This window comes from Acinetobacter courvalinii (genome assembly GCF_014635545.1).
Classification (GTDB): Bacteria; Pseudomonadota; Gammaproteobacteria; order Pseudomonadales; family Moraxellaceae; genus Acinetobacter; species Acinetobacter courvalinii.
Genome location: NZ_BMDA01000006.1, coordinates 57,672 through 161,628, shown reverse-complemented (window position 1 = coordinate 161,628; position 103,957 = coordinate 57,672). Strand labels below are relative to the sequence as shown.

Sequence of the window (103,957 nt, the reverse complement as noted above, 5' to 3'; positions counted from 1 at the left end):
GTCAACAGGTAATTTAGATATTTAGCAAACTTATCAACCAATCCAAGAATCTAACCATTTTAGCCAAATCCTTGTTTATCAACAAGTTTTTATCTGCATCACCGCCGATGGATGTGCATTCTACAGTATTTCAGACCAGACGCAAGCACTTTTAAAAATTAAATTATTCGGTTGTTTTATTTTTAAACTTTAACTTATCTAATTTACTGATTTATATAATTTAAAATTTATTCATTATCTTAAAAATTAATTTAGCCAACATTTAAATCACCCAAATCACTGTTATCTATAATTTTTTACCTACATTTGTTTTAATTATCAGCGAAAATCTTTTTGATTTTGATCATTTCTTTCTCACAGGCTCACTTTTTTTATCAATAAACCGGGTTCCAACTAAAAATTTTATTGAAAAAAATATCTCCAAAAAGCAAAACACCGGTTCTGAGGTGCTCAAAACCGGTGTTTTTATTGTTTTCAGTCGACATCCCCTGTTAAGACGATGTGCCTCTTACAATATTCAAGAAGTAAAGATGACGTTCATATTGATCAATAATGTCCTGAATCAGGTCTTCCTGAGTCCAGTCCATAACATCATAGTTTTGTCCGCCTTCTCTCAAGAATACTTCAGCCTGGAAATATTGCGCTTCATCAGCATCGCCCTGCCCCAGCATAAAACTTGGCGGTACGGTTTCATGTGCATAGACCGTATAGATGAAGTTAATCTCATGATGATGATCGACGCGCAGTTGCAAGCCTTGTTCAGTATTTTGAATGTTCACTTCCAGATGACGGCGTTTAAACTCTTTCTGAATACTTTCAAACGCTTTTCTGACCTGTGTCTCTATATATTCCCTGACCTCAGCTTCAGTATGTGGGTAATGCATGATTAGCCCCAAACGTTGCTGCCAGCTACGTGGATTATGAATTGCTCGCGGTGTAATACGCGCTTCCTGAATCGCCTGCATTTTCGTCACATCGATCTTTAAGGCTTTTAACAGCCCCCAACTCATCAGTAACATGACGAATGTAAATGGCAAGGCGCTCATAATGATTGAGGCCTGCAAAGCAGCCAGACCACCCACCAAGAGTAGAATAATCGCCAAAACAGCCATCAATACGGTCCAGAACAGTCTTTGCCATGTCGGTGAGTTTTCTGTTTTAGCCGTCAGGTAGTCTGTCACCAAGGCGCCGGAATCAGCTGAAGTCACAAAGAATAGCATCACCAGTACGGTTGCCAATAAACTCATCACGCCAGCCAAAGGCAAGTGATTCAGAAATTCAAACAACGCTACGGATGAATCATTTTGTACAGCTTGCAGCAAGGTCACATTGTGTTCTTGCATAATACTGAATAAGGCAGCATTGCCTAAGAAACCCATCCAGATAATGGTAAAACCGGTTGGGATCAGTAATACACCGACGATAAACTCACGAATGGTCCGGCCACGTGACACACGTGCAATAAACATCCCGACAAATGGCGACCATGAAATCCACCATGCCCAATACATGATGGTCCAACCACCAATCCAGCCATTCGGTTGGTAGGCATATAAGTTGAAGGTCATACTGAATAGGTTGGAGAAATAAGAACCCGCATTTTGAATAGTGGTCTGTAGCAAATAGATACTTGGCCCAGCAATAAAGACAAAGGCCAACAACACCAGTGCCAAGATCAGGTTCAGCTCGGAAAGACGTTTCACGCCTTTGTCCAACCCCAAAAAGACAGACATTGATGCCAAGATACTGACAAAGATAATCAGACCAACCTGAATATAGCTACTTTGTTCAACACCAAATAAATAATGGAGACCTGAGTTAATCTGGGTCACCCCAAAGCCTAAAGAGGTAGCAACACCGAAAACCGTACCAATGGTGGCAAAGGTATCAATACCATCACCTATAGGACCGTAAATTTTCTTACCAATAATCGGATAAAGTGCGGAACGGGTTTTTAGGGGGAGATTATGACGATAGGCAAAGTAGGCCAGTGCCAAACCAACAACGGCATAAATCGCCCAGGCATGTAATCCCCAATGGAAGAAGGTGATGCGTAAGGCTTGTTGAGCCGACTCTACACTTTCAGGGTTACCACTGGGTGGGCTGACATAATGCATCACTGGCTCTGCCACACCAAAGAACATCAACCCAATCCCCATCCCGGCCGTAAACAGCATGGCAAACCATGAACCATTACTGTATTCAGGCTGACTATGATCAGGCCCTAGCTTGATTTTTCCGCTGGCGGAACAGGCAATATAAATCAGTAAAATCAAAAAGACGGCGACGGATAAAACATAAAACCAGCTAAATGAATCAGTGATCCATTGTTTAAGCTGTTGAGTCAAAAGTTCAAAGGAACTGGGTGCGACAATGACGATTGCGAGAAAAATCGCAATAATAATGACCGTGCTTAAAAACACGTTTGGATTCACATTCGCAAACTGCGAAGATGGCTTGGAAGGCATAATTCCCTCACGTTATTTTAATGATAGTGGATAGACCGCAAGGGTCAAATAAGACATTCACAGCGTGAATAAAAGCGAGCTCATGCAATGTAAAACTCGAGCTCTAGTATAAAAAATATCAACAATAACGCAGTTGTAATGCTGTAACAGGATATGAAACAAATTATAAATATTTGATTTAATGAAAATAAAGTTTAAATTCTTGGTCATCGAAATCACTTTGGGCATTGTTGATCAATGCCCAATCACACCTTGCTCGGCTAACTCCGCCAAGTGCTCTGTGGAACAGTATTGTGCTAAGACCTGTTGGGTATGTTCTCCCAAACGGGGTGGAGCAAGACGGTATTCCACAGGTGTGGCAGACAACTTTAATGGCGAGGCAATCATTTTAAAGTGACGGTATTGTGGATGTGGAATCGACACCACCATTTCTCTTGCTTGTACCTGCGGTTCTTGTAATGCTTCCTCCACATTATTGATCATGCCGACCGGCACTTTGACCGCATGAATCCGCTCTACCCAGTATTGTGCAGATTGCGTGAGAAAATGCTGATCCATTAACGTGGTCAATTCACCCCGATGCGCAATCCGGTCCTGATTCAATCTAAACTTGGGATGCGCTGCCCATTCCGCTTGACCGATGGCCTGACACAAGGCTTTAAACTGGGCATCATTGCCACAGGCAATAATAAAGTCCTTATCTTTTGCCCTAAAGGTTTGATAAGGCACAATATTGGCATGCGCATTGCCCCAGCGTTGCGGTGCCTGACCGGTAATCAGATAGTTCATGCCATGGTTGGCTAAACCCGCAACCTGTACATCCAGTAAGGACAGATCAATATGTTGTCCTTTGCCTGTAGTTTGACGCGACCAGAGCGCTGCCTGAATCGCAATGGTGGCATATAATCCGGTTTGTAAATCCGTGACTGCAACCCCCACCTTTTGTGGGCCGCCACCCGGCAAATCATCCTTTTCACCGGTAATACTCATCAATCCGGCCATGCCCTGAATGACAAAATCATAACCCGGCTCAGACGCACGAGGTCCGGTTTGCCCAAATCCGGTAATCGAGCAATAGACCAGCCCCGGATTGATCTCACGCAGGCTGGCATAGTCCAGACCATATTTATGCAGTGAACCGACTTTATAATTTTCAATCAGCACATCACTGTCCTTGACCATTTCCCGTAACAAGGCCTGCCCCTGTTTTGAGGCAAGATCAATGCCAACCGAGTATTTATTCCGGTTGGCAGACTGATAATAGCCCGCCTCGCGCGTGGGCTGCCCTACATCATCCTTCATCCACGGCGGCCCCCACATCCGGGTATCATCCCCGGTTTGAGGCCGTTCAATCTTGATCACTTCAGCCCCCAGATCCGCCAGAATCTGGCTACACCACGGTCCTGCCAGCACCCGACTCAGATCCAGTACACGTAAGCCTGTTAATGCACCCATGTTCCATCCTCCTTGCTTATGATTGTTGTGGATCGTATTGGCGATCCCGTATAAATAGTCCCGGTAACACACCCGCAATAAAATAAGCGGCACCCATGACAATAAAGGCCATGGCGAATGTTCCGCCAGAGGCTAAAAAACCGATGGTGGCCGGTGCAATCGCCGCCCCAACCCGACCAATGTTATAGGCACCGCCAATGGCAGTACCACGGACATCCGTTGAAAAAGATTCCGCCATATAGGTGGCATTGACCCCATATGGAATCCCATAAAGGAATCCAAAGGTAATAAGTAAATACAGAATATTGTCAGGGGTATTAAAGAAGATAATGATCGGCAGGAAGATTGCGCTGGCCAGCGTTCCAAACACGAAAATGGCACGGCGGTTAAATTTATCTGCCAGATAACCCGCCAGAATCTTGCCTAAAATCATTGCCGTATACGAACCCACCATATAACTGGTCAGCGACTTGAAGTTCATATTCACTTCAGTTTCTAGATAACTCGGCATCCAGTTGTTAATGCCGTAATAACCGAACTGTAAAAAGAAAGCTGTCATCATCCAGAGCAGGAACATTTTGCGATGTTTGAAATTGGCAAAAATCTGTTGATAAATACTTTGGCTTTTCGGTTGTGGTTGCGTCGTAATAACTTGCTGCGTTTGCGGAGTCAAACTCTTCATTTTCGTCAGCTGCCAGGATTTAGGCTCAGGCACAAAGCGCTGTAAGATGATATTGATCGCTGCTGGAATTACGGTAATAAAGAATAAAATACGCCAGCCATGTTCCGGAATGATGGCACCAGCAAGTAAGGTTGCCACGATATAGCCAACCGTTTGTCCGGTTTGCAAGGTGCCCAGTACTGTGGTGCGATAGGAGGTCGGAACATACTCCGCCATTAAGGTATTGCAGGCCATATAAAGGGCGCCAATCCCTAAAGCCCCAATAAAACGTAACGACATAAACTGTTCAAAGCTTTGGGTAAAACCCAATAGACAGGTGGCAATTGAAAAGAAAGTCACAGAATGGGCAATGGTTCTGACCCGTCCATATTTATCACAGGCCCAGCCACCCAGAATACCGCCAATTCCCATCCCGGCGAGAGAGGCACTCCCCAGCGCACCCGCCTGAAAGGTCGATAATCCAAATTCTGCCTTTAAACTGGTGAGACTGTATGACAGCAGCATGATATCTATACCATCTACCACCATGGCGAAGTAGGCAAACAGCAAGGCAAATTTCCATGTGTGCGGCGTAATCCGCGCATAGGTTCCCAGATTAGAAGGCCATTTGCTCATCGCTGAGCTTGCTACCGTTTGAACATCATTGTTCATTTGACACCTCATTTTCTCAAATGGGTCTGGTCTTTCATCAACCATTCAAGTGATGAATCCTTTGCGACAGTGCTATTTATTGTTTTGGCAAAGTGTCATTTTCTACCGGAAATGTGCTTGATGAATCCTTGACGATTTTAATTGCTATAAGTCAATTTTTTAGGCATGAATTTGCCCGAAGATACGCCCGCAAGCGTATCTTTGCGTTTAAACAATGCAGAAGTTTTAGTTAGAAAATGCAGCGATACCGGTTTGTGCACGCCCAAGAATCAGGGCGTGTACATCATGGGTGCCTTCATAGGTATTCACCACTTCCAGATTGACCAGATGACGGGCTACGCCAAACTCATCACTGATGCCATTGCCGCCCATCATGTCACGCGCCAGCCGGGCAATTTCCAAGGCCTTACCACAGTTATTACGTTTGATCAGGGATGTTCCTTCCACTGAAGCAATGCCTGCATCTTTCATTTGCCCAAAACGCAAAGCCGCTTGCAGGCCCAGCGCAATTTCGGTCTGCATATCCGCCAGTTTCTTCTGAATCAGCTGATTGGCTGCCAGTGGTCGACCGAACTGTTTGCGGTCCATGGTGTATTGATGTGCGGTATGCCAACAAAATTCAGCGGCCCCCATTGCACCCCAGGCTATGCCATAACGGGCACTGTTCAGGCAGGTAAATGGTCCTTTTAGGCCGCGCACTTCAGGGAAAGCATTCTCTTTCGGCACAAAGACCTGATCCATCACGATTTCACCGGTAATCGATGCTCGCAGCCCGACCTTGCCATGAATGGCAGGCGCAGACAGCCCTTCCCAACCTTTTTCCAGAATAAAACCACGAATCTCCCCGACATTGCCAGTTTCCGAGACTTCTTTGGCCCACACCACAAACACATCTGCAATCGGGCTGTTGGTAATCCACATTTTGCTCCCACTGAGGCGATAACCACCTGCAACCTTTTTGGCACGACACAGCATACTGCCCGGATCAGAGCCATGATCCGGCTCGGTCAATCCGAAACAGCCAATGTATTCACCTGTCGCCAGTTTAGGCAGATATTTCTGTTTTTGTGCTTCGGTACCAAATTCGGCAATCGGCACCATCACCAGTGAACTTTGCACACTGGCCATCGAACGATAGCCCGAATCTACCCGTTCAATCTCGCGTGCAATCAAACCATAACTGACATAGTTTAGCCCCGCACCACCATACTGCTCCGAGATGGTTGGGCCTAATAGACCTAGCTCACCCATTTCCCGAAAAATACTTGGATCGGTTTTTTCATGACGGAATTGTTCCAGTACCCGTGGCATGAGTTTGTCTTGACAATAGGCCTGAGCGCTATCCCGAATCATGCGTTCTTCCGAGCTGAGTTGCTGTTCGAGTAAAAAGGGATCTTGCCAGTTAAAAGAGACACGCTTTCCTTGATTTGCCATGACTTGTGATCTTCCTGTTGATTAATTTTGATATACGTTCTGCTCTTGATGCTAGGCCAGATTGTGCCCTCAGGCAAACGATGTTTTTTCATACAGCTATGCGTTTTATGCATAGCTCAATTGCAATCAGTGGCATGCTTCTGTTAAAAATAAAGCAGAGAATAATTTATAAGACATGAATTATCCGAACCTCATTGCTGATTTTCGCACGCAACACAAGGACGCTGTTATGCGACGTATGATTCCTTCACTGCAATCATTGATCTGTTTTGAAGCCGCTGCCAAACATAAAACCTACACCCATGCGGCGCAGGAACTGAGCATGACCCAAAGTGCCGTTTCCCGACAGATTCAGCAACTGGAAGAGTTTCTGAATCTGCCGCTGTTTCATCGGGTACGACATGGCGTCGAACTGACCGTTGCGGGTGAACAATATCTGAAAAATATCAAGACGCATTTGCTCGGGCTGGAACACAGCACACTCGACCTGATGTCGCATCAAGGTTTAGGCGGCACGCTCAAACTGGGCGTGGTACCCACCTTTGCGACACGCTGGCTACTGCCACGCCTGCATCGTTTTAATGAAAAATATCCAGAAATTACCATCCATCTGGAAACCAGCACCAAACCTTTTCTGTTCAGTGAGCAGATTTTCGATGCTGCCATCTATGCAGGTACACCCGCTCAGGTAGAAAACTGGCCTGGCACGACTGCACATTTTTTGATGCAGGAAGACGTGGTTGCCGTTTGCTCGCCCACACTGATTAGAAAGTTCTTCCCTGATTTGATTCAAAATCAATCGCCCTCGACACTGGATTTGTCTCCGGAACAGCTTTCTCAACTGCCCTTATTACAACAGACCACTCGTCCTGCAATCTGGAAGGAATGGTTCGACAGTCTGGCCTATAACGCGCCTTATGCGATGGAAGGTCAACGCCATGAACTGTTTTCCATGCTGGCCGTGGCGGCAACCCACCATCTTGGTGTGGCCCTGATTCCACAAATGCTGATCGAGAAAGAACTGAGTCGAGGAGAATTGATGATCGTGTCATCACATAAACTCAGTGGTTCACGTTGCTACTATTTTGTTTATGCCGAACAGCCGCATAATCCGATTATGCTGAAATTTATCGAATGGCTGGAACAGGAAACCATAACCCGTTCCAATGCTACAACGAATTACTGATTTTTGGGTAAATGCGCAATATATTGCAGTGCAATCAGACGCGAGACCACCACGGCCAGATACATTACCCCGCCAAACATTTGCAGCATGGCAAGCACTCTGGCGGCTGGGCTCATCGGCATCAAGTCCGATAAACCGGTTGCCGATTGCAAACTAAAACTCAGGAACAGCAAATCCAGCCAGCTTTGCAGCGCTTGGGGCTGATTGGGATTCAGGAAACTGTTTGGCAAAAGTAGCTGACAAATACTATATAAAAAGGCAAAAGCCCAGGCGATCAGGGTAAATACTGCACCTGCAGCAAACAATTCGTCTTTGGTGAGATAGCGATCGGCAAACATATAACGAAGCAAGCCATAAGCTGCATAGAAATAAGCCATCGCTTCAAAACTGTAGGCCATGATCTGGATGGTCGGTGTGCTATAGCCATTAAACAGCATAATCGAAAAGACAAAGGCACCACTGACAAAGATGAGCCCCCAAAAGGTAAATACCGGGGTTTGCCGGATCACCTTGGCAATAATTAACAGCGCCAAAACGCCCAGTGACCAAGTCAAGGCACGATATTCGCTATCACCATAGGTCAGCATATACAGAATTAATAAGGCCAGTTGAACCAGCAACAACCATGCGGATGGCAGCAAACGAAAGGCACGCCAGAATTGTTTTAAGCTTTGCATGTACTTTTCCTGAATCTTGTTATGCTTTTCATTTTTGTTGAATGCATCATACTGCATCTAAAAAAGAAACAATCATTTTAGACAGTTCTTGTTGCAAGCGTTGTTCTTCGATCAGAAAAGTATTTTTACTGGCATAACGCATCATGGTAAATAAGGTACTGTTAATAATCACAAAAGACTTATGTTTTAAAGTTTCAAAATCCCAGTGCGGATAATAACGCCCGAATAAATACATGCCGACTTCTAAAAAGTGCTGCTCTAACACCTGTGCCGCTTCCGAATCACTATAGGCATGCCAGTTTTTTAAAATTTCGATAAAAAAACCCTGATCAGATTTTAACGACTCAAAGCCAAAGGCTATACTTAATGTGATGATGTCCTGAATAGTAGTTTGCTGTTGTAGCATCACCAGTTGCTTTACCGCCTGTCCCAAGTTTTCGCTTTTACGTAGCAATAATTCCGCAATGATTTGCTCTTTATTTTCAAAATACTGATAAATCGATCCGACACTCACGCCTGATTTTTCAGCGATTTTAGGTGTAGTCACCTGCAAAACCCCATGTTCAGAAATACATTGCTGTGCCCCTTCCAGAATACTTTCAACGATCATTTTGGCGCGTTGCTGCTGTGGTCGTTTTCTCATGCTCAGCCTCAATTGAAATGCGAATTGAATGCGAATAATTATTCATATTAAGCTTTGATTAAATAACAATCAGGGACTTTATGCAATGCACGGCATCGTTAAACCTAAACGCTTAGCGGCATTTGAAGATATGAGTCAATCCAATCTCAAAACCAAGATTCTGAGTTATATGACCCATCAGCAGGTTCAGCCCAGTTATCAAGAATATCAGGCACTGAATACCGCTCTGCAAAGTGGTGATGAACCCATGGATCAACTGCTGCTTTGGGTGCTCCAGAATCCAAAACAACACCGTAAATATTTTGAAACGGCGCTGTATCAAGGATTAGACAAATTACCGCATGAGATTCCTGAACTTACGATTTTCTTCCAACGAGTAGAGCAGAAACCGGTCTGGTATGAGCAAGCTAAAATCGATGAGGCGCTTAAATTTACCTATCGTCTCGGCATCAATAATGGCCTGATCCTGCGGGATTTATCCTTAATGACCGGCTACCTGTATCCGGGTTTCAACCAGCCTTTGATCCTGACTGGCGCATTAAAAAAACAGGCAGGCACACGGCTGGCAGAAACCACCAAATGGTGGGTCGATATTACTGAACCAGATGGTTTTTCCCGTTTTAGCAAAGGCTTTACCTCTACCATTTTTGTGCGTTTTATCCATGCCTTGGTTCGTCACCAATTGCAAAAATCCGAGAAATGGGATGCCGAAACTTGGGGAATCCCGATTAACCAATATGATCAGGCCATGACCAATATTGCCTTTAGTGGTGTAGTGCTGATCGGCATTCGCGCTTTGGGAATTTTTCCAAGCAAGCAAGAAGTCGACAGCTTTTTACATTTCTGGAAATATGCGGGCTGGTTAATGGGCGTTGAAGAGAAATGGCTGGTTGATCAGGAGGCAGAAGGCTGGAAACTGATGTACTGGATGCAATTTGCTCATCCACAGTCCGATGCCAGCAGCATTTCACTTGGTTCCAGTCTTTCTAAAGAACCCTTTGAACGCAAATACCGTTATCTACGCACTTTTCAGCAGAAACTAGCCTATAAGCAACACTTAGAAATTACCCAGTTCTTTATTGGCCGTAAGAACATGCAAAAGCTTGGTTTAACGCCACAATCGGCTTCCTGGTTTGCCTACTATCTGATTGGTCGAAATTTAGCGTTGTATAGCAGTGCCCGATATATTCCAAAATTGAATTGTTTTCTTGAACAAAATGGACGTCATTTGCAACGTATTGGCTTGTCACTATATCGCAATCAGTCGCAGCAGCTGGCCAGCATGCATCAATAAGCCAAAAGAAAGCCCTCAATCAATGAGGGCTTTCTTTTGGCTCAAGCGAATTAGTGATCTGACGCGCCAGACGCACCGATCCCGGTCATTGAGCGAACAAACTGAGCATCAAAAGCTTTACGTTCTTTCTCAGCACGTGCTGACTTGTCCGTTACAGAGAAGAACCAGCAGCAGAAGAATGACAGTGGCATTGCAAATAATGCTGGGCCATTGAATGGGTTTGGCGCCGTTTCAGAAATCGCCAAGGTATCTACCCAAACCGCTTTCGACAGAATGATCAGGCTGACTGCACCGACCAGACCTACGACACCACCAATCACGGCACCACGTGTGGTTAAACCTTTCCAGAACATGGATAACACCAACACCGGGAAGTTTGCACAACAGGCTACCGAGAATGCCAAGCCAACCATGAAGGCAACGTTTTGTTTCTCGAACAAGATACCCAAGATCATGGCAAAGATCGCTAAACCTAAAGTTGCGATTTTTGACATTCTTAACTCAGACGCAGGTGTGGTCTGGCCTTTCTTGAATACGTTGGCATAAAGGTCATGTGAAATTGCAGAGGCACCTGACAGTGTTAAACCTGCCACTACCGCAAGGATTGTTGCGAATGCTACTGCCGAGATAAAGCCCATGAACAAGTCACCGCCCACCGCATCACTCAGGTGAACCGCGGCCATGTTGTTACCGCCTACCAACTCTAATTTGCCTGTTACCGCTGCTTTAGCAAGGTCAAGGAATTGCGGGTTGTTGGCAACAAACAAGATCGCACCAAAACCAATGATGAAAGTTAACAGATAGAAGTAACCAATAAAGCCTGTTGCCACCACAACTGATTTACGTGCTTCTTTGGCATCTTTCACCGTAAAGAAACGCATCAGGATATGCGGTAAACCTGCGGTACCAAACATCAAGGCAAGACCGAGTGAAAGCGCATCAATCGGATTGGCGGCAAGTTTACCTGGCCCCATGATCTTAGCAGCCTCATCCCAGCTCATGCTATGCGCCTGGCTATACACTCCAATCGCCTGGTTAAACATATTGGTGAAGCTAAAGCCAACCGCTTTCATCACCATAAAGGCCATGAAGGTCGCACCGCTGAGTAGCATCACCGCTTTAATGATTTGTACCCAAGTGGTTGCCAACATGCCGCCAAAGATCACATACGCCATCATCAACAGGCCCACGATCACCACCGCAATGTTGTAGTTCAAACCAAATAACAATTTGATCAACTGACCTGCACCGACCATCTGTGCAATCAGGTAGAACGCCACCACAACCAGTGAACTGAAAGCCGCCAAGGTACGGACAGGTTTTTCTTCCAGACGGAACGACACCACATCGGACAGGTTATATTTGCCCAGGTTACGTAAACGCTCTGCGACAAGGAACAGAACAATCGGCCAACCGACCATAAAACCCAGTGAATAGAGCAAGCCGTCAAAGCCCGAACTGAACACCAGTGCAGAAATACCCAGGAACGATGCGGCAGACATATAGTCACCGGCAATCGCCAAACCGTTTTGGAAACCGCTAATCCCGCCACCAGCGGTATAGAAATCTTGTGCAGACTGGGTTTGCTTGGCTGCCCATTTGGTAATGAACAGGGTAAAACCGACAAAGATCGTAAACATAATGATCGCGTGCCAGTTGGTCGCCTGCTGTTCAGCGGTACCTAGATCCGGACTGGCGAATGCAATACTTGTGCAGCAAAAGCTCAACAGTGTGAACAGTACCGCTTTGAATGAGGTCCCTTTCATCTCAGTGCATTCCTTTTTCACGTGCAATGGCCTCAACTTCCTTGAGGGCTGCTTCATTCAACTGGTCAAGCTTGTTATTGGCAATGTAGGAATACACACCACATAACACAAATGACAACACAATAATGCCTAAACCCAGGGGAATACCCCAAGTGGTCACACCACCGCTAAATGAACTTGCTAAAAATTCTTTGTTATAGCCAACCAAAAGCATAAATCCAACGTAGATAAACAGCATGATTGCTGTTAATGTCCAACTTAATGTACGCTTTTTGCTGACCATTTCCTGAAACTTTGGATTATGTAGAATTCGATCTACCTGAGAATCATCCATAATCAACTCCTTATTTTTGTGTCCAACCATGGACCCCTTTTTACGTGGGATTTTTCATTATCCAACTTAACAAGATTATGCTTGACTCGTAACTTAGACTTTGGTCTCTAAATGCAATTCTCTACTCCTTGCTGTACCTGTGCTTCGGGTATGATTAAAAATGGAAGTTGATCACGTGAGCAATATGAACAGTTGGCTTATTCTCGGGGTATTGGCCCTGTACATCGTGCTGCTATTTGGCTGTGCCTTTTTTGGTGAAAAGCATGCCAGCCGTTTAAGTATGCGTGGTCGGATGCTGCTGTTCAGCTTAACCCTGGGCGTATATTGCTCCTCCTGGACCTTTTATGGCGCCACCGGTGCCGCGGTTCGCCAAGGCGTGATTTTCCTGCCGATTTATCTGGGACCATTGCTGTTTATCTGGTTTGGTTATGACATCTGGAAACGATTGGGTCGTATCCGCCAGCATCATGCCATTTCATCAATTGCCGATTTCGTGGCTGCCCGCTATGGTAAAAGCGGAAGTCTGGCCGCCTTGGTGACCATTCTCGCCGTGATTGCGATTGTGCCCTATCTGGCGTTGCAACTACGCGCCATTGCACTGAGTGCCTCGGTGATTCTGGAGCAAAACGCGCATATCCATACCACCACCAATAGTGTTCTGGTACTGACTGCGGTACTGGCGATTTTGGCGATGATTTTTGGGACCCGGCATATTGCCCATACCGAACAACACGGCGGGTTAATGTTAGCCGTGGCCTTTGAGTCCTTTGTGAAACTGTTTGCCCTGCTCTGTGTGGCAGCCTTCTTCTTATTACAGTCACCCGACAATATTAAACAGGTCAGTACCGATGTACATCAGCATTTTCATGACCTGCAACAACTGGGTGTGCCTGAAACTTTCTGGGTGCAAACTTTACTGGCAGGTCTCGCCATGATCTGCCTGCCACGCCAGTTCCATGTGGCAGTGGTGGAATTACGCGATGAAAAACATATCCGTGGCGCACGGCGCTGGTTTGCGGCCTATCTGATCCTGACCGTCATGGCAATTATCCCGATTGCCAGCTGGGCGCTGCATTCTCTACCCGAATCGCTGGGCACACCAGACATTGCCGTACTGGCCTTACCGATGAGCTATCAGCAGGATTGGTTAGCGCTGTTGGCCTTTCTCGGAGGCTTTTCCGCATCAACAGGCATGCTGTTAGTGGCCTCAGTGGCCTTATCGATCATGCTCAGTAATGACCTGATCATGCCAGCCCTGTGGCGGTTTAAAATTATTTCCCGTCATGATCAGCATTTACCACGCGTGCTCAAACTGACCCGGCGCATTAGTATCATTAGCGTAATGTTACTGGGCTTTTTATTTTTCCATTTCTTTAATGATATCAACCAGCTCTCGGTATTTGGCTTACTGGCCTTTAGCGCCGTGGCACAATTTTCACCGGCCTTGATTGGTGGTCTATACTGGCGTGGTGCAAGCCGTCAGGGTGTTTATGTCGGGCTATTGATGGGCTTCGCCATGTGGAGTTACACCTTATTGTTCCCGACAGTACTGCGTAGCCTGCCCGACCAATATCAGGATTTGGCACAGCATATTTTACTGTTTGGACCGTTTGATATTAATGGCTTGCGTCCAGAGGCCTTACTGGGTTTTGAATCCTTTGCTCCACTGACACATGGGGTATTGTGGTCTTTAGGTTTGAATGTGGTGCTGTATATCTGGGTATCGCGGCTGTACCGACCCAGCGTGGCGGAACAAATTCAGGCTGAAAGTTTCTTCTATTATGAAAGCAAACCGCTGCCATCAGCCCAGTCCAATACCGATCTCACTGATCTGCACCTGAATGCCGCCCGCCTGAAAGTCGGTGACTTACTGGCGCTGGCCAAACGGGTCACAGGCGATAAACCGACACTACAGGCTTTTCAGCAATTTTGTGAACAGAATCATGTGGTTTTAAATGAAAATCATGTGGCCAATGGCATGTGGTGGCGCTTTACCGAGCAATATCTGGCCGGGATTATCGGGGCAGCCTCTGCCCGTACCTTATTGACCACTGCCATGATTAACAATGGTCTGGCATTGGGACAAGTCGCCAATATTCTCGACCAGGCCTCGCAATGGCAGCGTTTTAACCAGAACCTGTTGATGACCATGATCGACCATATGACCCAAGGCGTCAGTGTGGTAGACAAAAATATGTGTCTGGTGGCCTGGAACAATCAATATCTGAAACTGTTTGATTATCCAAAAGATCTGGTTTACGTCGGCTGCCCGATCGCAGACCTGATTCGCTATAACGCGGAACGTGGTGAGTGTGGTCCAGGCCCGGTCGAAGAACATGTGCGTAAACGACTGCACTGGATGAAAGTGGGTAGCGCCCATGAGTTCGAGCGAATTCGTAAAGATGGTCTGGTGATCCAGATGCGGGGGAATCCTATTGAAGGCGGTGGTTTCGTCACCACCTTTGCCGATATTACCGCGTTCCGTGAAAATGAAGCGGTGCTGGAACAACGCGTCAGTGACCGCACCCAGCAGCTTGCCAACGCCCTGACCGAACAGCAACTGGCACTGGAACAGGCGGATAAAGCCAATCAATCGAAAAGCCGTTTCCTGGCCGCCGCCAGTCACGATTTACTCCAGCCCATGCATGCAGCACGTCTGTTTAGTACTGCGCTAGAACAAAGTGTCCATTCGGCAGAAGATCAACAGACCTTGCAACAACTGGATCGGGCACTGTACGGTGCAGAAAGTATGCTCTCTGCCCTGCTCGATATTGCCCGTTTAGAAGGTGGCACCATCCAACCCAAACGTCAGGCTTATTCCTTGCACGATCTCTTGAACGATCTGGAATTACAGTTCAAATCCATTGCAGCCCAGCGTGATATTCAATTGTCCGTGCACGATACCAAGTTCTGGGTCGACACCGATCCGCAATGGATGCGACGGATTATCCAGAACTTTGTCAGCAATGCTTTACGCTATACCGCACGGGGTCGCGTGGTGGTTGGTGTGTTGCGTTCAGCACAACGACCAAACCATATTCGCATCGGGGTCTGGGATACTGGCCCGGGCATTCATGAACAGCAACGCCTGAAACTGTTTCAGGAATTTGAGCGCTGTGGACACACCTCACCGTGGGGTGAACAGGGTCTGGGTCTCGGACTGGCCATCGTACAACGGATGACCAGCCTGCTGGATTTCCCCGTGCATGTCTATTCCGAGCTGGGCAAAGGCTCCTGTTTCATGATCGAAGTGCCTTTAGCCGAAGCGCCCAAAATTCAAATGGCAACACCTCAGGTAACGGCATTGCAGCATACGGCCTATAAAGTGCTATGTCTGGACAATGATGAAACCATTCTGGAAGGCATGCGCACCTTGCTGAGCAAATGGGGCTATCAGATCTTCACTGCAACCGAACCGGAAGAAGCACTACACTTGATTGAGCAGGAAGACATTCAGGTCTGGCTGATCGATCAGCATTTGAATCATGATCAACGGGGTCTGGACTTTATTGAACAACACCGACTGGCCCATATTCCTGTGGCATTAATTACTGCAGATTCTGATCCGGAGTTACCGCAATACTTAAAACAGCAGAATATTGTGTTGCTGAAAAAGCCGCTCAAGCCTGCCGGTTTACGGGCTTGGTTATCCGGTTTAAAAATCATGCCGATGCAATAAATGACCAAATATTTTGCAGTCATAGGCAAAAATCATCAAAAAGTAGCAGTTTGAGCGCTGATAAATTGACCAAAATGCTCAAATGATTTTTGACTATGGCAAAAACGTTCACTTACATTAGTGAACGTTTGTACACTTACTTACAATTAATTAAACACTTGTTTTTATTCATAAATTTTACCCCTAAAAACCGCCCTACAACTTTAGTCGTATTCTACTTGCTTTGTTGATCCCGCATAAATTGATCAATAAATGGAAACCTGTGTCTCATCGTGTTGGGTTTCTTGCAACAGACTGTCGAAAAGGACATTGATCATGAATAATAGTCACCCCACCACCGACCATAGCTCGCAACAGTTTTATCGCCAATACAGTGCCAACGCCTTATTACCACAACTGGACTGGCAACATATTTTTGTACATAGCAAACTTGAAGATACACATTTACGTGCCCTGGATGCGCTTTATCAGGCGGCGGTCCCGCTGGCCCTGAATGTATTCCATGAACTGAATTTTGATGTGTTTACGCCTGCGACCTACCATCCACAAGGGTTGGGCTTATTTGAAAAACTGGCTCAACAAGAACAGAAGTTTTTAGATGTACTTGAGGCAGAGTCTGCCCATCTCGACCATGAAACACGTCATCAGATCTGGAGCATGCTATTACGTGGCGGTGCTGTTCTGGTCTTTAAAGCCTGGTTAAGCCATGTCAAAGGTGATGCAAACCAACTGGACAAAAGCCAGTTTGATGAACTTTCCGATTTACTGTTTATCAAGACACGTCCTGAGCAATTGGCGCAACGGTTAAAAGTTGAGGTCAATGCACCATTCACCCACATTTTCCTGATGCATGATAATGATGTCTTCCTCGATCATTTTAATAGTCTGGAAACCGCTGCTTTATTTGTTGATTTAGGCGTTTACGATGCCGCCTTTTTAAGTCTGCGTGACGACCGCGTGGCAGAATACCTTAAGAGCAAAGCTTATGTCACCCAAGAACAGATTGATGATCTGCAATGCGCATTAAATCCGTTATATTGCGATAGCCTGATGCCAAAACAGGACTGTCTGGCCTAAGCAGTCGAAGCCACAATCAAGATTGTGGCTTCGCTTTGATATTGAGCTTAAGAAGCATTTTTTTCTAAACGCTGTTTATGAATCTGCATCACCACATCACTAAATTCATTTAAAACATAATGCACCCATAAACGGCTATACCAGTTATATTCGGTGGATAACCGATAATCAATGCTCAGAATCAATCTGGTGGTGTGTGCATCGATTTGTTCCAGTTGATAATCTGTTTTCAGCAAATCGAAATATTTCCCGCCCATTTCCAGATGATCATCCAATGATCCCTTCGGAAACGAATCTGGCGCAAACCGGTATGTCCAGGACAATACATATGGTGCATGCGATGCGGTCACCTGTTCTTCAAACTTGATGCCACGTTCCCACTGGATGGTGCGAACTAGCTCACCCTGACGCTGCTCGGTCATGCCAAAAACAGGTTTGGGAAAGCCCATGGTAAAAATAAAACTGTCTTTGACTTCCTCTGGTCGTATCGTGCCAATCTGGTTAATGGCCTGAAATACTTGCTGTGCTGGCGCATGAATCACAACCGAGCGCTGGGTTTGGCCATATTCGGTACGACTAAAATCAGGTAATAACAACCATAAAATCAACGGCAGCAGTGCAAAAGAATAGATTTTGGCGCTGGGTTTCCATAAATAATGACAAATCAATCGCATGAAACCTGCCCCCAGTAGCAAGCCAATCAGTAAAATCGGGAGCAGCATGATCAGACAGATAATCCCTTCTCTTAACACGATCACGCAAAACACAATCACGATCACAAAAACCAGCGGCTGAATCTTGAAAAGCTTGGTCAGGAAAATAGGATTGGGCTGTTTTCGAATCATAAAATATTCAAATAATGCGCCCAATAGTGCAGGAATAACCAAGACAATTACAAAGGACATCAGATCTTGCGAATAACTGCTTAACAGAACTGTCACCGCAATCAGGCCCATCGCCACAATTAAAGGCAACACCATGACAAAAGACGTTCTGGATGGATAAACTTTTTCTAACTGGTAAGGAAGCGGGGTGTCAGTGTCTTTGCATACAATCAGATAATCGTATGCTTCATTCTTGATTTTATGTATTTGATAATCTTGAATACCTGCCTGCAACAAGCGTTGCTTCAGACTATCACGCGTCTGCTCTGTCCATTCAGTGACCTGAATACGGACATAACCTTGTTGTTGTAGTTCTTGAATAATTGTATTGGAATCCTGAAGATGATGCATGTAAGCCTCGTCAAAACGCAATCAGCTCAATGCAGATCATTGAGCTGACTGATTCTAACTCAGCTTAGAACTTCATGCTCATCCGCATCCAGTAGTTGCGCCCAATATTATTGAACTGCTCGCTGGCACCATAACCAAACATCGAGGCCCCTGCTTTATTAAGATGCTCGGTATAGGTTTTGTCGAGCAGATTATCGACACCAACAGAAACATCAACGGCATCTGTTAACTTATATGTCCCATTCAGGGCCAAAGTGTTAAATGCCTTGCTTTCATTCATGTCATAACCAACGATATTTCCTTCATTCAGGCTGACACGATTTTGTTTTGCAACCGTACGCCACAATAAGCCCAAGCTATATTTTTCCTCAACATAACGAAGATTAATACGTCCTTCCAAAGGCGCAATCTGTGGTAAGGCACGACCGTCCGAAGTATTTTTACCCCATGCATACATAGTTGAAACATCTGCTTGGAGATGATCGGTAAACTGATAGCCAATTCCAGACTCAGCACCAGCAATGGTAGCATCCACATTCTGTGCCAATGGAGAGCGGTCATTAGAGCCATTATATTGCAGCAAAATATAGTCTTTAATTAAGCCTGCATAAGCAGAAGCCCATGTACTCCATGCCCCATGTTCAGCCTGAAAACCGATATCTAACTGAGCCGTACGTTCTTTTTTCAGATTATCTAAATTATCAATCATGCGATAACTAATGTTACCCATCATATCCTCTGTCTCTACACCCTGATTTGTTGATGTGTTATAGAGTTCCCAAAAATCTGGAGTACGTTCAACGTAACCAAGCCCTGCATAGGTTTTCACGCCATGTTCAGGCAAAGTTTTTTCGATACGGATAAAACCACCCCGATTAGTATCACTTCGATTTCTTCCATTTTTCAGGTTATCAATTTTGACTTGATCAACACGGACACCTGCTACCCATTTCTGATTAGCATCTATGTTGTAAGTCCATTCACTAAATGCGCCATAAGACTGAAATTTAAGATCGTTACTAAAGGGCTCATTATGATCTGGCATCGCATACATGATCATGTTACCGCCATGCTTGTTATGCTGGGTATCAACCCCAGACACCACACTAAACTTGTTCCAATCAGTCGTTACGGCTAAACGAGTGTTTAAGGTACGACGAGCCACTTCCATTTCCATCTTGCCTGGCATCGCAGACGGTGGTGTACGTAAACGGAAATTATCCATGATGTGATTGTTGTAGCTATAATCAACTTGTGCTTCGACTTTCTTAATCACATCCGTCAGATTCTTCTGTTCAGCATGTAGACCTAAGCTTTCACGTTTAAATTGTGAACCGTCCATTCCACGGCCTGCATAGGCAGCTTCACCATCACCTTTACCTGCACGCAGTTCTAACCAAGAATCCGCTGTTGGTTTCCAACCCAAAGCCAGATCAGCATTCCAGCGTTTCCAGTTCGAATGTACGGATTGATCATCACCATCTTTATAATTATCTGCTTCCGAACGATTGGCATTTAAACGCGCATATTTGGTTTCATCACCCACTGCCGCCTCGACATTATGATCAAGACGCCCATAAGAACCCATCACCACACTGGCCTGTCCTCGATATGGCTGATCTTTGCTCAGGTTTTCAGGCTGACGCTCAAAAATCACGGTTGCTGCAGAACCAGGGGTTGCATATTGCACCGTTTGCGGTCCTTTGATTACTGTAATTTTGTCAAAGCTTTCAGGCTGAATATATGAGGTTGGTGCATCCATCCGCGATGGGCAAGCGCCAAGGTTCTCACTGCCATCGACCAGCATTTTAATGCGTGAGCCAAACATGCCGCGAAACGTGACATCACCATTGGTACCACCATTTTTAATGGCATTAAAACCCATAATACTTTGTAAATAATCTGCGCCATCGGTTGCAGGTACAGGTTGGATCGGTTGTTTGGGATCGGCTTGCACCACCAGACCATTGCGCTCATTCGGTTGTTGAGCCGTCACGACAATCGGTGCCAGTGACACATGGGCATGTGCAGATACAGACGAATCGACTGGATTTGCCCACACCATTGCAGTATTTGAGGCAGCAAGAATCGCAACCGTGAGCGGTTGTAATAAAAATTTAGGTTGAGCCATGAGTGGTCTCTCTTAAAACATAAGTAAAACTAGGCTAGAGTTTTGAAAAACCCTAATGAAAATAACGTTTTATTTATGCAAAGAGTGGTGGGGCACGCCCTTGGGGCAATAGAAATAAGCGTTGCAGTGCAAAATAAACATGCTTAAACGCTTGCTGATAAGCCACTAAACGGATTTGAATCCGGACCAGTACTTCTTTCACACCCAATTCAGGCGGCAAGACCAGATTGGCATAGACCGTACAGTACTGACATTGGTGATTAGGATCATGATGGTCATGATGCGGCAGCGGGGCCTGAGCTTGCTCAAGCTGATGTTCATGTGAATGTGAACTATGTGCCGAATGGCTCTGTGTACTTTGTACTTTGGGTAACAGCAGCGCCTGGGTGATGGTTTCACACACCGGCGCAATCTGGTATTGCTTCGGGAGCAGCGGCTGCAAGAAAACCGCAATCTGTAAACAGACCGCGGTCAAAGCCAGCAGCAAACCACAACGAAACAAAGACAACATCTTAAACAGTATCGATCACTTAACGTTTAACAGCGACTTTCTCTTTATCACGCTGGCGCACCACTTTTTCCACTTTCTCACGGGCACGCTGACGTTTTAAAGGCGATAAATAATCAACAAAAAGTTTGCCATTTAAGTGATCCATTTCATGTTGGATACAAACAGCGAGAAGTTCGTCAGCTTCTAACTCAAATGCTTGACCTTCAAGGTTAATTGCCTCGATTTTTACGCGTGACGGACGCTCAACTTTGTCGTATATTTGAGGCACAGAGAGACAGCCTTCTTCATAAGGCTGAGTTTCTTCGGTCAGTGGAATGACTTTGGGGTTAATGAACACCATCGGTTGGTTTTTCTCTTCCGAGATGTCCATAACAATAAGCTGAATATGATGATCAACCTGAGTTGCCGCCAAACCGATACCTGGTGCTTCATACATGGTTTCAAACATATCTGCTGCAAGCTGACGAATTTCATCAGTGACTTCTTCGACTGGCTTGGCAATGGTACGAAGGCGGGGATCAGGAAAACTTAAAATAGGTAATAAGGCCATACTGTCGTCCTCACTTATGCCATTGATCAAAAAACCAACTGAAGGGAATGCTTGATCAAAAAAATTGTGTGTAAAGTCGTTATTATAGCGCAACTACACACATAATTTTTAGGAATTATGATAATGAAAAAGGTTTTAAACGGCATACCATCTTTTCATGCCTTGGGGTTAAAAAAACAACTGATTGCGGCTGCAATTTGTGCGGGATTGGGAATGACTGTCAATTTTGCCCATGCTGCCAGCCCGAATGTCAGCCCACCTGCAGTTAAAGTAGGCGCTCCGCATGTTTATGTGGTGAAAAAAGGCGATACGCTGTGGGATATTTCCGGCAAATTTTTAAAGAAGCCCTGGCGCTGGCCTGAAATCTGGGCAAGCAACAAACATGTGAAGAATCCACACTGGATTTATCCGGGTGATCGCCTGCTGCTATGTAGCCTGAACGGTAAACCATTGATTGGTAAAGATGAAGGCGATGGCTGTGACGGTATCATTCGTCGTTATACCGGCAATACCGCGACCTTGCGCCCGCAAGTCCGTATTGAAGCACTGAACAATAGTGTCCCTGTTATTCCCTTGACCCATATTCAGCAATGGCTGGAACGCACTTCGGTACTGCCTGCAGAGGCAATTGCCAACACCCCTTATATCCTGGGCACCGCGGATAACCGTGTTATGGCCGGTAAAGGTCAAAGTGTTTATGTGCGTGGCCAGGGCCTTGAAAATGGTCAACGCTATGGCGTATTCCGTGAAGGCGAGCCTTATATCGTTCTGGATCAGAATGGCAAGAAGCAGAATCTTGGCATTGAGCTGACCCAAGTCGCTTCAGGTGTGGCCATTCGTAGTGAAAATGACATCACCACGGTTGAACTGACCGACAGTTATAACGGCGAAGTGCGTCGCGGTGACCGTGTCATGCTTGAACAGGATGCCATGCTGCCAACCCTGTTCTACCCGACCGATGCCAATCAGGTCAAAGACGGCGGTAAAATCATCCGGGTGATGGGTTCGATCGGTACAGCCGCAAAAAATGGTGTCGTGACTGTTGATCGTGGCACTGTGGATGGGATTGAGGTCGGTCAGGTATTCAGTATCTATCAAGATGGCGAAACCATTCGTGATCCAAAAACCAAAGAGCAAGTGAAACTACCCGGCCAGTATTTAGGGAGTGCCATGATCTTTAAAAGCTTTGACCGTATCAGCTATGCCTATGTACTTGAAAGCGAATTACCGATCAAGCTGGGCTCAGACATCAAGCCACCACGTCTCGACGATTAAGGTCTCAAATGTTGAATCAATTATCGCCTCATCACTACCCTACCGTGCTGGTGTGGTACTTGGTTCAACATTCGCTTTCCAGCTTTCACAAGATCCAGCAGCATTTTGGCAGCTGTGAACAGGCAACCCAACCGCAGCGTTTTTCGGAATGGGAGCAACTGGGCCTGCATGCCAACCATTTAAAACGTCTAAAAGAATTTCAGACCGCACAAGGCCAGCAACAGTTTGAACAGCTGCTGCAACTGATTTGCCGTCATAGTGACTTTATTTTAACACCCGACGATATTGGCTATCCGACGCAGCTCCTGCCTTATAGCGACCGCCCACCGATCCTGTTTGGACAGGGTCAGGCCCAAGCGCTATTACAACCCCAGATTGCCATGGTTGGCAGTCGTAAGCCGAGTCCTCATGGGCGACAGGTGGCTTATGATTTTGCTTACTATTTAAGTGAAAAGGGTTTTTACATCAGTAGTGGTCTGGCACATGGGATTGATCAGGCTGCGCATCAGGGTGGGCTGGCGCATCAGCGTACCATCGCAGTGACGGGTACAGGACTCGACAGCGTCTACCCTGCCCAGCATACGCAACTCGCGCAACAGATTCGCCAGTCAGGCGCGATTGTGACTGAATTTCTACCCACCACCATGCCTTTACAACAACATTTCCCACGACGCAATCGGATTGTCAGTGGCTTGAGTCTGGGCGTATTGGTGGTCGAAGCCGCGCTCAAAAGCGGTTCATTGATTACCGCCAATGAAGCAGCCACTCAGGGCAAAATGGTGTTCGCCATTCCTGGACATATTTATAGTGAGCATCATCAGGGCTGTCATCAACTGATTCGCGAAGGCGCGATTCTGGTCGATCATCCTGAACAGGTGATTGAAGATCTGGCTTTACCGACGCAATGGCAAGCACAGCAGCGGTCAGCAACAGAAAGCAGCTCGGCACCGCCAACACTACCCGCACATTTAATTGAGCTGTATCAGGTTTTAGACTGGGTCGGACAGGATCTGGATCAGCTGGTTCAACATTATCCTGTCTCCATTGCTGAATTAACCGCCCAATTAATGGAACTGGAATTACTCGGTTTAAGCATGCAACAGGCAGGACGCTATTTACGTTGCCGTCCAATGCATTAAACTACTCACATCTCCCTTTTATCGTTTCATTCTCCCTATGATGACGTCCTCTATTGCTGAAGCAGCACAACTTTTAAAACAAGGACAGGTCCTGGCTTACCCGACCGAAGCGGTCTGGGGACTGGGCTGTGATCCCTACAATGAGCAGGCTTTTCAGGATATTCTGGAACTCAAACATCGTCCCGTTGAAAAAGGCGTGATTTTACTGGCCGGCCATTTAGATCAGGTCGAACATTTACTACAGGGTTTAACTTCCGAGCTTCGTCAGCAGGTGATCAGCAGCTGGTCTAACCGCCAGCCAACTGAACGTGCCACCACCTGGCTCCTGCCTGCCGATCAGCACATCCCGACCTGGATCAAAGGCCAGCATCCGCTGGTGGCGGTGCGTGTCACCACGCATCCTTTATGTATGCAACTGTGTCAGGATTTTGGTGGGTTTATTGTCTCGACCAGCGCCAATCCCGCAGGTCAGACACCGGCCCATGGTCTGGCAGAGGCCCAAGCCTATTTTGGCGATGCATTACATTATCTTGAAGGCGATCTGGGTCTCAGCCGTGAACCGAGTCGCATTTTAAACGCACTCACGGGTGAAATTGTTCGCGCCTGATTAGGTGAATAGCGGACAAAAAAAAGCTCAGTTATATAGGGATAACTGAGCATAAAAAGGATGTGTATAATCACATCCAGAGGGTTCATCAATTCGGTGAGCAACTTATTCATTCTAAAATGAATGATCTTGCTGTGGCTGGTATTATGAGCTAATCATTTCATTTATACAAATATATTATTTATCTAACAAAAAAGGTGAAAAGCGTACCTTTTTTGTCACTTTCACCTTTTTAATAAAATTATATTTTTATTTTTATTCAGCTTTTTTTGAGCATAAACTTTGCCGATCTTTGAAAATATAGTTGCAAATCAGATACAAAGAACAATCATTTAAAAAATAAATTGGTGCGTTTGTCTATTTTTTAAACAAACACACCTTTTAAGTTCATCTTTACGAAGCAGACTCTACCAATTTCACCGAAGCTTTTACGGTTTTCTTCTGGGCCATGATAATGCCCACCAGAATCATCACCCCACCAATGCTATGATAAATAGTCCAGTGTTCCGACAGCCACAGACTGGCAATAATGGCAGTAAATACCGGCATCAGGTTCATAAAAATACTGGTCCGGTTTGGCCCGATCGCCTGCACAGCAACCATCCACAATAACGGTGCAATTAATGACGGGAACACACCTGCATAGAGCACGCTGGCGGCATTGTCAGCATTGATGCCATCCAGCCCCAGCCACAGTAAAAATGGCAGATGATAAATCAGGGCAAACGCAATCTGTACATAGAGACTGGTCATCAATGGCAGCTGCACTTGCCATTTTTTCAGAAATACCCCATAGAAAGCATAAAATCCTACCGCCAAGACCATGACGGCATCACCCCAGTTACCGCCCTGCTCAAAAAGGCTGGCAATACGGCCCTGGCTCATCACATAAATCAGGCCGGCGAAAGACAGTAAACTGCCAAAAATTGCATAGCGATTCGGTGCATCTTTTAAAATGAGATAGGAGATAAAAATGGTAAAAATAGGCACAAAGGCATTCACAATGCCCATATTGGTCGCGGTGGTATAATGTGCTGCGGTATAAGACAAACCTTGATAAAGCACCATACCAAATGCACTGAGTACCGCCAGCTTAGGGATGAAGGGGCGGATCAAAGCACGTTGCTTCCAGACCTTGGGCAACATAAAGGGTGTCAAGATCAGGAAGGCCACAAACCAGCGATAAAAACTGATACTGACCGGTGAAATATAATCGGCCACATAGCGCGTTACCGCGATGTTAAGTGACCAAATCAACACCGCAATCAAAGGCAATACAAATGCCCACTTTTGGTATTTGCTAAACTGACCCATCATTTTTCTCACAATATCTCAGCAATGGATGTATTGTGGTAGATGTCCAAAATAATTGAAATATCGTATTTCAGACATTTATATCGCGCTCACGACATTGCTGCTTAGAACAGCTCCCAGGCTCGCATCGCATGTTCCACTACTTTATGCAGTTGCTCAACCGTTGCCCCATCTCGAGCCTGAATGGTTAGCCCCTGCACAACCGTTGCATAGAAGTCGGTCATTTCCTGTAAAGGCGCGGTTGCCGCCAGATCACCATCAGCGACACCCTGCTCTAAACGCTCCAACAGTTTTTGCTTGGTCTGTAAACGTTTTTCCAGAATATTGTGTTGCACTGCCTGAGCATTATCCGAGCAGTTCATAGTCGCCACCACCAGCATACAACCTGCAGGTTTATTGGGTTGCGCCAAACGCTTGACGTTGTCATATAGATACAGCTCAAATGCAACTTTGGCGGTTTTGGCTTCTAAAAAGATAGGAACAATCGGACAGGCTTCATGGGCCAGATAATAATCAATACATTTATAAAACAGCCCGGCTTTATCACCAAAACTACTGTATAGACTCGGCGCAGTCAGTTCCAGAGCCTGGGTCAAATCACTGATCGAGGTCGCTTCATAACCATGTGCCCAGAACAATAACATCGCTTTTTCCAGCGCCTGCTGTTCGTCAAAACACTTCGGACGACCACGCTTTTTTTTCAAGCTGTCATCACAGGGTGCTACTGTTGGCTCATGTGCATTGGTCATAGCTGTCACAAATATTTCATAACGATCACTATTAAATTAATTGACGGCTCAACTTTAATCAACTATTTTATTTTATATCGATCGTTATAAAAACTAATGTTTTTTCAATTTTATTGTTATCCCTATAACAATAAAGGGAATTATTATGGAAAACTCCACTCCGGCAGACCTCAGTGCGCTTGAATCCAATCCATCTCAAGGGAACTGGTTTGCCTTACTTTCCGTCACCTTTAGTGCATTTGCCTTGGTGACAGGTGAATTCCTGGCCATTGGTGTCCTCAATGACATCGCACGTGACTTTCAAATTTCGGTTGGAACAGCTGGTCTTACCGTTTCTTTAACTGCGATCGTCGGCATGTTTGCTGCGGTACTGATTCCAGTTTCGGCGAAGACACTCGATCGGCGTACCTTGCTGTTGATGCTTACCCTGTTGATGATTATTGCCAATCTGCTGACTGCATTTGCACCTAATTTCATGATTTTATTGTTTGGACGTGTCATCTTGGGTGTGGCGGTGGGAGGCTTCTGGGCAACAGCCGTGGCATTAAGCGGTCGACTGGCACCACCGCATTTACCCATTGCCAAAGCGACTGCCTGGGTGGCTTTCGGGGTGACCTTAGCCAGCGTATTAGGGGTACCGATGGGGACATGGCTGGCTCAATATAATGGCTGGCAAACCTCTTTCATGGCGATTTCCCTCATGGGTGTCCTGCTTTTGATCTTCCAGTACCTTTATCTGCCTCAACTCAAACCGTCTTCATCTTTGCGCTGGAAAGAACTGCCGATTCTGCTGCAACACCCTGCCGCCCGTAAAGGCCTGATCATTTTTCTGTTTATGGGCTTTGCGCATTTTGCTGCGTATAGCTACTTTTCAGCCTTCTTTAAACATGAGCTCGATTTTTCGGATAGCCTGATTAGCCGTTTACTGCTGGTCTATGGCATTGCAGGCATTTTCGGGAATATTTTTGCAGGCTACCTTGGCCAGATCAATATCCGTTATGCCTTTGCAGTCAGTGGCGCTGCGTTCTTGCTGGCATTTTTAGCGCTTCCGCTAGTCGGGGCCAATGTCATGCTTGCCATTGTATTAACGGCTTTATGGGGCTTCGCCTACGGGATTATTCCAACTGCGGTGAATATCTGGATGTTTACTCATGCACCTGAAGCGGTTGAAAAAGGCATGCCGATGGTGACTTTAACCTTTTTAATCCTGATTGCGCTGGGCAGCATGTTCGGTGGCCTGATTGTTGATCATTTTGATGGCACCATCTTATTTTTTGCCATGCTCCCACTGGTACTTTGTTCGCTCGTGCTGATCTTTACACTGGCACGGGGCTTAAATAATCCCAAAGTCACTTATAAAAATTAATCCTTAAGCTACAGATCAAACAGGAAATTAAACGACTTCTGTTTGATCTGTGAGAACCATCCAGAAATTTGCTTTTCCTCTTTTACAGTTCGCCCACTCCCATGATTCAGGGCGACTGTATTTTTCTTGAATCATCTCCTGCGTACGTATTATGGCAGCTCATGCACAATTTGCATAAGTGACCCAGATATTTTATAACGATCACTATAAAATTAATTGACGGATCTGGTTTTATTCTTTATTTTGTTTCATAACGATCGTTATAAAATAAAATTGATCTTTAGCTTTTATCCTTGTGCTGACAAATCAGGAAAATCCCATGCAAGCATCCACCTCATCAGACGAGCAGCCCACACAAATCACACAAGGAAGCTGGTACGCCATTTTGGCTGTTGCCATTGCGGCCTTTGCACTGGTCACCAGCGAATTTTTACCTGTCGGCGTACTCAACAGTGTCGCAGCCGACCTACAGATCTCAGTCGGTACAGCAGGTCTGATCATTACCCTTCCCGGGGTGATGGCTGCGATTGCAGCACCACTGTTACCCGTATCGGTCAAACAGCTCGATCGACGCTATGTATTGATCTTACTCACCGCAATCATGGTGATTGCCAATACCATTACCGCCTTTGCAGAGAGCTTCCATGTGCTGCTGTTGAGCCGTTTGGTGTTAGGCATTTCCATTGGTGGCTTCTGGGCAACTGCGATTGCTTTAAGTGGCAAACTGGCACCGTCTCATTTACCCATCGCTAAAGCCACTGCTATCGTCATGGCAGGCGTGACTTTTGCCACTGTGCTTGGTGTTCCAATCGGCACCTGGCTCAGCGAGTTTTATGGCTGGCGCAGTGCATTCGGTATTACCGCTGCTATTGGTTTGATTGTATTGGTGGTCCAGCTGATTTGCTTGCCTGAACTGAAACCTGAATCTGCCATTCATTTCCGTGATTTACCTGCGTTATTGCGCACGCCAAAAGCACGTAGTGGCATGTTAATCGTATTACTGATTGGTCTCGCGCATTTTTGTGCGTATAGCTATCTGGCACCATTCTTTAAAAACATTGCAGGCTTTAACGGTACCACCATCAGCTCGCTGTTATTACTCTATGGAATTGCAGGTATTTTCGGTAATGCATTTGCAGGCTATAGTGGTAACCTGAATGTACGCTATACCCTTGCCTTTGTCGGGATCTGTTTTGCGATTGTGTTCTTTGGCTTCCCGATCTTTGCAATTCATGAGTTTGGGGCGATTGTATTAACTGCGCTGTGGGGCTTTGCCTTCGGTGCTTTCCCTACCTCAGCCAATATCTGGATGTTTGTGCATGCGCCGCATGCGGTAGAAAAAGGCATGCCTTTGTTTGTCGGCATGTTTCAGGTCATGATTGCGACCGGTTCCTTACTCGGCGGTTATGTAGTCGACCATTTCAATGAAAATATCCTGATTTATGGCGTCATCAGCTTTGTGGCCCTGGCATTGATCAGTATCTTTACTTTAGCCAAAGGCTTAAATAATCCTAAAATGACATGTGAAAACTAACAGTGAGTCTCTCCGGATGAAGCAGAATGTTGCTGAACAATTTCCCTTGTTACGTGATATAGAAGTCCATGAATTTCTATATCAAAAGGATGATATTGTCAGCCCGCATTCTTCCATCTGGGGAGATTTTAACTTTAGTTTAAACGGGACTTTAGAGTTTGATATTGAAGGGCAATATTACTTGTCTCCGCCTAGCTATGGATTATGGCTGCCGCCGCGTACCGAGCATCAGTCGCTGCCCGTCGAGCATGAAATTCACTATATCTGTATTCGATTACATCCGCGGCTCGGCGATTTTTTAGGCGATGTTTGCCGCTGTTTTAGTATTGAACCTTTTTTCCGTGCGCTGGTGATTCATATTCTGGAACAGCAAAAACTGGCTGCTGCACCCGAGTATCTGGAGCACCTGCTGCAAGTTTTATATGATCAACTGAAACAGGCCCCTGCTTATTCGCATTATCTTCCGCAAAGTACCCATCCCGTTCTCGCGCCAATTCTGGAGCAACTGTCAGATCCAGCTTTATTTCAACTCAGCCTGCAGAAAGTCTTAGGAAATTTTGCAGTCAGTGAGCGTCATGTACTCCGTCTCAGCCAGCAAGAGCTGCAACTGTCATTATCAGAATGGCGTAATCGGGCAAAAATCATTTTTGCGATCAATCAGATCCGCCAAGGGATGACCATTAAACAGTTGGCCTTTGCTTTGGGTTATCACCACAGTTCCAGCTTTATTGAGTTCTTTAAACGCTATACTGGACAAACCCCGATTCAGCTAAAGAATGCTTCCCTCTAAAATAAAGGCTTGGTTTTTCTGATTATTTGTATGGATTCATAACAACAGCATTGCACTCTGCAGCAATAGCAGTTAAAACAAACGGGTATTGTCACAACAACAAATTAGGACCTATCTCATGAGTCAGTCGGTTTATCACATTCCTGTTAAGGACATTAAAGGTCAGGATGTTGATCTTGATCAATATCAAGGCAAAGTGCTCTTGATCGTCAATGTTGCATCTAAATGCGGCTTAACCCCGCAGTACGAAGGCTTGGAAAAACTTTATCAGGCCAAGAAAGATCAAGGCCTGGAAATTCTTGGCTTCCCTGCCAACAACTTTCTGGAACAGGAACCGGGCAGCAATGAGGAAATTCAGCAATTCTGTTCACTAAATTATGACGTGCATTTCCCACTTTTCGCCAAAATTTCGGTTGCGGGTGATGATAAGCATGCTTTATATCAAACCTTGACTCAAGCCATTCCTGAGCGTACAGGTGAAGGCCCTTGGTGGAAAGATCTGGTTGATTACGGCTTAACACCAAACAACCCACCTGAAGTATTATGGAATTTTGAAAAATTCCTCATCAATAAGAAGGGTGAAGTGGTTGCCCGTTTTGCACCTGATATCACGGCAGACGACGAACGCATTGTGAGCGCGATTGAAGCTGAACTAGCAAAATAAGCATTAAAAATATAGAGAAAAGAATAGTTTATCTATTCTTTTCTTTTAACTTCCTAGACAGTTCCTTCTATTATTTTCTTAGATTAAACTGTTGATGAATTGCAAAAATCACTTTTTTCTCCACATTTTCTCATTATAGTGACGCTCTTCTCATAATGTGGTGTAGTTCAGCCATGATGGACCGTTTCTCTATCAAAGCCATTCTCTCAGTAACCACCTTGGTGAGCCTATTCATGCTGGCAGGTTGCGATCAGGTCCCTCATGACAATGAGCAAGCTGAACAAAACACTGAGATTGAACAATCAATAACAACCTCTGAAAATATAGAACGTGAAGCAAGTATTGCTCAGGACACTCAAAACCTGAGTAAGGGTAATATGCTGAATATCGCGCGTGATATGGCCAAGTTGCAAATTGAAACTGATGACTATGTCACCCTGCTCAAGCAATCGCAAAGCAATCTTGAACAAGCAATCCAGGATAAAAATGTTCAAAAATTACAGCATACAACAGGCGATTTAAACCAGGAACTGCATGGCTTACATGACGCTTTATTATCGTTAAATTTGAAAAGTAATGAAGTCGATCAGATCCGCCAAAGTTTATTGAGTGCAAATCAGCAACTGCTCAATATGCCGTTATTGCATGGTCAAACCGATCTTTCCAAAATTGATTTTGCCAAGATCGAGAAACAGTTCAATACCATTCAAATGGATATGGTGAAACTGGCAACCTTGGTACTCGGCAATAAAGATGCTTCAAACGCTTAAAGACCGTTTATTTTAATTTTCGATGCAGCATAAAAAAAGCCACCTGACGGTGGCTTTTTTTAATCTCTAACCAGCAATAATTAAAGTGCGCGGTTTTTGATTTTACGAATCGTTTCAAGCTGAGCTGCAGTTTCTGCAAGCGAAGCAAGCGCAGCAGCAGAATCCAAATCACTCTTTTGGTTGGCTAGCAATTGTTCAGCTTGTTTACGAGCTTCCATAATTGCTGCTTCATCCAAGTTGTCAGCGCGAATTGCAGTATCTGCAAGCACGGTCACAACGTGAGGTTGAACTTCTAACACACCGCCTGATACATAAACGATTTCTTCTGTACCATTTTCCAACTGAACACGAATCGGGCCCGGTTGGAGCAAAGTTACGAGTGGCGCATGTCCTGGTAAAATACCAAGCTCACCGCCCGCACCTTTTGCGATTAACATCGTAACTTGTCCAGAGTAAATCGACTCTTTAACACTTACAACATCACATTGCATCGTCGCCATGAGAATCTCCTTAAATTAGAGTTGCTAATTAAAGTTTCTCGGCTTTAGCAATCACTTCGTCAATACCACCAACCATATAGAACGCTTGTTCTGGGATGTGATCGTATTCACCAGCTAATAGACCTTTAAAGCCACGAATCGTTTCTTTAAGTGGTACTAATTTACCAGGTGCACCCGTAAAGACTTCAGCGACGTGGAACGGTTGAGAGAAGAAACGTTGGATTTTACGCGCACGGTAAACAACCAATTTATCTTCTTCTGCTAACTCGTCCATACCCAAGATTGCGATGATGTCTTTAAGCTCTTTATAACGTTGCAATACGTTCTGTACAGAACGTGCAATTTCATAATGCTCAGCACCAACCACTAACGGGTCTAACTGACGTGAAGTTGAGTCAAGTGGATCGATCGCTGGGTAAATACCAGAAGATGCGATGTCACGGCTCAATACAACGGTAGCATCCAAGTGAGCAAACGTTGTTGCAGGCGATGGATCTGTTAAGTCATCGGCAGGTACGTATACTGCCTGGATCGATGTGATCGAACCAGATTTAGTCGACGTAATACGCTCTTGAAGAACGCCCATTTCCTCTGCAAGTGTCGGTTGGTAACCTACTGCAGATGGCATACGACCTAACAATGCTGATACTTCAGTACCCGCAAGTGTATAACGGTAGATGTTGTCGACGAATAATAATACGTCACGACCTTTACCATTTTCGTCTTTTTGATCACGGAAGTATTCAGCCATGGTCAAACCAGTTAACGCTACGCGTAAACGGTTACCTGGTGGCTCGTTCATCTGACCGTAGACCATTGCTACTTTGTCAAGAACGTTAGAATCTTTCATTTCGTGATAGAAGTCGTTACCTTCACGAGTACGCTCACCAACACCAGCAAACACAGATAAACCAGAGTGAGCTTTCGCGATGTTGTTGATCAACTCCATCATGTTAACGGTTTTACCAACACCGGCACCACCGAACAGACCAACTTTACCACCTTTCGCAAACGGGCAAAGTAAGTCGATGACTTTAATACCAGTTTCTAAAAGGTCAGTCGAAGCTGCTTGTTCAGCATAAGAAGGTGCTTGACGGTGAATCGGCAAACGCTCTTCAGTCGCTACAGGACCTGCTTCATCAATTGGGCGACCCAATACGTCCATGATACGACCAAGAGTCGCTGGACCTACTGGAACAGAAATCGGTGCATTTGTGCTAGTTACATTAAGGCCACGTTTAAGACCTTCTGTAGAACCCATTGCGATGGTACGAACAACACCATCGCCAAGCTGTTGCTGAACTTCTAAAGTAGTTTCAGTACCGTCAACTTGGAGAGCGTCATAGATCTTAGGAACGCTATTGCGCTCAAACTCGACGTCGATAACCGCGCCGATGATCTGAATGATACGACCGCTACTCATTGCTGTCTCCTCAATTCAAACTTAATAATGTTAAACGGCAGCGGCACCGCCAACGATCTCGGAAATTTCCTGAGTAATCGCGGCTTGACGCAGCTTGTTGTAAATGAGTTGTAGGTCTTTAATCAGTTGTCCTGCGTTGTCTGTCGCTGCTTTCATCGCGACCATACGAGCTGACTGCTCACATGCAACGTTTTCAATCACACCTTGATAAACCATAGACTCGATATAGCGAACCAACAAACCATTTAACAATTCTTCTGCTTCTGGTTCGTAGATATAGTCCCAACCATAAGTACGGTTGAGGTCATCGCCTTCTTCTGCCGGTGCTAAAGGAACAAGTTGTTCTACTTTAGGCTGCTGAGTCATTGCATTGATGAAGCCATTTGAAACGAGATAGATACGATCTAGTTCGCCTTTATCAAATGCATCAAGCATTACCTGTACTGAGCCTGTTAACTGTTCCAAACTCGGCGCATCGCCAAGTTGGGTGGTTGCACCAAGCACTTTACCGCCGTAATTCTTAAAAAACGAAACCGCTTTTTGACCAATCAAAGCAAATTCAACTTCAATTGACTGCTGTTGTTGTGCTTTGACATGCTGCACAACTTTCTTGAACAAGTTAATGTTCAAGCCACCCGCCAAGCCACGATCTGAAGACACCACGATATAGCCAACGCGCTTAACCGGGCGTTCAACCATATAACGGTGTTTGTATTCAGGGTTTGCTTGGACCAAGTGAGCAATTACACGGCGCATATTATCGGCATACGGACGGCCCTGAGCCATGCGCTCTTGCGCACGACGCATTTTCGAAGCAGCTACCATTTGCATCGCGCGAGTAATCTTTTGCGTGCTCTTGATACTAGCTACTTTGGCGCGAATTTCTTTTAAATTTGCCATACGCTTAACCTAGTAGTCGAAAGCTCTTTCGAGCTTCCGAAGGTTGATCCGTGAACCAAACTTAACTAAAGATAAACTTAGTAAGTTTGAGTCGCTTTGAAGCTCTCAATACCTGATTTGATTGCTGCTTCGATGTCTTTGTTGTAATCACCAGTTTCATCGATCTGTTGCATTAACGCAGCATATTCAGAACGGAAGTAAGAGATTAACGCAGCATCAAAGTCTACGATTTTCTTCACTTCTACGTCAGCCATATAGCCTTCGTTAGATGCATAAACAGATACAGCCTGGTCAGCGATTGAGTAAGGAGCATATTGTTTTTGCTTCATTAACTCAGTTACACGTTGACCATGCTCAAGTTGCTTACGTGTTGCTTCGTCAAGATCAGAAGCAAACTGAGCAAACGCAGCCAATTCACGGTATTGCGCTAGAGCGGTACGGATACCACCTGACAATTTTTTGATGATCTTGGTTTGCGCAGAACCACCAACACGAGATACAGAGATACCCGCGTTCACAGCAGGACGAATACCTGCGTTGAATAATGATGTTTCTAGGAAGATCTGACCGTCAGTAATCGAAATTACGTTCGTTGGTACGAATGCAGATACGTCACCAGCTTGAGTTTCAATGATCGGTAATGCAGTTAAAGAACCAGTTTGACCAGTTACTGCACCGTTCGTGAATTTCTCAACATAATCAGCTGAAACGCGCGAAGCACGTTCAAGAAGACGCGAGTGAAGATAGAATACGTCACCTGGATAAGCTTCACGACCTGGTGGACGACGTAAAAGTAATGAAATTTGACGGTAAGCAACAGCTTGCTTAGATAAATCATCATAAATGATTAACGCGTCTTCACCACGATCACGGAAGTATTCACCCATTGTACAGCCAGAGTACGGAGCCAAATACTGCATTGCTGCAGGATCAGCGGCCGCAGCTGCGACAACAGTGGTATACGCCATAGCGCCAGTTTCTTCTAGCTTGCGTACCACGTTTGCAATTGTTGATTGTTTTTGACCAATCGCAACGTATACACATTTAATGCCAGAGTTTTTCTGAGCGATGATCGCATCGATCGCCATTGCTGTTTTACCAGTTTGACGGTCACCAATAATCAACTCACGCTGACCACGACCTACAGGGATCATGGTATCAACTGATTTATAACCAGTTTGAACAGGTTCGTCGACAGACTGACGCCAAATTACACCTGGTGCTACTTTTTCAACAGCATCAGTAAGTTTTGCATCAATAGGGCCTTTACCATCAATTGGGTTACCCAAAGCGTCTACGACACGGCCAAGAAGTTCAGGACCAACCGGAACTTCTAATACACGACCTGTACAACGAGCTTTTTGACCTTCTTGCAGGCTTAGGTAGTTACCTAAAACAACGGCACCCACTGAATCCTGTTCTAGGTTCAGTGCCATACCAAATAAGCCGCCGTCGAATTCGATCATTTCACCGTACATTGCATCCGCAAGACCGTGAATACGCACGATACCGTCAGATACCATGACGATGGTACCTTCATTCTTAGCGGTCGCGCTGGTGTCCAGATCGCCGATACGCTGTTTAATGAGCGCACTGATCTCGGATGGATTCAGTTGTTGCATTGCGCTATTCCTCAATCTTTTTTAAGTTCAGTCTTTTTGCTGTTAGGCAAGAAGACGAGTCCGCATTTTTTCAAGCTTGTTAAGCGCAGAGTCATCTATCACTTGGTCGCCTGCACGAATCACAACACCTGCGATGAGCGCCGGATTAACGTTAACAGTGACCTGAACGGTTCTGTTAAAACGTTTTTCAAGCGCATGAGCCAAAATGTGCTCTTGTGTCGCATCCATTGGGAAAGCAGATTCAATCTCTACTTCCAATGTGTTGTTGTTCTGCGATTTAAGTAATTCGTATTCTGCAGCGATTTCAGGCAATAAAACCAAACGATCGTTATCCGCAAGCAATGTCAAAAAGTTAGACACTGATTGTGATTGATCTTCACCTAAAACCTTTGCAAAAAGACCTACTTGTTCCGCAGGAGTCAGCTCAGGGCGATTTAAATAAGCGGAAAATGCTTCGTCTTGCACCGCAGCACCGAGCAGTTGTAACGCATTTGACCAAGCGTCAGTTGCATTCTGCTCAGATGCATAAGCAAATGCTGCTTTGGCGTACGGGCGTGCTAACGTCAAGAGTTCAGCCATATTCGCCTCGCTTAAAGTTTAGCAGCCAGCTGATTCAGCATGGCATTATGAGCTTCTGCGTCAACTTGTTGGTTCAGAATTTTTTCTGCGCCAGCAACTGCCAAAGCAGCAACTTGTTGACGTAATTCTTCGCGAGCAGAATTGATGTCCTGATCAACAGTTTCTTTCGCCTGTTGACGGATACGCTCACCTTCAGCAGATGCCTGGGTACGCGCTTCTTCGATCAATTGTGCTGCACGACGGTTCGCTTGTTCGATCAATTGAGCCGCTTGTGCTTTTGCTGCGTCTAACTCTGCCTTAACTTGTGCTTGCGCATCAGCAAGGTCAGCTTTAGCTTTTTCAGCAGCATTTAAGCCATCAGCGATTTTACGCTGACGCTCACTAATCGCATTGATTAGTGGTGGCCAAACAAACTTCATGCAGAATGCGACAAAGAACGCAAATGCAATCGCTTGGCCAATCAATGTGAGGTTGATATTCATTTCGCTATTCCTCAATATGTGGATTTAGGAATTAAGCTATTAACCTACAAATGGATTAGCGAAGATGAAGAACAAGCCAATACCAACACCGATCATAGGCACAGCATCAAGAAGACCCGCGATTAAGAACATACGAGTTTGAAGTTGTGGAGCCAATTCTGGTTGACGAGCAACAGCTTCTAAGAAGCGACCACCTAAAAGACCGAAACCAATCGCAGTACCTAAAGCACCGAAAGCGATCAAGATAGCAGATGCAATTGCAACTAGACCTAAAGTGAGTTCCATGAAAAATTCCTCAGAGGTTAGGTTATTACCAAATTAAACTAAAATTTAAGCCCAACCATCAGGTGACAGTTAGGCAATACCATTAATGCTTTTCGCTTGCCATGCTCAAGTAAACGATGGTCAGCATCATAAAGATAAATGCTTGCAGCGTGATTACGAGAATGTGGAAGATAGCCCAAGGCACAGATAACGCCCACTGGATCCAGAACGGTAATAATGCGATCAAGATGAAGATCAACTCACCCGCATACATGTTACCGAACAGTCGTAGAGCCAACGAAACTGGACGAGCAAGGAAAGTTACTAATTCCAAAACTAAGTTCACTGGAATCAATAACGCTTTTGCAAATTTGTTACTTGGGTTGAATGGGTTAAGTGCCAATTCACCGACGAAACCGCCGATCCCTTTCTCACGAATACTGTAGAACAAGATCAAGGCAAATACTGACAAAGACATACCTAAAGTAATGTTAGGGTCAGTAGATGGAACAATCTTGAAATACACGTGGTGAGGGTCCATACCAAACACACTTGCACCAATTTGTTGAGCTAGGTAAGGAACCCAGTCAACCGGGATTAAGTCCATTAAGTTCATGAGGAAAATCCACACGAAAATGGTTAATGCCAATGGCGCAATTAAGCGTGATTTGCCGTGGAAAGTATCACGAACACTTGAGTCAACAAACTCGATAATCATTTCGATTGCTGACTGGAATTTTGTTGGCACACCTGCGTTAGCAGCTTTGGCAACAATCCAGAACATCAAACAGAAAATAACACCAAGTCCGATAGACCAACCCATTGAATCCAAGTGAATTGCAGTGAACCCCATCGATTGAGCTTCTTCAGCAGTCTCAGCCAATTTCCATGTACCGTCAGGCATTTTGCCATAGGTCATATTGGTCAAGTGATGCTTGATATACTCGGTCGAAGTCAGGGCATGTTCTTCAGCAGCCATAAATCACACCTGGTCAATGTCAATCATTAAAAAGAAGAGAAACGAATCGTGCGGATGGCAATGATTCCGCTTCTACTTCCAAAAATCTTAAAATGTGTCTTACACTCGCTTTTGTAGACGCGCCACCCAAAATGGCGCGACCCACGACATCGCTTGTACGAGAATAAATCCACAAAACAATGCAACCGGTGACAGCGGTTTAACATTGCTCAAAATTAATATAAAACCCACGATCACAATCGCAAACTTACCGAGCATCCCTCGGTACATATTCAGCATGACTTGTTTTGATGCTCTTGCGCCTGCCGTTCTAAACGACTGCCAAGCAAAATAACAATGTGCCAACCAACATACCAAAGCCCCAAGCGCAGCACTCAAAGCAGCAGTTGTGTCTTTCATTGCCCATGCCAGCAAAGCGGCAACGGGAATCATACATGCTTGTAAGAAGACCAAAGCTTTTGCTAATCGTCGGTCAATCATGCGACTAGTTTGGCTCATTTTTTACCCACTTACAGCAGAACTGCTTGACAAGTTTTAATCATGATCGTTTCGAATCGCAGGCATTATAGAGTTACACCCCTGAACATGCAATCTTTTCTCGACTTAAGTCTGGTTTTTTCGTTACCATATTTTTTGACGCTAGAGTCAATTGATTTTTATTTTTTTCATCAATTTTGTGCACTTATTACGCATTTATCGGTTTTTGAAGCCAATTTTTTCCACGCTGTTACAAAATTGTCCTCACCGCGCATGCTTTCATCCACGGACTGGAAAACTACCGGGTTCATTTTTTGGTACTGACTCGAACTTGCTGTCGTTTCGGCCAATAAGCACATTTTATTCTGCGGACGATTGTCTCTTAAGTACTTAATTTGCGCTGCGGTCGGTGCAATATGCGGATCATCGGTCAAAGCCCCTGCAAATTTCAGATTTAACGCTCTTTCCAGATATTGATAGGCATCATGATAAGACCAGTAGCTTTTGGCCTTGCTTGAGCTTTCATATTGTTGTGATGCCTGCAACATCTGCTGTGAGAATGCTTTGGCATTGGCCATATATCTGGCTTTATTTTCCGGATTTTGCTGTGAACGCAAGGTCGCGATAAAGAAAGCAATCCGCACTGCATTATTCGGTTCTAACCAGACATGGCTATCTACGGTATTGGCCAATGATGCGCCACGCAGGTTACGTTGCGGCAACACTGTCAAGATCCCCGAGTCCAGCAAGGCAATCGCCTTACGGTTGTGACTCAACATCTTTTCCAGTGGCGCTTCGTGCGACTTGCCAAGCCAGATCACCAAAGAGGCATCCTGAATTGCTTTACGGTGCGCCGGGGTCAGTTGTACATCGTGACCACTTTGGTCTTTTAGCAGAAGAACCGGCTCTTCTACCCCTTCTGTGACTTCTTTTGCAATCAGGTAAATGGGATGTGTTGAAACCACCAAGCTTTGTGTCCAGCCCCATGTGCTTAACATTGAAAACAAGACGAGAACGATTAGGCGGGACATCACAAGATTACTCAGTTTGGCGAAGCATGTTATAATATAACAAAAGTTGTAAAATACCTATGTCTATTTTCAGATTTGCCGCACGATCCGTCGTGCCTTTCACTTATATAGATAGTTATCCTAAATTGCATGTTATGATAACAGGGCTATTGTGACATCAGCGAGCCATTAGGTGCCAGTGAAGAATCAATAGGCTCTACAAAAATAATGAGGTCAATCTATGAGTTCTTGTTCACACGAACATGACAATGCTTTACATGGTGTGCACGGTCATCACGATATTAAAGCGCGACTTGCTGAAGCAGAGATTTTATGTACTGCGGTTGGCGCACGCCTGACACCTTTGCGTAAAGAAGTGCTTGAACTCATTTTGAATGCCTCTGCACCAATGGGTGCCTATGACTTATTGGCCAAGATAAAAGGTCAGGCCGACCGCCCTGCTGCACCACCAACGGTGTACCGCACTTTAGACTTCTTATTGGAAAAAGGTCTAATTCACCGTTTGACCTCTATTAATGCCTATATTCCCTGTTGTCATCCGCGAGAAGGACACCAGGCTGCCTTTCTGATTTGCACCGAATGCCATTCTGTTAAAGAAGCTTCTGCACAGGGACTGATTCAACAACTGGACCAACTTGCTGCCTCAGACCAGTTTTCTGCTCAACATAGCATTATTGAAATTTCTGGAAAATGTCATCAGTGCAGCACACTTCAGTAAGCACTCCACTTATTCAACTGGAGGGTATCTCGGTTCAACGTGATGAACGGGATATTTTAAGAAATGTCGATTTTTCACTGCATCCAAAAGAAATTGTGACGCTGATTGGTCCCAATGGCGCAGGTAAATCAACTTTAATTAAAGTGCTGCTCGGGATCATGTCGCCGACCAAAGGCAAGGTGCATTTTTCAAAGAAATTAAAGCTGGCTTACGTTCCGCAAAAGTTTAATCCTTCTGCCAGCCTGCCTTTACGGGTACAGGACTTACTGGATCTGGAAATTTGCGAAGCAGGTTTACGTGCAGAAATTATTCGTGATACGGGTATCCTAAAATTACAGTCCTCCAAGGTACAGCAGCTTTCTGGTGGTGAACGACAACGGGTTTTACTGGCACGGGCGCTATTACGCCAGCCTGACATTCTGGTACTGGATGAACCGATGCAAGGTCTGGATATCCAGTCCGAAGCAGAACTCTACGAATATGTACGCAGCCTGCCAGAACGCTATGGCTGTGCCGTCTTGATGGTGTCGCATGATTTACAGTGGGTCATGCAAGGTACCCATCGTGTAGTCTGCCTGAATAAACATATTTGCTGTAGCGGTTTACCTGAAAGCATTCAGCAACATCCCGAGTATCAGGCCATTTTTGGCACCCAACGGATGTTCTATCAGCATCATCACAATCACTGCGGACACAGCGATCATGCCGAGCCCTGCTCACATGATCCACGCCCCCATATTCACCCTGAGCCAAAGGTCTAAGCCATGATGGAATGGTTACAACTCCTGTTACCCGCCTGGATCATGGGGTCATTGCTGGTGTTCCTGACCGCGCCACTCGGCTGCCTGATGCTGTGGCGCAGAATGTCGTTCTTTGCCGATACCATGGCCCATGGCACCCTGCTTGGGGTCGCGATTGCGGGCATCTTGAATTTACCATTGTGGCTCGGTGTGGCCTTTCTAGCAGGCTTATTGGTGGCGATTTTATGGGTATTGCATGACTCGCGCCTGCCCAATGACGCACTGCTGGCTTTAAGCTCTGCCACCCTACTCTGTTCTGGCCTGCTGTTGATCCAGCAGGTGCCAAGCTTGCGCCCAGAGTTACTGAGCTATTTATTTGGCGATCTGCTCAGTATCGAATGGGCTGACTTGCCGATATTCGCTGTGGTCATTGCAGCTGCATTGGTCGTGCTGTACCGTTCATGGTCAGCGCAGATCCAGATTGCGATTGATCCCGATATTGCCATGAGTGAAGGCGTCAGTGCCAACTGGCAGCGCCTGATCTTTATGTTATTACTGGCATTATTTACAGTACTGGCGTTACGTGCAGTGGGCTCCTTATTGATGGGTGCCTTATTGGTGATTCCAGCATTAAGCGCTCGCCTGCTGGCCCATTCTCCAAAACAAATGGTGATCTGGGCCTTTATAATGGCTCAGGTCGGCGTGACCGTCGGTCTATGGTCGAGTGCAGCCCTGAATATTTCCACTGGCTTAAGCATTGTGCTATGTATGTCGTTGTGCTTTGCCGCGATTTTCATTGTGCAAAAACTCAAAAGCCAGACTCAAACAGCCTAATCAGGCTGTTAACCTGATTGTTGGATCGCACTTAATAGAAGTGCTGCACCACTAAACATCACGGCAAACCCACGATTTAAATACTTTTGTTGTGTTGGTGAGCGCAGCAATCTGAGAACTTTGGATGCCAGCCCGGTATAACCCGCCATCACAATCAGGTCGATACTCACCATGGTAATGGCCATGATCAGGTACTGTAACCATTGCGGTCGGCTCAAATCCAGAAACTGTGGCAACACCGCAAGCAAAAACACAATCGCTTTCGGGTTACTCATGTTCACCACAAAACCTTTCATGATTAAGGCGAAAGCGGATTGATATTGTTCCTGCTCAATCTCAATGGTTTGAATCGGTGCAGTCCACTGTTTATATGCCAGATAGACCAGATAAGCCACGCCAAACCATTTTACCGCCTGAAACGCCCAAGGTGTGGTTGCAAACAGCACCCCCACCCCTGCTGCCACAATCATGAATTGAACAATCAATGCCACTTGTAAACCCATTGCATTCCAGTAGCCATGCCGAAAGCCATAATTGAGACCACTCGACATGGAAGCGATGGCACCTGCGCCCGGTGAAATGCTAATCACCCAGCACGCCAACATAAAAGCAAACCAGACCTGCACAGACATAACAATGTTATCAACTCATAAAAACTAAATTATATCGATTTAAAGCAAGACTGGATGACATTACAGGCAATAAAATTGCACAAATATGCTACTCAGCTGCAGCGACATCAGGCACAATTATTCTTTTTATCCCTTAAAAGCTAAGGAGATTTTAATGACTGCGCAATCTGTCATTCTTCCATTACCTTCTGATCATGCACGCTTTATTGTTTTACGCTTAAAAGACCTCACCATTGCCGAATTAAAACAACAGATTGAAGCGCTACTGTCTACGCGTGACCGTTTAATCACGCAACATCCGAATGACCAGATTAAAACAGCCATCGCATTTGGTCCTGAACTTTGGGCTCGACTCTACCCGCAAACACCTGCAGGTTTTAAACAACTTGACCCACAAAGTGGCGCATTTAACTTGCCAGTGGTGCCTGCTGATGTCTTTATCCATATTGCCAGCGCCCGTGCAGATATCTGCTTTGCCATGAGCCAGGCCTTCTTTACCGGCATTCAGGATAAAGTTGAGGTACTTGATGAGCGTGCCTGCTTCCGTTTCTTTGACGGTCGCGACATGACCGGCTTTATTGATGGAACAGAGAATCCACAATTCCCTGACGATCGTGCTGAAGCGGCTTTACTGCCTGAAGAAGCGGGTGCATTTGCAGATGGCAGCTTTATCTTTGCCCAGCGTTATACCCATGATCTGGTCAAATGGCGCCAGCTCAAAGTCGATGCACAGGAACATGTATTTGGTCGTACCAAACTGGAATCGATTGAACTCGATGATGACATCAAACCGGAAAACTCCCATGTCGCGCGCACCGTGGTGGAAGATGATGAAGGCGAAGAAATGGAAATCTTGCGTCACAGCCTGCCTTATGGCGATGGCAAGGGTGAACAGGGGCTTTTCTTTGTGGCGTATACCAATAATTTAAGTATTATTGATGAAATGCTGAAACGCATGTTTGGAACAGCTGGAGATGGCATTCATGACCGTTTATTGCATTTCACCACTGCAATCGACGGCGCTTATTATTTTGCGCCAAGCGATGAATTGCTGGAACAGATTTTAGCAGATTAAAAAATCGAAAGATGCTATGTTATTCAATAATATAGCATCCACCCTGTAACGACAAAAACAAGAACTGACAAAAGATTTACCGGAATATGTGAATTCCAGCCAAATCACTCTCCCCTTAAGCCTGCAAAGTTTGCTATATTTGACGTTTTTCCGCGACATTTATTTTCGGTAACTATGAATACGGCAATACAAGCAGCTCTTGATCATGCGGTACAAACCCTGCAACAGCAAGGTGTACTCCCTTCAGATTGGACCAACACGAGCCATTTAACCCGTACCAAAGACCGAAGTCACGGAGACTTTGCTTCAAATATTGCCATGATCGGTTCTAAAGCCGCGGGCATGAAACCACGTGATCTGGCTGAAAAAATTCTGGCAGCACTACCAGAAGTGGCTGACATTACCAAAGCAGAAATTGCAGGTCCGGGTTTTATTAACTTCTTTTTAAATGCAGACCAGCGCTATGCGGTGCTCGACCAAATTCAGGCACAAAAAGATGCCTACGGTCGTAGTCAGGCCAACGCGACTAAAAAAATTCAGGTCGAATTTGTGTCGGCAAACCCGACCTCTAGCCTGCATGTCGGCCATGGTCGTGGTGCAGCGTATGGCATGACCGTTGCGAACTTACTCGAAGCAACGGGTGCAAAAGTTGACCGCGAATACTATGTCAACGATGCTGGCCGTCAGATGGATATCTTGGCGACTTCAACTTATTTACGTTATTTAGAATTGACCGGGCAAACACTGGTTTTCCCGAAGAATGCGTATCAAGGCGACTACGTTAAAGAAATCGCACAGGAAATTATTGATAAAGATGGCGATGCACACGTTCGCGCAGTTGCCGACATCTATAAAGATGTACCAGAAGATGTGCAATATGCTGAAGAACTTGATGCTGAAGGCAATAAAGTTGTGCTTTCAGGCGATAAAGAAAAGCACATTGATGGTTTGATTGCGAACTCGCAACAACACTTGGGTGCAGCTTATCGCGTGTTCCATCAAGCGGCTTTACATGCCATTCTGGATGATATTAAAGATGACCTGGCTGACTTTGGTGTCACCTTTGACAAATGGTTCAGCGAAGATTCATTGACCGACAAAATTGACGAAGCTCTTGAGACTCTGGACCAACGTGGCTACCTCTATGAAAAGGACGGTAACATCTGGTTTAAATCAACTGAATTTGGTGACGAAAAAGACCGTGTGGTGAAACGTCGTAATGGTCAAACCACTTACTTTGCTTCTGACATTGCTTATCACTTGAATAAACTACAACGCGGCTATACCGACCTGATTGATATTTGGGGTTCTGACCATCACGGTTATATCTCACGTGTCAAAGCGGCGATTGATGCCATGGGTTATGACTCGAAGAAACTCACCGTACTTTTGGTTCAGTTCGTCAGCTTATGGCGTGGTGGCGAGATGGTGCAAATGTCATCGCGTTCAGGTCAGTTCGTGACTTTACGTGACTTGCGCAAGGAAGTGGGTAACGATGCTGCCCGTTTCTACTATGTGATGCGTAAATCTGAACAGCACATCGACTTTGACCTTGACCTTGCCGTTTCACAAAGCAAAGATAATGCGGTGTATTACATCCAATATGCGCATGCACGTATTTGCCGTATGTTAGAAAAAGCAGCGACGACTGGTCTTAATTTCGACCTCAGCGCAGCACGCGAACATGCCAACCGTTTAGAGCTGGATGCTGAAACCGAGATCTTGTCTAAACTTGCCGCTTATCCAGATATTCTGGTACGTGCAGCCAATGCCTACGAACCGCATCAGATTGGTAACTATCTTAAAGAGTTAGCTGCCCTGTTCCATGCTTGGTACAATGAACATAAAGTATTGGGCGATGATGTGGCACTGACACAAGCGCGTTTGTTGCTTTCAATCAACGTACAGCAAGTATTACGCAATGGCTTAGAATTGCTCGGTGTATCCGCTCCTGAGACGATGTAAGCAACACTCTTACGCAGCGTTGCTGCTCATACCGCAAAACCGAAGGCTATACCTGAGGCGAACGGTAATCAGCAAAGCCAAGCTTAAAGCCATGTAAACTTAAGCCATCGTTGTTAAACAATATGGTAAACAAAGCATTATTTTTAAACATAATGCTTTGTTTTTAAGTAAACTCAAGTTACAAATAAATCAATAGGATCAAGAGGAATTTCCGGTGTTTGGAAAAACGCAACGTGGTGTATCTGAACGACCAAACAAGCCTAAAAAACCACTCATTCCGAAGTGGTTAGGAATGCTTGTCGCTATTCTTGCGATCCTATGCGTAGCTGTGATGCTGATGCTTTGGCAGCCTTGGCAACCTGTCCCGACCAAAAATCAGGTCACTTCCGAGCATTACCAAGAAGAAAACACCAATAAAGATTACCGTTTCTATGATTTGCTGCCTCAACAGCAAGTGACTCCAATTCCTGAACAGGCAGTCCCTGAGACCAAACAGCAAGGGAATGTGGTAATCATTGAATCGCCAAAACCTGAAGCCCCAGCAGCAGAAGATCCAGCAGGCCTCACCCCAACTGAACCGATTGCACCAGCACACGCAACTTATATTTTACAAGTTCGCAGCTATCCTGATCCTGACAGTGCCGATGCACGTCGTGCCGAAATTATCCTGAATGGCTTGTCTGCAGATGTGGTGAAAAGTGTGGAAAATGGTCAGACCTGGTATCGTGTGTTCTCTGGCCCTTATGATAGCCAGGACTCAGCACTTGCAGCGCAACAGACCTTACAACATAGTGGCATTGATTCGATTGTGATCAAACGCTAAACAGATACCGATTAAAAAAGGGGAGCAATGTACTCCCCTTTTTTAATCTTCAATTTTAGGCGCACTGCGAATGCAAGCTTTTCTGCTCCGCCCTTTGAAAGGCAGAACGTTGCTGAACACGTTGAACAAAAGCCTGAATATTCGGATACTTACCATGCAAGCGATTTTGAATGGCAATCAGTGGAAAGGCCATTTGAATATCCGCGAAAGAAAAGTCACCCGCAAAATAATCATGTTCTGATAAATATTGCTCAAGATACAGAATATGTTCTTTTACCCGTGGACGAACAAAACTGGCTTTTACCCCACCGGTAATTTTCTCTGCAATCGGACGAATTACCCAGGGTACATGCTTGCTAACACTATTCATCACCAAGGTCATCACCAGCAATGGCATTAAAGAACCTTCAGCATAGTGCATCCAGTAAGCATACTGCCGTTGGTCTTTGTCGGATGTTGGCTTGAATTGTTGTTCAGAATCATACTGTTGCTGTAAATAATCCAGAATCACGGCAGACTCTACAATCACCTCGCCATCATCTACCAGAATCGGTGCTTTACCCAAAGGATGAATATTCTTGAGACTCTCTGGCGCTCCATAACTCGGTAGCCTTTGATAATACTCAACCTGATAATCCATCCCAAGTTCTTCTAATGCCCACAGGATACGAAACGAACGTGAGCATTGTAGATAATGTAAGGTAATCATTTTTGTGCCTGCTTTTTTGCTGTGCAATTGCGATTTCAGATCCCTCTCACAATTGCACTTAGAATTATGTTTTGCCCAAGCACAATAGCACTTTAGTCTTAAAGAATCATGGTGTGAATGTCTAAACTACGTAACAAAGTTTTAGTCACTGGGGTTTTACTACAGACATTGAGAAGTTTTTCTTGCAAGTCCTGTGACACAGGTTGCCGGAATACCACTCGGCGTTCAATACGCTCCTGCTGTTCCCGATTGGTATGAAAATCAACCTCAACCGTAAATTCACCCAAATCGATTCCCTTATGCTGCGCATACATCCGCAAGGTGATCATGGTACACGAGGCCAGACTGGCCGTCAGGAAATCATACGGCGCCGGGCCTGTATCATGTCCACCAAACTGTTCGGGCTTATCGGTAAGAAACTGATGTGTGCCGCTACTGACCTCACCTTTCCAGGGTTCAGGCAAGGTCAACACTTGGCTGCTGGCAATAATGCTCATTTTGATGCCCTCATCTGGTCTGGTAATACCGGCGCTTCTAAGCGCTTGCCCTGATAATCAGGAATTTCACCAAAACGTGCATCATGATTGATCCAGTCTTCGCGTGCTTGCTGCAAGTCTTGCATGGTACGTCCTACAAAGTTCCACCACAGCAGGATTGGTGACTCAAACGGTTCACCACCAATTAACAGCAAGCGATGGCCTTGGCTTAACTCGACTTCAATTTCGGTCAATCCAGTGTCCAGCACCACCATGTTATCGGCGGTAAGTTCATGCCCATTTACACGCGCTGTGCCTTCTAAAGCCATAAAGGCATATTCAAATTTTGGATTAAGTGGAATCCGGGTTTTAGTATCGGCTTGTGCAGTTAAATCAACGCCGACCAAAGGGGTATGCACCTGCACAGGTGAAGTGGTGTCCAGAAAGTCACCGACCAGCACGGTAAACTCAACCTGATCCTGGCTAACCACTGGCAATTCAGGGTAATGCTCAAACTTAGGGTCCATATTGAGCTTATCATCAGGCAAGGCAATCCAGAGCTGCGCCGCATGCATTTTGGTTTCGCTATCAGGCGCCACTTCAGTATGCGAAATACCGCGACCGGCAGTCATCAGGTTCACCTGTTTAGGACGGATCAACTGTTTTGAACCCAGACTGTCGGTATGCATCATGGTGCCTTCAATCATCCAGGTAAAGGTCTGCAAACCGATATGCGGATGCGGTCCTACATCCAGACCATCGCCCGCTGGAAAACTGACCGGCCCCGCATGATCAAGGAAACACCATGCACCCACCAAGCGCTTCTGGCGGCTCGGTAAAGCCCGCTTAATCACGGTTCCTTTGCCAATTTCAGCCGAGCGAATGGTAAATTCCTGAATAAATTGATTGATATACGTTTCACAGTCTTTTGAATCAGAAATATCGTATTCGTTATTATTGCTCATGATATTACTCTCTTCTACCTATGCCATTGCAATGAGTCGTTTTATTGATCTTAACAATACCACCCCCATTCAATATAGTCTTTTGGTAATACGCAGAGTGTCATGCATGAGACAATCTTAGTCCCACATGGCATAAGAACTCATCTTTAGCACTGAGTCATTCAACGTTTATTTAGGCTGCATGTCGACAATCAAAGCCGTTAGACGCCGGACTAATGGCAGTAAAACCAGCACCAACGGATAAGCAATCAACCAAGAAAACATCCATGTCGCCGACCATTTATGCAGAAATTCTGGAATAAACCCTAGGCTCATCCACATATTCACAAACGACAGCGCTCCACTCATTAAAAAAGATAAAATCAGCGGCAAAATCCAGGCCGCATATTTGGCAGGCAATTTACTGATCAGGCGTGGGGTTATTTTCAATTCCTGCATGTTAAACGCGCTTCCATAAAATCAGATTGATCGAGGTGTACAGTTTCATCTCTATTTCTTCACTTGCTGTTTAAGATGCTTCATAAACTGACCAAACTGCGGCCAGAAATCTTCAAAGAGTGGATGATCACGATGTTCCAGCATGACTTCACTAAACAGCTTTAAACCCACTGCAAATGACTTGGTGGTTTCGTCATCAAAAAATTCGGCTTTTTTAAGACGCTCAACAATCTCGAACATGTCATCATGGTTACCTGTATAGAATTCCAGACGTTCGGTATAGGTCGACGCCTGTCCTTTGTTATCTTTTAAGTGTTGTACAGTCACATGGTATTGATGTTGTTTCATCGTTCTACTCCAGAATGCTTAGGCACTCTTCTTAATTTCGACCTGCGTCAGGCCAACTTGATATGGAATACAATTTTTAATGAACGCAGCAATTGCACCTGTTTGTTTTTTTGCTGTCGCCCTAACAGCTTTCATTCCCGTCTATAGCCGCCCAATGGCAATCGCAGCCTGATCGATCTGCTCTGCAATCTGGTGAATTTGCTCGGGCTTTAAGTCCGCGATATTCAGTTTTAAACGTAATGCGGTTTTGAGATTTTCCATGGCACGGTGAATATCAATCAGCTGGTCATTATTGTGAATTTCACGTCTTAGTCGCAGCTTTTGTAGAAGTGCCAACAGCATGTCTTGCTGCTCTTTTAAATAGCTGTCGCCATAGTCGGTAATCTGGTATTGCTTACGTTCAGCATCAAGCAACGAGATGCAATTCATCTCCTCCAAAGCTGTCAGGGTGGGATAGATAGTCCCTGCACTGGGTGAATAGCCATCGCCGACCAGATCACTAATTTCTTTAATGATTTCATAGCCATGCTTTGGACTTTGCTGAATGAGATGCAGAACCAAAAGTTTCATGCGGCCTGATTCAAAAAGGCGTCCACGGCGTCCTGAGCGATGCTGCTCTACATGCTGAAGATCACCTTGGCTATCGTGATGAGCTGATATCTGTTTCATCTTTATTGTTCTCGGATTGCTTAATTTATGCATATTAAGATATATCTTTAATTTTTAAGTTTTTGATACCTAATAAATTATTTTTAGCTTTTAAACTGAATAGAACGATTTGAACTATTTTGGTCATTGTTGTAAAAATAATTAAATGTATGGAGTAAAAAAGATATGAATATTGCACCTTTCCCATTTCAAATAACCGATTGGGCTCAAATAGAAAAAACAGAGCATTATGGTGAAACAGGAATAGCATATTGGAGAACACAATATTTTGGTGAAGAGGGCAATAAAATTAGAGTAAGACTCGTTGAGTATTCTGCTAATTATTTAGCTGATCATTGGTGTGAAAAAGGTCATATCTTATTCTGTTTAGAAGGCGAGTTAGAAAGCAGATTAAAAGATGGAAGGAAATTTATTTTAACCTCAGGCATGAGTTATCAAGTGGGTGATCATTCAGAACCTCATCAGTCTTTTACTTCAAAAGGAGCTAAATTGTTAATCGTTGATTAATCATCAAGCTCCTGTTTCAGCAATTTGGATATATTTTAAATTATATAAAATGAGGAATAGATGATTTTTTAAATAAAAAATAGCACTTTGGTGCTTTTACTAGAATGGACTTGATTAAAAAATTACACATAACTTCTTTATTCATCAATCCTTAATAAGCCTCTCTGTCTAAACTGTTCATCAATTTTTAAAGACAGGAAATCAACAACAGGTTGTAAAGCATGATGCTGTTGTTGCCAGTTTTGCTTTTCAATCTCACCTTTATATTCTTGCACCATTCGCTGCAAAACAGGCTGATGTTGCGGTTGTAACTGAGCAATCACCCATTGCGCAGCCTGATCTTTAGGCGCAATCTCATTCCTCACCAAACTAAAATAAATACGGCATAAGGCCAAAATCTGGTTACGCTCATCCCCATCTTCATCCCAATGTGCCACTATCGATGGATAGGTGTCTGCCATCGCCTGCCAGAGTTGCTGATCCGGAATCATAACCGACCAAGAATTTAGATCTGGCCCAAACAAGGTTTGGTGATGCATTTGCGCTTTCTTCAGCAAAATACTCAGATCTGGGTCTGCATGTTCGCCAAGTATATCGCCTTGACTTAACTCATCCCGCAACCATTCCCCAAACTGTAGTTCATAGCTGAGGGGATAACTTCCCGAAAGAATATGGTCTTTGCGTACGATGGTGACTTCAAGTGCACGTTGTTCAGCACCAATCGGATGCGAAATTTGTAATAAGGTTTCCGCCAGTTGCTGTCGTTGCGGAAGTGTGATTGCTTGACTCAGCACAACCAGAACATCCAGATCACTTTCTGGAGCTAGCCCGCCATCAACAGCCGATCCATACAGATAAATGGCAAAGAGGGATTCACCCAAAAGCTGCTGTAAATATCCTGTTAACTGTTCCAGTTGCAAGGTTTCGGACATGCTTTACCTCTTTGTTAATCGCATAAAAAAAGGCAGGATGTTCATCCTGCCTTTTCATTTAATTATTCCCACTCAATCGTAGCTGGTGGTTTAGATGACACGTCGTAGACAACACGTGAAACATCTTTAATTTCGTTCATGATACGGGTTGAGATTTTATCAACCAGTTCATATGGCAAGTGCGCAAAACGGGCTGTCATAAAGTCAACCGTTTCAACCGCACGAAGTGCAATCACCCATGCATAACGACGGCCATCACCGACAACACCGACTGATTTCACCGGTTGGAAGACTGCAAATGCTTGAGCAGTTTTGTCGTACCAGCCGCTGTCACGCAGTTCTTGCATAAAGATGTCATCTGCAAGACGAAGAATGTCAGCATATTCTTTCTTCACTTCACCCAAAATACGCACGCCCAAACCTGGACCCGGGAATGGATGACGGTAAATCATGCTATGCGGTAAACCAAGCGTGGTACCTAATTTACGGACTTCATCTTTGAACAGGTCACGTAATGGCTCAACCAGATCAAAGGCTAGATCTTCTGGTAAACCACCCACGTTGTGGTGTGATTTGATCACGTGTGCCTTACCTTGCTTGCTTGCAGCAGATTCGATCACGTCTGGGTAAATCGTACCTTGCGCCAGGAATTTCACACCATCCAGTTTACGCGCTTCTTCAGCAAAGACTTCGATAAATTCACGACCAATGATTTTACGTTTTTTCTCAGGATCAACTTCACCTGCCAATGCCGACAAGAACCGTTGTTCAGCCTGTGCACGGATTACACGGATGCCCATGTTGTCTGCAAACATCTGCATCACTTGATCACCTTCATTTAAACGAAGTAAACCATTGTCTACAAATACGCAAGTTAACTGATCGCCAATGGCTTTATGCAATAGCGCAGCAACCACTGATGAATCTACACCACCCGATAAACCTAACAGAACTTTTTCATCACCGATTTGTTCACGTAACTGTTCTACACGTAGATCGATAATGTGCTCAGGGGTCCACAAACCGCGGCAACCACAAATCTGATGAACAAAGTTAGACAGTAATTCAGCACCTTTAGCGGTGTGAGTCACTTCTGGGTGGAACTGAACGCCATAGAAACGACGTGCTTCATCACTTACTGCAGCAAATGGACAGCTTGGCGTACTTGCAGTCACCTGGAAGCCTTCCGGAATCGCACTGACTTTATCGCCATGACTCATCCAGACATGGAGCTGGTTTTCGCGATCTTGCAAGTTACCGATCAATTTATCACGGACCAGAATATCAACTTCCGCATAACCAAACTCATGCACTGTGCCCGGCTCTACCTTACCGCCAAGTTGCTCAGACATGGTTTGTAAACCATAGCAAATACCCAATACCGGTACGCCTAATTCAAATACCACTTGCGGTGCGCGTGGGCTTCCCTCTTCATGTACGCTCTCAGGGCCACCTGATAAAATAATCCCGTTCGGATTAAACGCACGAATGTCTTCTTCAGACATATCGAATGCATACATTTCAGAATAGACACCCGCTTCACGTACACGACGTGCAATGAGCTGGCTATATTGAGAGCCGAAATCCAGAATAAGGATACGATCTTCAGTAATTTGAGTATTGGTCGTCATGGTTCATCTTAAAGGCAAATGAATTAAGCGCCACATTCTAACATTTTTCACGCTTTGACGCACCGCAATTCATCATCTATCTTGTTTTTTAATTGGACCTGAAAATCGGCACTGAAATTTAAAGTAAAATTCCATAAATATCCCCGGAATAAGGAGAGTTAAATCAACAATTCTTGCCTATTCTGCTCAACACAAAACAAAAATTGGTGCTAAGATGATGACTCGAAATAGGGATTACCACGGACAGGTATTCAACCGACAGCATCATTGCCTTTTTATGCGATTGTGATGCCCTGAATGAAAGGAAAAATAAAAAGGTAATTAAGCATCACAAGGTCTTGGTAAATCACCAAGGTCCTAAAACATTTTACTATCATCTAGCGCTTGCCCGACTACGAGCAACAATTAGGACTTGAAGGACCAATAAAATAATGTTTCAAGAAATGATTGCGGATTTTCACCAAAATTTCTGGCTATATATTTCCATTCCCTTTATCAGCGGCTTTATTGGTTATGTGACCAAAGTCATTGCCATTCAAATGATGTTTTCTCCCCTCGAATTTAAAGGGTTGAGATTATTTGGACTTCCACTCGGATGGCAAGGGATCGTGCCGCGCAAAGCTGAGAAAATGGCAACCACAGCCGTTGAGCTGATGACCTCCAAGCTCATCAAACCTGAAGAAATCTTTGCCAGACTCGACCCCAAACGGATTGCCCAGGAAATCGAAAAGCCCTTAATGGCGGCGGCCGAAGATATTACCCGAGAAGTCGCGCAGCAATATCAGCCGGGTTTATGGGAAGGCATGCCAGAGTTTGCCCGTCAGCGACTGATCAAGCGGGTTCAGGCCAAAGCCCCGGAAATTGTTGAACACATCATGAGTGAAGTTCAGAAAGATGTGGCCAAGTATTTCGATATCAAGCATATGGTGGTCAACAACCTGCTCAAAGATAAACGCCTGCTGAATGAAATCTTTAAAAAAGTCGGCAAACAGGAATTCAAGTTCTTTAGTAATGTCGGTTTTGTGTTTGGTTTCGCGATTGGTGTGGTGCAGATGCTATGCTGGATCGTCACGCAAGGTAAATATCCATGGATGTTGCCGATGTTTGGTGGCTTTGTCGGTTTCTTTAGTGACTGGATGGCGCTGCAAATGATGTTCCGCCCCTTATATCCAAAAAAGATTATGGGCTATACCTGGCAAGGTTTATTTATTAAACGTCAGAATGAAGTGGCGGCTGATTATGCAGCCCTGATTTCAAAACAGCTCCTCACCTCACGTAACATGATGGAAGAGCTGTTTTCCGGCACCCATTCAGACAAGGTCATCGAGCTGGTCAGCCGTCAGGTCAAACAGGAAATTGATTTACAGGCCGGTATTGTTCGTCCACTAGTGGTCTACGCCATTGGTGGTGAAAAATATCAAAACCTGAAAGCTGATGTGGCGGAGCGGATTTTAAAACAGCTTCCAGACACCATGCGCTACGTGGAATCTTATGCTGAAGACGCCATGAACGTGCGTAATACTCTGGTTGAGCGCATGCAAAAACTCAGTCCGGAAGAGTTTGAAGGCATGCTGCGTCCGGCCTTTAAAGAAGATGAATGGTCTTTGATTATTGTCGGTGCGGTACTGGGTTTTCTGGTTGGGGAAATGCAGATTCACTTTATGCTTTAAGGTAATGAAAGATAATAAAAAAGGAAGCTTAGGCTTCCTTTTTTTAATTAATGGGCAAGTTTTTCAATTTTGACCACTTCAATATCGGTCGGCTTATAACGATGCGTATCGACTTCGCCAACCAAACGGACATGATCACCGACTTTGAGCTGGGCCTGACGCCAGATGTCATCATCGATTTCGACTCCAATAGTCCCGCTCTTGTCTTTAAACTCATAGTGATCACCTTTTAATTGTTTGGTGATCTGACCCGTGAGCGTAATGCCGGTTTCATCGGCAAGTTTTGCCACCTGACTGACCGTTACCACATTCTTTGCCGCTTCCTGCACAATCACGTGGTCATCTTTACCTGCCCAGCTCGTGGTTGATAGTCCCGCTAAAATCACAATCCCGCAACTTGCGATGAATTTTTTCATGTCATCTCCTGTTTTATTCTCAAGACTTATGATCTAAACAGAAATAGAGGTGCATGTCGGCTTAAGTTTGTAATCAAGCGTGAACTTTATGTACGGACAAAATAAAGCCCGCATCTCAGCGCGGGCTTTAGGATTTTTTGATTATTTTTCGATGAGATGGTCCAGACTGAAACGGCCTGCGCCATACAGCATTAACGCGAAGAAACCACCTGCCATTGCAAAGTTCTTCATAAAGTTAATCGCATCATCTGGTCCACCATGGAAGATGAATGCAGTGAGAATGCTAAAGATACCTAAGCCCAATGATGCAAAGCGGGTCTGGAAGCCAAATAGTAAGGCCAAGCCACCACCAAACTCAACCAGAATCACTAAGGGTAATAGAGCACCCGGAACACCCATGGATTCCATATAGCCAGCGGTGCCTGTATAGCCGACAATCTTGCCCCAGCCAGCCACAAGAAAGATATAAGCGAGCAATAAACGTGCAACCAAAATAACACCATTTGCTACGCCAGTTTGCGTTACGATATTTTTTACAACAACATTCGGATTAAACATGGTTGATCCCATACGGTTTGTTTTTTAACATGTTAGCAAGTTTATGTATCTTTAATTATGCAATAAATACCAAATTAGTTAACATATCGTTCTTTATTTGCAACAATAAAAACATGATCTGAATGTACTCTCTCCCCTCAGTCCCCGGTAAAGTTACCAATTAATTTGCTTTTTATACTGACATTCTATAGAGGCACTGCTAGGATTTAGCTCACATTTACAGTGTTAACATCTTCATGGAACTCATTGATTTTATTCTGCACGTTGACGAACACCTTTTAGAATTTATTACCAATTATGGCGTGTGGATTTATGCCATCCTGTTTTTAATTATCTTTGTTGAAACCGGTCTGGTGGTGATGCCATTTTTACCCGGTGACAGCCTGTTATTTGCAGCAGGGGCACTCGCCGCTTCAACAGGTGCCATGGATCCATGGGTACTCGGTATTTTATTATTTATTGCTGCCGTACTCGGCGATACCGTAAATTATCATATTGGACGTTATATTGGTCCGCGGGTCTTTGAAACCAATTCACGCTTTATCAATAAACAGCACCTGATCAAAACCCAGCATTTCTTTGCACGCCACGGCGGTAAAACCATTATTTTCGCCCGCTTTGTGCCTTTTGCCCGTACTTTTGCACCTTTTGTTGCCGGTGCAGGCAGCATGAACTATAAGTTCTTCCTGACCTATAACGTGATTGGTGCGTTCTGCTGGATTGCATCGTTTATTACATTGGGTTATTTATTCGGCAACATGCCAATTGTGAAGGATAATTTCACGCACCTGATTTTCGGTATCATTATTATTAGTGTGTTACCGGGTGTAATTGGTTTTATTCGTCAGAAACTCAGTAACCGTAAAGGTCAATAATTGATAGCCGCTTTAAAACAGGCGGAAGATCATCGGTAACATACAAATCAGCAATAACACAGCCGATCCTTTATATAAATGATCGGCTTTAATTCCAATCAGACTTCCCGCCATTAATGCACGTCCGAAGATCATCCAGAAAATACTGACCGGTAAAAGAATCAGGCTAAACACGGCAAATACCATGAGCGCATTTTCGATTGAATTCCAGGTTTCACTAGGGAAAATGCCTGCGGCCAACAACACCGTTTTCGGATTTTTTAAGGTCGACATGAACAACTGTCGCTTGCGGATATGCGGATGATGCTGATCATGTTTTTGCAGATGTGAACTTTTCCAGAGATGAAAAGCCATCCAGAGCACATAAAGCAAACTTGCGGTATGTAAAATCGCCCCCAGTGCAGGCCAGATCGGATCAAAAAGATGAATTAACAGTGCCCATAAACTGATGCCGTACATATATCCCAACCATTCGATTGGAATAAATTTGATGGTTTTGGGTACACCTTGTTGGTGGGTTGCACTGGCAAGTAAAGCGTTGGTCGGACCTGGAATCAGTAACACTGCCAACATCGCCAAAACAAAAAACCAACTCTCAATCATACACATACCGAACGACTATACATGGGCGCCACCTTAAACGAATTTAGGGCAAAAATACAAATTTCGGTAATAAAAACAGCAGGGTAAATAGCGGAATTTAGACGAGATAATTTTTTAAAAAATTGATTTTTATGATTATTTTTTGAAACATTTTGCGATAATTTAGTTATTTATCACCATAACGAATTATGGTGATAAACGGGTAGAAATTAAGATTTCGGACGCTGTTTTACGATAATCGGGCAACCTTTAAACTTGGCTGCCTGCACGATCGCATCTTGCTGTCCCAGCACATTGGCAAGTTCGGTATTCTTGGTATTCATCGATTGGCCCATGTTGACAGAAATGGATGGACCGAAGCCCCAACCACCACGGCCCCAGCCACCACCGAGTCCTACCCCCACGCCCATGCCGGTACGTTTTGGTGTTTGAACCCCGTTTTCAATATACAACTGAATACGGTTGTACTCGGCCTGTAATTGCTGACAGTTCAAGCCCTGATATTGCGTCGGTGAAACATAAGCTGGCTTAACCGTTGATGCACAAGCACCCAAAAGCATACTTGCCGCCAGAACAGGCATCCAATATAAACGTTTCATAATGTTCTCTTATTGCTTCGATTCAATCTCATTGAACAGGGTGACATAAGCAAGCGTCAACTTGTGTTCAGATGCCAGATGAACCAATGGTAAATTCTTTTGATGTGATTCTTTCATCAAGATCGATGGCGGCAACATGCTATCCAGCACAGGTAAACCTTCATCTTTGAGTTGTTGAACCACTTCTCGAGGTAACTTTGCCTGAGACTGGAACTGGTTGACCACAATTCCCTCAATCTCAAGGCGATCATTATGATCATCTTGGGTTTCGAGCACATTTTCAATCAAAGTTTGTAACGCGCGTTTGGAGAACACATCACAATCAAATGGAATTAGCACCCGGTCTGCTGAGATCAACGCAGATAAGGTAAAGAAGTTAAAGGCAGGCGGCGTATCAATAAAGATCCGGTCATAGCGTGCGCTGAGTGACTGAATTGAATCACGCAATTTATAGATTTTGTGTTTACTTTCCAGTGCATGCTCTAAGCTACCCAGACTTGGACTGGCCGGAATGACATCCAGATTCTCGAATGACGAGCGATGCACGTAGCTGTCCAGCCCCTTGCCACGAGGTGCTTTTAAAATCGAACCAATGGCATTGCCAATCAGCCCTTTTTGCTGGGTCTGGCCCAAAACGTCATCAAAGAAATTTTCAATATTGGGTTCTAACGCGGCTTTGTCCGCCGAATAGGTAGCATCCTCACCTAACAGGTACTGGCTTGAGTTTGCTTGTGGATCAAGATCAATGACCAGTGTTCTCAGGCCCTGTTTTGCACTAATTGCGGCCAGATTAACCGTAATACTCGATTTCCCCACACCACCTTTCTGGTTAAACACCACACGCGTTAACATGATTTCCCTCTACCCTGTTTTTTTAAACTGCACGCAGTTTAACCTAGTGCAAAAACAATTTCTAAATACAATGTCCAACAATCAGGCAAAAACCGGTTTAATCATCACAAGACCGAGAATCCCGATCATGGCCACTGTACCAATCAGCAACCCTGCACGGCGTTGTTCCAGCAAGATACTGCTGTCTTGCTTATAGGTTTTGATCAATGATGACCACAACACAAAGAACAGGATCACTTTGGCATAGAACCACGGCTGTACATCAAAATTCTTCATTGCCAGCAAGATTACACCCGTAACAATAATCAGGGTCAACGAAAAATGCTGTAAGCCCACCATCGCTTTACGGGCCTTTAGATTGGGCTGCTGATCCTGTATACCCACAAATAAGGTTGAACCGCGTAATACAAAAGCAATAATCAACAGGCTCATTGCAAGCAGATGCAGCATTTTCGTGATGAGATGTAGGTCCATGATCCGTCCTTAAGCTTTTGGTGCATGTGCACAGTCAGGACTGGCAGGTGCTTCACCTTGCCATTCACTCGGGATATAGGCATGAATCGCCAGCGCATGGATACGACCCGGGCTCATTAGCTCGGCAGCAACGGCATAAATCTTTTGATGACGCTGTACCAGACGTAAGCCTTGGAATTCATCACTGACCACAATCACTTTAAAATGTGATTCCTTCCCTGGGAAATAACCACCATGTCCTGCTGACTCATTAATCACTTCGAGATGAGTGGGTGCCAGTGTTTGTAAACGTTCAATCAACTGTTGTTCTAAATTCATGAGTCAGGCTGTCCGGTCAGAGTGAGATAGTTCATTAGTATACATGACCTCTCTTGAAGCGAAACTTTTATCCATTTTTTTGCTTTTTAGGTTATTTTTGAATGAAAATGCTTTTATTTTATGCAATTAAACACTTTCTTTGCATAAAGTTGTTGACCCTTGTTTTGCTTAATGTATTATAGCTGGCACGCGGGAATAGCTCAGTTGGTAGAGCATAACCTTGCCAAGGTTGGGGTCGCGAGTTCGAGTCTCGTTTCCCGCTCCAGATTGGTTTTTTTAAGTGTAAGTTTTAGTAAAAACTGCTCAATATGCGGGAATAGCTCAGTTGGTAGAGCATAACCTTGCCAAGGTTGGGGTCGCGAGTTCGAGTCTCGTTTCCCGCTCCAAATTTAAAAGGCCCTTATCGAAAGATGAGGGCTTTTTTCTTTGTCTCAAGATGATGCTCCACGTGGAACAATAAAACCTTAATCAATATAAATATTGAGCCCCCTTTTCCACACAGCCTTCCAAATAAAAAGGAACCTCTCAGCTGAAAGAAGCACCTTTTTTTTAAACGCGTTTAAAATCAAAACTATTTAGTCATCTTGGCTTGCAGTTTGACGCCTTGCTTGTTGTTCTCCGTGGCCAATGCCTGCTGACGGTGATCTCGTGGCATAAATGAAGTGGCAATAATGGCAACAACTGCCATCGAAGCAATATACAACATGATGAGATAAGGATTGCCACCGCCAACGCTTAATAGTTTGGTCGAAATCAGCGGTGCAAGACCACCACCGACGACACCTGCCAGCTGGACCGAAATCGAGATACCGCTATAACGGATCTCTGCGGGAAACTGCCGTGCAAACAATTGTGCCTGCGGTGCATACATGAGCGGAAAGACCACACCGATTGCCAATACAATTGCCGTCCACACCAGCACCGGGTCTTTGCTATTGAGCATGCTAAAGAAGGGATAACAATACAGCGCCAGCACACACAGACCGAACATGAACATATTGCGCTGCCCAACCTTATCGGACAAATGCCCACATAAAGGTGTCATCACTAAAATCACGGCGGCACCGCAAATGGTGGCAAATAAAATTTCCTGTCTGGCAATGCCCAGTTGTGTGGTGGTGTAGGCCAAGGTAAAGGTAGAGGCAATATAAAACCATGCATTCTCCGCCGCACGTGCCACAATAATGCTGATCAATTGCTTGGGATGTTGCTTGAATACCTGTAAAGCCGGCACTTTAACTGCTTCAGCCTGTTGTTTGACTTTTTCAAAGTCTGGTGACTCCGGCACCTTCACCCGGATGTACCAACCGACTACCAGTAAAATAATGCTCGCCAGGAAGGGAATCCGCCAACCCCAGCTAAACAGGGCCTGTTCAGGCAATAAAGACACCAGCCCCAAGGCAATCGAAGCCAGCATCAGCCCGCCGCCCGTACTGGCCTGAGGAAGACTGCCCCAGAAGCCTTTTTTTCCCTCTGGCGCATGTTCAACAGCCATGAGCACGGCACCGCCCCACTCACCACCCATCGCCATACCCTGGATAAATCGCAAGATCACCAAGCCAATGGCAGCCCAGTAACCAATTGATTCATAGGACGGTAACAGACCGATCAGCACGGTGGGGATTCCCATCAACATTAGGGTCAGCAGTAACATCGATTTGCGGCCAATCTTGTCACCAAAATGGCCAAACACCAGACCACCGAGTGGCCGTCCGATAAAGCCCACCGCGTAAGTGGCAAAGGCAGCGAGTACGCCCGTCAACGGGTCAAGATTCGGGAAAAATAATTTATTGAAAATTAAAGCTGCTGCTGCACCGTAGATAAAAAAGTCATACCACTCAATGGTGGTTCCCACCATACTGGAGATACCTGCCAGTCGATGAGATGACTTGTTAGGAGATGAACCGTTTCCATGTATTGTTTGCATCGTCATTTTCCTTGCTTGGATATTCTTGTTTTATATTTTTTATGCTGATGCTCAATCCTGATCACCAGCATGTTCAGAGGGTTGATACTCCTTGAGGTTTGTAGATAGAAGGGAGAGTGTATTTAGCTTAATTCTTCCAGAATCTGTTCCAGCTCTGGATTACGCTGTTGCCATTTAGGCTGTTTGTCTTTATCGACAATTAAGGCGCGTACACCTTCAATAAAATCACCATGTTCAAACCAGATATCCTGTAAATCCCGTTCCAGTTGCATACACTGCTGCAAAGACAGTCCACGGCCCAGATACTGTAATTTCAGGCTGGTTTGCTTGGCGATAAAGGAACGCTGTTGCAAAATATCCAGCAGCTTGCTGGCCCATGCTTTGAACGGTTCCTCCTGTTCATGTGCAAGGCTGTGCTCAATCTCATCCAGATGCTGAAAACCGAAATGCTTACGGATCGGCTCGACCAATTGCTGGAGTTCACTTTCAGCAGGACGGGTAATAAAGCGGGCAATGATCTGTTCAATATTGGCTTTGCTCAGGTTCGGTGCTGCAATCAACGCCGCCTGTAAGGCAGACAATTGCTCACTCGGCACATGGTAATCGATCAAATCAAGATAGAGCGCATCGCTGCTGCTGATCTGTTCTCCCGTAATCGCCATATACACACCAATATCATCCAGCCGAGACAGGAAATGGGTTGCACCCACGTCTGGGAAAAAGCCAATCGCAGTTTCAGGCATGGCAAATCTGGACTTTTCACTACTCACCACAATATGACAGGCCTGGGCCAAGCCAAAACCGCCACCCAGTACATAGCCATCGAGGATGACCATCACAGGCTTTGGATATTCGCGTAGCAGATTGAGCATGGTATATTCGGCACTGAAATAGCCTTTATAATCAGCGGTTGCATTCTTATAACTGTCATACAGATAACGGATATCGCCACCCGCACAAAAGGCTTTGGGACTATTCGATTTGAACAAAACCGCCTGAATGGCAGCATCATTGCGCCACAGTTGCAGTTGTGTGCAGATACCTTCAATCATCTCAAGCGATAACGCATTCAAATGCTTGACCCGATCCAGACTAATCATGCCTAAGCTGCCTTGTTGCTCAATCATTAAGTGATGTTCTGTATTCATTTTCTTGATCCCTTATTGATTTTTAAAGTTTGCCTGCCGTTTTTCCACAAAGGCCTGCATCCCCTCTTTTTGATCTGAAGTTGCAAAAATCGAATGGAACATACGGCGCTCAAAACGTAAACCTTCGGTGAGATTGACCTCGAAGGCACGATTAATGGTTTCTTTCAGCATCATGTTGGCGGTTAAAGAACGCGCTGCAATTTTTTCTGCGGCTTGCAAGGTGTGTTCTAGTAATTGTTCTTTGCTAAATACACGTGCCACCAAACCACTTTGTTCTGCCTCGACCGCACCCATTTGCCGTGCGGTAAAGCACATTTCCATGGCTTTGGCTTTGCCAATTGCGTGGGTTAAACGCTGTGTACCGCCAATGCCCGGTATGACACCTAAAGTCACTTCGGGTAAACCAAACTTGGCATTGTCTGCACAATAGATAAAGTCACACATTAGTGCCAGTTCACAACCACCACCCAACGCATAGCCACTCACCGCGGCAATGAGCGGTTTACGGCGTTGCGCGATACGATCTGCCAGATGGAAAAAGTCGTCGAAGTAGATATCTGGAAATGCCAGATCAGCCATTTCCTTAATATCGGCCCCGGCGGCAAAAGCCTTTTCCGAGCCTGCCAATACCATACAGCCAATCTCACGATCTTTCTCTAACGCATCCAAGGCCTGATTGATTTCACTAATCAATTCACTATTCAGCGCATTCAAGGCTTGCGGACGGTTCAGGGTAATCAGCCCAACCCCATGACGCTTTTCTAATAAAATACTGTTCCACTGCATGCTTGATTCCTTGCTTTGCTTTTATAGACTACGTGCGATCACTAAACGCTGGATATCGCTGGTGCCTTCATAAATCTGACAAATACGTGCATCACGGTAGATCCGCTCAATCGGGAAGTCTTTCAGATAGCCATAGCCACCAAATACCTGTAATGCATTTGAACAGACCCGTTCGGTCATTTCCGAAGCGAACAGCTTGGCCATTGACGCTTCATTGAGACAGGGTTGTCCTGCTTCTTTAAGGCGTGCAGCGTAATGCACCAGCTGTCGGGCCGCTTCGATCTCGGTCGCCATACTGGCAAGACGGAATGCCAGCGCCTGATGTTCAAAGATCGGTTTGCCAAAAGTCAGCCGTTCTTTGGCATAGCGGGTGGCCTCTTCCAGCGCCGCCCGTGCCAGACCGACGGCCTGTGCGGCAATACCAATACGACCGCCTTCCAGATTGGCCAGCGCGATTTTTAAACCTTCACCCTCTTTACCCAGCATCAGGCTTTTATGAATACGCACATCCGTCAGGGCAATCTGGCAGGTATCCGAAGCATGCAGGCCGAGTTTTTCTTCCACCCGAATCACTTCATAACCCGGAGTCTCACGTGGCACAAGGAAGGCACTAATGCCCTTTTTACCCGCACTTGGATCAGTCACGGCAAATACGATAATCACGCCCGCATTATCACCCGAGGTAATAAACTGCTTGGCACCATTCAGAATGTAATGATCGCCATCTTGCACCGCGCGGGTTTTAATGGCTGCGGCATCGGAACCTGTGTGTGGTTCAGTCAGGGCAAAAGCACCAATCATTTCACCTTGCGCCAAGGGTTTTAAAAAGCGCTCTTTTTGCTCATCATTACCAAATTTTAAAATCGGCACACAGCCTACCGAGTTATGTACACTCATAATGGTTGAGGTCGCACCATCTGCCGCAGCGACTTCTTCAAGTGCCAGCACATAGGCCAGATTACCGGTGTCAGAACCGCCCCATTGCTCAGGAATCAGCATGCCCATAAAACCGAGCTGCCCCATTTGTGCAAGGGCATCTTTTGGAAATGTGCCATGTCGATCCCAATCACTGGCATTGGGTTTAAGCTGTTCTTGGGCGAAACTTTTCGCCATATCACGAATTAAGACTTGTTCTTCGGTCAATTGCATCTTTTCTTCCTTACCCTGCCTTTGCTTGCTGTTTGGCAATTTCCTGATTACGTAATAAAAAGCGCTGAATCTTGCCACTTGGTGTTTTCGGCAGTTCAGTCACGAATTCGACCAGTCGTGGATAGGCATGTGCTGATAAGCGTTTTTTCACAAACTGGCTCAACTCTTCCGCCAACTGTTCCAGAGGTTGTATCCCCGCCGCCAGAATCACGAAAGCTTTCACCACCTCGGTACGGTCCGGATCGGGCACGCCGATGACCGCTACCTCAACCACCGCATCATGTTCCAGCAAGGCACTTTCCACATCAAAAGGGCCAATCCGATAACCCGATGTGGTGATCACGTCATCACTACGACCAACAAAGCTCATGCTGCCATCGGCATGTAACTCGGCGGTATCACCTGTGAGATAGTAGTGCCCGACAAAAGGCGATTTACGGCTTTCCTTATAGCCGCCAAACCACATCATCGGCGACTGGCTGATATCCACGGCCAGAATTCCGGGGGTATCTGCGGGCAGTTCCTCACCCTGTTCATTGACCACCGCAACGCGATAACCGGCACTGGCAAAACCGGCGGAACCTGCACGAATCTCATGATTTAAACCATGATGATTACACACCACCATACCGACTTCAGTCTGTCCATAATGATCATAAATCGGCGCATCCAGCACCTGCTTAAACCAGCGAATCACTTCAGGATTGAGCGGTTCGCCCGCACTGCTGACCACACGGAACTGGCCTTTTAACGGTGCCATCTGTGCCGGATCAGCCGCCATCATCATACGGTAAGCTGTGGGTGCACCCGCCAGATTGGTAATCTGATAATCTTTCACAATTTGGCACAGGCTATCGGTACTAAAACCGCCTTCATAGAACAAGGTGGCATGCCCCAAGAACAATGGCCCGGTAATGGCATAGTACAAACCATAAGCCCAACCTGGATCGGCAATATTCCAGAAGGAATCTTGTTCTCTCAAACCAATGGCATCTTGCATATAACGGCCAAACGCCAGCAAGGCTTTTAGCGGTACCTCCAATGGTTTGGCAGGCCCTGTGGTGCCCGAGGTAAACATCAGCAAAAAAGGATTCTGGATGCTTCGCATTACCAGTTCGCATTGATCAGACTGTTGTTTGACTGCATCCCAAAAGTTAAAGTCACCTGACTTCAACGGCGCACCGTGTGGATCAGCAACGGTGACTATCGCGGGACAGTGTGCAATCTCATCCAGTTTGCTGCGGTTGGTCGTATCGGTCACCACCAGCTTGCTTTGTGCCAGTTGCAGACGATGCTCGATTGCCTTTGGGCCAAAGGCCGTGAATAAGGGCTGATAGACAGCGCCAATACGCCAAGCCGCGAAAATCGTCACCAGCAGTTCAGGCGTTCTTGGCAATAGACCTGAAATACGGTCACCCGCCTGCACACCTTGCGACTTTAAAAAGTTGGCAAATTGACTCGACCATTGCTGTAACTGGCGAAAGGTATATTGTTCTTTGCGACCGTCTTTGCCTTGCCAGTACAAGGCAATTTTGTCGCCTTGCGCATGCCGATCACAACATTCATAACAGGCATTCAGTGCCTGCATTGAACCGGATAACATCTGTTTTGCAGTGCTTTCCAGATCGAAAGCCTGTACCGTCTCTTTATAATTCAACATCTGTGTTCCCTCAGTCTGGATTCATTGTTATTCATGACAGGGTTTAATTTCTGAATAAAAGCCGTCCTTGGGCTTTCGTTTTTATGCCTCGGGCGGCAGGTATTGCTGGATAATGCTGGAAAAATCAAGATGCGCATGACCACGCATGCACATTTGCTGATACAGTTGCTGCACCATTCCGCCTAATACCACAGGCTGCTTGACCTGCCCTGCGGCTTCAACTGCAAGACCCAAATCTTTCAGCATCAACTGGGTGGCAAAACCATCCTGATAGCCCCGTGAAGCAGGGGCATTTTCACTGATATGTGGCCATGGATTACACACTTCCGAACTCCAGCAACGACCGCTTGAGGTGTTGATCACACCAGCCAACGCTTGTGGATCAATGCCAAGCTTGGCACCCAGTGCCATCCCTTCAGCCACCGCAGCCATGGAAATCCCGAGAATCAGGTTATTGCAGATTTTGGCAATCTGTCCTGCGCCGACATCGCCACAATGCACCACGTTTTTGCCCATGTGACTGAGTACCGGTTTCACTTCATCAAAGGTCTGATCATTGGCACCGACCATAAAGGTCAGCGTACCGGCTTGTGCGCCAATGGTGCCGCCGGAAACCGGCGCATCGCAAATATGAATGTTTTTAGCTTGCGCAACTGCTGCAATGTCCTTGATGGTTTGCGGGTCAATGGTACTGCTGTCAATGCATAAGCTGCCTGCTTTCAGCACTTCCAGAACCCCATTGTCACCTAAGTAAACGTCTTTAACATGCTTTGCTGCAGGTAACATGCTGATCACGACATCGGCTTGTTTCGCCGCTGCCTGCGGGCTGTCGCAAACCACACCACCTGCCTCGGCAAAGTGCTGAATGGCTACGTCGCTGAGATCATAACCATAGACGGTGAGTCCGGCTTTGAGCAGGTTCTGGGCCATTCTGCCGCCCATATTGCCTAGACCGATAAAGGCGATATTCATCCGTGATCCCCTTAACGTAAACTGATGGTAGTATTAACAGCGCCCACTTCGTGGCTGTCTTCAAACCAGCGGCTGGTAATGGTTTTGGTCTGGGTATAGAACTGCACTGCCTGTTTGCCGTAAGGTCCCAAATCACCAAGTTTTGAACCACGGGAACCGGTAAAGCTAAAGAAAGGTACAGGCACTGGAATCGGAATGTTGATACCGACCTGACCGATATCAATCAGGTTCTGGAAAGTACGCGCAATCGCGCCACTTTGCGTGAATAATCCTACGCCATTACCAAATGGGTTGGCATTGATCAGCGCAATCGCTTGTTCAAGCGTATCGACACAGATAATCGACAGTACAGGGCCAAAGATTTCCTCTTTATAAATGCGCATGTCGGTATTCACGCCACTAAAAATTGTCGCCCCGACAAAGTTACCTGCTTCATAACCTTGCACCTGAACCTCACGACCATCAAGCAGCAGTTCTGCGCCTTGCTCGACCCCGCTATTGATCAAGTCCAGTACCCGGGCTTTGGCACGTTTTGAAATGACCGGGCCAATATCGGTATTCGGCTCATGCCCTGCATTGACTGTTAAAGTCTTGGCTTTTTCAACCAGTTCTGGAATCCAGTGCTTGCTGTCACCGACCATCACCGCCACTGACAATGCCATACAACGTTGTCCTGCTGCACCAAAAGCGGCACCCACCAAGGCATTCAGGGTTTGTTCCTTATTGGCATCAGGCATTACCGCGACATGGTTTTTCGCGCCCATCATCGACTGCACACGTTTGCCATGTTGTCCTGCAAGGTTATAGACATGCGTACCGACCGCAGTCGAACCGACAAATGAAATCGCTTTAATATCAGGATGGGTACATAGGCGATCCACCACTTCTTTACCACCATGCACGACGTTGAGTACACCCGCTGGAATGCCTGCCTGAATCGCTAGTTCTACCAGCATCATGGTCGACAATGGATCCTGTTCGGATGGTTTTAAAACAAAGGTATTGCCACAGACGATCGCCATCGGGAACATCCACAACGGAATCATGGCAGGGAAATTAAATGGGGTAATACCCGCGCACACACCCAACGGTTGCTGCAAGGTATAGGTATCGACACCACGCGCCACACCTTCGACGTATTCTCCCATTTGCAAGGTTCCGACTGAACAGGCATGTTCAACCACCTCCAAACCGCGTTGAATATCACCTTCCGCATCCGCCAGCGTTTTACCTTGTTCGGCAGTCAGTACCTGTGCAATTTCTTTCATGTTGGCACGAATCAGTTCTTGCAGTTTGAGCATGATACGCATACGTGCCTGAATCGGGGTTTGACGCCACGATGCAAAAGCATCTTGTGCAGCCTGGATCGCAGCATCAACTTCCTGAGCCGTTGCAAAGGGTACACGACCAATCACTTGCTGCGTCGCAGGGTTGACAATGTCTTGCCATTGCTGGGTTTCAGACTCGATAAAGTTGCCGTTAATGAGTAATTTGGCGGTGTCCAACTGGATGTTCTGGATTGTATTCATAACCTCTCCATAGGTCGTATTTTTATTGTGTTAAATCATCGGAAATACCCTTGGGTGGTATTTTCCTGATTGGGCTTTTATCTGAGACTAACAAAGAAAGCTTTGACCACCAATGCAAATTCATGCACGATTATTGTGCAAATATGCACAGGGAATACAATAACAATGAAAGTGGATTGGGATCATCTACAATTTTTTCTGGTTTTGGCAAGAACCAAGACCTTGACCAATGCAGCACGCGTGATAGGCGTCGAACATAGTACAGTCGCCAGACGGATTCAGGCCTTGGAGCAGACCTTAGGCACCACCCTGTTTAAGCGTGAAGCCACAGGCTATGAGCTGACGCTGGAAGGAATGGCGCTGGTCCCACGGGTCGAACAAATGGAACAGGCTTTTCTGCAGATTGAAAAGCCCGATCAGCCTTTGCAAGGACGTGTGCGAATTGGCACACCCGAAGGCTTTGGTACGGCGTTTTTAGCCCGCTTGCTGGCAGAGTTTTCGATCCAGTACCCCTTGCTCACCATCGACCTGATTCCGGTACCGAAAATGATCAAGCTGTCGCATCGCGAAGCGGATATTGTGGTGTCGATTGAGCGTCCAACCTCGGGGCCTTATATCATTACCCGACTCTCCGATTATTGTTTAAAAATTTATGGCAGCCAGCGCTATCTGGCCCAAAACCCGCCGATTCGGGGTCTGGATGATTTAACCCAGCATCGTTTCGTCAATTATATTGATGATCTGGTGTATAGCCCGGAGCTGTATTGTCTGGAACGCTTACCCTTAAAATTGAGCGCCAACTTCCGGAGTAGCAGTATTCTGGCGCAACAGATTGCAGTCAGTGCAGGCGCAGGACTGGCGATTTTGCCCAAGTTTCTGGCCGATGATAAACCTGAGCTTGAAGCGGTATTGCAACAACAGGTGCGCTTTACCCATACCTTCTGGATGCTGACTTTTGTGGATCTACAACATGATCCGCGCATCAAACTGGTCTGGGATTATTTACGACAGCAGGCAGATCAATACCAACAGTTACTGGTGGACTAGACCTAATTATAATTTTAGTACTTCTCAGACAATTCACCCGTCTCTTTTATTTACAATAAAAATCAAAAGACTATTTAAAAAATGATATTTTATAGTCGCTCCAACAAAATATCCATTTACAAAATATTTTTCTGTAATTATAAATTTTAAGTAAAATTTAAAATATTTACTCAGGCTAGGAGGCCGCATTATGAAAAGATGGCTTATATATCTAACTTTAATATTATTCCCATTATTTTTTTTAAATGGCTGCAAAGATGATAATGGAATGCCAACAACCTCTACCTCTCCTAAAAATAGAATTAACGTTCAGCTTGATATTTTGCAAAACAATAATCAAACTCCTTTGAGTTCATCAACTGAAGCGATAGATATTAATCATCCCCTATATATCTATACTCAATTTTTTTCTAGATATATAGATCCACTAGAAAACAACAATTTATTACCCTGGAAAAGCAATTTAGAATTCAACTTTAGTATAAAGGACAATAATACTAGTATTCTACATGACTATAATATAATCTTGGAATATATAAGAAATAATTATGATAGTCAGCCTAGTATTATAGTTTTTACTGATAAAACTAATAACTCAAGAAACCAATATAATTGTGGCCTCTCCCCTACAAATTGCGAAGGAGTATTAATTAACTTTAATCCTAATACAGGACAAAGTAAAATTACTTTTTCTAACACAAAACTTTTAGGTTTAAATAACACATTTCCTCTTGAACTAAATGGCACTCTTACTGGAGAGCTCGAAATACCTCCTTATCAAGTTAATAAAATACCATCTTTCAATAATGAAACGTTTTTATCTATAGGTTCAAATACTTTCTTAAACGTAAAAATTGATCAAGTTAAATTTACAAACCATGATATAAATAAAATAATAGCTACTATTAATGACAGTTATTTTAACTCTTTATATATTGACACTTCTAATAATAAAATTAAAAATGTTGATTTAGTTGGTATGATTAGTGCTATGGATCCTCCTGATACCTACCATGTTACTCCTGAGAGTCTGAACAATATAAGTTACGATCCAATGACACTTTTATTCAACTTTAACAATGCAAAACTTGATGATATAGATGTAAAATGGGGACCTAAAAATATATATTTAAATGGTCAAATTTCACCTTAAATTATTTTTTGGATTTAAACCTAAAGGTAGGATAATATTTAATACAACATCACATATTTGTGGTTAAACCAGAGCATAAAAAAAGCCGATCACTATAGATCGGCTTTCATCCACTCGGCAGGATTTATTGCACCAGTTCACGACCGAGTTTTTTCATTCTTGGCTTATACAGCAACTGATAGGTCACCGCCAACAGAATCACCCATAAAGGACTGACATACAGTGCTTTTAAGGTATCCGGTTCCAATGCCAAGATCACCAGTGCAAATAGCAAGAAGGCAATCACCACATAAGACATGAAGACGCCGCCCGGCATTTTGAATTTCGATTGTGCATGCAGTTCCGGACGTAACTTACGGTAGCGGATATAGCACACCATAATCAGACTCCAGACACTGATGAACAGAATGACACACAATGAACTCGCCAAGGTAAAGGCTTCAAGAGTATTCGGTACAAAGTATTGCAGTACTGCCCCACCCATGATGAACACACAGGAAAAGATCAGACCATTGGCAGGTACGGCGCTTTTGGATAACCGTGCAAATGCATTCGGTGCCTGACCATCTTTAGACAGACCAAACAGCATACGGCTGGTGGAGAATACGCCACTGTTCATCGATGACATCACCGAAGACAGCACCACCAGATTCATGATAATAGCCGAGGTGACAATCCCGGCATTCATGAATAATTCCACAAATGGGCTCTTGTCGGCACGGATAATATTCCATGGCGTGACCGACATTACCACCAGTAAAGCCAGTACATAAAACAGGATAATCCGGATCGGAATGGCATTAATCGCTTTTGGCAAGTTCTTATGCGGATCTTTGGTTTCTGCCGCGGTCGTTCCAATCAGCTCTACCCCGACAAAGGCAAAGACTGCGATCTGGAAGCCAGCCAAGAAGCCATCTAGTCCTTTAGGGAACATCCCGCCATGCGACCAGACATTACTGAGCGATGCCACCGCGCCATGTGGAGCATGGAAATGGCTAAAGATCATATAACCGCCGACACCAATCAGCCCGACGATCGCCAGAATCTTGATCAGCGCAAACCAGAATTCAATTTCGCCAAACAGACGCACCGTCAGCAGATTCAGGAACAACACAAACAGCACACAACCGGCACTGATTGCGGCCTGCCCGATCGGGGTAAACATAGTGCCTTCGGGCAGCCAGAAGGTTAAATAGTTGATCACGGCGGCCAGATCGGCGATTCCGACCAGTACCCAGCCCAGCCAGTAGGTCCAGCCCATATAGTAGCCAGCCCATGGGCCAATCAGGTCATGCGCCATGTCGACAAAAGATTTATAGTGTAAATTTGCCAGCAACAACTCGCCGAGTGCTCGCATCAAAAAGAAGAACATCCCGCCGATAATCATGTAAATAAACAGAATCGATGGGCCTGCCAGTGAAATAGTTTTTCCTGAGCCCATGAACAGGCCCGTACCGATGGCACCGCCAATTGCAATCAGTTGCAAATGGCGATTGGAGAGTTTGCGCTGCAAGTCATTGGGCGACTGTTCGCCTTCTGACTGTTGATGTGTAACCGTCATAACCAAAAGTTCCTTTTTACGTTTCCCTCATGAGCCAGCCTGTTATTGTTGTGCTATTGCTAGCCGTCCATTCCTGCGGGCTGACTCATTTTTAATTGCAAGAAAATACGTATCTCACTACGTTTTATCTACTGCAAATACGTTACTTTTCTTCTTTTTTTATATTTTTTAAGCAAAAATAAAGCGGATCGCTTTATTTTTGTGCTGCAACAACCGCAATTTCGATCAACCACTTTGGATTGACCAGATCTGCCTGAATGGTGGCACGTGAAGGCGCAACATGACCTTTTAGCCAGTCAATCCAGATGCTATTCACCACAGGGAAATCTGAAAGATCCTTTAAAAACAGTTGCGTAGAGAGCAAGCGTGATTTATCGGTTCCTGCTGAAGCCAGTAATTGTTCGATGGTGGCAAGCACTTCACGGGTTTGTCCTTCAATATCCAGATCGGCATTTTTAGGCACCTGACCGGACAAATACACCACTTTATTGAATACCGTTACCGCACTCATGACTTCGTTGGTGTTGATCTTTTGAATATCTGAATTTGACATGATTATTTCCTTATTCCTGATAGATAAAATTGACACGTGCCGTGACACCGCACATCAGTTCATAACCAATGGTGCCTGAGGTCGCCGCGACATCGTCAATCGGTAAAATTGTTCCTGTGCGGGATTGGCCCCATAGCACCACTTCACTGCCCACCTGTGCATCACTGATCGGAGTCAGATCCACCGCCAGCATATCCATGCTGACACGACCAATGGTTCGGGTTCGGATTCCGTTGACCAGTACCGGCGTACCAGTCGCTGAAATACGTTGGTAACCATCGGCATAACCACACGCCACAATACCGATCCGGATTGGCTGTTCGGCTATATAGCTGGAGCCGTAACCGACACTTTCATTGGCATTGAGCTGTTGCACGGCAATGATTTCGCTGCGCAAGCTCATGGTTGGCGCAAGGCCCCAGTCCTGAATGCTGTGTTTGGGATAATCGGGGGAACTGCCGTACAGCATGATGCCACCGCGCACGTAATCCGATTGCAATTGCGTTTGATATCTTAAGATTGCAGCACTGTTACTGACCGATCTTTGGCCCGGTAAATCCTGAATGGTGGCTTCAAACTCGCTGAGCTGATAGTCAATGCCCTTCTGACCGAAACGATCACCATCAGCATCGGAAAAATGCATCATATGGGTCACGGATCTCACTTGCGTAGACGAAGACAACTGCTGCCAGATTTCACGATATTGCGGTGGCTTGAAACCTAAACGGTTCATGCCACTGTTCATTTTCAGGAAAATATCAAACTGGGCGGGATAGGGATGTTGCTGCAACCAGGCCAGCTGCTGCTCACTATGCACAGTAAAACTTAATTGATACTGCGTACAATCAAATAGGTCTTGCGGAGAGAAAATTCCTTCCAGTAATAAAATCGGGCCGGTCCAGCCTAAAGCACGTAGACGTTTTGCCTCCTCGAGATCAAGTAAGGCAAAACCATCGGCACTTTTAAAAGCGTCATAGACCCGTTCAATCCCATGTCCATACGCATTGGCTTTGACCACGGCAAAGACTTTGCTGTTAGGAACCGACTGCCTGACCACCGCCAGATTCTGGCGTAAGGCCTGGGCATGAATCACCGCAGTAATCGGGCGAGGCATACTAAACTTCCTTGTAAAGCGTGGTTATGCAGCGTGTGAATAACGCTGAATGGATAAACCGTCGGTACTGATCTCTGGACGATGGTTCATGACCAGATCACTGATCAACTTGCCAGAACCGCACGCCATGGTCCAACCAAGCGTTCCATGACCGGTATTCAGGAACAGATTCTTATATTTTGTTGCACCAATAATCGGGGTACTGTCTGGGGTCATCGGACGTAAGCCTGTCCAGAATGAAGCCTGAGATAAGTCACCGCCCGGGAACAGGTCCTGCGTCACCATTTCCAGCGTGGCACGACGGTCTTGTTTCAGACCCAGATTAAAACCACTCAGTTCTGCCATACCACCAACGCGGATACGCTGGTCAAAACGGGTCAGGGCAACCTTGTAGGTTTCATCCAGTACTGTTGATTGTGGTGCAAATTTTGGTTCCACAATTGGAATGGTCAGTGAATAGCCCTTAACCGGATACACAGGCAAATTCAGCTCAAGCGGTTTAAGGAAATCACGTGAATAACTACCAAAGGCCAGAACATAACGATCCGCAGTCAGGACTTCACCATTGACTACCACACCTTTGATCTGGTCGCCTTCAACAATCAGGTTTTCGACATTTTGATCAAACTTGAACTCTACGCCCAGGTCTTGCGCCAGTTTCGCCAAGGCATTGGTAAACAGATAACAATCGCCGGTTTCATCATTCGGTAAATGCAAACCACCGACCAGTTTATCGGTATGTGCTAAAGCAGGTTCAACACTTGCCAGTTCCTGAGCATTGAGTAAATCAAAATCAACACCACATTCTTTCAGCACTTCAATATCACGCTGCACCGCTTCAAGTTGTGCTTCGCTACGGAACACCTGTAGCGTACCCTTGGCACGGTTTTCATAGTTGATGCCCGTTTGCGCTCTTAAGTCACGTAAGCAGTCACGGCTATATTCTGCGACACGCATCATGCGTTCTTTATTCACCGCATAGCTTTGTGGATTACAGTTTTTCAGCATCTGTGCCATCCACTGCAACTGCCACATGCTGCCATCAATATTAATGGCTAAGGGCGCGTGATGCTGGAACATCCACTTGACCGCTTTAAACGGAATGCCAGGGGCTGCCCACGGCGTTGAATATCCTGGGGAGATTTGGCCTGCGTTACCAAAGCTGGTTTCTTTTGCAGGTCCTGATTGACGGTCAAGTACCGTCACTTGCGCACCTTGTTGTGCAAGATAATAGGCACTTGCCACACCAATGACGCCACTTCCTAAAACGATTACGCGCATCGTCGTTCCCTCACGCACACACTAGTTTATTTAACTAGTATATTTTTGGATCAATAGTTTTTTTCACTGATTTTATGGGTATAATCCAGGTAATTTGATGTTTTCGTCACGGAAAAATTAAAATAAAAGGGAATATATGATGCGTAAATTAGACCGGATTGATCGCCTGATTTTAGATATTCTGCAGCGGGAAGGACGTATTGCGATCAGTGAGCTGGCTTCACGGGTCAACTTATCGACCACGCCCTGTTCAGAACGGGTCAAGCGCTTGGAGCGTGAAGGCATCATCATGGGCTACTACGCCCGCCTCAATCCGGAATATGTCGACCGAAACCTGTTGGTGTTTCTGGAAATCAAACTGTCGGCGAAATCGGGCGATGTCTTTGATCAGGTCGCACGTGATCTGGTGGATATTCCAGAGGTTCTGGAATGCCATCTGATTTCAGGGGAATTTGATTATCTGGTGAAAGCACGTCTTAAAGAAATGAGTGCCTATCGTCGCCTGTTAGGGGATTTACTGAAAAAACTACCCGCCTCGGCTTCTTCACATAGCTATGTGGTGATGGAGGAAGTGAAAGAATCTTTATATCTGGATATGGGTGTCTAGCATCCAAGCCTACGCAATAAAAAAGCCCTTCGATCAGGGCTTTTATTCAGACAGCGGTCAGATTACTCATCTTCTTCATCGTAAATATAGCTCATACAGCCCCAGCCATCATATTCACCATTGAACTCCTGAGCGATCTTGGTCATCCATTCTTCCAGATCAGCAATATCTTCGTATTCCAGTGTCATGTTGACATGAATATTCAATACCCACAGATCCGAGCCATCGGAGTGCTGTTCTTCCTGAAACAGGGAAATTTTCTGTTCTTGATGCAACAGGTGTAAGGCACATTTTTCAATCTGTTGCTGTGTCTCAAACACAATCGAAAATTCAACTTCATGCGGTTCATTCAGGTCATTGCCATCCTCAACCATTTGCCACAGTACGTTGCCATTATCATTATCTGGAAATTTGTCATAATCACGTGTCATATGCATATCCTTTGTTGTGTTTTGGAGTTGATATTTGGCTATAGATTAACCGATTTTTATTGCAATTTTTAGACGTGTTAATAACATTATTGTAGTGAAAAAATAAATAGCTTTAGTGAATGATCTATTCACTCACTCAAATACAATCGATAGCACCACCTGATCAAGGCAGCGAATCCCGTTTTCATAAATCGGCGCCGGATAATCTTTAAAAACATCCGCTTCAATATGTGACAGCCTAAAACCGCATTTTTGATACAGCGCCAACTGATCTAGGCTGGAATTCCCGGTCTTGACCCATAACGTATGGAGCTTCAGCTGTTGAGCATAGGCAATCGCATGCTGAATCAGTGTTTTAGCCAAACCCTGGCCTTGATAACCTGCATCTACAGCCAGATTTTTAATTTCAGCCTGAGCATCGCTTTTGCATAAACACAGTTGGGCAATGATGTGTGCCTGCTGATTGAGCAGCACAAATATATCTGAGTTAAATAGATAGGTCTCTATCGCCGCCCAATCCGGATCGGCCTCCAGCAACAAGGTTTTAAGTTGCCGTTGTTGTGTAGGCAGTAATGTCTGCCAAAGCACCTGTTGAATCGAATACATTAGCTTGCCTGTTTTTTGTGGTCTTTTAGAAGTTTACCTCAGAATGAATTTCAACCTGATGCTGCTTGAGTGGATGCTGAAAGGCCAGATAAGCGGCATGCAGTGCCATGCGGGTTAAATGAAAGCGGGCAGGCTCAGGGTGATACAGTTTATCCCCCATGATCGGATGGCCAATGTGCATCATGTGCACCCGCAATTGATGCGAACGCCCTGTTACCGGTTCCAGACGGACACGGCTTTGATCGGTTGTCGCATCATAATCGATACGCTGGAATAAGGTTTTGGCCTGCTTGCCCAGTTCAAAATGCACCATCTGGCGTGGACGGTTTTCCCAATCGGTAATTAACGGAACCTCAACACTGCCCTCGGCCTGAATCTCGCCTTGTACCAGTGCTTGATAGTATTTCTTGACGGTTCGTGCCTGAAACATTTTACTGACGGCGACTTCTGCTTCACGATGCTTGGCAAACATCAACAGCCCGGAGGTCGCCATATCCAGACGATGCGTCACTTTGGCCACAGGATGCTGTTGTAAAACCCGTAAATAGGCACTGTCCTGATGCTCGGGTAAACGCCCCATCACCGATAATAATCCCGCAGGCTTGTTCACCACAATCAGGTCCTCATCTTCATAGACGATTTCTAAGGGATGTGGTGGAGGTGCATATACAAAGTTGTCATTTAAAGGCATGAGAAAATAGCCAGGCAGGCACGAGGACGGAAACAGCAGCGATTATAGTGCTGCACAACAGTTTCGCAACAGGCTGATGTTATCGGCCAGAGCGTTGAATGATTAAGAATGAACTTTGATGCCTTTGCTTAAGTTGTCTTTATATTTCTGTTCCAGCAAGGCAATGTCCCGGTTTAAAAAGGCAATCAGATAGTCTTTTGCCCGCGCCAGACTCAGCTGTTTAAAGGCGATGCTCTCTTTGCTTTTACGGGTCACCAGTCCAAATAGGTCTTTTTTCGGCACAATCACCCCAACATCGCTGTCCAGTTTAAATTCCAGTTGTTGAGACTTGGCATAGGCATCCAGCGTAATGGCAATGGTTTGACCGGTATCAAGATCGGTCACGATAAAACGGGTATCGGTACCATTGAGCTGTAATTGACGAACCAGTTGCTGACGCCAGCTCATCTCGTCAAATTTAATTAAAATCGAGGCCAGGTCAAATGTCCCCATCGCATCGATTTCATTAGGATTGATCTGATGGGGATAGCGGATTTTAAGCTCAAACTGATTCATTCTTGTATTGACCTGTTCCTGTGATCATGTTTTGATTTTTAGGTATAAATAAAATTATATCATTTTGTTTTTTAATATAAAAATATCGACTTATCTTCATAATGGCAGGATTACAGGATGGATATCACATTCGTTTCTGATTTTATTGATGCAGTGTTTATTATTTGGCGCTGATTATTATTTTCTATTTGGTTAAATTTTTTAGGGTATCAAGGGAAAACAGAGGTTGTTTACTTCAACACCTATGACTTTGTAAGCCATAACCTTTGCCTATAAACTTTTGATCTATAGCGTCCTAAGCCGAATCGAGACCTTTTGGGTACGTACACACTTGCTTTATAAGCGTCGGTGCATGCTACTCTTTTCGATCCCTTTCACACCCTTGAGACATAGTTTAGGCAGATCACGGCGGGATTGTTTTCCTAAAAACTGCTATTTTTAACGCTCAATGAAATAATTTTGCATGCCAAAAGATAAATATTGAAATATTTCCCACTTCCAGTAAAAAACTACGATTTATATTCCGATAAATTCAAATTTACATGTGTATTTTTTCAAAAAGCGATTGTGATTTAGGCCCAAATCACCATAATCGCGGCGACAATGACCAGCCATAGACCTAAATGATCGGTTTTGGCGAGTTTCTCCTTAAAGAAAAAGGCCGAGATCAGCAAACTAAATAAGATTTCGACCTGCCCCAGCGTTTTGACGATGGCGACGGTCTGCATACTCATGGCACTAAACCAGCCGACCGAGGCCAGAAAACTACAGATACTCACTCTCAAGGTCAGCCCAACGCGCTGCCACATTTTATACAGCGTCGGGCGGCTAAAAAATCCAAGATAGATCAGCAATACCATGCATTGAAAGCTGATCAGACTGCACAACACCCAAGCAGCACGATGCAGGAATGGCAACATGCTCAGTTCCAGACTGGCTTCACGCACCAATAAAGAGGTGATGGCGAAACAAAGCCCACTGCCCAGCCCAATCATCAGCGTTTTTAAGGATAAATCAGACTGTTGCTTACCTTTACTGAGTAAAAATACCGCCAGTGCCCCAATCACCACGCCGACCCAGCCCCATGTGCTGAGATGCTCCTGTAAGAACAGTACCCCGACCAAGGCGGCCAGAATCGCTTCACTTTTGGCGAGTCCCACGCCAATGGCATAGTTCTTTTGCTGAAACAGTTTCACCATCAAGGCCGTGGCATAAATCTGGCTAATCCCTGCAATCACAATATAGAACCAGAATTTATCGGAAAAATGCACCGATGCGGTGACAGGCTGGTGTAAATAGAGAAAGGCCAGATAGCTAAAGGCAAAGATCGGTGAAAAGATAAATCGCGCCAGCGTAGTACCGTAGACATCGACGCTGGTGCTAAGTTGTTTTTGAAATGCATTGCGCCAAGCCTGCATGAATGCAGCCATCAGGGTAAACAGAATCCAAGTGATCATCATAAGCTTGAACGCAATATTATCATTGCCGCTAATTTACGCGGTTCTGGCTGTTTTTTCGATAGTCGCCATGGCTTAAAAACTTAAATCATTAAAGTCTTTCACTTTAGACAGATAGATCGGCGGCTGATTGATTTTGCTCCATGTTTCTTTAAATCTTGGATCTTCTTCTGGATCTTGGCTTAAATTTTCACGAATGAGTTTTTTACCCGTTAAAAAGTTAATACTGGTCTGGCTTTGAATGAGCGGGCCGTGATTGCTTGAATCATCATAACCAATCAGGCGTAGATCATTGCCTTCCAAGCGGAATAGATAACGCCAATAACCATAACGGCCATGCGAATAATAGACACTCAATAGATTATTTTTAATTTCAAACCATAGATCAGGTGGGAAATAGACCCCGCCATCTTCATTTTCCGAGCTAAAACAATTTAGGTTAGTCACAATCGGTTTGTATGTACCTTGTTGATTCAGCAATACAATCACACCACGGCGGTTGCGGTCTAAGCGCCCACGATATTCATCCTGTACAAAGGCTTTGGGATCGGTGGCTTTGACAATCAGCACCACATCCTTCAGACCATCATTATTCAGGTCGCCTTCTATCGCTTCAAACAGTTGATATTTTGCAGGGACATAAGCTTTATAAGTGACTTTATCTTTGCGCAGCTTCAGCTCTTCTGCCGTTGGCTGCGCTTGAGCAAACGTTGTTTGCGGCAATATGGATAGGCTTGAGCAAGCCAAGATCAGTGCAATACATTTCTTATTCATTGTTATTTCATCATTTAGGGCGTGATTACTGTTATGGCCTTTACAGGGAATGGCTGAGTTTCTGCTGGCGTTTTGCACGAATCCAGCGTGCCGTGACGATCACTAAAATGATCACCACAACGGCAATCAGCACAGGCATGATAAAGGCCAGAATGGATAATAAGATCGAGCCAACCAGTTCACCGGTAGCTACCACAAAATTACCCAGCCCACCTGTGGTTGCGGTCGAAACCCCGCGTGCCGCTACCGTACTCATTTGCACCACACCTGCGGTTCCACCACCGACAATCAGCGCCGCGGCCCAAGTCGCAAACTGCGACATTTCACCACTGCTCACCGCCATTGTGGTCAGCGTACCTGCCACCATAGCCGCAGGTGTGGCAATGGTATCTAACAGGTTATCTACCCACGGCACATAGTAGGCTGCAATTTCACAGAGGGTAGCAAAACCCAGCGCCATACACACCGATGGAAGTGCCAGCCATTCAAAGCCTTGGGCAGGTTGATACCATCCCATAAGGGTGGCAATACTCATCGCCAACAGCGGCACAAAGACACGAAAGCCACAGGCTGCGCTGAGGCCCACGCCAATACAGAGTCCTAAAATCGTTTCCATCACGGATTACCTTTCTATGCCTATGACAGGTCTTGTTATTTACATCTTATTTTTAAAGTAACAAAAAGCCCTATCAAGGGATAGGGCTTTTATTCAAACAGTGGGTAACTGTTTGGTATTTTGCGGCTTAGGCATTCTTACTGTTGAATTGATTGCCAAGGCATTTGGTACACGGAGGTAAACGATCAGTACCAATTTCTAAATAGGTGCGGTGTCCGCATTGAACACAAAAATAGAAGCCTGTTCCAGGTTTTTCGCCAGCAGTTACCATCTTTGCTCTCCATAGATTTTAGAAATGGTACATATACTATAGCGTGATAGTTTTGATTATTTATTGACCTTTCCGACGAGTGGTGATGGCGGAAAGGTGAAGAGTAAAATTTATACTTTTCTCTCTAAAAATAATTTCATAAAATACGACACAAATCATATATGAAATATTTCTATAGGAATGTCAGGCATTCTATACAGCTTCATCCCCCCAGTTATAAAAAACATCATATGTATCTGTATATTTGCTTATTGTACTTTTTATTACTCTACTAATATCTTCATTAATATTTTCATGTTCTCGCGTAAAAATCAGGATTCTTTCTATCATTAACTCACCTTTATCAATCCTAAATTTATTTTCTGATATTTCCTCAGGTTTACCAATAATTGTTAGGATTGCTCCTATACCATGACTACCTAACCTACAAAATATAGCCGAAATCGAAGTCGTTTCCTCGAATTCAAATGTATATTTACTATCCACCTCAAACTCAGCTCTAAAATCACATTTATTCGTTTTAGTAATTATAGTATGAAACTGTTTAATTTCTTCTCTATAGTTATATAATTCCTGTATAGAAATAGATATTTCATCATAAATTTTATTTTGAAAACATATTTGTAATGCCTTATTTAACAAGTCATCAAATATACTTAACTCTCTTTTTACAAATTTAGTTTTTAAATCAAATAGTAAAGGCTTAAAATTTTCTATTTCCAATACCATAATAATATTTTGGTTATCTCTACTCATCAGCTCAATTAAACCAATAGCATCTTTTAATTTTTTTAACTCAAACCTCTTATTCTCACCTAAAGTAAAACTATAATTAGATTGCTTTTTATATGGCTCTAAAGTCATATCAAAGAAATCACCAACAACTCTAAATTTTGCAAATTCTCTAAACTCATTAAAACTAAAAGGTGAGTTATAAAAAACTATATCAAATACTAAACCACTAGAGAGGCTGTCTTCTTTAAATCTAATTTTTCCTCTTTTGGGTGGTTGCATCCCTAAACTTAATTTGGCGTTAGGTATTTCAAAACTGGACTTTTTAGATGGTATTCCAAATCTCTTTTCAATATTAATTAAATTTTGGACATCTATCTCCTCCTCTAACCCCAAAGAAGCATCAATAATTTTCCGAATACCATCTTCACCTTCAATAGAGAATTGAACCGTCCCATATCCATCCTCAAAACCACACTCTTGTAAATATTTATTTTTACTAACTATGTAGTCAGAATAGTTTTCACCTATATATTTCAGCAGAGTTTGTTTTAGATTTTCACCATCTAATTTCTCAATTCTTTGCTGTTCACTATAAGTAAGAGTAATTGTTCTCTTATTTAGATCTTTATTATTTTCACTTTGTTCTATTTGATGGACTCTTTTAAGAATTTTATAAATCAATTCATTATCTATATGTAAAACAAATGCATTTTGAACTTCATTCTTACCATCAAATTCTAGAAAAATATAAAACGCTGGCATTTGTAAAGTTGCCATCCGCCGAAGATTTGAAACAGTAACAGGCAGTTTCCTATCTTGCTTATCCGTTGCTTTAACTTGGACTTTACATTCAAAAGCTGATTTATGTAATTCATGAGTAGTTATATTTGAAGATATTGGGAATTCTACATAATAATCCCATCCAGTTTTATCAATTGATGAATTATTTGCAATTAAACCAACTTGAGCACACCACATTGCAAAAGTGCTTTCACCTAATTGTCCTAAATCTCGCATATACACTCAAAAAATAAAACCCCATCATCAAGATAGGGCCTTTATTAAATAAAATCAATTACTTTCAGATCAAAGTATTACGCCACTTGACCTTCTAAAAAGTCTTGTGCAAAACGCTGTAATACCCCACCCGCTTCATAAACAGAAACTTCTTCTTCTGTATCTAAACGACAGGTTACAGGCACTTCCAGAATTTCTTCCTTACCATCCGCAGTGGCGCGCTCAATCACTAAAGTTAATGTCGAACGCGGCGCAATATTACCAATCACGCTATATAGCTCAGTCCCATCCAGCTTCAAGGTCTTACGGTTAACACCCGGCTTAAACTCAAGCGGTAAAACACCCATACCCACCAAGTTAGTACGGTGAATACGCTCAAAACCTTCAGCCACAATCGCTTCAACACCTGCAAGACGAACACCTTTAGCAGCCCAGTCACGGCTTGAACCCTGACCATAATCCGCACCCGCCACAATGATCAACGGTTGCTTACGGTTCATGTAGGTTTCAATCGCTTCCCACATCCGCATCACTTCGCCTTCTGGCTCAACACGCGCTTTTGAACCTTGCTTGATCGTGCCGTCTGAACGAACCACCATTTCATTAAACAGTTTCGGATTGGCAAAGGTTGCACGTTGTGCCGTCAAATGGTCACCACGATGGGTTGCGTATGAGTTGAAGTCTTCTTCAGGTACACCCATTTTGTGCAGGTATTCACCCGCAGCCGAATCCATCAGGATCGCATTCGATGGCGACAAGTGATCAGTGGTGATGTTGTCACCCAAGATCGCCAATGGACGCATATTGGCTAAAGTACGTGGTGCAGCCAACGCCCCTTCCCAATACGGAGGACGGCGGATGTAAGTACTTTGCGGACGCCAGTCGTATAACGGACTTTCGGCTTGTTCAACTTCGCCCAAGTCAAACATTGGAATGTAGACTTTACGGAACTGTTCAGGCTTGACCGCTTCTTTGACCAATGCATCAATTTCAGCATCCGACGGCCAGATATCTTTCAGGTAAATCGGGTTACCGTCTTTGTCATGACCTAACGCATCTTTTTCGATGTCAAAACGGATGGTTCCTGCAATCGCATAGGCCACAACGAGTGGCGGAGATGCAAGGAATGCCTGTTTTGCGTATGGATGGATACGACCATCAAAATTACGGTTACCCGAAAGCACGGCGGTTGCATACAGGTCACGATCAATGATTTCTTGTTGAATCACTGGATCTAACGCACCTGACATACCGTTACAGGTGGTACATGCATAAGCCACGATACCAAAACCAAGTTTCTCAAGGTCTTTGAGTACACCCGCTTCTTCAAGATACAGTGCCGCTGCCTTAGAACCCGGTGCAAAGGATGATTTCACCCAAGGTTTACGCACTAAACCGAGCTCATTGGCCTTACGTGCCAACAGACCTGCAGCCACGGTATTACGCGGGTTAGAGGTATTGGTACATGAGGTAATGGCAGCAATGATAATTGCACCATCTGGCATTAAGCCATCAGTACGGTTTTCAACTACACCAGCAATACCTTTTTCTTTCAAGTCAGCGGTAGAGACACGTGCATGCGGGTTTGATGGACCGGCAATATTACGGGTCACCGTTGAAAGGTCAAAACGAAGGACACGTGGGTACTCAGCTTGGGTCATATCCGATGCCCAAAGCCCGATTTCTTTGGCATATTGCTCAACCAAAGCCACTTGTGCATCTTCACGACCTGTCAGACGTAAATAGTCGATGGTGTTCTGATCGATATAGAACATTGCCGCAGTTGCGCCATATTCAGGGGTCATATTTGAGATGGTGGCACGGTCGCCCACCGACATGCTGTCAGCACCTTCACCGAAGAACTCGAGGTAAGCACCGACTACACGCTCTTTACGCAAGAACTCAGTCAATGCCAACACGATATCCGTTGCAGTAATGCCTGCTTGACGCTGACCGACAAACTCAACCCCGATGATGTCTGGCAGACGCATCCAGGATGCACGACCGAGCATTACATTTTCAGCTTCCAAACCACCCACACCGACTGAAATCACGCCAAGCGCATCGGTATGTGGGGTATGTGAATCGGTACCGACACAAGTATCCGGGAACGCCAAACCATCACGGTTTTGAATCACCGGAGACATTTTCTCCAGATTGATCTGATGCATGATGCCGTTACCCGCAGGGATCACGTCGACGTTTTTAAAGGCGGTTTTGGTCCACTCAATAAAATGGAAACGGTCTTCATTACGACGGTCTTCTACTGCACGGTTTTTCTCAAAGGCATCCGGATCAAAACCACCATATTCCACTGCCAATGAGTGGTCCACGATCAACTGGGTTGGCACCACTGGATTGACTTTAGATGGGTCACCGCCTTTATCGGCAATCGCATCACGCAAACCAGCCAAATCCACCAGTGCGGTTTGTCCCAAGATGTCGTGACAGACCACACGTGCCGGGTACCACGGAAAATCGAGATCCTGACGGCGTTCGATCAGCTGGGTTAAATAGGCCGTTAAATTCTCGGCATCCGCTTTACGTACCAGCTGCTCAGCCAGTACTTTCGAGGTGTATGGCAGCTTTGCGTATGCGCCTGGCTGAATATCTTCAACGGCTTGACGCACGTCATAGTATTCGAGCTGGGTACCTGCCAGCGGTTTACGATATTTTGTGTTCATTAACCACGCTCCGCCAATGGTTTGAATTCAAGGTTTTCAGGGCCGGTATAGTTGGCGCTTGGACGAATGATCTTGCCGTCCTGACGTTGTTCGATCACGTGTGCAGACCAACCCGCAGTACGTGCAATCACGAATAATGGTGTAAACATGGCCGTTGGCACGCCCATCAAGTGATAGCTTACTGCACTGAACCAGTCGAGGTTCGGGAACATGTTCTTCACTTCTTTCATCACTGCTTCCAAACGCTCAGCGATGAGGTACATCTTGGTATTTTCTTGTGCTTCAGCCAGTTCACGTGCCACTTGTTTGATCACTTCGTTACGTGGATCAGACACGGTATACACCGGATGACCAAAACCGATGACCACCTCTTTATTTTCAACACGTTTACGGATGTCAGCTTCGGCTTCATCGGCATTGTCATAGCGTTGTTGAATCACAAAGGCAACTTCATTGGCACCACCATGTTTAGGGCCACGTAGCGCACCGATCCCGCCTGTAATGGCTGAATACATGTCTGAACCTGTCCCTGCCACCACACGTGAAGTAAAGGTAGATGCATTGAACTCATGCTCTGCATACAGAATCAAAGAGGTGTGCATGGCTTGAATCCATTCTTTCGATGGCGCTTCACCATGCAGGAGATGCAAGAAATGCGCAGCAATCGAGTCATCATCGGTTTCAACTTCAATACGACGGCCGTTATTGCTGAAGTGATACCAGTACAACAACATTGAGCCCAAGCTAGCCATCAATTTGTCGGCGATGTCTTTTGCCCCAGCTTCGTTATGGTCTTCATGTTCAGGCGTTAAACAACCTAAAACTGATACACCGGTACGCATCACATCCATTGGGTGTGCAGATGGTGGTAGTTGCTCTAGTGCAGTTTTCAGTGCTGCAGGTAAGCCACGCAATGCTTTTAATTTTGCTTTATAAGCTTTGAGTTCGGCTTTGTTTGGTAATTTACCGTGTACCAGCAGGTGTGCCACTTCTTCAAACTGGCTGCCTGCGGCAAGGTCGAGAATGTCATAGCCGCGGTAGTGTAAGTCGTTGCCGCTGCGGCCTACGGTACACAGTGCGGTGTTGCCTGCCACTTGTCCGCTGAGGGCCACTGATTTTTTTGGTTTAAAGCCTGTTGTTGTTTCATTACTGCTCATAAGATTGTCCTTTTCTATCTATTTAATTTATTTTTGAGCAACTCAACGGAGTCGTGCCGAGTTCTCATCCTGTTTCAGGATAAACCTTCGGTTCGACCTACTTTTCATTCGGGAAAAGTAGGCAAAACCATTGTCATCTGCAAAACCTGAGGTACGAATAGCAAAGATTAATAATCTTTGCCGTACCGCAAGGTGAAAGCTATGCTTGAACAAAAAACTACGCACTTCGCTTGTCTTGCGCTACACCAAAGCTTCAATCGCTTTGGTTTGCTCAGGTTGCAGATGACTTTTCTGCATAACAAATTTCAACCTAAATTCTTATGAATTAAGGTTTTACTTATTTATTCTTCGCAAAAGTTCCATCAAGATATTGTTCAAACGCATGGTAGTTAATGCGCTCATACAGTTCTTGGCGGGTTTGCATGGTATCGACCACATTTTTTTGCGTGCCTTCTTTACGCAAGGTCTCATAAACATTTTCTGCGGCCTTGTTCATGGCACGGAATGCAGAAAGTGGATACAGCGCAATGCTGACATCGGCAGAAGCCAGTTCGTCCGTGGTAAATAATGGCGTAGAACCAAACTCAGTAATATTGGCTAAAACAGGCACTTTGGTGGCATTTGCAAATTGCTTATACATCGCCAATTCCGTGATCGCTTCCGGGAACAGCATGTCTGCACCTGCTTCGATATACGCGCCGGCACGGTCAATCGCTGCCTGCAAGCCTTCAACCGCAAGTGCATCGGTACGTGCCATGATCACAAAGCTGTCATCGGTACGTGCATCAACTGCGGCTTTAATACGATCGACCATTTCTTGCTGGGTCACGATGGCTTTATTCGGACGATGACCGCAACGCTTGGCACCCACCTGGTCTTCGATATGCATGGCAGCCGCACCGAATTTGATCATCGACTTGGTGGTCCGTGCGATATTAAACGCAGAAGCGCCGAAACCGGTGTCGACATCGACCAATAACGGCAGATCACACACGTCAGTAATACGGCGTACATCGGTCAATACATCATCAAGGTTACTGATACCCAAATCAGGTAGGCCCAAAGAACCTGCGGCAACACCACCACCAGACAAATAGATGGCCTTGTAGCCTGCGCGTTTTGCCAGTAACGCATGGTTGGCATTGATCGCACCCACCACCTGTAATGGTTTTTCATTTGCGACCGCGTCGCGGAATAGCTGACCAGCTGACTGTTTAGCCATGTTGTTGTTCTCCTTGATTTTGCAGCAATGTTTGCTCAACAATTTTGTAGGATGCATTGATGTGACGGTGCATCAGCATTTCAGCAAGCTCACCGTCACCTTCAGCAATCGCATCTAATATGCGGATATGTTCGTCCCAAGCCTTACTTGGTCGATCTGGGGTATTTGAAAACTGGATTCGATACATACGGATGAGGTGATACAGCTCATCACATAACATTTTTTCGAGGGTTTTATTGCCACTGCTTTTGATAATGCAGTAATGGAAATCGTCCTGACCTTCTTGCAGATAGTAACCCTTACCTGCTTTAAAATTTTCATCCTCGGCATGCATCCGCAATACATCACGCAAGGCCAGAATCTGTTTTTTATCAATATGCTGGGCTGCGAGTTTACAGGCCAAACCTTCTAATGATGCACGGATCTGATAGAGTTCCTGAAACTGCTGTAACGACAGTGACACCACACGCGCACCGACATGGGCCGTTCGTTCCACCAGCTTTTGCCCTTCCAGCCGATGAATCGCCTCACGCAATGGACCTCGACTAATGCCATACATCCGTGCCAGCTCGGGTTCTGAAATCTTGCTGCCCGCAGGGATCTGTCCCAATACAATCGCCGACTGAATTTGCTTGAATACGTGTTCCGTCAGGGTCATTCCCTGACTGGTGCTGAGGGCTTGAGGAACAAGGGTATCTTGCATATTGTCGACAATCTCTACGGTTTTGATGATTTTATAACGAGGTAGAAGAAAAAATGCAATAGGATTGTCGACAATAAATTAGACTGATGCTTTCAATCCTACTGTATCATCCTGACTTAACGGCGAATCAATGTACTGCTAAAAAACTTATATAAGAATAGATAAAACAATAGCTTAAGCACGACCCTATGTATCATTTAGCCCTGCAATCCGACCGACTGGGCAGGCTTAGACTGTTCATGCTACGACCATGGTATGACAGCCTGATTGTAGACAATCTTTATAATGATCACATGGCGACAAATTTTGTAAGTAAATACTGAACCAAAATGTAAATAACAGCGTGCTTCATGCAGTCTTTATTGATACATTATTGGGCATCGAAGGTTCCGCTTCTGAAGCCGACCTCCCCAGACATCTATGCACTTTGTTGAAGAAAAGGACATTGTTAATGTTTCAACATATCCCACCTTATGCAGGCGATCCGATCCTATCACTCATGGAACAGTTCAATGCTGATTCGCGTGCTGAAAAGGTAAACCTTAGTATTGGTTTGTACTATAACGAAGACAGTATCGTTCCTCAGCTTGATACCATTATCGAAGCGCAAAAACGTATTGCTCCTAAAAACACCCAAACCAAGCTTTATTTACCAATGGAAGGTTTCAAGCCTTACCGCGATGCAATTCAAGCCTTATTGTTTGGTGCAAATAGCCCTGCAATTCAACAAGGTCGTGTTGCAACGATTCAAACGCTTGGTGGTTCAGGTGCATTAAAAGTCGGTGCAGACTTCTTGAAAACCTACTTCCCGAATTCAGAAGTTTGGGTCAGCCAGCCAACTTGGGATAACCACGTTGCCATCTTCAATGGTGCAGGCATCAAGAGCAACTTCTACCCGTACTTCGATGTTGAAACACGTGGCGTTGATTTTGACGGGATGTTGTCTACGTTAAAAACATTGCCAGAACAAAGCATTGTGTTATTGCACCCATGCTGCCATAACCCAACAGGTGCAGACTTGAACCCAGCGCAATGGGATCAAGTGATTGTGGTATTAAAAGAACGTAACCTGATTCCGTTCCTCGACATCGCCTATCAAGGTTTTGGCGATGGTATGGAACAGGATGCTTATGCCATCCGTGCTTTAGACCAAGCCGGCCTGAACTTTATTGTCAGCAACTCGTTCTCTAAAATCTTCTCACTTTACGGTGAGCGCGTTGGCGGTTTGACGTTCGTATGTGACGATGCTGAAGCAGCAAAATGCACCTTCGGTCAGTTGAAAGCCACAGTACGTCGTATCTACTCTAGCCCACCAACAACAGGTGCATGGTTGGTTGATCAAGTGTTAAATGACGCTGATCTTAATCAACAATGGCAAGGCGAAGTGAAAGAGATGCGTGAGCGTATTATCAAAATGCGTAGCATCTTGAAAGATGAATTGACTAAAGCGTTACCAGACCGTGACTTTAGCTACCTTGTGAATCAAAAAGGCATGTTTAGCTACACCGGTTTAACCGCTGAACAAGTGGACATTCTTCGTGAAGAATATGCAATCTACCTGGTACGTAGTGGTCGTATCTGTGTTGCAGGTCTGAACATGAATAACGTGTACAAAGTTGCCAAAGCAGTGGCTGAAGTTTTAGCAAAATCTGCTGCAACCGCTTAAGTTGTAACATCTAAAAAAAGGCGCTTCAAGCGCCTTTTTTTATGGCCTGTTTTATTTAAGTCAGGACTTGGCCTTGCCCCAATACTTCAACTTAGAGGTCTGTCCAATCCCGACATTAAAACAGTTATTCGGATCAAGTTTCTGGTAGAAATTAGCCAGTGCAGGCTTGGCAATATACAGATGACCGACATTATGCTCGGCAGGATATTCCGCACGGCGGGCATCAAGTAAATGCCACATTTGATGTTCCATCGCTAAAGGATCATGACCCTTTTTCAGAATGTAATCCTGATGAAAGACATGACAGAAAAAGTGTCCATAATAGAGCTTATGAATAATCTGCTGCTCCATCTGCGCAGGCAATTGCTCAACCCATTCACGATCATTACGACGTAAGGCAATGTCGAGCGCCACAATGTCTTCAACCTCGTCCCGATGGGTATCACGATAACGAATTGCTGCACCTGCCACCGCAAAACGATGCAAAAAGGCTTTACGTCCTTCCTCCTCATCACAAAGAAAAAAATTGCCCGAAGCATGTACCGCAAAATAGTCCTGTAAAAATTGCTCGGTCTGGGCTTTGCAATTATTTTCAACGCGCAACATCAAATGATGCTCATAACGATCGCGATATTCCGTCATCCGCTTAGGTAGATGGCTCGGTAACAAGGCCGTGATCGCCTGTAGAATATGATCGGTCAGCCCTTTGATTTTAAACTTTTCTAAAAAGCCATCGACCTTATCCTTGAGCGCGAAGGCTTTGGGTACATTGGCCGTACCAAATTTCTCAATAAACAGGAAGGTATCTTTGCCGTATTTTTCACCAATATGATACGCATCACGATGAATATATTCGCCCGCAATCGGCAAGCTTGGCAACGAAGTCAGTAAATAACGGCGGATCGCAGTCAGGTCATCGGCATCATTGCTGCCAATATAAAACACACTGCTTTCTACCTTTTCATAGGTATCCAGACGCACTGCAAACACACAGACTTTACCTGCCGAACCCGAGGCTTCAAACAGGCGTGAAGGATCGGCATTAAAACGTGCTGGGCTATCGGCATCGACCTGAGTGACATCTTGCGCATAACGTTGATCGGATGCCTGCTTTTCAGCATCATCCAGAATATCTGTGGCTTGATAGCGTTGCTGTTCTAAACGGGTCAGGATTTCTTCAGGAGTTGAGCCCAAGTTGACGCCCAGATGATTCACCAATTCCAGCTGCCCTTGGGCATTGACCTGTGCATACAGCGCCAGTTCGGTATAGGCAGGGCCACGACGGACCAAGGCACCGCCTGAATTATTACAGACCCCACCCAGTACCGAAGCACCGATGCAGGAAGAGCCAATCACCGAATGCGGCTCACGATCATAGCCTTTCAGGATTTGTTCCAGATTGTCCAAAGTCGCCCCCGGTAAACAAATCACCTGCTTACCCTCATGAATCACCTGAATCCCTTTTAAACGACGGGTACTCATCACCAACACAGGGCGGTCATAATTATCGCCATAAGGTGTGGAACCACCGGTCAGACCCGTATTGGCCGCTTGCATGATCACAATACAGTCCGCTGCAATCGCCGCTTGTAGCACCTGCCATTGTTCCAGCAAGGTGCCAGGGATCACCACAGCAAAGACTTTGCCTTCACCAAAACGACGGCCTTGACGGTACTGACGCGTACTTTGGTCATCGGTCAAAACATAAGATCGCCCTACAATATTTTGTAAGCGTTCGATCACTGCTTTGGGAGAAAATGTTTGCATGATGGCTCCTTTGGATCATCTACATAAGACACTGAAAATTATATTAAAAATACAATTTAAAAATTTAAATCCCTTACAGATACTATCGCGGTTGGCGGCAGGGATGCCGCCTGCTTCGATGCGGTAGCAAGGACGTACCGTCATCGAAGCAAAGGTTTTTGGTTACTTTTTTAAAAAAGTAACGTCTGTTAACGGCTTATATCGAACTTTTCTCGATAAGACTCCGTCGCGCCAATCTCATCAGAAATAGACAAGCGACGTATTAATAAGAAAATTTAGAGCTTCAAAGCCTGTACCAAACAATCCGCATTAATCTCTTGAATCGACTTAGCACCCGTCAACGTCATTGCTACCCGCATTTCCTTATCAATCAAATCAAGCAAGTTCGACACCCCTTGCCCACCAGCTGCCGCCAAGGCATACACAAAGGCACGACCCAATAACACCGTATCCGCACCCAACGCCAACATGCGCACCACATCCAGACCATTACGAATACCTGAATCTGCCAGAATCGCCAGATCGCCTTTCACTGCATCCGCAATCGCAGGTAAAGCGCGTGCAGAGGACATCACGCCATCCAGCTGACGCCCACCATGATTGGAGACCACAATGCCATCCGCACCAAAACGCACCGCATCCTTGGCATCTTCAGGATCAAGAATGCCCTTGATCACCATCGGGCCATCCCAGAATTCACGAATCCACTCCAGATCTTTCCATGAGATTGACGGATCAAAGTTAGAACCCAACCAGCCGATATAATCCTCAAGCCCAGTCGGTTTACCCAGATATTTGGAGATATTGCCCAAGTCATGCGGACGACCACACATCCCGACATTCCATGCCCAATGCGGATGCAACATCGATTGCATATATCGGCGCATGGCTGCATTCGGCCCACTCATGCCTGAATGTGCATCACGATAGCGTGCACCCGGCACCGGCATATCCACAGTAAACACCAGTGTTGAACAACCCGCCGCCTTGGCACGCTCCAGAGCATTGCGCATAAAGCCACGATCACGCAATACATAGAGCTGGAACCACATTGGACGATTAATCGCAGGTGCTACTTCCTCAATCGGACAAACAGAAACCGTCGACAAGGTAAATGGAATGCCTTTTTTATCCGCTGCCACTGCGGCTTGCACTTCACCACGACGTGCATACATACCGGTTAAACCGACAGGGGCCAATGCCACTGGCATGGACAAGGTTTCGTTAAAAAGTCTGGTTTCCAGACTCAATGCCGACATGTCATTCAGCACCCGTTGGCGTAAGGCAATTTCAGACAGGTCCTGTACATTGCGTTTTAAGGTGTATTCCGAGTAGGCACCCCCATCAATATAGTGAAATAAAAATGGCGGTAAACGACGTTGTGCCGCAGCACGATAATCATTGCCAGAAGAAATAATCATTTTGAGTCAACTCTACTTAAACGTGTTGCACGTTTCTGGCGAGCTTCATCTTCATCCAGAGCACGTACATGATTAATCACAAATTCAATATGACCACACACCGCCTGGCGTGCAGCTTCGGGGTCTTTACGATCAATCGCATCCATCACCTGAAAATGCTGCTCACTGAGCAAGTCGCCATTGACAGGATCGTTATAAACTTTCTTGCGTCCCAGTAAGACGTTGTATTGCAACAGGTCAAACAAGCCACGCATCATCTGGATCAGCACAATATTGTGTGAGGCCTCAGCAATCGCTAAGTGGAATTCAGCATCCGCCACTGCCGCCTGAGCCGAATCCCCAGCATTCTGATGGCGGCTAATCTCGTCAAAATAATGATGGATTTTGGCGCGATCTTCAGCGGTTGAGCGTAATGCCGCATACCATGCGGTGCCGCCTTCCAGCAACAAACGCGCTTCTTGTACATCAAAACGGTACAACGGATCTTCTTCAATCAGGTTACTGATCGGATTCACAATCAACTGTTGTGACCATTGCTCAGGCAACTGTTGAATATAGGTGCCATCACCGCGACGGCTACTGAGCACGCCCTGACTGTTTAATTGCTGGATCGCTTCACGTAAGGATGGACGAGATACACCTAAGCTGGTCGCAAGTTGACGCTCAGCAGGCAACCGATCACCTTTTTTCATCTGGCGCTGCTCAATGAGTGCCTGTAATTTCATGACCACTTGATCGGAGATTCTCATCACATTTCCTTGATTAGAGTTATGGAATCATCCACGGCAGCAGATAAGCCTGAACCGTGACGATGATGCCAACAAAGACTGTAAATATGATGCTATGTTTTACCGTGAAACGGAACAGGTCTGACTCTTTCCCCACCAGGCCCACTGCTGCACAAGCAATCGCAATCGATTGCGGTGAAATCATCTTGCCAGTTACACCACCACTGGTATTGGCTGCCACCAGTAACACTTCTGGGATACCAATTTGCTGAGCGGTAGTTGCTTGTAAAGCCGAGAACAGTGCATTGGATGAGGTATCCGACCCCGTCAGGAATACACCCAGCCACCCCAAGAATGGCGAGAAAAAGGTAAAGGCATGACCTGTGTGTGATAATGCTAGAGCCAGGGTCGCAGACAAACCGGAATAATTGGCAATAAAGGCAAAGGCCAGTACCATCCCAATCGAATAAATCGGGGTTTTTAATTCATTCAAGGTTTCAGCAAAGGTGCTGACCGCCTCACGGGTTTTCATTTTCAGGAATATGATGGTGATGAGGGCAGCAATGAAAATCGCGGTCCCTGTCGCAGAAAACCAGTCAAATTTATAGATCGCTTCATAAGCTGTGGTTTCAGGCACGATCGGCGCCATTTTTTCTACCAGCTTATGCAGATACGGCACTTCGATTTTAACCATCCAGTCCGCCAAGGCACCGTCTTTGCTAAACAAGGCTTTAAACGGTTGCACACTCCAGATGGTGACCATCACGGTTAAAATCATAAACGGCGACCATGCTTTGGCAATCTGCGCAATGCTATAGCGTTGTGGCGTATGCGCTGCTGAGCTTGTATTTTGTGGCTCTACACCCTCAAAACGGAAAATATGCTTTGGCTTCCAGACGCGGAACAGTAAGGTCAGGCTGACCAGTGAAGCAATTGATGCCGTAATATCCGGTAGCTCGGGCCCCAGAAAATTTGAGGTTAGATATTGCGCGATTGCAAAAGCACTACCACCGACCAGCACCGCTGGCCAGGTCTCTTTTACCCCGCGCCAGCCATCCATGATCGCCATGATCCAGAACAGCACAATAAGGGTTAAGAAGGGTAACTGGCGACCGACCATCTGGCTGATTTCCATAGTCTCGACACCCGAGACCTGCCCCGCCACAATAATCGGAATGCCCATTGCGCCAAAAGCCACTGGGGCAGTATTGACGATCAGACAGAGTCCCGCAGCATAAAGCGGTTTAAAACCTAGTCCGACTAATAATGCTGCGGTAATCGCAACAGGCGCACCAAAACCTGCGGCACCTTCCAGAAAGGTCCCAAAGGCAAAACCGACCAACAGCATTTGTAAGCGCTGGTCTTCGGTAATCGATAAAATACTGGAACGAATGACATCAAACTGCCCGGTTTTGACTGAAATTTTATACAGAAACACCGCACCGATAATAATCCATGAAATCGGCCATAAGCCGTAAAAAAAGCCATAAATCACCGAAGCAAATGCCATTTCAGCAGGCATCTGATAAAAGAATAACGCAATCAGCAGGGCAATGATGACGGTACAGGTCCCTGCCACACTGCCTTTTAAACGAAATACCGCCAAAGCCAAAAAGAAGAAAATAATCGGGATCAGCGCCACCGCACTGGATAGCCAGATATTATTGAAAGGATCATAAATTTGTTGCCACACATTTAGCATTCTCATCTCCTTGAAATGCTGGGCGTCATTTTGTTTTCACTTCGATCTTGAACGAATCTTTCTATATTGGTATGACCAATATTCACTAAACCAGCAAATATTATCCATTTGCAATCTTTATGCATCTTAATTACATGAATTCTCAGGATCAAGCCTACCAGAACCCCATTAATTGGTATGACCAATAATAATTAAATTAAATCAACCTGTTTAGCTTGCACGCATTATTCCCCATTCGACTAAAGTCTGATAAATGATTTGTCTTTACGATCTCTATTCGAAAGCATACTCAACTTAAACCAGCCTACTCAGAACTATAAATATGACTTGCTGACGATATCTGTATAATGTGGTCACAACTCAAATCACATCACCATGAATTGAACAATATGACTCAACTGACTTGCTTTAAAGCCTACGATATTCGCGGCAAACTCGGTACTGAACTGAATGAAGAGATTGCCTATAACATTGGTCGTGCCTATGGACAGATCTATCAGCCTAAAACCGTCGTGATTGGCTGTGATATCCGTTTAAGCAGTGAGAGTCTAAAACAGTCCACCATTCGGGGTCTGAATGATGCAGGCGTCAATGTGCTTGATCTGGGCATGACCGGCACCGAAGAAGTGTATTTCGCAGCGTTCCATCTCGATGTCCAGGGCGGGATTGAAGTCACTGCCAGCCATAACCCGATGGATTACAACGGCATGAAACTGGTACGTGAAAATGCACGCCCGATCAGTGCGGAAACAGGCTTAAAAGAAATTCAGACCCTAGCGGAATCAGGGCAATTCACTGAAGTTGCGAATAAAGGTACTACGCAAAACTATAATATTTTGCCTGAGTTCGTTGAGCATCTGCTCACTTATATTGACCCGCAAAAAATCAAATCACTTAAACTGGTAGTGAATGCCGGAAATGGCGCAGCAGGTCATGTGATTGATGCGATTGAACAAAAATTCCAGCAACTCAACATCCCTGTGGAATTTATTAAAATCCACCATGAAGCGGATGGTACCTTCCCAAATGGTATTCCGAATCCGATCCTGATTGAAAACCGTGACAGCACCCGTGATGCTGTACTGCAGCATCAGGCCGATATGGGTATTGCCTGGGATGGTGACTTTGACCGTTGCTTCCTGTTTGATGAAAAAGGGCAGTTTATTGAAGGCTATTACATTGTCGGTTTATTGGCACAAGCTTTCCTGATCAAACAGGCTGGCGAGAAAATCGTGCATGACCCACGTCTGGTCTGGAATACCTTTGATATCGTCGATCAATACCAAGGCGTCGCGGTACAGTCGAAATCAGGCCATGCCTTCATTAAAGACGTGATGCGTGAACACAATGCGGTGTACGGCGGCGAAATGAGCGCCCATCACTATTTCCGTGATTTTGCGTATTGTGATAGCGGGATGATTCCGTGGTTACTCACCATTGCGCTACTGTCAGAAACAGGTCAATCGCTTTCCACCCTAGTTGAAAACATGATTGCCAAATTCCCGTGTAGTGGTGAAATCAACTTTAAAGTCGCAGACACCCAAGCGACGGTACAAAAAATCTTTGATCATTATGCCGATCAAAACCCACAGGTAGACCGCACGGATGGCGTGAGTCTGGATTTTGGTGCTTGGCGCTTAAATGTGCGTGCTTCGAATACCGAGCCATTATTGCGCTTAAATATTGAAAGTCGTGCCGATCAAAATCCGCAACCGATGCAGCACTATGTCGATGAATTAACTGCGTTGATTCAGGGCTAATTTAGTCCAAATAAAAAAGGAGCTTGATGCTCCTTTTTTTATGACAACCAAACTCAGTTAAAACCATTTGGATTTTGCTTTTGCCAGTTCCAGCTGTCCGCCAACATATCTTCCAGCGTATATTGCGGCTGCCAACCGAGCTCAGCTTGCGCTCGCGAAGCATCTGCATAAAATGCTGGCAAATCCCCGGCTCTGCGCTCCGCAAATTCGGTTGGAATCTGAATCCCATTTACTTTTTCAAAGGTTTCTTTAATTTGTAGAACTGAAATTGGTGTACCTGTTCCAATATTCCAGGCCCGACAACCGTGACTGTTTAACCGATTGGTGACCGCCAGCACATGGGCTTTCGCTAAATCCACTACATGGATAAAGTCCCGCTCACAAGTGCCGTCTTTGGTTGGATAATCATGACCAAAAATAGAAAGTTTTTCACGACGTCCCACAGCGACTTGAGTCACATACGGCATCAGGTTATTCGGAATGCCTTGCGGGTCTTCCCCAATCTGTCCACTATTATGGGCACCGACCGGATTAAAATAACGCAGTAAGGCAATCGACCATTTTGTATCTGCCAGCGCCATTTTTTCTAGCATCTGCTCAATGATCAGTTTGGTATAACCATAATTATTATTCGGCAAACTCAGCGGCATGTCTTCCTGATAAGGAGATGGATTCAGCTCACCATATACCGTTGCAGAGGAGCTAAAGGCCAAGGTAAATACGCCAGCTTTCTCCATTGACTTGAACAATTGAACACTGCCAGCAATATTATGATCAAAATATGCCAAAGGAATTTGCTGGCTCTCTCCCACTGCTTTTAAGCCAGCAAAATGAATTACGGCATCAATCTGATGATTTTGAAAAACAGGGTCCAGTTCATGGGCATGGCGAATATCACCCTGTATGAATACCAGGCTTTTATTGGCCAGTTTTTCGACACGGCGTAAAGCCTCTTCCGAGCTATTGGATAGATTATCGAATACCACTACCTCATGGCCTGCATCCAATAATTCTACACAGGTATGCGAACCGATATAGCCAGCCCCGCCGGTGACTAAAATCTTAGCCATCTGTTTTTCCTAGCAATATTTTAAGCAAGCCTTGCGTTGATGCATCAAAGCTAGAGAGGTCTTCCTGTTCACGGTTAAGAATCGGCAACAGCTGATTGGCAATTTCCTTGCCTTTTTCAACGCCCCATTGATCAAAGGGATTAATATTCCAGAGCACCGATTGCACAAACACTTTATGTTCATACATCGCAATCAACATCCCCAAGCTATATGGATTCAACTCTTTGAGTAAAATGGTTGAACTCGGCTGATTGCCTTCATATTGCTTATAGGCAGGTAGGCCTTGCAGCTCATCTGCTGCCAAGGCCTGATTACCAAAAGCCAGCAGGCGTGACTGGGCCAGACAATTAGATAAGGCCAGATGATGTTGCTCGACCAAGGCTTCGGCACTTTCTGCATAGGTAAACTGATTGGCGTTATAACGTTTGACCGGAGCAATAAAGTCACAACTGACCGAATGGGTACCTTGATGCAACAACTGATAGAACGCATGTTGCGCATTCGGCCCCACTTCACCCCAAACGATTGGACACGTCACTGAACTGACCTTTTCGCCATTGCGCTGGATGGATTTGCCGTTCGACTCCATTTCCAGTTGCTGTAAATAAGCGGCAAAATACTTGAGCCGCCCGTCATAAGGCAGCACAGCGTGGGTCTGGATATCGAGAAAATTATTATTCCATGCGCCTAACAGGCCCATTAATACCGGAATATTCTGTTCAAACGACGCCGTCTGGAAATGTTGGTCAATGGCGTATGCTCCGGCCAAGAATTGCTTAAAGCCTTCGACGCCAATGGTCAGTGCAATTGGCAGACCAATACACGACCATAATGAATAACGGCCACCGACCCAATCCCAAAGCAAAAGTTGCTTATCTGGTGCAATGCCCCATTCGGTCATTTTATCCGGTTTGGTCGACACCCCCACAAAATGATTCTTGAGGATTTTTTCATTATTGCCTAAGGCTTTCTCTAGCCATTGACGTACGGTCTGGGCATTGGAAAGTGTATCAATGGTCCCAAACGACTTGGAGGAAATAATAAATAAGGTGGTTTCAGGGCGCAGCTGATGCAACAACCCAGAGAGCTGGCTGCCATCCATGGTTGAAACAAAATGGATATCTAAGGGTTTTGCGGTTTTGACCTTAAAATCTGAAAGTGCATGCGTGACCATGAGTGGACCGAGATCTGATCCACCGACCCCAATATTCACCACATCCTGAATCACTTCACCCGTTGCGCCACGACATTGGCCGGCATGAATTTTTTCAACCAGTGCATACATTTGCTCAAGTTGCGCTTGGACCGCTTGATTCACGACGGGCAGCGTTGGACTGGATTTGGGTAAGCGTAAGGCCCAGTGCATCGCAGCGCGTTGTTCCGTGTAGTTAATCTGCTCACATGAAAATAGACGTTTAATCCATCCATCCAGATCCTGCGCATGCGCCAGATCCACCAGCTGGCTTAAAACCTGCTGATCAATCCGATGTTTACTAAAATCAAAAACAATCTGGTCATACTCAGCGGAAAAACGTTTAAAACGTGCCTCATCTGCTGCAAACAGGGTATTAAGATGCAGGTCTTTAAATTGTTTTTGTAAAACCGCTAACTGTTCTACCACCGAAGTCTGTTCCCTGACCGGAAAAGGATGTATCTGTTTTGTCATCTTTAACGCCCCACTCCCATATAGGCAAAACCTTGTGCTTTTACATAGTGCGGGTCATAAATATTGCGACCGTCTAAAATTAAGGGATGTTGCATCAATTGGTTTAACTGTTTGAAATCCGGACTCCAGTATTGTTTCCAGGCCGTTAAAACACATAACCCATGCACATTGTGTACAGCTTCATATTGATCATGATGCAATACCAGATCACTGCGCTGTCCGTACATCAGCTCGATTTCATCCAGTGCCTGCGGATCATGCAGATGAACGGTAACACCCTGCGCCCACAAGGCGGCAAGCATCTGATGAATTGGAGAATGTTGAATGCTGGAGGTATTTTCCTTAAAAGAAGCCCCCCAAATTGCAACGGATTTTGCTTGTAAAGCGCCGTGGTAGTAATTCCACAACTTACGGAACAGGATCTCTTTTTGTTGCTCATTAATATCCCAGACCTGGGCAAGCAACTGGCTCTTCACTCCGGTATTGGCAACAGTATTGGCAAGAGTCAAAATATCATGCGAGAAGTTTTCCCCGCCAAAACCGGCACCAGGTGCCAGATACGCCGAGCCAATACGACTGTCTGCAGACATGCCCTGCCGCACCGAGGCAATATCAATCCCGAGTTTTTCAGCCACCACGGCCAGATCATTAATATAACTAATGCGGGTCGCCAACATGCCGGAAATACTCAGTTTGGTAAACTCGGCATCCAGTATCGGCATAAATAGATATTGCTGTTCTAAGGGAAAAAAGGGTCTGAGCAACTCTTTGACCTTGACCTGCACTGCACTGCGCGTACAGCCGACTATCAGCTGCTTCGCCTGGGTCAAGCTCTGTAAGGCATTACCTTCCTGCATGGTATCCGGCAAATAGACCCAGTCATCATCCGACAAGATCTGCTGGAACTTTTCAGTTCCGCGTAAACCAAAAGTTGAGGCATTGATCATCAGTTTTGGATGAATGATTGGACGTTGTTTCAGCGAGTGCAACAGCTGAAAAACCTGCTGCTCCTGCGTCTGGTTAAAACTGAACAGATAGGCATCGATATCTAGCGGAATACTGGCTAAATCGCTATAGCGCAGAAAACCCGTGGTCAGCTGTTTTTCGAGTAAATGACTGACATTTTCATCATGAAAGGAATATTGCTGATCATCCGCTTTGGTATCGAGCTGTGAGCACCAATACACCAGATGCCCCGTTTCAGACAATAATGCAGACATCACGCCTGCATATAAGGTATTGCCAAAGATTGCAACTTTCATAACATGCTTGCCCTCAATGATTACAGGGCCAATTCCTTAATCAGGCCCTTAAACTCTGCGCCCAGTTTTGGATGCTCAATCCCATAATGTAACACAGCTTTTAGATAACCCAGCTTGCTACCACAATCGAAGGTCTGACCTTTCATGCGATATGCCTCAACAGTTTGTGACTGCTGTAAAGTGGCAATCGCATCTGTTAGCTGAATTTCATTGCCAGCACCGCGTGGGGTATTTTCCAGCAGTCCCATAATCTGGGCAGGCAGAATATAACGACCAACCACCGATAAATTCGAAGGCGCTGTCCCGACTGCCGGTTTCTCTACAATGCCTTGCATAATGATACTCTCACCTTCATTCGGTGAAACCGCAACATCCACAATCCCATACTGATCAACCAGATGATCGGGCACAGCCTCCACCATGATTTGTGCAGCTTGAGCGGCCTCAAAGCGTTGAATCATCAAGGACAGATCATTTTCAGAGGTTGCATTTTTTACTAACACATCGGGCAAAAGCACCGCAAAGGCTTCATCACCAACAATATCTTTTGCACAAAGTACCGCATGACCCAGGCCTAAAGGCTGTGGCTGCCGCACACTCACCACGCTGACATGTTTTGGCAGAATGTCAGTGATTTCTTTGAGCAAATCAAATTTCTTTTTTTGCTCTAACGTCGTTTCCAGCTCAAAATTACGATCAAAATAATTTTCAATTGATGCTTTTGAAGAATGGGTGACCAGAATAATTTGTTCAATTCCCGCTTCAACTGCTTCACGCACCACATATTCAATCGCAGGACGATCGACAACGGTCACCATTTCCTTTGGAATCGATTTACTTGCAGGTAGAAAACGTGTCCCCAGACCTGCAACAGGTAAAATTGCTTTTTTGATCATTACTTTCTCAGATTAATTCACTCTAACTTCGCCGCTGCGCTTATAGCCATCTACATAATGTTCAAGCTGGGTTAAGGCCCAGTCAACATCATGATCGATTGCTGTCATCTGGCTGATTTTACCAAAGACTTCCTGAATTTCGTCCAATGCAAAATGTTTCTCAAACGAACGTAGGATACGGGTATGTTCAGTATATTCGGTATTGTCCTGATCAATCAGCAGTTCTTCATACAGTTTCTCGCCTGGACGTAAGCCGCTATAGGCAATTTCGATATCACCATCCAGTGAACCACTTTCTCTTACTTTTAAACCGCTGAGCTTGATCATTTGGCGCGCCAGATCCTGAATTCTGACCGGCTCCCCCATATCCAGCAGGAATACATCCCCGCCAGAGCCCAAGGCACCTGCCTGAATCACCAGTTGCGAAGCTTCTGGAATGGTCATGAAGTAACGGGTCACTTCAGGATGAGTCACGGTAATCGGGCCACCCTTGGCGATCTGTTGCTTGAACAGTGGAACAACCGAACCGGAAGAGCCCAATACATTCC

The 103,957-nt window shown here is 45.2% G+C and carries 99 protein-coding genes and 2 tRNA genes (1 of these 101 running past the window's edge); 28 read left to right on the top strand and 73 right to left on the bottom strand.

Annotation, left to right across the window (positions count from 1 at the left end; all coding sequences use genetic code 11):
• Positions 1-491: 491 nt before the first annotated feature.
• From IEV39_RS16935 to IEV39_RS16920, 4 genes are all read right to left on the bottom strand, one after another.
• Positions 492-2,468: a glycine betaine transporter gene (locus tag IEV39_RS16935; protein WP_005281160.1), complete on the bottom strand. Its 1,977-nt coding sequence runs from the start codon at positions 2,466-2,468 to the stop codon at positions 492-494.
• A gap of 234 nt (positions 2,469-2,702) precedes the next feature.
• The gene (locus IEV39_RS16930) at positions 2,703-3,923 is read right to left on the bottom strand and encodes a CaiB/BaiF CoA transferase family protein (protein WP_005281163.1); all 1,221 of its coding nucleotides are present in this window, start codon (positions 3,921-3,923) and stop codon (positions 2,703-2,705) included.
• A gap of 16 nt (positions 3,924-3,939) precedes the next feature.
• A complete protein-coding gene (locus IEV39_RS16925) occupies positions 3,940-5,256 on the bottom strand; it encodes an MFS transporter (RefSeq protein WP_005281166.1) in 1,317 nt (438 codons plus the stop codon).
• A 225-nt stretch (positions 5,257-5,481) separates the two neighbouring features.
• Positions 5,482-6,690 carry an acyl-CoA dehydrogenase gene (locus IEV39_RS16920; RefSeq protein ID WP_005281168.1) on the bottom strand — a complete coding sequence of 403 codons (1,209 nt, stop codon included), beginning with the start codon at positions 6,688-6,690 and terminating at the stop codon, positions 5,482-5,484.
• 229 nt (positions 6,691-6,919) lie between these two features.
• Here IEV39_RS16920 and IEV39_RS16915 point away from each other — a divergent pair, with 229 nt between their 5' ends.
• On the top strand, positions 6,920-7,876 hold the full coding sequence (locus IEV39_RS16915; RefSeq protein WP_005281172.1) for a LysR family transcriptional regulator: 957 nt from the start codon (positions 6,920-6,922) through the stop codon (positions 7,874-7,876).
• On the opposite strand, the gene IEV39_RS16910 is transcribed toward IEV39_RS16915, so the two are convergent.
• Together IEV39_RS16910 and IEV39_RS16905 are read right to left on the bottom strand one after the other, a co-directional pair.
• Positions 7,870-8,553: an ion channel gene (locus IEV39_RS16910; protein WP_005281175.1), complete on the bottom strand. Its 684-nt coding sequence runs from the start codon at positions 8,551-8,553 to the stop codon at positions 7,870-7,872. The two genes, IEV39_RS16915 and IEV39_RS16910, sit on opposite strands and share 7 nt — an antisense overlap.
• 46 nt (positions 8,554-8,599) lie before the next feature.
• Complete coding sequence (locus IEV39_RS16905) at positions 8,600-9,196, bottom strand: TetR/AcrR family transcriptional regulator (protein WP_005281178.1); 597 nt, start codon at positions 9,194-9,196, stop codon at positions 8,600-8,602.
• 85 nt (positions 9,197-9,281) lie between these two features.
• On the opposite strand from IEV39_RS16905, the gene IEV39_RS16900 reads away from it, so the two are divergent.
• Complete coding sequence (locus IEV39_RS16900; protein WP_005281181.1) at positions 9,282-10,490, top strand: oxygenase MpaB family protein; 1,209 nt, start codon at positions 9,282-9,284, stop codon at positions 10,488-10,490.
• A 50-nt stretch (positions 10,491-10,540) separates the two neighbouring features.
• On the opposite strand, the gene IEV39_RS16895 is transcribed toward IEV39_RS16900, so the two are convergent.
• Both IEV39_RS16895 and IEV39_RS16890 read right to left on the bottom strand, forming a co-directional pair.
• Positions 10,541-12,256 (bottom strand): cation acetate symporter, encoded by a 1,716-nt coding sequence (locus IEV39_RS16895; protein ID WP_005228408.1) that lies wholly within the window; start codon positions 12,254-12,256, stop codon positions 10,541-10,543.
• A gap of 1 nt (position 12,257) precedes the next feature.
• A complete protein-coding gene (locus IEV39_RS16890; protein ID WP_005228407.1) occupies positions 12,258-12,590 on the bottom strand; it encodes a DUF485 domain-containing protein in 333 nt (110 codons plus the stop codon).
• A 184-nt stretch (positions 12,591-12,774) separates the two neighbouring features.
• Between IEV39_RS16890 and IEV39_RS16885 the strand changes: the two genes are divergently transcribed.
• Both IEV39_RS16885 and IEV39_RS16880 read left to right on the top strand, forming a co-directional pair.
• Positions 12,775-16,269 (top strand): PAS domain-containing hybrid sensor histidine kinase/response regulator, encoded by a 3,495-nt coding sequence (locus IEV39_RS16885; protein WP_167510580.1) that lies wholly within the window; start codon positions 12,775-12,777, stop codon positions 16,267-16,269.
• A gap of 315 nt (positions 16,270-16,584) precedes the next feature.
• Positions 16,585-17,346, top strand: a complete 762-nt coding sequence (locus tag IEV39_RS16880) for a hypothetical protein (RefSeq protein WP_005281188.1) — start codon at positions 16,585-16,587, stop codon at positions 17,344-17,346.
• 47 nt (positions 17,347-17,393) lie between these two features.
• Here IEV39_RS16880 and IEV39_RS16875 read toward each other — a convergent pair whose 3' ends face one another.
• The 4 genes from IEV39_RS16875 to def all read right to left on the bottom strand — a co-directional run bounded on the left by IEV39_RS16875 (position 17,394) and on the right by def (position 21,773).
• A complete protein-coding gene (locus IEV39_RS16875; protein ID WP_005281189.1) occupies positions 17,394-18,581 on the bottom strand; it encodes an SRPBCC family protein in 1,188 nt (395 codons plus the stop codon).
• Between the two features lie 64 nt (positions 18,582-18,645).
• Entirely contained in the window at positions 18,646-20,712 is a 2,067-nt protein-coding gene (locus IEV39_RS16870; protein WP_005281193.1) for a TonB-dependent copper receptor, read from the bottom strand.
• A 73-nt stretch (positions 20,713-20,785) separates the two neighbouring features.
• A complete protein-coding gene (locus IEV39_RS16865) occupies positions 20,786-21,223 on the bottom strand; it encodes a DUF2946 family protein (RefSeq protein ID WP_005281194.1) in 438 nt (145 codons plus the stop codon).
• A gap of 19 nt (positions 21,224-21,242) precedes the next feature.
• Positions 21,243-21,773, bottom strand: coding sequence for a peptide deformylase (def, locus tag IEV39_RS16860; protein ID WP_005281196.1), 531 nt, complete (start codon positions 21,771-21,773; stop codon positions 21,243-21,245).
• A 123-nt stretch (positions 21,774-21,896) separates the two neighbouring features.
• Between def and IEV39_RS16855 the strand changes: the two genes are divergently transcribed.
• Genes IEV39_RS16855 through tsaC form a run of 3 tightly spaced genes read left to right on the top strand, consistent with a single transcriptional unit; the run spans position 21,897 to position 24,794 of the window.
• Complete coding sequence (locus IEV39_RS16855) at positions 21,897-23,048, top strand: LysM peptidoglycan-binding domain-containing protein (RefSeq protein ID WP_005281199.1); 1,152 nt, start codon at positions 21,897-21,899, stop codon at positions 23,046-23,048.
• A gap of 8 nt (positions 23,049-23,056) precedes the next feature.
• A complete protein-coding gene (gene dprA, locus IEV39_RS16850) occupies positions 23,057-24,187 on the top strand; it encodes a DNA-processing protein DprA (protein ID WP_005281201.1) in 1,131 nt (376 codons plus the stop codon).
• 37 nt (positions 24,188-24,224) lie between these two features.
• On the top strand, positions 24,225-24,794 hold the full coding sequence (gene tsaC / locus IEV39_RS16845; RefSeq protein ID WP_005281204.1) for an L-threonylcarbamoyladenylate synthase type 1 TsaC: 570 nt from the start codon (positions 24,225-24,227) through the stop codon (positions 24,792-24,794).
• A gap of 393 nt (positions 24,795-25,187) precedes the next feature.
• Here tsaC and IEV39_RS16840 read toward each other — a convergent pair whose 3' ends face one another.
• Positions 25,188-26,108, bottom strand: coding sequence for a DMT family transporter (locus tag IEV39_RS16840; RefSeq protein WP_005281212.1), 921 nt, complete (start codon positions 26,106-26,108; stop codon positions 25,188-25,190).
• Positions 26,109-26,212: 104 nt separating this feature from the next.
• Positions 26,213-26,866, bottom strand: coding sequence for a TetR/AcrR family transcriptional regulator (locus IEV39_RS16835; protein WP_165569319.1), 654 nt, complete (start codon positions 26,864-26,866; stop codon positions 26,213-26,215).
• A gap of 136 nt (positions 26,867-27,002) precedes the next feature.
• Between IEV39_RS16835 and IEV39_RS16830 the strand changes: the two genes are divergently transcribed.
• The 5 genes from IEV39_RS16830 to IEV39_RS16810 all read left to right on the top strand — a co-directional run bounded on the left by IEV39_RS16830 (position 27,003) and on the right by IEV39_RS16810 (position 31,981).
• Complete coding sequence (locus IEV39_RS16830; protein WP_005281218.1) at positions 27,003-28,223, top strand: MFS transporter; 1,221 nt, start codon at positions 27,003-27,005, stop codon at positions 28,221-28,223.
• 319 nt (positions 28,224-28,542) lie between these two features.
• Positions 28,543-29,757 carry an MFS transporter gene (locus IEV39_RS16825; RefSeq protein ID WP_005281221.1) on the top strand — a complete coding sequence of 405 codons (1,215 nt, stop codon included), beginning with the start codon at positions 28,543-28,545 and terminating at the stop codon, positions 29,755-29,757.
• Positions 29,758-29,773: 16 nt separating this feature from the next.
• Positions 29,774-30,547, top strand: coding sequence for an AraC family transcriptional regulator (locus IEV39_RS16820; RefSeq protein WP_005228385.1), 774 nt, complete (start codon positions 29,774-29,776; stop codon positions 30,545-30,547).
• Positions 30,548-30,665: 118 nt separating this feature from the next.
• Positions 30,666-31,211: a glutathione peroxidase gene (locus IEV39_RS16815; protein WP_005281224.1), complete on the top strand. Its 546-nt coding sequence runs from the start codon at positions 30,666-30,668 to the stop codon at positions 31,209-31,211.
• Positions 31,212-31,384: 173 nt separating this feature from the next.
• Positions 31,385-31,981 carry a PM1805 family lipoprotein gene (locus IEV39_RS16810; RefSeq protein WP_032883120.1) on the top strand — a complete coding sequence of 199 codons (597 nt, stop codon included), beginning with the start codon at positions 31,385-31,387 and terminating at the stop codon, positions 31,979-31,981.
• An 80-nt stretch (positions 31,982-32,061) separates the two neighbouring features.
• Here IEV39_RS16810 and IEV39_RS16805 read toward each other — a convergent pair whose 3' ends face one another.
• The 10 genes from IEV39_RS16805 to IEV39_RS16760 form a co-directional block, all read right to left on the bottom strand.
• Positions 32,062-32,481 (bottom strand): F0F1 ATP synthase subunit epsilon, encoded by a 420-nt coding sequence (locus tag IEV39_RS16805; RefSeq protein ID WP_005228378.1) that lies wholly within the window; start codon positions 32,479-32,481, stop codon positions 32,062-32,064.
• Between the two features lie 28 nt (positions 32,482-32,509).
• Positions 32,510-33,904: a F0F1 ATP synthase subunit beta gene (gene atpD / locus IEV39_RS16800; protein ID WP_004656517.1), complete on the bottom strand. Its 1,395-nt coding sequence runs from the start codon at positions 33,902-33,904 to the stop codon at positions 32,510-32,512.
• Positions 33,905-33,934: 30 nt separating this feature from the next.
• Positions 33,935-34,804 carry a F0F1 ATP synthase subunit gamma gene (gene atpG / locus IEV39_RS16795; protein ID WP_004773227.1) on the bottom strand — a complete coding sequence of 290 codons (870 nt, stop codon included), beginning with the start codon at positions 34,802-34,804 and terminating at the stop codon, positions 33,935-33,937.
• A gap of 77 nt (positions 34,805-34,881) precedes the next feature.
• Positions 34,882-36,426, bottom strand: coding sequence for a F0F1 ATP synthase subunit alpha (gene atpA / locus IEV39_RS16790; protein ID WP_004773229.1), 1,545 nt, complete (start codon positions 36,424-36,426; stop codon positions 34,882-34,884).
• Between the two features lie 42 nt (positions 36,427-36,468).
• Positions 36,469-37,005 (bottom strand): F0F1 ATP synthase subunit delta, encoded by a 537-nt coding sequence (locus IEV39_RS16785; RefSeq protein ID WP_004773231.1) that lies wholly within the window; start codon positions 37,003-37,005, stop codon positions 36,469-36,471.
• A gap of 11 nt (positions 37,006-37,016) precedes the next feature.
• Positions 37,017-37,487 (bottom strand): F0F1 ATP synthase subunit B, encoded by a 471-nt coding sequence (locus IEV39_RS16780; protein WP_005228377.1) that lies wholly within the window; start codon positions 37,485-37,487, stop codon positions 37,017-37,019.
• A gap of 39 nt (positions 37,488-37,526) precedes the next feature.
• Positions 37,527-37,772 carry a F0F1 ATP synthase subunit C gene (atpE, locus tag IEV39_RS16775; protein ID WP_000424060.1) on the bottom strand — a complete coding sequence of 82 codons (246 nt, stop codon included), beginning with the start codon at positions 37,770-37,772 and terminating at the stop codon, positions 37,527-37,529.
• An 82-nt stretch (positions 37,773-37,854) separates the two neighbouring features.
• On the bottom strand, positions 37,855-38,730 hold the full coding sequence (gene atpB / locus IEV39_RS16770; RefSeq protein ID WP_004773235.1) for a F0F1 ATP synthase subunit A: 876 nt from the start codon (positions 38,728-38,730) through the stop codon (positions 37,855-37,857).
• Positions 38,731-38,829: 99 nt separating this feature from the next.
• Positions 38,830-39,228: an ATP synthase subunit I gene (locus IEV39_RS16765; RefSeq protein ID WP_004773236.1), complete on the bottom strand. Its 399-nt coding sequence runs from the start codon at positions 39,226-39,228 to the stop codon at positions 38,830-38,832.
• A gap of 170 nt (positions 39,229-39,398) precedes the next feature.
• Positions 39,399-40,238 (bottom strand): metal ABC transporter substrate-binding protein, encoded by an 840-nt coding sequence (locus IEV39_RS16760; protein ID WP_005281233.1) that lies wholly within the window; start codon positions 40,236-40,238, stop codon positions 39,399-39,401.
• Between the two features lie 220 nt (positions 40,239-40,458).
• On the opposite strand from IEV39_RS16760, the gene IEV39_RS16755 reads away from it, so the two are divergent.
• The 3 genes from IEV39_RS16755 to znuB are packed head-to-tail and all read left to right on the top strand — an operon-like array spanning position 40,459 to position 42,530.
• A complete protein-coding gene (locus IEV39_RS16755) occupies positions 40,459-40,956 on the top strand; it encodes a transcriptional repressor (protein WP_005228375.1) in 498 nt (165 codons plus the stop codon).
• On the top strand, positions 40,929-41,717 hold the full coding sequence (znuC, locus tag IEV39_RS16750; protein ID WP_005281236.1) for a zinc ABC transporter ATP-binding protein ZnuC: 789 nt from the start codon (positions 40,929-40,931) through the stop codon (positions 41,715-41,717). Before IEV39_RS16755 ends, znuC begins: the two co-directional genes overlap by 28 nt.
• Positions 41,718-41,720: 3 nt before the next feature.
• A complete protein-coding gene (znuB, locus tag IEV39_RS16745) occupies positions 41,721-42,530 on the top strand; it encodes a zinc ABC transporter permease subunit ZnuB (RefSeq protein WP_005281241.1) in 810 nt (269 codons plus the stop codon).
• A gap of 8 nt (positions 42,531-42,538) precedes the next feature.
• Here znuB and IEV39_RS16740 read toward each other — a convergent pair whose 3' ends face one another.
• A complete protein-coding gene (locus IEV39_RS16740; RefSeq protein ID WP_005281245.1) occupies positions 42,539-43,162 on the bottom strand; it encodes a LysE family transporter in 624 nt (207 codons plus the stop codon).
• 154 nt (positions 43,163-43,316) lie between these two features.
• On the opposite strand from IEV39_RS16740, the gene IEV39_RS16735 reads away from it, so the two are divergent.
• The 3 genes from IEV39_RS16735 (at position 43,317) to IEV39_RS16725 (ending at position 47,025) form a co-directional block, all read left to right on the top strand.
• A complete protein-coding gene (locus IEV39_RS16735) occupies positions 43,317-44,237 on the top strand; it encodes a Dyp-type peroxidase (RefSeq protein WP_005281249.1) in 921 nt (306 codons plus the stop codon).
• 174 nt (positions 44,238-44,411) lie between these two features.
• Complete coding sequence (argS, locus tag IEV39_RS16730; protein WP_005281252.1) at positions 44,412-46,202, top strand: arginine--tRNA ligase; 1,791 nt, start codon at positions 44,412-44,414, stop codon at positions 46,200-46,202.
• Between the two features lie 214 nt (positions 46,203-46,416).
• Positions 46,417-47,025 carry an SPOR domain-containing protein gene (locus tag IEV39_RS16725; protein WP_005281255.1) on the top strand — a complete coding sequence of 203 codons (609 nt, stop codon included), beginning with the start codon at positions 46,417-46,419 and terminating at the stop codon, positions 47,023-47,025.
• A gap of 55 nt (positions 47,026-47,080) precedes the next feature.
• Here the strand turns inward: IEV39_RS16725 and IEV39_RS16720 are convergent, their stop codons facing one another.
• The 6 genes from IEV39_RS16720 to IEV39_RS16695 all read right to left on the bottom strand — a co-directional run bounded on the left by IEV39_RS16720 (position 47,081) and on the right by IEV39_RS16695 (position 50,630).
• Positions 47,081-47,734 carry a glutathione S-transferase family protein gene (locus tag IEV39_RS16720; protein WP_005281258.1) on the bottom strand — a complete coding sequence of 218 codons (654 nt, stop codon included), beginning with the start codon at positions 47,732-47,734 and terminating at the stop codon, positions 47,081-47,083.
• Positions 47,735-47,832: 98 nt separating this feature from the next.
• A complete protein-coding gene (locus tag IEV39_RS16715; RefSeq protein ID WP_005281261.1) occupies positions 47,833-48,231 on the bottom strand; it encodes an OsmC family protein in 399 nt (132 codons plus the stop codon).
• Positions 48,228-49,175 carry a pirin family protein gene (locus tag IEV39_RS16710; RefSeq protein ID WP_005281263.1) on the bottom strand — a complete coding sequence of 316 codons (948 nt, stop codon included), beginning with the start codon at positions 49,173-49,175 and terminating at the stop codon, positions 48,228-48,230. The genes IEV39_RS16715 and IEV39_RS16710 overlap by 4 nt, the downstream gene beginning before the upstream one ends.
• A 168-nt stretch (positions 49,176-49,343) precedes the next feature.
• Positions 49,344-49,613 carry a DUF2798 domain-containing protein gene (locus IEV39_RS16705; RefSeq protein WP_005228361.1) on the bottom strand — a complete coding sequence of 90 codons (270 nt, stop codon included), beginning with the start codon at positions 49,611-49,613 and terminating at the stop codon, positions 49,344-49,346.
• 51 nt (positions 49,614-49,664) lie between these two features.
• Positions 49,665-49,961, bottom strand: coding sequence for a DUF3861 domain-containing protein (locus IEV39_RS16700; RefSeq protein ID WP_005281267.1), 297 nt, complete (start codon positions 49,959-49,961; stop codon positions 49,665-49,667).
• A gap of 141 nt (positions 49,962-50,102) precedes the next feature.
• Positions 50,103-50,630: a PadR family transcriptional regulator gene (locus IEV39_RS16695; RefSeq protein ID WP_005281270.1), complete on the bottom strand. Its 528-nt coding sequence runs from the start codon at positions 50,628-50,630 to the stop codon at positions 50,103-50,105.
• Positions 50,631-50,795: 165 nt separating this feature from the next.
• Here IEV39_RS16695 and IEV39_RS16690 point away from each other — a divergent pair, with 165 nt between their 5' ends.
• The gene (locus IEV39_RS16690) at positions 50,796-51,137 is read left to right on the top strand and encodes a DHCW motif cupin fold protein (protein ID WP_005281274.1); all 342 of its coding nucleotides are present in this window, start codon (positions 50,796-50,798) and stop codon (positions 51,135-51,137) included.
• 137 nt (positions 51,138-51,274) lie between these two features.
• Here the strand turns inward: IEV39_RS16690 and IEV39_RS16685 are convergent, their stop codons facing one another.
• The gene (locus tag IEV39_RS16685) at positions 51,275-52,069 is read right to left on the bottom strand and encodes an ANT(3'')-II family aminoglycoside nucleotidyltransferase (RefSeq protein ID WP_005281276.1); all 795 of its coding nucleotides are present in this window, start codon (positions 52,067-52,069) and stop codon (positions 51,275-51,277) included.
• 62 nt (positions 52,070-52,131) lie between these two features.
• A complete protein-coding gene (guaA, locus tag IEV39_RS16680) occupies positions 52,132-53,700 on the bottom strand; it encodes a glutamine-hydrolyzing GMP synthase (RefSeq protein WP_005228357.1) in 1,569 nt (522 codons plus the stop codon).
• A gap of 443 nt (positions 53,701-54,143) precedes the next feature.
• Between guaA and IEV39_RS16675 the strand changes: the two genes are divergently transcribed.
• Positions 54,144-55,370 (top strand): DUF445 family protein, encoded by a 1,227-nt coding sequence (locus IEV39_RS16675; protein WP_171062171.1) that lies wholly within the window; start codon positions 54,144-54,146, stop codon positions 55,368-55,370.
• Positions 55,371-55,417: 47 nt separating this feature from the next.
• Here the strand turns inward: IEV39_RS16675 and IEV39_RS16670 are convergent, their stop codons facing one another.
• On the bottom strand, positions 55,418-55,786 hold the full coding sequence (locus IEV39_RS16670) for a NirD/YgiW/YdeI family stress tolerance protein (protein ID WP_005228356.1): 369 nt from the start codon (positions 55,784-55,786) through the stop codon (positions 55,418-55,420).
• Positions 55,787-55,927: 141 nt separating this feature from the next.
• Entirely contained in the window at positions 55,928-56,344 is a 417-nt protein-coding gene (locus IEV39_RS16665; protein WP_005281280.1) for a DoxX family protein, read from the bottom strand.
• Positions 56,345-56,580: 236 nt separating this feature from the next.
• Between IEV39_RS16665 and IEV39_RS16660 the strand changes: the two genes are divergently transcribed.
• Positions 56,581-57,219: a DedA family protein gene (locus tag IEV39_RS16660; protein WP_005228354.1), complete on the top strand. Its 639-nt coding sequence runs from the start codon at positions 56,581-56,583 to the stop codon at positions 57,217-57,219.
• Positions 57,220-57,231: 12 nt separating this feature from the next.
• On the opposite strand, the gene IEV39_RS16655 is transcribed toward IEV39_RS16660, so the two are convergent.
• From IEV39_RS16655 to IEV39_RS16635, 5 genes are all read right to left on the bottom strand, one after another.
• On the bottom strand, positions 57,232-57,822 hold the full coding sequence (locus IEV39_RS16655) for a LysE family translocator (RefSeq protein WP_005228353.1): 591 nt from the start codon (positions 57,820-57,822) through the stop codon (positions 57,232-57,234).
• A 209-nt stretch (positions 57,823-58,031) separates the two neighbouring features.
• Positions 58,032-58,421, bottom strand: a complete 390-nt coding sequence (locus IEV39_RS16650; RefSeq protein WP_005228352.1) for a hypothetical protein — start codon at positions 58,419-58,421, stop codon at positions 58,032-58,034.
• A gap of 9 nt (positions 58,422-58,430) precedes the next feature.
• Complete coding sequence (locus IEV39_RS16645) at positions 58,431-59,273, bottom strand: ParA family protein (RefSeq protein WP_005281283.1); 843 nt, start codon at positions 59,271-59,273, stop codon at positions 58,431-58,433.
• Positions 59,274-59,354: 81 nt separating this feature from the next.
• On the bottom strand, positions 59,355-59,747 hold the full coding sequence (locus IEV39_RS16640) for a SirB2 family protein (protein WP_005281286.1): 393 nt from the start codon (positions 59,745-59,747) through the stop codon (positions 59,355-59,357).
• Between the two features lie 9 nt (positions 59,748-59,756).
• Positions 59,757-60,065 (bottom strand): BolA family protein, encoded by a 309-nt coding sequence (locus tag IEV39_RS16635; RefSeq protein ID WP_005228347.1) that lies wholly within the window; start codon positions 60,063-60,065, stop codon positions 59,757-59,759.
• Between the two features lie 189 nt (positions 60,066-60,254).
• Here IEV39_RS16635 and IEV39_RS16630 point away from each other — a divergent pair.
• Together IEV39_RS16630 and IEV39_RS16625 are read left to right on the top strand one after the other, a co-directional pair.
• Positions 60,255-60,330: transfer RNA gene (locus IEV39_RS16630), tRNA-Gly, on the top strand.
• A gap of 45 nt (positions 60,331-60,375) precedes the next feature.
• A tRNA-Gly gene (locus tag IEV39_RS16625) sits at positions 60,376-60,451 on the top strand.
• Between the two features lie 185 nt (positions 60,452-60,636).
• On the opposite strand, the gene IEV39_RS16620 is transcribed toward IEV39_RS16625, so the two are convergent.
• The 7 genes from IEV39_RS16620 to IEV39_RS16590 all read right to left on the bottom strand — a co-directional run bounded on the left by IEV39_RS16620 (position 60,637) and on the right by IEV39_RS16590 (position 69,236).
• Positions 60,637-61,992, bottom strand: coding sequence for an MFS transporter (locus IEV39_RS16620; RefSeq protein ID WP_005281289.1), 1,356 nt, complete (start codon positions 61,990-61,992; stop codon positions 60,637-60,639).
• Between the two features lie 122 nt (positions 61,993-62,114).
• A complete protein-coding gene (locus IEV39_RS16615) occupies positions 62,115-63,140 on the bottom strand; it encodes an enoyl-CoA hydratase/isomerase family protein (protein ID WP_005281292.1) in 1,026 nt (341 codons plus the stop codon).
• Positions 63,141-63,152: 12 nt separating this feature from the next.
• Positions 63,153-63,926, bottom strand: coding sequence for an enoyl-CoA hydratase (locus IEV39_RS16610; RefSeq protein WP_005281294.1), 774 nt, complete (start codon positions 63,924-63,926; stop codon positions 63,153-63,155).
• A 21-nt stretch (positions 63,927-63,947) separates the two neighbouring features.
• On the bottom strand, positions 63,948-65,075 hold the full coding sequence (locus IEV39_RS16605) for an acyl-CoA dehydrogenase family protein (RefSeq protein ID WP_005281297.1): 1,128 nt from the start codon (positions 65,073-65,075) through the stop codon (positions 63,948-63,950).
• A 10-nt stretch (positions 65,076-65,085) separates the two neighbouring features.
• Entirely contained in the window at positions 65,086-66,735 is a 1,650-nt protein-coding gene (locus IEV39_RS16600; RefSeq protein ID WP_005281301.1) for an AMP-binding protein, read from the bottom strand.
• Positions 66,736-66,816: 81 nt separating this feature from the next.
• Positions 66,817-67,707 carry a 3-hydroxyisobutyrate dehydrogenase gene (gene mmsB, locus IEV39_RS16595; protein WP_005281303.1) on the bottom strand — a complete coding sequence of 297 codons (891 nt, stop codon included), beginning with the start codon at positions 67,705-67,707 and terminating at the stop codon, positions 66,817-66,819.
• Between the two features lie 11 nt (positions 67,708-67,718).
• Positions 67,719-69,236, bottom strand: a complete 1,518-nt coding sequence (locus IEV39_RS16590) for a CoA-acylating methylmalonate-semialdehyde dehydrogenase (protein ID WP_005228340.1) — start codon at positions 69,234-69,236, stop codon at positions 67,719-67,721.
• Positions 69,237-69,401: 165 nt separating this feature from the next.
• Between IEV39_RS16590 and IEV39_RS16585 the strand changes: the two genes are divergently transcribed.
• Both IEV39_RS16585 and IEV39_RS16580 read left to right on the top strand, forming a co-directional pair.
• Positions 69,402-70,283, top strand: coding sequence for a LysR family transcriptional regulator (locus IEV39_RS16585; protein WP_005228339.1), 882 nt, complete (start codon positions 69,402-69,404; stop codon positions 70,281-70,283).
• Positions 70,284-70,473: 190 nt separating this feature from the next.
• Entirely contained in the window at positions 70,474-71,436 is a 963-nt protein-coding gene (locus tag IEV39_RS16580) for a hypothetical protein (RefSeq protein ID WP_005281306.1), read from the top strand.
• 124 nt (positions 71,437-71,560) lie between these two features.
• Here IEV39_RS16580 and IEV39_RS16575 read toward each other — a convergent pair whose 3' ends face one another.
• The 4 genes from IEV39_RS16575 to IEV39_RS16560 form a co-directional block, all read right to left on the bottom strand.
• Entirely contained in the window at positions 71,561-72,997 is a 1,437-nt protein-coding gene (locus IEV39_RS16575; protein ID WP_005281308.1) for an amino acid permease, read from the bottom strand.
• 193 nt (positions 72,998-73,190) lie between these two features.
• Positions 73,191-73,550 (bottom strand): RidA family protein, encoded by a 360-nt coding sequence (locus IEV39_RS16570; RefSeq protein WP_005281311.1) that lies wholly within the window; start codon positions 73,548-73,550, stop codon positions 73,191-73,193.
• 10 nt (positions 73,551-73,560) lie between these two features.
• Entirely contained in the window at positions 73,561-74,664 is a 1,104-nt protein-coding gene (gene alr / locus IEV39_RS16565) for an alanine racemase (protein WP_005281314.1), read from the bottom strand.
• Positions 74,665-74,688: 24 nt separating this feature from the next.
• A complete protein-coding gene (locus IEV39_RS16560) occupies positions 74,689-75,945 on the bottom strand; it encodes a D-amino acid dehydrogenase (protein ID WP_005281316.1) in 1,257 nt (418 codons plus the stop codon).
• A 139-nt stretch (positions 75,946-76,084) separates the two neighbouring features.
• On the opposite strand from IEV39_RS16560, the gene IEV39_RS16555 reads away from it, so the two are divergent.
• On the top strand, positions 76,085-76,552 hold the full coding sequence (locus tag IEV39_RS16555) for an Lrp/AsnC ligand binding domain-containing protein (RefSeq protein WP_004773316.1): 468 nt from the start codon (positions 76,085-76,087) through the stop codon (positions 76,550-76,552).
• A 62-nt stretch (positions 76,553-76,614) separates the two neighbouring features.
• Here IEV39_RS16555 and IEV39_RS16550 read toward each other — a convergent pair whose 3' ends face one another.
• From IEV39_RS16550 to IEV39_RS16490, 13 genes are all read right to left on the bottom strand, one after another.
• Positions 76,615-76,983: a ribonuclease E inhibitor RraB gene (locus tag IEV39_RS16550; protein WP_005228335.1), complete on the bottom strand. Its 369-nt coding sequence runs from the start codon at positions 76,981-76,983 to the stop codon at positions 76,615-76,617.
• A 132-nt stretch (positions 76,984-77,115) separates the two neighbouring features.
• Positions 77,116-77,589, bottom strand: a complete 474-nt coding sequence (locus IEV39_RS16545; protein ID WP_005281319.1) for a GNAT family N-acetyltransferase — start codon at positions 77,587-77,589, stop codon at positions 77,116-77,118.
• 25 nt (positions 77,590-77,614) lie between these two features.
• The gene (locus IEV39_RS16540) at positions 77,615-78,280 is read right to left on the bottom strand and encodes an RluA family pseudouridine synthase (RefSeq protein WP_005281322.1); all 666 of its coding nucleotides are present in this window, start codon (positions 78,278-78,280) and stop codon (positions 77,615-77,617) included.
• Between the two features lie 102 nt (positions 78,281-78,382).
• Positions 78,383-78,835, bottom strand: a complete 453-nt coding sequence (locus IEV39_RS16535; RefSeq protein ID WP_005281326.1) for a hypothetical protein — start codon at positions 78,833-78,835, stop codon at positions 78,383-78,385.
• 572 nt (positions 78,836-79,407) lie between these two features.
• The gene (locus IEV39_RS16530; protein ID WP_005281329.1) at positions 79,408-80,295 is read right to left on the bottom strand and encodes a DMT family transporter; all 888 of its coding nucleotides are present in this window, start codon (positions 80,293-80,295) and stop codon (positions 79,408-79,410) included.
• A 72-nt stretch (positions 80,296-80,367) separates the two neighbouring features.
• Positions 80,368-81,066, bottom strand: a complete 699-nt coding sequence (locus tag IEV39_RS16525) for a hypothetical protein (RefSeq protein ID WP_005281331.1) — start codon at positions 81,064-81,066, stop codon at positions 80,368-80,370.
• Positions 81,067-81,106: 40 nt separating this feature from the next.
• The gene (locus tag IEV39_RS16520) at positions 81,107-81,682 is read right to left on the bottom strand and encodes a DUF4126 domain-containing protein (protein ID WP_005281334.1); all 576 of its coding nucleotides are present in this window, start codon (positions 81,680-81,682) and stop codon (positions 81,107-81,109) included.
• 127 nt (positions 81,683-81,809) lie between these two features.
• A complete protein-coding gene (locus IEV39_RS16515) occupies positions 81,810-81,953 on the bottom strand; it encodes a zinc ribbon-containing protein (RefSeq protein ID WP_004637424.1) in 144 nt (47 codons plus the stop codon).
• 192 nt (positions 81,954-82,145) lie between these two features.
• Positions 82,146-83,705, bottom strand: coding sequence for a hypothetical protein (locus IEV39_RS16510; protein WP_005281338.1), 1,560 nt, complete (start codon positions 83,703-83,705; stop codon positions 82,146-82,148).
• Positions 83,706-83,782: 77 nt separating this feature from the next.
• The gene (gene acnD, locus IEV39_RS16505; RefSeq protein ID WP_005281341.1) at positions 83,783-86,389 is read right to left on the bottom strand and encodes a Fe/S-dependent 2-methylisocitrate dehydratase AcnD; all 2,607 of its coding nucleotides are present in this window, start codon (positions 86,387-86,389) and stop codon (positions 83,783-83,785) included.
• Complete coding sequence (prpC, locus tag IEV39_RS16500) at positions 86,389-87,546, bottom strand: bifunctional 2-methylcitrate synthase/citrate synthase (RefSeq protein ID WP_005281344.1); 1,158 nt, start codon at positions 87,544-87,546, stop codon at positions 86,389-86,391. Before prpC ends, acnD begins: the two co-directional genes overlap by 1 nt.
• Positions 87,547-87,883: 337 nt before the next feature.
• Positions 87,884-88,768: a methylisocitrate lyase gene (prpB, locus tag IEV39_RS16495; RefSeq protein ID WP_005228322.1), complete on the bottom strand. Its 885-nt coding sequence runs from the start codon at positions 88,766-88,768 to the stop codon at positions 87,884-87,886.
• Positions 88,761-89,471: a GntR family transcriptional regulator gene (locus IEV39_RS16490; RefSeq protein ID WP_005228321.1), complete on the bottom strand. Its 711-nt coding sequence runs from the start codon at positions 89,469-89,471 to the stop codon at positions 88,761-88,763. Before IEV39_RS16490 ends, prpB begins: the two co-directional genes overlap by 8 nt.
• A 451-nt stretch (positions 89,472-89,922) precedes the next feature.
• Here IEV39_RS16490 and IEV39_RS16485 point away from each other — a divergent pair, with 451 nt between their 5' ends.
• Positions 89,923-91,137 (top strand): amino acid aminotransferase, encoded by a 1,215-nt coding sequence (locus IEV39_RS16485; protein WP_005281347.1) that lies wholly within the window; start codon positions 89,923-89,925, stop codon positions 91,135-91,137.
• A 60-nt stretch (positions 91,138-91,197) separates the two neighbouring features.
• Here IEV39_RS16485 and dld read toward each other — a convergent pair whose 3' ends face one another.
• The 4 genes from dld to lldP form a co-directional block, all read right to left on the bottom strand.
• Entirely contained in the window at positions 91,198-92,904 is a 1,707-nt protein-coding gene (gene dld / locus IEV39_RS16480; RefSeq protein ID WP_005281350.1) for a D-lactate dehydrogenase, read from the bottom strand.
• 275 nt (positions 92,905-93,179) lie between these two features.
• Positions 93,180-94,325, bottom strand: a complete 1,146-nt coding sequence (lldD, locus tag IEV39_RS16475) for an FMN-dependent L-lactate dehydrogenase LldD (protein ID WP_005281353.1) — start codon at positions 94,323-94,325, stop codon at positions 93,180-93,182.
• On the bottom strand, positions 94,322-95,074 hold the full coding sequence (gene lldR, locus IEV39_RS16470; RefSeq protein ID WP_005281355.1) for a transcriptional regulator LldR: 753 nt from the start codon (positions 95,072-95,074) through the stop codon (positions 94,322-94,324). Before lldR ends, lldD begins: the two co-directional genes overlap by 4 nt.
• 19 nt (positions 95,075-95,093) lie before the next feature.
• Complete coding sequence (gene lldP / locus IEV39_RS16465; RefSeq protein WP_171067860.1) at positions 95,094-96,761, bottom strand: L-lactate permease; 1,668 nt, start codon at positions 96,759-96,761, stop codon at positions 95,094-95,096.
• A 383-nt stretch (positions 96,762-97,144) separates the two neighbouring features.
• Here lldP and IEV39_RS16460 point away from each other — a divergent pair, with 383 nt between their 5' ends.
• Entirely contained in the window at positions 97,145-98,515 is a 1,371-nt protein-coding gene (locus IEV39_RS16460) for a phosphohexomutase domain-containing protein (RefSeq protein ID WP_032883121.1), read from the top strand.
• A 53-nt stretch (positions 98,516-98,568) separates the two neighbouring features.
• Here IEV39_RS16460 and galE read toward each other — a convergent pair whose 3' ends face one another.
• The 5 genes in view from galE to IEV39_RS16435 are tightly spaced (at most 20 nt apart) and all read right to left on the bottom strand, a layout consistent with a single transcriptional unit that may run on beyond the window.
• Positions 98,569-99,585 (bottom strand): UDP-glucose 4-epimerase GalE, encoded by a 1,017-nt coding sequence (galE, locus tag IEV39_RS16455; RefSeq protein WP_005281361.1) that lies wholly within the window; start codon positions 99,583-99,585, stop codon positions 98,569-98,571.
• Entirely contained in the window at positions 99,578-101,251 is a 1,674-nt protein-coding gene (pgi, locus tag IEV39_RS16450; RefSeq protein WP_005281364.1) for a glucose-6-phosphate isomerase, read from the bottom strand. Before pgi ends, galE begins: the two co-directional genes overlap by 8 nt.
• 2 nt (positions 101,252-101,253) lie before the next feature.
• Positions 101,254-102,513 carry a nucleotide sugar dehydrogenase gene (locus IEV39_RS16445; protein WP_005281366.1) on the bottom strand — a complete coding sequence of 420 codons (1,260 nt, stop codon included), beginning with the start codon at positions 102,511-102,513 and terminating at the stop codon, positions 101,254-101,256.
• 20 nt (positions 102,514-102,533) lie between these two features.
• Positions 102,534-103,409 (bottom strand): UTP--glucose-1-phosphate uridylyltransferase GalU, encoded by an 876-nt coding sequence (gene galU, locus IEV39_RS16440; RefSeq protein WP_005281368.1) that lies wholly within the window; start codon positions 103,407-103,409, stop codon positions 102,534-102,536.
• Positions 103,410-103,421: 12 nt separating this feature from the next.
• Positions 103,422-103,957 carry the 3' end of a polysaccharide biosynthesis protein gene (locus tag IEV39_RS16435; protein ID WP_005281370.1) on the bottom strand. 1,339 nt of this gene lie beyond the right edge of the window, so only the last 536 of its 1,875 coding nucleotides appear in the window; the start codon falls outside the window, past its right edge; the stop codon is at positions 103,422-103,424.

Bases quoted from the DNA above. Each gene is read 5' to 3' on its own strand.
- IEV39_RS16935 (WP_005281160.1), bottom strand. From the start codon at position 2,468: ATGCCTTCCAAGCCATCTTCGCAGTTTGCGAATGTGAATCCAAACGTG.
- IEV39_RS16930 (WP_005281163.1), bottom strand. From the start codon at position 3,923: ATGGGTGCATTAACAGGCTTACGTGTACTGGATCTGAGTCGGGTGCTG.
- IEV39_RS16925 (WP_005281166.1), bottom strand. From the start codon at position 5,256: ATGAACAATGATGTTCAAACGGTAGCAAGCTCAGCGATGAGCAAATGG.
- IEV39_RS16920 (WP_005281168.1), bottom strand. From the start codon at position 6,690: ATGGCAAATCAAGGAAAGCGTGTCTCTTTTAACTGGCAAGATCCCTTT.
- IEV39_RS16915 (WP_005281172.1), top strand. From the start codon at position 6,920: ATGCGACGTATGATTCCTTCACTGCAATCATTGATCTGTTTTGAAGCC.
- IEV39_RS16910 (WP_005281175.1), bottom strand. From the start codon at position 8,553: ATGCAAAGCTTAAAACAATTCTGGCGTGCCTTTCGTTTGCTGCCATCC.
- IEV39_RS16905 (WP_005281178.1), bottom strand. From the start codon at position 9,196: ATGAGAAAACGACCACAGCAGCAACGCGCCAAAATGATCGTTGAAAGT.
- IEV39_RS16900 (WP_005281181.1), top strand. From the start codon at position 9,282: ATGCACGGCATCGTTAAACCTAAACGCTTAGCGGCATTTGAAGATATG.
- IEV39_RS16895 (WP_005228408.1), bottom strand. From the start codon at position 12,256: ATGAAAGGGACCTCATTCAAAGCGGTACTGTTCACACTGTTGAGCTTT.
- IEV39_RS16890 (WP_005228407.1), bottom strand. From the start codon at position 12,590: ATGGATGATTCTCAGGTAGATCGAATTCTACATAATCCAAAGTTTCAG.
- IEV39_RS16885 (WP_167510580.1), top strand. From the start codon at position 12,775: ATGAACAGTTGGCTTATTCTCGGGGTATTGGCCCTGTACATCGTGCTG.
- IEV39_RS16880 (WP_005281188.1), top strand. From the start codon at position 16,585: ATGAATAATAGTCACCCCACCACCGACCATAGCTCGCAACAGTTTTAT.
- IEV39_RS16875 (WP_005281189.1), bottom strand. From the start codon at position 18,581: ATGCATCATCTTCAGGATTCCAATACAATTATTCAAGAACTACAACAA.
- IEV39_RS16870 (WP_005281193.1), bottom strand. From the start codon at position 20,712: ATGGCTCAACCTAAATTTTTATTACAACCGCTCACGGTTGCGATTCTT.
- IEV39_RS16865 (WP_005281194.1), bottom strand. From the start codon at position 21,223: ATGTTGTCTTTGTTTCGTTGTGGTTTGCTGCTGGCTTTGACCGCGGTC.
- def (WP_005281196.1), bottom strand. From the start codon at position 21,773: ATGGCCTTATTACCTATTTTAAGTTTTCCTGATCCCCGCCTTCGTACC.
- IEV39_RS16855 (WP_005281199.1), top strand. From the start codon at position 21,897: ATGAAAAAGGTTTTAAACGGCATACCATCTTTTCATGCCTTGGGGTTA.
- dprA (WP_005281201.1), top strand. From the start codon at position 23,057: ATGTTGAATCAATTATCGCCTCATCACTACCCTACCGTGCTGGTGTGG.
- tsaC (WP_005281204.1), top strand. From the start codon at position 24,225: ATGATGACGTCCTCTATTGCTGAAGCAGCACAACTTTTAAAACAAGGA.
- IEV39_RS16840 (WP_005281212.1), bottom strand. From the start codon at position 26,108: ATGGGTCAGTTTAGCAAATACCAAAAGTGGGCATTTGTATTGCCTTTG.
- IEV39_RS16830 (WP_005281218.1), top strand. From the start codon at position 27,003: ATGGAAAACTCCACTCCGGCAGACCTCAGTGCGCTTGAATCCAATCCA.
- IEV39_RS16825 (WP_005281221.1), top strand. From the start codon at position 28,543: ATGCAAGCATCCACCTCATCAGACGAGCAGCCCACACAAATCACACAA.
- IEV39_RS16820 (WP_005228385.1), top strand. From the start codon at position 29,774: ATGAAGCAGAATGTTGCTGAACAATTTCCCTTGTTACGTGATATAGAA.
- IEV39_RS16815 (WP_005281224.1), top strand. From the start codon at position 30,666: ATGAGTCAGTCGGTTTATCACATTCCTGTTAAGGACATTAAAGGTCAG.
- IEV39_RS16810 (WP_032883120.1), top strand. From the start codon at position 31,385: ATGATGGACCGTTTCTCTATCAAAGCCATTCTCTCAGTAACCACCTTG.
- IEV39_RS16805 (WP_005228378.1), bottom strand. From the start codon at position 32,481: ATGGCGACGATGCAATGTGATGTTGTAAGTGTTAAAGAGTCGATTTAC.
- atpD (WP_004656517.1), bottom strand. From the start codon at position 33,904: ATGAGTAGCGGTCGTATCATTCAGATCATCGGCGCGGTTATCGACGTC.
- atpG (WP_004773227.1), bottom strand. From the start codon at position 34,804: ATGGCAAATTTAAAAGAAATTCGCGCCAAAGTAGCTAGTATCAAGAGC.
- atpA (WP_004773229.1), bottom strand. From the start codon at position 36,426: ATGCAACAACTGAATCCATCCGAGATCAGTGCGCTCATTAAACAGCGT.
- IEV39_RS16785 (WP_004773231.1), bottom strand. From the start codon at position 37,005: ATGGCTGAACTCTTGACGTTAGCACGCCCGTACGCCAAAGCAGCATTT.
- IEV39_RS16780 (WP_005228377.1), bottom strand. From the start codon at position 37,487: ATGAATATCAACCTCACATTGATTGGCCAAGCGATTGCATTTGCGTTC.
- atpE (WP_000424060.1), bottom strand. From the start codon at position 37,772: ATGGAACTCACTTTAGGTCTAGTTGCAATTGCATCTGCTATCTTGATC.
- atpB (WP_004773235.1), bottom strand. From the start codon at position 38,730: ATGGCTGCTGAAGAACATGCCCTGACTTCGACCGAGTATATCAAGCAT.
- IEV39_RS16765 (WP_004773236.1), bottom strand. From the start codon at position 39,228: ATGAGCCAAACTAGTCGCATGATTGACCGACGATTAGCAAAAGCTTTG.
- IEV39_RS16760 (WP_005281233.1), bottom strand. From the start codon at position 40,238: ATGTCCCGCCTAATCGTTCTCGTCTTGTTTTCAATGTTAAGCACATGG.
- IEV39_RS16755 (WP_005228375.1), top strand. From the start codon at position 40,459: ATGAGTTCTTGTTCACACGAACATGACAATGCTTTACATGGTGTGCAC.
- znuC (WP_005281236.1), top strand. From the start codon at position 40,929: ATGTCATCAGTGCAGCACACTTCAGTAAGCACTCCACTTATTCAACTG.
- znuB (WP_005281241.1), top strand. From the start codon at position 41,721: ATGATGGAATGGTTACAACTCCTGTTACCCGCCTGGATCATGGGGTCA.
- IEV39_RS16740 (WP_005281245.1), bottom strand. From the start codon at position 43,162: ATGTCTGTGCAGGTCTGGTTTGCTTTTATGTTGGCGTGCTGGGTGATT.
- IEV39_RS16735 (WP_005281249.1), top strand. From the start codon at position 43,317: ATGACTGCGCAATCTGTCATTCTTCCATTACCTTCTGATCATGCACGC.
- argS (WP_005281252.1), top strand. From the start codon at position 44,412: ATGAATACGGCAATACAAGCAGCTCTTGATCATGCGGTACAAACCCTG.
- IEV39_RS16720 (WP_005281258.1), bottom strand. From the start codon at position 47,734: ATGATTACCTTACATTATCTACAATGCTCACGTTCGTTTCGTATCCTG.
- IEV39_RS16715 (WP_005281261.1), bottom strand. From the start codon at position 48,231: ATGAGCATTATTGCCAGCAGCCAAGTGTTGACCTTGCCTGAACCCTGG.
- IEV39_RS16710 (WP_005281263.1), bottom strand. From the start codon at position 49,175: ATGAGCAATAATAACGAATACGATATTTCTGATTCAAAAGACTGTGAA.
- IEV39_RS16705 (WP_005228361.1), bottom strand. From the start codon at position 49,613: ATGCAGGAATTGAAAATAACCCCACGCCTGATCAGTAAATTGCCTGCC.
- IEV39_RS16700 (WP_005281267.1), bottom strand. From the start codon at position 49,961: ATGAAACAACATCAATACCATGTGACTGTACAACACTTAAAAGATAAC.
- IEV39_RS16695 (WP_005281270.1), bottom strand. From the start codon at position 50,630: ATGAAACAGATATCAGCTCATCACGATAGCCAAGGTGATCTTCAGCAT.
- IEV39_RS16690 (WP_005281274.1), top strand. From the start codon at position 50,796: ATGAATATTGCACCTTTCCCATTTCAAATAACCGATTGGGCTCAAATA.
- IEV39_RS16685 (WP_005281276.1), bottom strand. From the start codon at position 52,069: ATGTCCGAAACCTTGCAACTGGAACAGTTAACAGGATATTTACAGCAG.
- guaA (WP_005228357.1), bottom strand. From the start codon at position 53,700: ATGACGACCAATACTCAAATTACTGAAGATCGTATCCTTATTCTGGAT.
- IEV39_RS16675 (WP_171062171.1), top strand. From the start codon at position 54,144: ATGATTGCGGATTTTCACCAAAATTTCTGGCTATATATTTCCATTCCC.
- IEV39_RS16670 (WP_005228356.1), bottom strand. From the start codon at position 55,786: ATGAAAAAATTCATCGCAAGTTGCGGGATTGTGATTTTAGCGGGACTA.
- IEV39_RS16665 (WP_005281280.1), bottom strand. From the start codon at position 56,344: ATGTTTAATCCGAATGTTGTTGTAAAAAATATCGTAACGCAAACTGGC.
- IEV39_RS16660 (WP_005228354.1), top strand. From the start codon at position 56,581: ATGGAACTCATTGATTTTATTCTGCACGTTGACGAACACCTTTTAGAA.
- IEV39_RS16655 (WP_005228353.1), bottom strand. From the start codon at position 57,822: ATGATTGAGAGTTGGTTTTTTGTTTTGGCGATGTTGGCAGTGTTACTG.
- IEV39_RS16650 (WP_005228352.1), bottom strand. From the start codon at position 58,421: ATGAAACGTTTATATTGGATGCCTGTTCTGGCGGCAAGTATGCTTTTG.
- IEV39_RS16645 (WP_005281283.1), bottom strand. From the start codon at position 59,273: ATGTTAACGCGTGTGGTGTTTAACCAGAAAGGTGGTGTGGGGAAATCG.
- IEV39_RS16640 (WP_005281286.1), bottom strand. From the start codon at position 59,747: ATGGACCTACATCTCATCACGAAAATGCTGCATCTGCTTGCAATGAGC.
- IEV39_RS16635 (WP_005228347.1), bottom strand. From the start codon at position 60,065: ATGAATTTAGAACAACAGTTGATTGAACGTTTACAAACACTGGCACCC.
- IEV39_RS16620 (WP_005281289.1), bottom strand. From the start codon at position 61,992: ATGCAAACAATACATGGAAACGGTTCATCTCCTAACAAGTCATCTCAT.
- IEV39_RS16615 (WP_005281292.1), bottom strand. From the start codon at position 63,140: ATGAATACAGAACATCACTTAATGATTGAGCAACAAGGCAGCTTAGGC.
- IEV39_RS16610 (WP_005281294.1), bottom strand. From the start codon at position 63,926: ATGCAGTGGAACAGTATTTTATTAGAAAAGCGTCATGGGGTTGGGCTG.
- IEV39_RS16605 (WP_005281297.1), bottom strand. From the start codon at position 65,075: ATGCAATTGACCGAAGAACAAGTCTTAATTCGTGATATGGCGAAAAGT.
- IEV39_RS16600 (WP_005281301.1), bottom strand. From the start codon at position 66,735: ATGTTGAATTATAAAGAGACGGTACAGGCTTTCGATCTGGAAAGCACT.
- mmsB (WP_005281303.1), bottom strand. From the start codon at position 67,707: ATGAATATCGCCTTTATCGGTCTAGGCAATATGGGCGGCAGAATGGCC.
- IEV39_RS16590 (WP_005228340.1), bottom strand. From the start codon at position 69,236: ATGAATACAATCCAGAACATCCAGTTGGACACCGCCAAATTACTCATT.
- IEV39_RS16585 (WP_005228339.1), top strand. From the start codon at position 69,402: ATGAAAGTGGATTGGGATCATCTACAATTTTTTCTGGTTTTGGCAAGA.
- IEV39_RS16580 (WP_005281306.1), top strand. From the start codon at position 70,474: ATGAAAAGATGGCTTATATATCTAACTTTAATATTATTCCCATTATTT.
- IEV39_RS16575 (WP_005281308.1), bottom strand. From the start codon at position 72,997: ATGACGGTTACACATCAACAGTCAGAAGGCGAACAGTCGCCCAATGAC.
- IEV39_RS16570 (WP_005281311.1), bottom strand. From the start codon at position 73,550: ATGTCAAATTCAGATATTCAAAAGATCAACACCAACGAAGTCATGAGT.
- alr (WP_005281314.1), bottom strand. From the start codon at position 74,664: ATGCCTCGCCCGATTACTGCGGTGATTCATGCCCAGGCCTTACGCCAG.
- IEV39_RS16560 (WP_005281316.1), bottom strand. From the start codon at position 75,945: ATGCGCGTAATCGTTTTAGGAAGTGGCGTCATTGGTGTGGCAAGTGCC.
- IEV39_RS16555 (WP_004773316.1), top strand. From the start codon at position 76,085: ATGCGTAAATTAGACCGGATTGATCGCCTGATTTTAGATATTCTGCAG.
- IEV39_RS16550 (WP_005228335.1), bottom strand. From the start codon at position 76,983: ATGACACGTGATTATGACAAATTTCCAGATAATGATAATGGCAACGTA.
- IEV39_RS16545 (WP_005281319.1), bottom strand. From the start codon at position 77,589: ATGTATTCGATTCAACAGGTGCTTTGGCAGACATTACTGCCTACACAA.
- IEV39_RS16540 (WP_005281322.1), bottom strand. From the start codon at position 78,280: ATGCCTTTAAATGACAACTTTGTATATGCACCTCCACCACATCCCTTA.
- IEV39_RS16535 (WP_005281326.1), bottom strand. From the start codon at position 78,835: ATGAATCAGTTTGAGCTTAAAATCCGCTATCCCCATCAGATCAATCCT.
- IEV39_RS16530 (WP_005281329.1), bottom strand. From the start codon at position 80,295: ATGATGATCACTTGGATTCTGTTTACCCTGATGGCTGCATTCATGCAG.
- IEV39_RS16525 (WP_005281331.1), bottom strand. From the start codon at position 81,066: ATGAATAAGAAATGTATTGCACTGATCTTGGCTTGCTCAAGCCTATCC.
- IEV39_RS16520 (WP_005281334.1), bottom strand. From the start codon at position 81,682: ATGGAAACGATTTTAGGACTCTGTATTGGCGTGGGCCTCAGCGCAGCC.
- IEV39_RS16515 (WP_004637424.1), bottom strand. From the start codon at position 81,953: ATGGTAACTGCTGGCGAAAAACCTGGAACAGGCTTCTATTTTTGTGTT.
- IEV39_RS16510 (WP_005281338.1), bottom strand. From the start codon at position 83,705: ATGCGAGATTTAGGACAATTAGGTGAAAGCACTTTTGCAATGTGGTGT.
- acnD (WP_005281341.1), bottom strand. From the start codon at position 86,389: ATGAACACAAAATATCGTAAACCGCTGGCAGGTACCCAGCTCGAATAC.
- prpC (WP_005281344.1), bottom strand. From the start codon at position 87,546: ATGAGCAGTAATGAAACAACAACAGGCTTTAAACCAAAAAAATCAGTG.
- prpB (WP_005228322.1), bottom strand. From the start codon at position 88,768: ATGGCTAAACAGTCAGCTGGTCAGCTATTCCGCGACGCGGTCGCAAAT.
- IEV39_RS16490 (WP_005228321.1), bottom strand. From the start codon at position 89,471: ATGCAAGATACCCTTGTTCCTCAAGCCCTCAGCACCAGTCAGGGAATG.
- IEV39_RS16485 (WP_005281347.1), top strand. From the start codon at position 89,923: ATGTTTCAACATATCCCACCTTATGCAGGCGATCCGATCCTATCACTC.
- dld (WP_005281350.1), bottom strand. From the start codon at position 92,904: ATGCAAACATTTTCTCCCAAAGCAGTGATCGAACGCTTACAAAATATT.
- lldD (WP_005281353.1), bottom strand. From the start codon at position 94,325: ATGATTATTTCTTCTGGCAATGATTATCGTGCTGCGGCACAACGTCGT.
- lldR (WP_005281355.1), bottom strand. From the start codon at position 95,074: ATGAGAATCTCCGATCAAGTGGTCATGAAATTACAGGCACTCATTGAG.
- lldP (WP_171067860.1), bottom strand. From the start codon at position 96,761: ATGAGAATGCTAAATGTGTGGCAACAAATTTATGATCCTTTCAATAAT.
- IEV39_RS16460 (WP_032883121.1), top strand. From the start codon at position 97,145: ATGACTCAACTGACTTGCTTTAAAGCCTACGATATTCGCGGCAAACTC.
- galE (WP_005281361.1), bottom strand. From the start codon at position 99,585: ATGGCTAAGATTTTAGTCACCGGCGGGGCTGGCTATATCGGTTCGCAT.
- pgi (WP_005281364.1), bottom strand. From the start codon at position 101,251: ATGACAAAACAGATACATCCTTTTCCGGTCAGGGAACAGACTTCGGTG.
- IEV39_RS16445 (WP_005281366.1), bottom strand. From the start codon at position 102,513: ATGAAAGTTGCAATCTTTGGCAATACCTTATATGCAGGCGTGATGTCT.
- galU (WP_005281368.1), bottom strand. From the start codon at position 103,409: ATGATCAAAAAAGCAATTTTACCTGTTGCAGGTCTGGGGACACGTTTT.